The organism is Salipiger sp. D13 (assembly GCF_003703915.1).
Lineage (GTDB): Bacteria > Pseudomonadota > Alphaproteobacteria > Rhodobacterales > Rhodobacteraceae > Salipiger > Salipiger profundus.
Window position 1 is genome coordinate 169,591 of record NZ_ML112590.1, and the last position, 114,681, is coordinate 284,271.

104 protein-coding genes, 1 tRNA gene and 2 pseudogenes (2 of these 107 cut by a window edge) are annotated in these 114,681 nt (G+C 66.3%); 57 read left to right on the top strand and 50 right to left on the bottom strand.

Going from position 1 to position 114,681, the window contains the following annotated elements:
- The 4 genes from gyrA to thrS all read left to right on the top strand — a co-directional run.
- Positions 1-1,243 carry the final stretch of a DNA gyrase subunit A gene (gyrA, locus tag D6860_RS00770; RefSeq protein ID WP_229743221.1) on the top strand. The gene continues 1,469 nt to the left of window position 1, outside the view, so only the last 1,243 of its 2,712 coding nucleotides appear in the window; the start codon falls outside the window, past its left edge; the stop codon is at positions 1,241-1,243.
- A 136-nt stretch (positions 1,244-1,379) separates the two neighbouring features.
- Positions 1,380-2,075 carry a M48 family metalloprotease gene (locus D6860_RS00775; RefSeq protein WP_076624582.1) on the top strand — a complete coding sequence of 232 codons (696 nt, stop codon included), beginning with the start codon at positions 1,380-1,382 and terminating at the stop codon, positions 2,073-2,075.
- Between the two features lie 107 nt (positions 2,076-2,182).
- Positions 2,183-3,847: a BCCT family transporter gene (locus tag D6860_RS00780; protein ID WP_076624581.1), complete on the top strand. Its 1,665-nt coding sequence runs from the start codon at positions 2,183-2,185 to the stop codon at positions 3,845-3,847.
- Between the two features lie 229 nt (positions 3,848-4,076).
- A complete protein-coding gene (gene thrS, locus D6860_RS00785) occupies positions 4,077-6,026 on the top strand; it encodes a threonine--tRNA ligase (protein ID WP_076624580.1) in 1,950 nt (649 codons plus the stop codon).
- A gap of 93 nt (positions 6,027-6,119) precedes the next feature.
- On the opposite strand, the gene D6860_RS00790 is transcribed toward thrS, so the two are convergent.
- Positions 6,120-6,437, bottom strand: coding sequence for an ArsC/Spx/MgsR family protein (locus D6860_RS00790; RefSeq protein ID WP_076624579.1), 318 nt, complete (start codon positions 6,435-6,437; stop codon positions 6,120-6,122).
- 229 nt (positions 6,438-6,666) lie between these two features.
- Here D6860_RS00790 and D6860_RS00795 point away from each other — a divergent pair, with 229 nt between their 5' ends.
- Entirely contained in the window at positions 6,667-6,873 is a 207-nt protein-coding gene (locus D6860_RS00795) for a cold-shock protein (protein WP_017467899.1), read from the top strand.
- Between the two features lie 69 nt (positions 6,874-6,942).
- On the opposite strand, the gene D6860_RS00800 is transcribed toward D6860_RS00795, so the two are convergent.
- Entirely contained in the window at positions 6,943-7,848 is a 906-nt protein-coding gene (locus D6860_RS00800; protein ID WP_076624578.1) for a LysR family transcriptional regulator, read from the bottom strand.
- Between the two features lie 95 nt (positions 7,849-7,943).
- Between D6860_RS00800 and metF the strand changes: the two genes are divergently transcribed.
- The 4 genes from metF (at position 7,944) to eda (ending at position 11,775) form a co-directional block, all read left to right on the top strand.
- Entirely contained in the window at positions 7,944-8,810 is an 867-nt protein-coding gene (metF, locus tag D6860_RS00805) for a methylenetetrahydrofolate reductase [NAD(P)H] (protein WP_076625431.1), read from the top strand.
- A 191-nt stretch (positions 8,811-9,001) separates the two neighbouring features.
- Positions 9,002-9,784 carry an HAD-IIB family hydrolase gene (locus D6860_RS00810; protein ID WP_076625430.1) on the top strand — a complete coding sequence of 261 codons (783 nt, stop codon included), beginning with the start codon at positions 9,002-9,004 and terminating at the stop codon, positions 9,782-9,784.
- The gene (locus D6860_RS00815; RefSeq protein ID WP_076624577.1) at positions 9,785-11,005 is read left to right on the top strand and encodes a glycosyltransferase family protein; all 1,221 of its coding nucleotides are present in this window, start codon (positions 9,785-9,787) and stop codon (positions 11,003-11,005) included.
- Between the two features lie 125 nt (positions 11,006-11,130).
- Complete coding sequence (gene eda / locus D6860_RS00820) at positions 11,131-11,775, top strand: bifunctional 4-hydroxy-2-oxoglutarate aldolase/2-dehydro-3-deoxy-phosphogluconate aldolase (protein WP_179949471.1); 645 nt, start codon at positions 11,131-11,133, stop codon at positions 11,773-11,775.
- A 177-nt stretch (positions 11,776-11,952) separates the two neighbouring features.
- Here eda and D6860_RS25570 read toward each other — a convergent pair.
- A pseudogene (locus tag D6860_RS25570) lies at positions 11,953-12,975 on the bottom strand (DUF6456 domain-containing protein); the annotation flags it as partial.
- 222 nt (positions 12,976-13,197) lie between these two features.
- On the opposite strand from D6860_RS25570, the gene D6860_RS00830 reads away from it, so the two are divergent.
- Positions 13,198-13,542, top strand: coding sequence for a DUF6477 family protein (locus D6860_RS00830; RefSeq protein ID WP_076624576.1), 345 nt, complete (start codon positions 13,198-13,200; stop codon positions 13,540-13,542).
- On the opposite strand, the gene D6860_RS00835 is transcribed toward D6860_RS00830, so the two are convergent.
- Entirely contained in the window at positions 13,535-15,079 is a 1,545-nt protein-coding gene (locus D6860_RS00835) for a trimethylamine methyltransferase family protein (RefSeq protein ID WP_076624575.1), read from the bottom strand. The two genes, D6860_RS00830 and D6860_RS00835, sit on opposite strands and share 8 nt — an antisense overlap.
- 248 nt (positions 15,080-15,327) lie before the next feature.
- On the opposite strand from D6860_RS00835, the gene D6860_RS00840 reads away from it, so the two are divergent.
- The 14 genes from D6860_RS00840 (at position 15,328) to D6860_RS00900 (ending at position 27,561) form a co-directional block, all read left to right on the top strand.
- Positions 15,328-16,071, top strand: coding sequence for a DUF2270 domain-containing protein (locus D6860_RS00840; protein WP_076624574.1), 744 nt, complete (start codon positions 15,328-15,330; stop codon positions 16,069-16,071).
- Between the two features lie 354 nt (positions 16,072-16,425).
- Positions 16,426-16,593, top strand: coding sequence for a hypothetical protein (locus tag D6860_RS25125; RefSeq protein WP_157895887.1), 168 nt, complete (start codon positions 16,426-16,428; stop codon positions 16,591-16,593).
- Between the two features lie 154 nt (positions 16,594-16,747).
- Complete coding sequence (locus D6860_RS00845) at positions 16,748-17,383, top strand: DUF2270 domain-containing protein (protein WP_093411948.1); 636 nt, start codon at positions 16,748-16,750, stop codon at positions 17,381-17,383.
- A 116-nt stretch (positions 17,384-17,499) separates the two neighbouring features.
- Positions 17,500-17,679: a hypothetical protein gene (locus D6860_RS00850; protein ID WP_017469077.1), complete on the top strand. Its 180-nt coding sequence runs from the start codon at positions 17,500-17,502 to the stop codon at positions 17,677-17,679.
- A 49-nt stretch (positions 17,680-17,728) separates the two neighbouring features.
- Positions 17,729-19,291 carry a glutamine-hydrolyzing GMP synthase gene (gene guaA, locus D6860_RS00855; protein WP_076624573.1) on the top strand — a complete coding sequence of 521 codons (1,563 nt, stop codon included), beginning with the start codon at positions 17,729-17,731 and terminating at the stop codon, positions 19,289-19,291.
- 151 nt (positions 19,292-19,442) lie between these two features.
- Positions 19,443-19,715, top strand: a complete 273-nt coding sequence (locus tag D6860_RS00860) for a putative quinol monooxygenase (RefSeq protein WP_017468635.1) — start codon at positions 19,443-19,445, stop codon at positions 19,713-19,715.
- Positions 19,712-20,590 carry a DMT family transporter gene (locus D6860_RS00865; protein ID WP_076624572.1) on the top strand — a complete coding sequence of 293 codons (879 nt, stop codon included), beginning with the start codon at positions 19,712-19,714 and terminating at the stop codon, positions 20,588-20,590. Before D6860_RS00860 ends, D6860_RS00865 begins: the two co-directional genes overlap by 4 nt.
- 106 nt (positions 20,591-20,696) lie before the next feature.
- Entirely contained in the window at positions 20,697-21,851 is a 1,155-nt protein-coding gene (locus D6860_RS00870) for an OmpP1/FadL family transporter (protein ID WP_076624571.1), read from the top strand.
- Between the two features lie 136 nt (positions 21,852-21,987).
- On the top strand, positions 21,988-22,845 hold the full coding sequence (locus D6860_RS00875; RefSeq protein WP_017468141.1) for a hypothetical protein: 858 nt from the start codon (positions 21,988-21,990) through the stop codon (positions 22,843-22,845).
- 306 nt (positions 22,846-23,151) lie between these two features.
- A complete protein-coding gene (gene metA / locus D6860_RS00880; RefSeq protein ID WP_076624570.1) occupies positions 23,152-24,105 on the top strand; it encodes a homoserine O-succinyltransferase in 954 nt (317 codons plus the stop codon).
- Positions 24,106-24,111: 6 nt separating this feature from the next.
- A complete protein-coding gene (locus tag D6860_RS00885) occupies positions 24,112-25,059 on the top strand; it encodes an alpha/beta fold hydrolase (protein WP_076624569.1) in 948 nt (315 codons plus the stop codon).
- A gap of 51 nt (positions 25,060-25,110) precedes the next feature.
- Positions 25,111-25,980 carry a polyphosphate kinase 2 gene (gene ppk2 / locus D6860_RS00890; RefSeq protein ID WP_076624568.1) on the top strand — a complete coding sequence of 290 codons (870 nt, stop codon included), beginning with the start codon at positions 25,111-25,113 and terminating at the stop codon, positions 25,978-25,980.
- A complete protein-coding gene (locus D6860_RS00895; protein WP_076624567.1) occupies positions 25,973-26,590 on the top strand; it encodes a TetR/AcrR family transcriptional regulator in 618 nt (205 codons plus the stop codon). Before ppk2 ends, D6860_RS00895 begins: the two co-directional genes overlap by 8 nt.
- Before the next feature lie 119 nt (positions 26,591-26,709).
- Positions 26,710-27,561 carry a sulfotransferase family protein gene (locus D6860_RS00900; RefSeq protein WP_076624566.1) on the top strand — a complete coding sequence of 284 codons (852 nt, stop codon included), beginning with the start codon at positions 26,710-26,712 and terminating at the stop codon, positions 27,559-27,561.
- Between the two features lies 1 nt (position 27,562).
- On the opposite strand, the gene D6860_RS00905 is transcribed toward D6860_RS00900, so the two are convergent.
- A complete protein-coding gene (locus D6860_RS00905; RefSeq protein ID WP_076624565.1) occupies positions 27,563-27,991 on the bottom strand; it encodes a PaaI family thioesterase in 429 nt (142 codons plus the stop codon).
- 57 nt (positions 27,992-28,048) lie between these two features.
- Between D6860_RS00905 and D6860_RS00910 the strand changes: the two genes are divergently transcribed.
- The 3 genes from D6860_RS00910 (at position 28,049) to D6860_RS00920 (ending at position 29,604) form a co-directional block, all read left to right on the top strand.
- Positions 28,049-28,834 carry an enoyl-CoA hydratase gene (locus D6860_RS00910; RefSeq protein ID WP_076624564.1) on the top strand — a complete coding sequence of 262 codons (786 nt, stop codon included), beginning with the start codon at positions 28,049-28,051 and terminating at the stop codon, positions 28,832-28,834.
- 91 nt (positions 28,835-28,925) lie between these two features.
- Positions 28,926-29,126 carry a YgaP family membrane protein gene (locus D6860_RS00915; protein WP_017466916.1) on the top strand — a complete coding sequence of 67 codons (201 nt, stop codon included), beginning with the start codon at positions 28,926-28,928 and terminating at the stop codon, positions 29,124-29,126.
- Positions 29,127-29,232: 106 nt separating this feature from the next.
- Positions 29,233-29,604, top strand: a complete 372-nt coding sequence (locus D6860_RS00920; RefSeq protein ID WP_017466917.1) for a hypothetical protein — start codon at positions 29,233-29,235, stop codon at positions 29,602-29,604.
- A gap of 107 nt (positions 29,605-29,711) precedes the next feature.
- On the opposite strand, the gene uvrA is transcribed toward D6860_RS00920, so the two are convergent.
- Positions 29,712-32,576, bottom strand: coding sequence for an excinuclease ABC subunit UvrA (gene uvrA, locus D6860_RS00925; RefSeq protein ID WP_017466918.1), 2,865 nt, complete (start codon positions 32,574-32,576; stop codon positions 29,712-29,714).
- A gap of 151 nt (positions 32,577-32,727) precedes the next feature.
- Here uvrA and D6860_RS00930 point away from each other — a divergent pair, with 151 nt between their 5' ends.
- Positions 32,728-33,087: a rhodanese-like domain-containing protein gene (locus tag D6860_RS00930; RefSeq protein WP_083697867.1), complete on the top strand. Its 360-nt coding sequence runs from the start codon at positions 32,728-32,730 to the stop codon at positions 33,085-33,087.
- An 82-nt stretch (positions 33,088-33,169) separates the two neighbouring features.
- Positions 33,170-33,487 (top strand): hypothetical protein, encoded by a 318-nt coding sequence (locus D6860_RS00935; RefSeq protein ID WP_128549207.1) that lies wholly within the window; start codon positions 33,170-33,172, stop codon positions 33,485-33,487.
- 170 nt (positions 33,488-33,657) lie between these two features.
- Here the strand turns inward: D6860_RS00935 and D6860_RS00940 are convergent, their stop codons facing one another.
- The 5 genes from D6860_RS00940 to D6860_RS00960 form a co-directional block, all read right to left on the bottom strand.
- Entirely contained in the window at positions 33,658-34,749 is a 1,092-nt protein-coding gene (locus D6860_RS00940; protein WP_076624562.1) for an ABC transporter ATP-binding protein, read from the bottom strand.
- 19 nt (positions 34,750-34,768) lie between these two features.
- The gene (locus D6860_RS00945; protein WP_017467614.1) at positions 34,769-36,424 is read right to left on the bottom strand and encodes an alpha-amylase family glycosyl hydrolase; all 1,656 of its coding nucleotides are present in this window, start codon (positions 36,422-36,424) and stop codon (positions 34,769-34,771) included.
- 15 nt (positions 36,425-36,439) lie between these two features.
- Entirely contained in the window at positions 36,440-37,696 is a 1,257-nt protein-coding gene (locus D6860_RS00950; RefSeq protein WP_076624561.1) for a carbohydrate ABC transporter permease, read from the bottom strand.
- 1 nt (position 37,697) lies between these two features.
- Positions 37,698-38,672 (bottom strand): carbohydrate ABC transporter permease, encoded by a 975-nt coding sequence (locus tag D6860_RS00955; RefSeq protein ID WP_076624560.1) that lies wholly within the window; start codon positions 38,670-38,672, stop codon positions 37,698-37,700.
- Between the two features lie 87 nt (positions 38,673-38,759).
- Positions 38,760-40,124 (bottom strand): ABC transporter substrate-binding protein, encoded by a 1,365-nt coding sequence (locus tag D6860_RS00960; RefSeq protein ID WP_076624559.1) that lies wholly within the window; start codon positions 40,122-40,124, stop codon positions 38,760-38,762.
- 256 nt (positions 40,125-40,380) lie between these two features.
- Between D6860_RS00960 and D6860_RS00965 the strand changes: the two genes are divergently transcribed.
- The 11 genes from D6860_RS00965 to D6860_RS01015 all read left to right on the top strand — a co-directional run bounded on the left by D6860_RS00965 (position 40,381) and on the right by D6860_RS01015 (position 57,667).
- The gene (locus D6860_RS00965) at positions 40,381-41,412 is read left to right on the top strand and encodes a LacI family DNA-binding transcriptional regulator (RefSeq protein WP_076624558.1); all 1,032 of its coding nucleotides are present in this window, start codon (positions 40,381-40,383) and stop codon (positions 41,410-41,412) included.
- Positions 41,413-41,423: 11 nt separating this feature from the next.
- Positions 41,424-42,755 carry a GH1 family beta-glucosidase gene (locus D6860_RS00970; RefSeq protein ID WP_076624557.1) on the top strand — a complete coding sequence of 444 codons (1,332 nt, stop codon included), beginning with the start codon at positions 41,424-41,426 and terminating at the stop codon, positions 42,753-42,755.
- Positions 42,752-43,720: a glucokinase gene (locus tag D6860_RS00975; protein WP_017468268.1), complete on the top strand. Its 969-nt coding sequence runs from the start codon at positions 42,752-42,754 to the stop codon at positions 43,718-43,720. The genes D6860_RS00970 and D6860_RS00975 overlap by 4 nt, the downstream gene beginning before the upstream one ends.
- Before the next feature lie 105 nt (positions 43,721-43,825).
- A complete protein-coding gene (locus D6860_RS00980; protein WP_076624556.1) occupies positions 43,826-46,213 on the top strand; it encodes a glycogen/starch/alpha-glucan phosphorylase in 2,388 nt (795 codons plus the stop codon).
- A gap of 69 nt (positions 46,214-46,282) precedes the next feature.
- A complete protein-coding gene (glgB, locus tag D6860_RS00985; RefSeq protein WP_076624555.1) occupies positions 46,283-48,466 on the top strand; it encodes a 1,4-alpha-glucan branching protein GlgB in 2,184 nt (727 codons plus the stop codon).
- 77 nt (positions 48,467-48,543) lie between these two features.
- Entirely contained in the window at positions 48,544-49,809 is a 1,266-nt protein-coding gene (gene glgC, locus D6860_RS00990) for a glucose-1-phosphate adenylyltransferase (RefSeq protein ID WP_076624554.1), read from the top strand.
- On the top strand, positions 49,806-51,218 hold the full coding sequence (gene glgA, locus D6860_RS00995) for a glycogen synthase GlgA (protein WP_076624553.1): 1,413 nt from the start codon (positions 49,806-49,808) through the stop codon (positions 51,216-51,218). The genes glgC and glgA overlap by 4 nt, the downstream gene beginning before the upstream one ends.
- Positions 51,215-53,275, top strand: coding sequence for a glycogen debranching protein GlgX (gene glgX, locus D6860_RS01000; protein ID WP_076624552.1), 2,061 nt, complete (start codon positions 51,215-51,217; stop codon positions 53,273-53,275). Before glgA ends, glgX begins: the two co-directional genes overlap by 4 nt.
- Entirely contained in the window at positions 53,272-55,131 is a 1,860-nt protein-coding gene (gene malQ, locus D6860_RS01005; RefSeq protein ID WP_076624551.1) for a 4-alpha-glucanotransferase, read from the top strand. Before glgX ends, malQ begins: the two co-directional genes overlap by 4 nt.
- A gap of 12 nt (positions 55,132-55,143) precedes the next feature.
- Entirely contained in the window at positions 55,144-56,778 is a 1,635-nt protein-coding gene (locus tag D6860_RS01010) for an alpha-D-glucose phosphate-specific phosphoglucomutase (protein ID WP_076624550.1), read from the top strand.
- Between the two features lie 4 nt (positions 56,779-56,782).
- Complete coding sequence (locus tag D6860_RS01015; RefSeq protein WP_076624549.1) at positions 56,783-57,667, top strand: DMT family transporter; 885 nt, start codon at positions 56,783-56,785, stop codon at positions 57,665-57,667.
- Positions 57,668-57,866: 199 nt separating this feature from the next.
- Here the strand turns inward: D6860_RS01015 and D6860_RS01020 are convergent, their stop codons facing one another.
- On the bottom strand, positions 57,867-59,015 hold the full coding sequence (locus D6860_RS01020; protein WP_076624548.1) for a mechanosensitive ion channel family protein: 1,149 nt from the start codon (positions 59,013-59,015) through the stop codon (positions 57,867-57,869).
- Positions 59,016-59,240: 225 nt separating this feature from the next.
- On the opposite strand from D6860_RS01020, the gene eno reads away from it, so the two are divergent.
- Complete coding sequence (eno, locus tag D6860_RS01025; RefSeq protein ID WP_076624547.1) at positions 59,241-60,515, top strand: phosphopyruvate hydratase; 1,275 nt, start codon at positions 59,241-59,243, stop codon at positions 60,513-60,515.
- Positions 60,516-60,791: 276 nt separating this feature from the next.
- On the opposite strand, the gene D6860_RS01030 is transcribed toward eno, so the two are convergent.
- Entirely contained in the window at positions 60,792-61,193 is a 402-nt protein-coding gene (locus D6860_RS01030; RefSeq protein WP_076624546.1) for a cell division protein ZapA, read from the bottom strand.
- A complete protein-coding gene (locus D6860_RS01035) occupies positions 61,190-61,774 on the bottom strand; it encodes a hypothetical protein (protein WP_308420238.1) in 585 nt (194 codons plus the stop codon). The genes D6860_RS01030 and D6860_RS01035 overlap by 4 nt, the downstream gene beginning before the upstream one ends.
- Positions 61,775-62,027: 253 nt before the next feature.
- On the opposite strand from D6860_RS01035, the gene tkt reads away from it, so the two are divergent.
- On the top strand, positions 62,028-64,046 hold the full coding sequence (gene tkt, locus D6860_RS01040) for a transketolase (RefSeq protein WP_076624545.1): 2,019 nt from the start codon (positions 62,028-62,030) through the stop codon (positions 64,044-64,046).
- Between the two features lie 115 nt (positions 64,047-64,161).
- Here tkt and D6860_RS01045 read toward each other — a convergent pair whose 3' ends face one another.
- Positions 64,162-65,130, bottom strand: a complete 969-nt coding sequence (locus D6860_RS01045) for a DUF808 domain-containing protein (protein WP_017467254.1) — start codon at positions 65,128-65,130, stop codon at positions 64,162-64,164.
- A 262-nt stretch (positions 65,131-65,392) separates the two neighbouring features.
- On the opposite strand from D6860_RS01045, the gene gap reads away from it, so the two are divergent.
- Positions 65,393-66,400, top strand: a complete 1,008-nt coding sequence (gene gap / locus D6860_RS01050; protein ID WP_017467253.1) for a type I glyceraldehyde-3-phosphate dehydrogenase — start codon at positions 65,393-65,395, stop codon at positions 66,398-66,400.
- Positions 66,401-66,552: 152 nt separating this feature from the next.
- Here the strand turns inward: gap and D6860_RS01055 are convergent, their stop codons facing one another.
- From D6860_RS01055 to D6860_RS01070, 4 genes are read right to left on the bottom strand one after another with little or no spacing between them, the layout of a single operon-like run.
- Positions 66,553-67,761, bottom strand: a complete 1,209-nt coding sequence (locus D6860_RS01055; RefSeq protein ID WP_076624544.1) for a beta-ketoacyl-[acyl-carrier-protein] synthase family protein — start codon at positions 67,759-67,761, stop codon at positions 66,553-66,555.
- On the bottom strand, positions 67,758-68,018 hold the full coding sequence (locus D6860_RS01060; RefSeq protein ID WP_076624543.1) for an acyl carrier protein: 261 nt from the start codon (positions 68,016-68,018) through the stop codon (positions 67,758-67,760). Before D6860_RS01060 ends, D6860_RS01055 begins: the two co-directional genes overlap by 4 nt.
- A gap of 39 nt (positions 68,019-68,057) precedes the next feature.
- Complete coding sequence (gene lpxD, locus D6860_RS01065; RefSeq protein WP_076624542.1) at positions 68,058-69,149, bottom strand: UDP-3-O-(3-hydroxymyristoyl)glucosamine N-acyltransferase; 1,092 nt, start codon at positions 69,147-69,149, stop codon at positions 68,058-68,060.
- Positions 69,150-69,178: 29 nt separating this feature from the next.
- Positions 69,179-70,813, bottom strand: a complete 1,635-nt coding sequence (locus tag D6860_RS01070) for a L,D-transpeptidase family protein (protein WP_076625426.1) — start codon at positions 70,811-70,813, stop codon at positions 69,179-69,181.
- 332 nt (positions 70,814-71,145) lie between these two features.
- On the opposite strand from D6860_RS01070, the gene D6860_RS01075 reads away from it, so the two are divergent.
- On the top strand, positions 71,146-71,715 hold the full coding sequence (locus tag D6860_RS01075) for a peptidoglycan L,D-endopeptidase MepK (RefSeq protein WP_017467288.1): 570 nt from the start codon (positions 71,146-71,148) through the stop codon (positions 71,713-71,715).
- Positions 71,716-71,845: 130 nt separating this feature from the next.
- Here D6860_RS01075 and D6860_RS01080 read toward each other — a convergent pair whose 3' ends face one another.
- The 4 genes from D6860_RS01080 to D6860_RS01095 form a co-directional block, all read right to left on the bottom strand.
- Positions 71,846-72,412 (bottom strand): GNAT family N-acetyltransferase, encoded by a 567-nt coding sequence (locus D6860_RS01080; protein ID WP_017467287.1) that lies wholly within the window; start codon positions 72,410-72,412, stop codon positions 71,846-71,848.
- Between the two features lie 115 nt (positions 72,413-72,527).
- Entirely contained in the window at positions 72,528-72,797 is a 270-nt protein-coding gene (gene rpmA, locus D6860_RS01085) for a 50S ribosomal protein L27 (protein WP_076624541.1), read from the bottom strand.
- 19 nt (positions 72,798-72,816) lie between these two features.
- Positions 72,817-73,389, bottom strand: a complete 573-nt coding sequence (locus D6860_RS01090) for a 50S ribosomal protein L21 (RefSeq protein ID WP_076624540.1) — start codon at positions 73,387-73,389, stop codon at positions 72,817-72,819.
- Between the two features lie 209 nt (positions 73,390-73,598).
- Positions 73,599-74,420 carry a DUF2059 domain-containing protein gene (locus D6860_RS01095; protein ID WP_083697866.1) on the bottom strand — a complete coding sequence of 274 codons (822 nt, stop codon included), beginning with the start codon at positions 74,418-74,420 and terminating at the stop codon, positions 73,599-73,601.
- Positions 74,421-74,594: 174 nt separating this feature from the next.
- Between D6860_RS01095 and D6860_RS01100 the strand changes: the two genes are divergently transcribed.
- Positions 74,595-74,684, top strand: a tRNA-Ser gene (locus D6860_RS01100).
- Between the two features lie 416 nt (positions 74,685-75,100).
- Here D6860_RS01100 and D6860_RS01105 read toward each other — a convergent pair.
- The 11 genes and pseudogenes from D6860_RS01105 to D6860_RS01155 form a co-directional block, all read right to left on the bottom strand.
- Positions 75,101-75,475 (bottom strand): annotated as a pseudogene (locus D6860_RS01105) (transposase); the annotation flags it as partial.
- A gap of 200 nt (positions 75,476-75,675) precedes the next feature.
- The gene (locus tag D6860_RS01110) at positions 75,676-76,155 is read right to left on the bottom strand and encodes a hypothetical protein (protein ID WP_017466974.1); all 480 of its coding nucleotides are present in this window, start codon (positions 76,153-76,155) and stop codon (positions 75,676-75,678) included.
- 3 nt (positions 76,156-76,158) lie between these two features.
- The gene (locus tag D6860_RS01115) at positions 76,159-76,974 is read right to left on the bottom strand and encodes a DUF3100 domain-containing protein (protein ID WP_017466973.1); all 816 of its coding nucleotides are present in this window, start codon (positions 76,972-76,974) and stop codon (positions 76,159-76,161) included.
- Between the two features lie 100 nt (positions 76,975-77,074).
- A complete protein-coding gene (locus tag D6860_RS01120; protein ID WP_017466972.1) occupies positions 77,075-78,610 on the bottom strand; it encodes an aldehyde dehydrogenase family protein in 1,536 nt (511 codons plus the stop codon).
- Positions 78,610-79,575, bottom strand: a complete 966-nt coding sequence (locus D6860_RS01125; protein WP_256359814.1) for an NAD(P)-dependent oxidoreductase — start codon at positions 79,573-79,575, stop codon at positions 78,610-78,612. The genes D6860_RS01120 and D6860_RS01125 overlap by 1 nt, the downstream gene beginning before the upstream one ends.
- Positions 79,576-79,650: 75 nt before the next feature.
- Positions 79,651-80,559, bottom strand: a complete 909-nt coding sequence (locus tag D6860_RS01130) for a LysR family transcriptional regulator (RefSeq protein ID WP_076624538.1) — start codon at positions 80,557-80,559, stop codon at positions 79,651-79,653.
- On the bottom strand, positions 80,559-81,698 hold the full coding sequence (locus D6860_RS01135; protein WP_076624537.1) for an amidohydrolase: 1,140 nt from the start codon (positions 81,696-81,698) through the stop codon (positions 80,559-80,561). The genes D6860_RS01130 and D6860_RS01135 overlap by 1 nt, the downstream gene beginning before the upstream one ends.
- Before the next feature lie 40 nt (positions 81,699-81,738).
- Positions 81,739-82,635 (bottom strand): VOC family protein, encoded by an 897-nt coding sequence (locus tag D6860_RS01140; protein WP_076624536.1) that lies wholly within the window; start codon positions 82,633-82,635, stop codon positions 81,739-81,741.
- Positions 82,632-83,414 (bottom strand): serine O-acetyltransferase, encoded by a 783-nt coding sequence (locus D6860_RS01145; RefSeq protein WP_017467869.1) that lies wholly within the window; start codon positions 83,412-83,414, stop codon positions 82,632-82,634. The genes D6860_RS01140 and D6860_RS01145 overlap by 4 nt, the downstream gene beginning before the upstream one ends.
- A gap of 745 nt (positions 83,415-84,159) precedes the next feature.
- Positions 84,160-85,164, bottom strand: coding sequence for an FUSC family protein (locus tag D6860_RS01150; RefSeq protein ID WP_076624535.1), 1,005 nt, complete (start codon positions 85,162-85,164; stop codon positions 84,160-84,162).
- A 103-nt stretch (positions 85,165-85,267) separates the two neighbouring features.
- On the bottom strand, positions 85,268-85,876 hold the full coding sequence (locus D6860_RS01155) for a MarR family winged helix-turn-helix transcriptional regulator (RefSeq protein ID WP_076624534.1): 609 nt from the start codon (positions 85,874-85,876) through the stop codon (positions 85,268-85,270).
- 142 nt (positions 85,877-86,018) lie between these two features.
- On the opposite strand from D6860_RS01155, the gene D6860_RS01160 reads away from it, so the two are divergent.
- Entirely contained in the window at positions 86,019-87,533 is a 1,515-nt protein-coding gene (locus D6860_RS01160) for an MDR family MFS transporter (protein WP_076624533.1), read from the top strand.
- Positions 87,534-87,619: 86 nt separating this feature from the next.
- Here the strand turns inward: D6860_RS01160 and D6860_RS01165 are convergent, their stop codons facing one another.
- From D6860_RS01165 to D6860_RS01200, 8 genes are all read right to left on the bottom strand, one after another.
- Complete coding sequence (locus D6860_RS01165) at positions 87,620-88,744, bottom strand: NAD(P)/FAD-dependent oxidoreductase (protein ID WP_076624532.1); 1,125 nt, start codon at positions 88,742-88,744, stop codon at positions 87,620-87,622.
- On the bottom strand, positions 88,741-90,141 hold the full coding sequence (locus D6860_RS01170) for an FAD/NAD(P)-dependent oxidoreductase (RefSeq protein WP_076624531.1): 1,401 nt from the start codon (positions 90,139-90,141) through the stop codon (positions 88,741-88,743). The genes D6860_RS01165 and D6860_RS01170 overlap by 4 nt, the downstream gene beginning before the upstream one ends.
- 5 nt (positions 90,142-90,146) lie before the next feature.
- The gene (locus D6860_RS01175; protein ID WP_076624530.1) at positions 90,147-90,440 is read right to left on the bottom strand and encodes a (2Fe-2S)-binding protein; all 294 of its coding nucleotides are present in this window, start codon (positions 90,438-90,440) and stop codon (positions 90,147-90,149) included.
- Complete coding sequence (locus D6860_RS01180; protein ID WP_076624529.1) at positions 90,424-91,545, bottom strand: NAD(P)/FAD-dependent oxidoreductase; 1,122 nt, start codon at positions 91,543-91,545, stop codon at positions 90,424-90,426. Before D6860_RS01180 ends, D6860_RS01175 begins: the two co-directional genes overlap by 17 nt.
- Entirely contained in the window at positions 91,542-92,345 is an 804-nt protein-coding gene (locus D6860_RS01185; protein ID WP_076624528.1) for an ABC transporter permease, read from the bottom strand. The genes D6860_RS01180 and D6860_RS01185 overlap by 4 nt, the downstream gene beginning before the upstream one ends.
- Positions 92,342-93,190, bottom strand: a complete 849-nt coding sequence (locus tag D6860_RS01190) for an ABC transporter permease (RefSeq protein WP_076624527.1) — start codon at positions 93,188-93,190, stop codon at positions 92,342-92,344. Before D6860_RS01190 ends, D6860_RS01185 begins: the two co-directional genes overlap by 4 nt.
- Positions 93,187-94,254: an ABC transporter ATP-binding protein gene (locus tag D6860_RS01195; protein WP_076624526.1), complete on the bottom strand. Its 1,068-nt coding sequence runs from the start codon at positions 94,252-94,254 to the stop codon at positions 93,187-93,189. The genes D6860_RS01190 and D6860_RS01195 overlap by 4 nt, the downstream gene beginning before the upstream one ends.
- Before the next feature lie 75 nt (positions 94,255-94,329).
- Positions 94,330-95,358, bottom strand: a complete 1,029-nt coding sequence (locus D6860_RS01200) for an ABC transporter substrate-binding protein (RefSeq protein WP_017467247.1) — start codon at positions 95,356-95,358, stop codon at positions 94,330-94,332.
- 124 nt (positions 95,359-95,482) lie between these two features.
- Here D6860_RS01200 and D6860_RS01205 point away from each other — a divergent pair, with 124 nt between their 5' ends.
- Together D6860_RS01205 and D6860_RS01210 are read left to right on the top strand one after the other, a co-directional pair.
- Positions 95,483-96,421: a LysR substrate-binding domain-containing protein gene (locus D6860_RS01205; protein ID WP_229743219.1), complete on the top strand. Its 939-nt coding sequence runs from the start codon at positions 95,483-95,485 to the stop codon at positions 96,419-96,421.
- Between the two features lie 143 nt (positions 96,422-96,564).
- On the top strand, positions 96,565-96,909 hold the full coding sequence (locus D6860_RS01210) for a RidA family protein (protein ID WP_076624524.1): 345 nt from the start codon (positions 96,565-96,567) through the stop codon (positions 96,907-96,909).
- Between the two features lie 113 nt (positions 96,910-97,022).
- Here the strand turns inward: D6860_RS01210 and D6860_RS01215 are convergent, their stop codons facing one another.
- From D6860_RS01215 to D6860_RS01220, 3 genes are all read right to left on the bottom strand, one after another.
- Positions 97,023-97,724, bottom strand: a complete 702-nt coding sequence (locus tag D6860_RS01215; protein WP_076624523.1) for an SDR family NAD(P)-dependent oxidoreductase — start codon at positions 97,722-97,724, stop codon at positions 97,023-97,025.
- A 246-nt stretch (positions 97,725-97,970) separates the two neighbouring features.
- Positions 97,971-98,135, bottom strand: a complete 165-nt coding sequence (locus tag D6860_RS25130) for a hypothetical protein (RefSeq protein WP_017468018.1) — start codon at positions 98,133-98,135, stop codon at positions 97,971-97,973.
- A gap of 150 nt (positions 98,136-98,285) precedes the next feature.
- Positions 98,286-98,807 carry a CBS domain-containing protein gene (locus D6860_RS01220; RefSeq protein WP_076624522.1) on the bottom strand — a complete coding sequence of 174 codons (522 nt, stop codon included), beginning with the start codon at positions 98,805-98,807 and terminating at the stop codon, positions 98,286-98,288.
- 79 nt (positions 98,808-98,886) lie between these two features.
- Here D6860_RS01220 and D6860_RS01225 point away from each other — a divergent pair, with 79 nt between their 5' ends.
- Positions 98,887-99,066 carry a hypothetical protein gene (locus D6860_RS01225; RefSeq protein ID WP_076624521.1) on the top strand — a complete coding sequence of 60 codons (180 nt, stop codon included), beginning with the start codon at positions 98,887-98,889 and terminating at the stop codon, positions 99,064-99,066.
- Between the two features lie 51 nt (positions 99,067-99,117).
- On the opposite strand, the gene nqrM is transcribed toward D6860_RS01225, so the two are convergent.
- Both nqrM and D6860_RS01235 read right to left on the bottom strand, forming a co-directional pair.
- Positions 99,118-99,360, bottom strand: coding sequence for a (Na+)-NQR maturation NqrM (gene nqrM / locus D6860_RS01230; protein ID WP_017468025.1), 243 nt, complete (start codon positions 99,358-99,360; stop codon positions 99,118-99,120).
- Positions 99,361-99,401: 41 nt separating this feature from the next.
- Positions 99,402-100,391, bottom strand: coding sequence for an FAD:protein FMN transferase (locus tag D6860_RS01235; protein WP_179949494.1), 990 nt, complete (start codon positions 100,389-100,391; stop codon positions 99,402-99,404).
- A gap of 212 nt (positions 100,392-100,603) precedes the next feature.
- On the opposite strand from D6860_RS01235, the gene D6860_RS01240 reads away from it, so the two are divergent.
- Genes D6860_RS01240 through nqrF form a run of 6 tightly spaced genes read left to right on the top strand, consistent with a single transcriptional unit; the run spans position 100,604 to position 106,456 of the window.
- Positions 100,604-101,947 carry a Na(+)-translocating NADH-quinone reductase subunit A gene (locus D6860_RS01240; RefSeq protein ID WP_076624520.1) on the top strand — a complete coding sequence of 448 codons (1,344 nt, stop codon included), beginning with the start codon at positions 100,604-100,606 and terminating at the stop codon, positions 101,945-101,947.
- Between the two features lie 3 nt (positions 101,948-101,950).
- Positions 101,951-103,150, top strand: coding sequence for an NADH:ubiquinone reductase (Na(+)-transporting) subunit B (locus D6860_RS01245; RefSeq protein WP_076624519.1), 1,200 nt, complete (start codon positions 101,951-101,953; stop codon positions 103,148-103,150).
- A complete protein-coding gene (locus tag D6860_RS01250; RefSeq protein WP_017468443.1) occupies positions 103,143-103,952 on the top strand; it encodes a Na(+)-translocating NADH-quinone reductase subunit C in 810 nt (269 codons plus the stop codon). Before D6860_RS01245 ends, D6860_RS01250 begins: the two co-directional genes overlap by 8 nt.
- The gene (locus D6860_RS01255) at positions 103,952-104,605 is read left to right on the top strand and encodes an NADH:ubiquinone reductase (Na(+)-transporting) subunit D (protein ID WP_017468444.1); all 654 of its coding nucleotides are present in this window, start codon (positions 103,952-103,954) and stop codon (positions 104,603-104,605) included. Before D6860_RS01250 ends, D6860_RS01255 begins: the two co-directional genes overlap by 1 nt.
- A complete protein-coding gene (nqrE, locus tag D6860_RS01260) occupies positions 104,605-105,213 on the top strand; it encodes an NADH:ubiquinone reductase (Na(+)-transporting) subunit E (protein ID WP_076624518.1) in 609 nt (202 codons plus the stop codon). The genes D6860_RS01255 and nqrE overlap by 1 nt, the downstream gene beginning before the upstream one ends.
- 19 nt (positions 105,214-105,232) lie before the next feature.
- The gene (gene nqrF, locus D6860_RS01265) at positions 105,233-106,456 is read left to right on the top strand and encodes an NADH:ubiquinone reductase (Na(+)-transporting) subunit F (RefSeq protein WP_017467430.1); all 1,224 of its coding nucleotides are present in this window, start codon (positions 105,233-105,235) and stop codon (positions 106,454-106,456) included.
- A gap of 95 nt (positions 106,457-106,551) precedes the next feature.
- On the opposite strand, the gene D6860_RS01270 is transcribed toward nqrF, so the two are convergent.
- Both D6860_RS01270 and D6860_RS01275 read right to left on the bottom strand, forming a co-directional pair.
- On the bottom strand, positions 106,552-106,977 hold the full coding sequence (locus D6860_RS01270; RefSeq protein WP_017467429.1) for a YbaN family protein: 426 nt from the start codon (positions 106,975-106,977) through the stop codon (positions 106,552-106,554).
- Between the two features lie 244 nt (positions 106,978-107,221).
- Positions 107,222-109,327 (bottom strand): TonB-dependent siderophore receptor, encoded by a 2,106-nt coding sequence (locus D6860_RS01275; protein WP_076624517.1) that lies wholly within the window; start codon positions 109,325-109,327, stop codon positions 107,222-107,224.
- Positions 109,328-109,456: 129 nt separating this feature from the next.
- Here D6860_RS01275 and D6860_RS01280 point away from each other — a divergent pair, with 129 nt between their 5' ends.
- Positions 109,457-110,398 (top strand): helix-turn-helix transcriptional regulator, encoded by a 942-nt coding sequence (locus tag D6860_RS01280; protein ID WP_076624516.1) that lies wholly within the window; start codon positions 109,457-109,459, stop codon positions 110,396-110,398.
- Between the two features lie 253 nt (positions 110,399-110,651).
- Here D6860_RS01280 and D6860_RS01285 read toward each other — a convergent pair whose 3' ends face one another.
- Entirely contained in the window at positions 110,652-114,335 is a 3,684-nt protein-coding gene (locus D6860_RS01285; RefSeq protein WP_128549208.1) for a choice-of-anchor O protein, read from the bottom strand.
- A gap of 288 nt (positions 114,336-114,623) precedes the next feature.
- On the opposite strand from D6860_RS01285, the gene D6860_RS01290 reads away from it, so the two are divergent.
- On the top strand, positions 114,624-114,681 hold the 5' end (the start) of the coding sequence (locus tag D6860_RS01290; protein ID WP_076624514.1) for a GspE/PulE family protein. The gene runs 1,655 nt beyond the window's last position; the window shows 58 of its 1,713 coding nt (coding positions 1-58); the start codon lies at positions 114,624-114,626; the stop codon falls past the right edge of the window.

Sequence of the window (114,681 nt, forward strand, 5' to 3'; positions counted from 1 at the left end):
GCGCATCATGGAGATCATCTCGAACGAGCTGACCGCCGTGCGCGACCAGTTCGCCGTGCCGCGCCGCACCGAGATCGCCGACTGGGCCGGCGACATGGACGACGAGGACCTGATCGAGCGCGAGGACATGGTCGTCACGGTCACCCAGTCCGGCTACATCAAGCGCACGCCGCTGGCCGAGTACCGGTCGCAGAAGCGTGGCGGCAAGGGGCTGTCGGGCGGCGGGCTGAAGGAAGACGACGTCGTCACCCAGCTCTTCGTGGCCAACACCCATACGCAGCTGCTGTTCTTCACCACCGAGGGCATGGTCTACAAGCTCAAGACCTGGCGGCTGCCGCAGGGGGGCCGGACCTCGAAGGGCAAGGCCATCGTCAACATCCTGCCGATCCCGCAGGGCGTGTCGGTGGCGGCGATCATGCCGGTCGACCGGGACGAGGCGGACTGGGACGATCTGCAGATCGTCTTCGCCACTTCCAAGGGCTCCGTGCGTCGCAACCGGCTGTCGGATTTCACCAGCGTGAAGCGCAACGGCAAGATCGCGATGAAGTTCGAGGGCGACGACGCGGCAACGCGCCTCATCAACGCGCGGATCTGCTCGGAAGAGGACGACATCATGCTCGTCACCAATTCCGGTCGCGCCATCCGCTTCCCTGTGCCGGACGTGCGTGTGTTCAATTCGCGCAATTCCACCGGTGTGCGCGGCGTGAAGCTGTCGAACGGCGACGAGGTCGTGTCGATGTCGGTCATCCGGCACTTCGAGGCCGAGTCGGATGAGCGCGCCTCCTACCTCAAGATGCGCCGCGCCATGGCGGGGCTCGCGGACGATGCAGAGACGACCCCGGACGAGGACGAGGGCAACGCCGACAGCCTGCTGCCACCCGAGCGCTACGCCGAGATGTCGGCTGCCGAAAACCTGATTCTCACGATCACCGCCAAGGGCCTGGGCAAGCTGTCTTCGAGCCACGACTACCCGATCCGCGGCCGCGGCGGCATGGGCGTCACGGCATGGGAAAAGACCATGCGCGGCGGCGAGATCGTGGCCTCCTTCCCGGTCGAGATGGAAGACCAGATCATGCTGGCCACCTCGACGGGCCAGTCGATCCGGGTTCCGGTCGACGGCATCTCCTTCCGCTCGCGCAGCGCCGGAGGGGTGAAGGTCTTCAACACCCGCGAGGGCGAGACCGTCGTCTCGGTCGCCTGGATCGCCGACCAGGGCGAGGACGAGGCGGACGGCGAGAGCTGAGTTCGCATCACGACAACGAACATGGAGATCCCGGCCGCTCATGCGGTCGGGATTTTTCTTTCCTCAGCAGGCAATACGCCCCTCACGCGCCGAGATTGCCCTTGGCCGCCCCGGCCCGAGCGCCCATATTCAGGTCATGCTGAAGTTCACTCCGATCCTGCTCGCCATTCTCTACGCGGTCGCGATGTATCGTTTCTCGGCGTGGCGGACCGCGCGCGAGCTCGATGCCAAGTCGACCGAGCTTGCGGACGGACGCCTCAAGGCGCTCACCGACCGCATGGCCGAGGCGCTCGACCTGCCGCGCATCCGGGTGAACATCTATGAGATCGAGCCGGTCAACGGTCTCGCCGCGCCGGACGGGCGCATCTTCATCACACGCGGCTTCTACAACCGCTACCGCGCCGGCGAGGTCACGGCCGAGGAAATGGCAAGCGTCATCGCGCACGAGTTGGGGCACGTGGCGCTGGGTCATTCGCAGCGCCGGATGATCGACTTCTCTGGCCAGAACGCCATTCGCACCGCGCTTGCCATGGTGCTGAGCCGTTTTCTGCCCGGCATCGGTCCGTGGATCGCCAACGCGCTGATGAAACTGCTCGCGGCGCGTCTGTCACGCGGTGACGAATACGAGGCCGATGCCTATGCCGCCGCGCTTCTGCACAAGTCCGGCATCGGTGTCGGACCTCAGAAGTCACTGTTTACGAAACTCGAAAAGCTCACGAACAACCGTGGGGGTGCGATCCCCGCCTGGCTTCTATCGCACCCGAAGACCGAGGAGCGTATCGCCGCGCTCGAGGCGCTGGAAGCCAGATGGGCAAATGTTCAGCCACGGTAACGTGATGGCGATTTCAAGGGACGGCCTCTGAAATGTGACCGGAGAGTTGAACCTTTCGGCGGGAACCCGCGTTCGACCTGTCAGTGCAACAACAGGGAAGAACGCAGATGAAGCAGCACATACCGCAGGAACGATTTTGGATATTTCCAAAGGTTCACCGGCCCGTTTTCATCGTTTCCGCGGCGCTTATCGTCGGTTTCATCCTGTTCGGCGCCCTCTTCAGCGACCTTGCCAACACCGTCTTCGTCGGCATCCAGAACTTTTTCGCGAGCTATCTGGGCTGGGCGATGATCCTTCTGGTGAACGCGCTGCTGATCTTCGTGATCTTCATGGCGTTCGGTCCGTTCGGCGACGTTCGCCTCGGCAAGATGGAAGAGGACCCGGAATACTCGTTGTTCTCGTGGACGGCGATGCTGTTCAGCGCGGGTATCGGCATCGGCCTCATCTACTGGGGCGTGGCCGAGCCAATGTATCACTATCTCGCCCCGCCCCTGCAGGAGCCCGAGACCATGGCCGCCGCGCGCGACGCCATGGCGATCAGCTTCATGCACTGGGGCTTCCACGCCTGGGCGATCTACGCGGTGGTCGCGCTGTCGCTGGCCTATTTCCATTTCCGCAAGGGTCTGCCGCTGTCGATCCGCTCGACGCTCTACCCGCTGATCGGTGACCGCATCTACGGCTTCTGGGGCGATGTGGTCGACATCCTCGCGGTCTTTGGCACCATGTTCGGCATCGTCACCTCGCTGGGCCTCGGCGCCACGCAGGTGAACGCGGGTCTCTCCGATGTCTTCGGCGTGCCGAACAACACCTTCGTGCAGATCCTCATCATCGCCGGCATCACCGCGATGGCGACGATGTCGGTGGTGGCGGGTCTCGACGGCGGCATCAAGCGGCTGTCCAACGTCAACATCGTGCTCACGATCATCCTGCTGGCCTTCATGGTCATCGTCGGACCGACGCTGTTCATCTTCGACAGCTTCATCGACAACTACGGCTACTACCTGAGCCGTCTCGTCGAGCTCGGCACCTGGAGCGAGGGCTGGCTCAGCGGCAATGACGGCGGCAACTGGCAGAACAGCTGGACGATCTTCTACTGGGCCTGGTGGGTGAGCTGGGCGCCCTTCGTCGGCGTCTTCATCGCGCGCATCAGCCGCGGCCGCACGGTGCGCGAATTCATGGTCGGCGTGATGCTGCTGCCCTGCACCATCATGTTCTTCTGGTTCACCGCCTTCGGTGGCACCGCGATCGACATCTCGCTCGGCGGCGACCCGACCCTGGTCGAGGCGACGCAGGAGAACTACGCCAACGCGATGTTCGAACTGCTGAACTACTTCCCGCTCAAGAGCATCACCTCGGTCTTCGCGACGGTCCTCATCATCATGTGGTTCGTGACGTCGTCCGACTCCGGCAGCTTCGTCATCGACATGCTGACCTCGGGCGGCGACCCTAACCCCCCGAAGATCCAGCGGATCTTCTGGGCCGTTACCGAAGGCGCCGTCGCCTCGGTCCTGCTTCTGGCCGGTGGTCTCGACGCGCTGCAGGCGGCAGCTGTGGTGGCGGGCTTCCCCTTTGCCGTGGTGCTCTGTCTCATCGCCCTGTCGCTCGTGCGTGCACTTCGTTGGGACAACCTGATGATCCATCGTCATCGCCAGCGTTATCGCAGCGACTCCGAAGCGGAACACAACATGTCCGGCGACATTCATGCGACCTACGTCGAGAAGGCCGTGGACACCACGCCTGATGGACAGCCCCAGGGACAGCCGGCCGAGTAACACCCGCGCCGACCGAACTGAGACGCCGCCCTGCCACCGCGCGGGGCGGCGTTATTTTTGGCGGTGACCCTCGCTGCAGCGCGCGTACAGCGCAACGGTGCGGTCCGGTGCCGGGTTTGCCGCGACGCACGGCGCTTGACACCCCCTGCCCGCGCGGCCAAAACACCGCCGAAACCATACCCGCAACCGGGCGTTCCGTGGGCGCCAAACCGACGAGGAGAGCCAGATCATGGCCCAAGTCTCTCTCACCCTTCCCGATGGCAATTCGCGCGACTACGACGCCGGCGTAACCCCCGCCGAGGTCGCCGCGTCGATCTCGAAATCGCTGTCGAAAAAGGCCATTTCCGCCACCGTCAACGGTCAGCACTGGGATCTTCAGTGGCCGATCGAGGAAGACGCGGAGATCGCCATCAACACGATGCAGGACGACGCGCCGGCGCTCGAGCTGATCCGCCACGACCTCGCGCACGTGATGGCGCGCGCCGTGCAGGAGATCTGGCCCGACACCAAGGTCACCATCGGCCCCGTCACCGAGCACGGCTGGTTCTACGACTTCGACCGGGCCGAGCCCTTCACGCCCGAGGATCTTGGGCAGATCGAGGCGAAGATGAAGGAGATCATCAACGCCCGCGACGAGGTGCGCACCGAGATCTGGGACCGTGACCGCGCGCGCAAGTTCTACGAGGACAACGGCGAGCCCTACAAGGTCGAGCTCGTCGACCGCATCCCCGAGGATGCGCCGATCCGGATGTACTGGCACGGCGAGTGGCAGGATCTCTGCCGCGGTCCTCACCTGCAGCACACCGGCCAGCTTCCGGCCGACGCCTTCAAGCTGATGGGCGTCTCGGGCGCCTACTGGTTCGGCGACGTGAACCGCCCCATGCTCCAGCGTGTGCAGGGCGTGGCGTTCCGCAATCGCAAGGATCTGCAGGGCTATCTCAACTTCCTCGAGGAAGCGGCGAAGCGCGACCACCGCCGGCTCGGCCGCGAGATGGACCTGTTCCACATGCAGGAAGAGGCGCCGGGCCAGATCTTCTGGCATCCGAACGGCTGGACCGTCTACACCACGCTGCAGGACTACATGCGCCGGCAGCAGCAGAAGGGCGGCTACGTCGAGGTGAACACGCCGCAGGTCGTCGACCGGCGCCTGTGGGAAGCCTCGGGACACTGGGAGAAGTACCAGGACAACATGTTCATCGTCGAGGTTGACGAGGAGCATGCGCGCGAGAAGTCGGTGAACGCGCTGAAGCCGATGAACTGCCCCTGCCACGTGCAGATCTTCAACCAGGGGCTCAAGTCCTACCGCGACCTGCCGCTGCGCATGGCCGAATTCGGCTCTTGCAACCGTTACGAGCCGTCGGGCGCGCTGCACGGCATCATGCGTGTGCGCGGCTTTACGCAGGACGACGCCCACATCTTCTGCACCGAGGACCAGATTGCCGAGGAAACCGAGAAGTTCATCTCCTTCCTCAGCGAGATCTACCGCGATCTCGGCTTCCCGACCTACAAGATCAAGTTCTCCGACCGCCCCGATGTGCGCGCCGGCTCCGACGAGGTCTGGGACCGCGCCGAGAAGGCGCTGATGGACGCGACGCAGAAGGTCACCAACGACGTGGAGCTTAACCCGGGCGAAGGCGCCTTCTATGGGCCCAAGCTCGAGTTCGTGCTGACCGACGCGATCGGCCGCGACTGGCAATGCGGCACGCTGCAGGTCGACTTCGTTCTGCCCGAGCGCCTCGACGCCACCTACGTGGGCAAGGACGGCGAAAAGCACCGCCCGGTCATGCTGCACCGCGCGACGCTGGGCTCCTTCGAGCGCTTCATCGGCATCCTGATCGAGGAACACGCCGGCCGGCTGCCGTTCTGGCTGGCACCGCGGCAGGTGGTGGTGGCCTCGATCACCTCGGAAGCCGACGACTACGTCTACGAGGTCGTCGCGGCGCTGAAGGCGGCGGGCGTCCGGGCCGAGGCCGACACGCGAAACGAGAAGATCAACTACAAGGTCCGCGAGCATTCGGTCGGCAAGGTGCCGGTGATCCTAGCGGTCGGCCACCGCGAGGTCGAGGAACGCACGGTCACCGTGCGCCGCCTCGGCGAAAAGCAGACGCAGGTGCGCCCGCTCGACGAGATCGCGGCCGAGCTCGGCACCGACGCGACGCCACCTGACCTGCGCGGCTGACCACGCGGACCCGGATGAGAGCCCGGAATAAAAGCAAAGGCCCCCGCAGAGAATGCGGGGGCCTTTTCGTGTCAAACAAGTGTCGCGCCGGGCTCAGCCGACGCCAAGGGCGGCCTGCGTGGTCTTGTCCCAGCCCAGGTACATCTCGTCACCGTTGGTGATGAGCGGGCGCTTCATCAGCGCCGGGTGCTCCGCCAAGAGCACCAGCGGCGGTTTCGCGCGATCCGCTTCGTCAAGGCCGCGCCATGTCGTCGAGCGGGTATTCACCAGCTTGTCGCCGAACCGCGCCTGCGCCGCCGCCAGAACGTCCGCAGGCACCCCGTCGGCGCGCACGTCCACGAACTCTGCCTGCGGCAGCGCCTTCATCGCCTTGCGGCATGTGTCACAGTTTTTCAGCCCGTATAGCCTCATCACGCCCTCTGCTTCGTCTTGCCCGCACAATTTATCGCCTATCGCTGCGGTTGCGAGGTGTTTCTCTTGATTTTTACATCGCCTGTGTAACGATTTTCGGTGTGACCTTCGACGATCAGTCACGGAAAACCGGTGTTCATGCCGATTTTCCGCTCTGAAAGGCGGATGTGACGGGAGGCCCGCCCCCGGCAGGGCAGAACATTGAGAAAGACTGGAAGGAGCACGGGACATGCCGAACGGCACCGTGAAATGGTTCAACACCACGAAAGGCTACGGCTTCATTGCGCCCGAAGAGGGTGGCAAGGATGTCTTCGTTCATATTTCGGCGGTTGAGCGGTCGGGCCTCACCGGCCTGGCGGACAACCAGAAGGTGAGTTACGAGTTGAAAGAAGGTCGCGACGGGCGGATGATGGCATCCGATCTCAAGTCCCTCTGATTCATTAGATACTTTGCCAGGTCCCGGCCCGCCGGAGGGCCGGGACAATTTGCACCCTGCGTGGGGACCCTACTGGGTCTGGAGCCGCCGCGCTTCCTTTCCTGCCAGCCGGATCAGGTCGCCCATGTACGGCTTCGACAGGTCCTCGGTGCGCGTCGCGGCATAGAGCGTGCGTTTCAGCCCCTTTTCGGTCAACGGCCGCGTGACGTAGTCCGAGTTGTATTTCACCTCGCGCACCACCCAGTCGGGCAGCACCGAAACGCCCCGGTTCGAAGCCACCAGCAGCAGGATCACCGCCGTCAGCTCGACCTGCCGAATCGCGGCAGGTTCGACCTTGGCGGGGCTCAGCAACTGCGAGAACACGTCGAGCCGCGTGCGCTCCACCGGGTAGGTGATAAGTGTCTCGCCGCGAAAATCCTGCGCCTCGATCCAGTCGCGCGACGCCAGCGGGTGCGAGCTCGAAGCAACGAAGACCGGGCTGTAGTCGAAGAGCGGCGTGAAGGTGACGTTGGGCATATTCTCCGGATCGGAGGAGATCACCACGTCGACATCCTCCTTCTGCAGCGCGGGCAGCGCGTCGAAGGCAAGACCGGGGCGGATGTCGACATCGACATCGGGCCAGCTCTTCCGGAAGCCCTCGAGCACCGGGAAAAGCCATTCGAAACAGGCGTGGCACTCGATGGCGATGTGCAACCGGCCCGAGCGCCCTTCCCTGAGCCCGGCGAATTCCGCCTGCGCCGCCTCGACCTGCGGCAGCACCTGCTCGGCAAGCCGCAACAGCCGCATACCCGCCGCCGACAGCCGCATCGGCTTCGAGCGGCGCACGAAAAGCTCGATCCCGGCCTGGTCCTCGAGGCCCTTGATCTGATGCGACAGCGCCGATTGCGTGATGTTGAGCTGGTCCGCGGCCCGCGCCAGCCCGCCCGCTTCATGAATCGCCTTGATCGTGCGAAGGTGGCGGAACTCGATGTGCATCCCTAAGTTCTACTCATGTTGTTCTTGAGATTTATGAGTTTGTCTCACAATGCGAACCATGCGACAAGAGCCTACCAATGATGAGGACCCCGGCCATGAACCGCCCCGAGATCTCGTTCGAATTCTTTCCGCCGCGCAACATCGAGGCAACCTTTCGCCTGTGGGACACCGTGCAGGCGCTCGCACCGCTGCAGCCGCGCTTCGTCTCGGTGACCTATGGCGCCGGCGGCACCACGCGCGAGCTGACCCGCGAGGTCGTCGCGACGCTGCACAAGCATTCCGGACTTCGCACCGCCGCGCATCTGACCTGCGTCAACGCCACCCGTGAAGAGACGCTCGGCATCGCGCGCCAGTTCAAGGAAGCCGGCGTCACCGACATCGTTGCCCTGCGCGGCGACCCGCCCAAGGGCGAGTCGGGCTTCACGCCTCACCCCGACGGTTTCGCCAACTCGGTCGAGCTGATCGAGGCGCTGCGCAACGAGGGCGATTTCACCATCCGCGTCGGCGCCTACCCCGACGTGCACCCAGAGGCCGCCACCGACACCGCCGACGTGGACTACCTCAAGCGCAAGTTCGACGCCGGCGCCACCGAGGCGCTCACCCAGTTCTTCTTCGAGGCCGAGACCTTTTTCCGTTTCCGCGACGCCTGCGAGAAAGCCGGGATCGACAAGCCGATCGTGCCGGGCATCTTCCCGGTCGAGAACTGGAAGGGCGCGCGGCGCTTCGCGGAAGCTTGCGGCACCAAGATCCCCGGCTGGGTGATCGAGGCGTTCGACAAGGCCGAGCGGGACGGTCGGCAGGATCTGCTTGCCACCGCGCTCTGCACCGAGCTGTGCTCCGACCTGATCGACGGCGGCGTCGACAAGTTTCACTTCTACACGCTGAACCGGCCTGAGCTGACGCGCGACGTCTGCTTCGCGCTCGGCGTCACGCCCGAGGTCAAGCTCGAGCACGTGGCCTGAAAGCCCCGCTGACGCGGCTGCGTCCCCGCATGTCTCGGGGCCGCAATGCCGGCGTTGGCTGATCCGCGACACGTCGACGCCCGTCAAAGAGGCGTCGGCCGTCGTCATCAGACCCAAAACATCGGCTAGCTGTTCCCTCCGCTCGCGCAAAGCGGTTACGCTCTCGTCGGAACGACGAAGAAAGGCGTGTGGTGCGGCTCATCGTATTCACGGATCTGGATGGCACCCTGCTTGACCATTCCGACTACAGCCACGAGGCCGCGATGCCGGCCCTGATGGCGCTCAAGACGCAGAATATTCCCCTGATTCTCGCCAGTTCGAAAACCGCAGCCGAGATCATGCCGCTTCACGCAGAGCTCGGCCTCGGCGACTGGCCGGTCATCGTAGAGAACGGGGCGCAGAGCGTCCGCCCCGGTGCGGGTTCGACCGACCGTTCCGAATACGACCGGCTGCGCGCGATCCTCGCGGGGCTGCCGCCCGACCTTGCCGGCCCCTATCGCGGCTTCGGCGACATGACCGACGCCGAAGTGGCGCAGATCACCGGGCTTTCGTCCGAGGCCGCGGCGCTGGCACGGCAGCGCAACTTCACCGAGCCGGGGCTCTGGCAAGGCACGGACGAGGGCCTCACCGCCTTCCTCGACGCGCTCTCCGAGAACGGCGTCACGGCGCGCCGCGGCGGGCGGTTCCTGACGCTCTCCTTCGGCGGCACCAAGGCCGGACAGATGGCGGCGATCATGCACGATCTCGACCGGGATACCGCCATCGCCCTTGGCGACGCGCCCAACGATATCGAGATGATCGAGACCGCCGACCACGGCGTCATCATCCGCAACGATCACGGCAAGGACATCCCGCCGCTTCCCGGCGAGGCGGAGGGGCGCATCACGCGCAGCACCCTGCCCGGCCCCCAAGGCTGGATCGCCGAGGTCCTGCGCCTGCTGGACACGCTGGGAATAGACCGGAGAGCAGACTGAATGGCCGACTTTCAACAGAACGGGAACATCGCGCAGTTCCACAATCTTCGGGCCCGTCCGCAGGAAGAGCTCATCTACGAGCTCGACACCTTTGCGCAGAGCCGCAAGATCTCGCTGATCCTGCCGTCGCTCTACTCCGAGCTCGAGGGGGACGCCCTGCCGAACATCCTCGCCGAGCTTTGCAAGGTCAGCTACCTGCACCGGGTCATCGTCGGTCTCGACCGCGCAGACGAGGCGCAATTCCGCCACGCCCGTGACTTCTTCAGCGTCCTGCCGCAGCAGACCACGGTGATCTGGAACGACAGCCCCCGGATGCTCGAGATCCAGTCCCGGCTGAAGGCGCTCGGCCTCGGACCGGTCGATCCCGGCAAGGGCAAGAACGTCTGGGGCTGCATGGGGTATCTCATCTCCTGCGCCGACAGCGCGGTAATGGCGATCCACGATTGCGACATCGTCACCTACCAGCGCGAGATGCTCGACCGGCTGGTCTATCCGGTGGCGAACCCGACATTTTCATACCAGCTGTCCAAGGGATATTATCCGCGCGTCGGCGACGGCAAGCTGAACGGCCGGGTCACGCGGCTGCTGGTCTCGCCGCTTCTGATCGCGCTGAAGCGCACCATCGGCGACCGCGACTACATCGACTACCTGCGCGCCTTCCGCTACCCGCTTTCGGGCGAGATGGCCCTGCGCACCGGCCTGCTGCCCGACCTGCGGATCCCCTCCGACTGGGGCCTCGAGATCGGCGTGCTGTCCGAGGCGTGGCGCAACCTCGGGCCACGGCAGGTCTGCCAGGTCGAGATCGCCGACCAGTATGACCACAAGCACCAGGAGCTGTCGCCCGAGGATGCCTCGACCGGGCTCGCGCGCATGTCCACCGACATCTGCAAGGCGGTCTACCGCAAGCTCGCGGCTGACGGCACGGTCTTTACGCCCCACGTATTCCGCACGCTCAAGGCGACCTATTACCGCTCGGCGCTCGACCTGCTCGAAGCCTACTGGGCCGATGCCAAGATGAACGGGCTGACCATTGACCGCCATGCCGAGGAGCGCAGCATCGAGATGTTCGGTGAGAGCATTGCGCGCGCCGGGCAGATGTTCATCGAGAACCCGCAGGAGACGCCCTTCATCCCGACATGGAACCGGGTGCATTCCGCCGACCCGACACTGCTGGGCGATTTCCGCGCGGCGGTGGCCGCGGACGAACAGGAGTTCGGCTGAAGGCGCCAGACCGGGCGTGTTGCCCGAGCGGCGGTGTTAGCGCCTTACATCCGGGCGCGGGATCGTGCTAAGCGAAAGCCGACACATTCTCTCCGTTTCGACTGACAGATCCGAAAGGCATGCACATGATCACTCCCGCCGACGCCAGCCTCGCCGCCGAAAAGATTTGCCGTCTCGCCCCGATCATCCCGGTGCTCGTGGTCGAGGATCCCGCCAAGGCCGGTCCGCTTGCCGCCGCGCTCGTCAAGGGCGGCCTTCCGGCGCTCGAGGTGACGCTGCGCACCCCCGGCGCGCTCGAGGTGATCGCCGAGATGGCCAAGATCGAAGGCGGCGCGGTCGGCGCGGGCACGCTGCTCACGCCCGAAGACGTGCGCAAGGCCGTGGATGCCGGCGCCACCTTCGGCGTCTCGCCCGGTGCAACCGACCGGCTGCTCGACGCCTGCGAAGAGGCGGGCCTGCCGCTGCTTCCGGGGGCGGCCACCGCCTCCGAGGCGATGGCGCTGCTCGAGCGCGGCTACACCGTCCAGAAGTTCTTCCCGGCGGAAGCCTCGGGCGGGGCACCCGCGCTCAAGGCCATCGGCGCGCCGCTGCCGCAGATCCGCTTCTGCCCCACCGGCGGCGTGAGCCTGAAGAACGCCGGCGACTACCTCGGCCTGTCGAACGTGCTCTGCGCCGGCGGCAGCTGGGTGGCGCCCAAGGACAAGGTCGCTGCCGGCGACTGGGACGCCATCGAGGCGTTGGCAGCAGAGGCCGCAGCACTGCCGCGCTGAGTGCGACAACCGCTGTTCTGAACAATGAAACGCGCGGCCCGGCGGATGCGGGGCCGCGCGTTGTCTCTCCGGATAAGGGCCGTCAGCCGATGAGGCCGCCCCCTGCGCGTCGGTCGTCTCGTAGTGACGCCGAAGCCGCTGCAACGCGATCCGCAGGACCACCTTGCCCGACCGCGCGGCCCAGCCCATGCGCTTTTCGGTGGCCTCCAGCCCTTCGAGATGACAGCAGCACTGCAGCGCCACGTCTCCGAGACCGGGGCCGAGATCGCGCAGCGCCGCCGCGAAACGGGCGCGCGCGGCGTCCGGACCGCGCGGACGCTCACCGCCAACCGGCAGATCCGGTCCTGCGCCGAGGAACTGGCTCCAGTCCTGCGCGGCACGCGGGTCCAGCTGAGCCAGTTCGAAATCCTCGCGCAGCCGGTCACCCGCCCGCACCAGGTCGTCGGACAGGAAGGGCACACCGTTCCGGTCGCGCCGCCGCGACAAGAGCACCACCGGGCTTTCGGTGAGCATGCTGCGGCGCCGCGTCTGCGGATCCGCATCGGCCGCGTCCATCGCGGCTTCGGCCTCGGCGGCGTTGCTGAACCCTGCCTGCGCTTCCGCGAACCCCCGCAGCCGGGTCTCCTGCTCGGCCATCAGCCTGTTGAGAGCGCCCCGGCCCGCCGAGGTGATGCGGTAGCGCGAGATCCGGCCCGGCGCATTGCAGGCGATCCAGCCCTTCAGCGCCATGGCCTGCGCAACCGGCGCGTCCACGACCGCCGTCCGGGCCGAGCCGCCGCCCTCGGTGTCCCGCACCACGACAGCCTTGTCCATTTCCGCAGCGACCGCCAGAACCGCGCCCGCCTCGCACAGGCGGCGGAGCACCCGGCGGGACTCGCGTGCCAGCACCGCGGCGTCCGGGGTGACCGCGCCCGACCTGATTTCCTTCATGGGCTTATACTCCTTCTTCGACGCGGCCCCGGCCGATACCGGGCGCAACTCGCCGAGCCTGCGCAACGCGCCGTCGACCAGTGGGTCGTCACGCAGTGTTTCGATCCGGCGAACCTGTCGAAGCACCGTCGAGGCATGGCAGCCTGCCATGCGTGCAAGCTTCCTGATCGCCTCGCCACCTTCGGTGTGAGCCAGATAGTGTTTCGCATCCTCCGGCACCCACGCAGGCAGATACATGGCGGTCCCGCCCTTTTCATCGCAAATCGTCATCACTTGTCCCCTTCGCAGCTCCGGTTATCCACAGGTTTTCCCCAGAGCGCTGCAACCTTGAAGAGAGCGAGTTACCCAGCCGTTAACAATCAACCGCACAAGTCCAAATTATCTCTAAATTCTAAACAACTCTGAACCGACCGAACGTGCGCTGGCGGCCCGCCGCAACACCCGCGCGGGTCATGCAAGCATCGCCGTGCTACCATCAAGGGGACAACGACGATGCAAGACATCCTGAGCCTTCTGCAAAGCCTTCGCCGCCCGCGCCTGCTGATCCGGGCAGCCCGTTTCGCTGCCGGAGATTATCGCCGTGAAACCAGACTGGCGCGCATTCTGGGTATGGACCGTCCGCAACGCAGCGGCGCGGTGATCCTCACGCTTCTCGAGATCGAGGCCACGCTGAACGACGAAAGACGTGCGGCGCGCGGCGGCTATTCCGTCGCGCGGCACGTCGAGGTTCTGTCGGCCATCATGGGAGAGGCCCAGCGTCTGCAATCCCGCGGCGGGGAGCACACGGCCTCCTGTGCCACGCCCCCCGCTCCGTCGGAGCTGACAGCGGTCACATGAAGCTGTCGGGCATGCTGGCCTTCTTCTGCGCGACAAACTCGGTCAGCGCTTCGAGGGTCGCCGGCTCCATGGTCGGCTGCTCGTAGCCGTCCAGCAGCTTGCGGACCCTTGCGGTGGCAAGCTGCATGGTGTCGCGGGCGCCCTCTTCGCTCCAGGTCTCGTAGGGCTTGTAGTCAAGCAGTTCCGAGCGCCAGAAGGCAGTCTTGAAATGCGCCTGCGTGTGGGCACAGCCGAGGTAGTGGCCGCCGGGCCCGACCTCGCGCAGGGCGTCCATCGCCTGCGCGCTTTCGTCGACCGAGACACCGGCTGCCATCTTGTGCAGCGCGCCGAGCTGGTCGGCGTCCATGACGAATTTCTCGTAGGAGGCGACGAGCCCGCCCTCGAGCCAGCCGCAGGCGTGCAGCATGAAGTTCACGCCGGCGAGCAGCCCGTTGTGCAATGTGCTGGCGGTCTCGTAGGCGGCTTGGGCATCGGGCAGCTTCGAGCCGTTGAACGACCCCGCCGAGCGATACGGCAGCCCCATGCGCCGCGCGAGCTGGCCCGCGCCGTAGGTGATCTGCGCGGCTTCGGGAGTGCCGAAGGTCGGCGCGCCCGAGTTCATGTCGATCGAGGTCACGAAGGCGCCGAAGATCACCGGAGCTCCCGCGCGCACGAGCTGGGAATAGGCGACGCCGGCCATCACCTCGGCGAGCACCTGCGTGAGCGTGCCGGCAACCGACACCGGCGCCATGGCGCCGCCCACGATGAAGGGCGAGACGATGCAGGCCTGCATGTTGGCCGCGTAGATCTCGAGCGCGCCCATCATGGTATCGTCGAAGGTCAGCGGCGAGTTGATGTTGATGAGCGAGGTCATCACCGTGTTGTCCCGCACGAACTCCTCGCCGAACAGGATCTTGCACATGTCGACGCTGTCCTGCGCGCGGCTCGGCTCGGTCACCGAGCCCATGAAGGGCTTGTCCGACAGCGTCATGTGCGCCAGCAGCATGTCGAGATGGCGCTTGTTCACCGGGATGTCCGTCGGCTCGCAGACCGTGCCTCCGGAGTGGTGCAGCCAGCGCGACATCTGGCCGAGTTTCACGAAATTGCGGAAGTCCTCGATCGTCGCGTAACGGCGGCCCTTCTCCGCGTCATGCACGAACGGGGGCCCGTAGACAGGCGCGAGCACGAGGTTGCGGCCGCCGATCTCGACGTTGCGCGCAGGGTTTCGCGCGTGCTGGGTGAAACTGCTTGGGGCGGTCGCGCAGAGCTTGCGGGCAAGTCCGCGTGGAATGCGCACCCGCTCGCCGTCGATCTCGGCGCCGGCGGCTTTCCAGCGCTCCAGTGCGGCGGGGTTGTTGACGAAGTTCACGCCGATTTCCTCGAGCACCGTCTCGGCGTTGTGCTCGATGATCTCCAGCGCCTCGTCGTTCAGCAGCTCGAGATTGGGAATGTTGCGCTCGATGAAGCGTGCCGTCTCGACCGCGGTCGACCCGCGTGCCGCACGGCGCGCTGCACCGCCTCCGCTCCTGCTCCGCTTGCGCGTCGTCGTTTCCACCATCTGTCTTCCCCGCGTGACTCCGGGCGCCCTCCGCGCCTGCATGGCTTCCGTTCTATCGCGCCGGGGCGTCATGGATTGGCGTGATTGCGGCGCATCCGTGGGAAAAGCGACATCCGCCCTGTTCGCAGGTCGATAGCGGCGAAATTGTTAAAACGATTTTACTTGTTAACTCCTGCACAATTGCCAATGCCCTAAGCTCCTCGTCGGGGGCGCACAGATCCACGCGGATCCTGAGCGAAGGGCACGACATGACAGCACAACCCGAGACTGCGACCGTCGTCGAGTGGATCGGTGACCGGCCGCGCGATCCCGGCCCCGAAACCCCGCCGGAGCTTGCCGAGCTCACGGCGGCCGAGATCGGCGCCGTGGCCCACCTTTACCGGGGCGAGGTCTATCGCTGTTCGGTCTGGCGCACGCGGCTCGACACCACGACCAACTGGGCCGTCGTCACGCTGGGTGTCGCGCTGTCGATCTCATACGCGGCGCCCGACGCCTCGCCCCTTCCACTTGTCCTGATCGGCGTGTTGAACCTCTTCTTCCTGATGCTTGAGGCGCGACGCTACCGCTACTGCGATGTCTGGCGCACCCGTTTCCGCACCATGGAAAAGAGCTTCTACGCGCCAATGCTCGATCCGCGCCGCACTCCACCCGCGCAGTGCTGGCGCCAGATCCTTGCGCAGGAGTACGTGTATCCGGTCTTCCGGATCTCCTACCTGCACGCGCTCGGCCGTCGCATCAGACGCAGCTATCTCTGGATCATGGCGATCCAGATACTGGCGTTTCTCGGCAAGATCGCGGTGCACCCGGAGCCGGTCAGTTCCCTGCAGGATGTACTCGCGCGCGCCGAGGTGGGCTTGGTTCCAGGGGTCGCGGTCTTCGCCGCAGGCGGTCTCTACGTCGGCACGTTCTGCGGCCTCGCGCTCTACAGCGCCGTCAAGGATCGCCACATCCAGCGCACCGAGAACCTGCCGGTGCCCGATGCGGTCTACTGACCCGGGTTGGCAAGGTCTTCACCCCCCCGGGGCCATCTTGCTCCGCCCCGTCGCCGACGCAGCCCGATGACGATCAGGGAACTATACCCTGCTCGACTCTCTCATGCTTGCAAACTGGTCGGCCACCGTCGCCGCCGCAGGACAGGTGGTCGATGCGTCCGCGCTGCATGCGCCTTGACATCGCTTCGCGCGACGCATGGGCAACAATGGGCAACCGCTTCGAGGAAACGCGAAGCCACGGTGTCGGGCAACTCGTCACCGCGCCCGATCTGCCGAGCCCGACCGACTACTGCGCCACGTCAATGCGGGCGACCGAAACCCATGCCAGGTTGCCCGCAGTGCCGGGAGTCAAACATGATACCACACCGTTTTCGCAAACCGCTGATGGGCATCGTCGGGGCCCTCGGTCTCACGTCTGCGCTGGGGGCCGTCTTCGGACTCTGGCCGTGGTCGGTAGGCGGCTTCGGCGCGCTCGCAATCTGGGTCGTGGGCGCGACCCTGGTCAATCTCCTCACCAGCTAGCACAAGGCTGTTTGACGCGCCGGAAATGCCGGGGCAAGGTGATCGCAGGAGGAAAGGCGCGGGTCGGGAGCCCGCGCAGGAGGAGGACGAGACCATCGAAAGGCAACCGGGCAATAGCGCCCCCTTGCCCCGCAAGGACCTCGATGCCGCCGAGATGGGCGCCATCGCACATCTCTATCGTGGCGAGGTCTATCGCAGCACGATCTGGCGAACCCGGCTCGACACCACGACCAACTGGGCCGTGGTCACACTGGGCGTTGCGCTGTCGATCTCGTTCGCATCGCCGGAAGCCTCGCCGCTGCCACTGGTTCTCGTCGGCGTGCTGCTCATCTTCTTTCTCGTGCTCGAGGCAAGACGCTACCGCTACTTCAACGTCTGGCGTGCCCGCGCCAGGTGGATGGAGACGCATTTCTACGCCCCCATGCTGGCCGAGGGCGACCTTCACCTCGAGGACGACTGGCAGCGGACCCTTGCGAACGACTACCTGCGCCCCCGCTACCACGTCACGTTCCTCGTGGCCGTCGGTCGCAGGGTCCGGCGCAACTATTTCTGGATCCTGCTCATCCAGAGCCTGGCCTTCGCCGGCAAGATCATCGTGCACCCGACCTCGGTGCAGAGCTTCGATCAGGCCATGGAACGCGCCTCTGTCGGCCCCATCCCGGGCGAGATCATGGTTCTCATGGGGATGCTCTACGTGGCGATCTGCGGAGGCCTCTCGACCTGGAGCAAGCGCGACGACCTGCGTCGCTCTCAGGCCAGAGGCCGCGAAAAATCGGACTCGATGGGATGAAAAAACGTTTTGACGAGTCGCGAGCCCGTGCTAACGCCGCTCGGCCTGACCGAAATCAAGGACTTCTTCATCGGAGCAAACGACCCTGCACAGGGACAGAACACGGAGACCGAACGATGACCGAGGAACGCACCATGGACCTGCGCCGTGCGCAGCTTATGGACTTCAGCATGGAATCCGCGCTTGGCTTCGCGCTGGCAAGCTACGTGCTGTTCCATTCGGTTCCGCTGTCGCTCGCAGTGCTCTGCGGGATATGGGTCATCGGCATGAGGCTGATCGCGCATATCGAACGCTGAGGGTGAACGCGCTCTTGCGCCCGCGTGAAACCGCTTCTAAAGCGTCGCCATGACCCAGCATGATCGCCTCCTCATCATCGATTTCGGCTCCCAGGTGACCCAGCTCATCGCGCGTCGTTTGCGCGAGCTGAACGTCTACTGCGAGATTCACCCCTATCAGAACGTCACCGACGCCTTCCTCGAAGAGTTCGCCCCCAAGGCGGTCATCTTCTCGGGCGGCCCCGACAGCGTGACCCGCGAAGGATCGCCCCGCCCGCCGAAAAAGGTCTACGACCTTGGCGTACCGATCCTCGGGATCTGCTACGGCCAGCAGGTGATGATGCAGGATCTTGGCGGCAAGGTCGTCGGCGGCGAAGGCACGTCGGAATTCGGCCGCGCCTGGGTGCAACCCACCGAAGAGCGCATCGATCTTCTGAACGGCTGGTTCCTCGAGGGCACCGGTCGCGAGCAGGCTTGGATGAGCCATGGCGACCACGTCGCGGCGCTTGCGCCTGGCTTCAAGCCCTATGGCACCTCGCCGGGTGCCCCCTTCGCGGTCACGGCCGATCTCGAGCGTCGCTTCTACGCGGTGCAGTTCCACCCCGAGGTGCACCACACGCCCAACGGCAAGACGCTCTACGAGAACTTCATCCGTGACGCGGGCTTCACCGGCGACTGGACCATGGACGCCTACCGCGACGAGGCGATCCGCAAGATCCGCGAGCAGGTCGGCGACCGCAAGGTGATCTGCGGGCTGTCCGGCGGCGTCGACAGCTCGGTGGCGGCGGTGCTGATCCACGAGGCGATCGGCGACAACCTGACCTGCGTCTTCGTCGACCACGGGCTGCTGCGCCTGAACGAGGCGGACGAGGTCGTGAAGATGTTCCGCGACCATTACAACATCCCGCTGATCCACGCCGACGAAACCGAGCTGTTCCTTGGCGAACTCGAAGGCGTCAGCGACCCCGAGACCAAGCGCAAGACCATCGGTCGGCTCTTCATCGACGTGTTCCAGAAATACGCGGGCGAGATCGACGGCGCGGAATTCCTCGCGCAGGGCACGCTCTACCCGGACGTGATCGAGAGCGTCAGCTTCTCCGGCGGCCCCTCGGTGACGATCAAGTCGCACCACAACGTCGGCGGCCTGCCCGAGAAGATGGGTCTGAAGCTGGTCGAACCGCTGCGCGAGCTCTTCAAGGACGAGGTTCGCGCGCTTGGCCGCGAGCTTGGACTGCCCGACAGCTTCATCGGTCGCCATCCCTTCCCGGGACCGGGCCTTGCGATCCGCTGCCCGGGCGAGATCACCCGCGACAAGCTCGAGATCCTGCGCAAGGCCGATGCCGTCTACATCGACCAGATCCGCAAGCACGGCCTCTACGATGAGATCTGGCAAGCGTTCGCCGCGATCCTGCCGATGCGCACCGTGGGCGTGATGGGCGACGGCCGCACCTACGATTACGCGCTCGGGTTGCGCGCGGTGACCTCGGTCGACGGCATGACGGCGGATTACTACCCGTTCAGCCATGACTTCCTGGGCGAGACCTCGACCCGGATCATCAACGAGGTGAAGGGGATCAACCGGGTCTTCTACGACTGCACCTCGAAGCCGCCGGGAACCATCGAACTCGAGTGACCGGCGCCACGGGCGCCCGGCACACGACCTGACAGGCAGCCCCGCGCCCCATCGGTGCGGGGCTTGCGATTCCGGTCCCGCGTCGCCAAAGTCCCGCGAAAGAAGCCGCGCCCAAAGGTGCGGAGGGCCGGAAGCGGCCGGAGGAGACATCATGCCCAACATCCGTCTGCGCGGGACATTCACCTGTCCCCCGGAACGTCTTGCCGCCGTGCGCGCGGCGCTGCCCGACCACGTCCGCCTGACGCGGGCCGAACCCGGCTGCCTTTCCTTCGAGGTCACCGAGACCGCCGCCGGCACCTTCGTGGTTGCCGAATGCTTCACCGATCGAGACGCCTTCGAGGCACACCAGGAACGCACCCGCGCCAGCCACTGGGCGACGGTCACCGAAGGCTGCGCCCGCGACTACGAGGTCACCGAGGCATGACCGACACGCTCAAGGCCGTCTTCTGGATGGGCGGATCCATCGTCTCGTTTACGACCATGGCGGTTGCGGGACGCGCCGTCAGCCTCGACCTCGATACCTTCGAGATCATGCTCTACCGATCGGTCATCGGCGCGCTGATCCTCGTGATCGTGCTGAGCGCCACGGGCCGCATGGGGCAGGTGAACACCCGTAACTTCGGGCTGCACGTGGTGCGCAACATCAGCCATTTTGCCGGCCAGAACTGCTGGTTCTACGCGGTCGCCACGATCCCGCTGGCGCAGGTCTTCGCGCTCGAGTTCACCTCCCCGCTCTGGGTGATCGTGCTTTCGCCGCTGGTGCTGGGCGAACGGCTGACGCCAAGCCGCGCGGTGGCGGCGGGCGTGGGCTTTCTCGGCATCCTCATCGTCACCCGGCCAAGCGCCGAAACGCTCGACCCGGGCATCTTCGCCGCCGCGGGCGCAGCGGTGGGATTCGCGGGCTCGGCGGTCTTTACCCGGCGCCTCACGCGCACCGCCACGACGCCCTGCATCCTGTTCTGGCTCACCACCATGCAGGCGGTATTCGGGCTGATCTGCGCCGGCATCGACGGCGACATCGCCCTGCCCGCAGCCGAAAGCTGGCCGTTGGTGTCGCTGATCGCTGTGGCCGGGCTGGTCGCGCATTTCTGCCTGACCACGGCGCTCGGCCTCGCGCCGGCCCCGGTTGTCATGCCGATCGACTTCACCCGCCTGCCGCTCGTCGCACTGGTCGGGATGCTCGTCTACGGCGAGGTGCTCGATCCCTACGTCTTCCTCGGGGCGGCCATCATCTTCGGCGCGAACTACTTCAATATCCTACGGGAAACCCGCACTTCGCCGGTTTCGATGCAGAAGTAACGTTACGACGTCTTGCCTCCCTGACGTTTGGTCAATAATTGACCGGCAAACCTCCTCCGTTAGCCTCACTAGCGGAGGAGAATTTCGTTTAGGGAGAAGGACATCCATGAAATCCTTGATGATCGGGGCTGCCGGCGTGGCCCTGACCGCTACCGCTGTGCACGCAGGCGGCATCCAGCGCACGGAACAGTCGGCCATGGTGCTCTACGAGACCGGGAACCTGCTGGAACTTTCGCTGGCCTACGCAAACCCGGAGCTTGACGGCGAGAACGTCTCGCCGCCGTTTCCGGCGCAGGACATAAGCGACGTCGGGGACGGCTTCACGCTGCCGTCCTTCGCGCTGAAGTACGACGTGACCGACAAGGTCGCGCTTGCCTTCATCTACGACCGGCCCTACGGCGCCGACATTTCCTACGGCGACACCAACGTGCCGCTCGGCGGGACCGTCGCCGAGGCCAACACCCACGCCCTCACCGCGCTGATGAAGTACAACTTCAACGACAACTTCAGCGCCTTCGGGGGCCTTCGCTTCCAGCAGGCCCAAGGCGACATCCACCTCGAAGGGGCCGCCTACGGTCCGGTCAGCGGCTACGAGGTGAACCTCGACAAGACCTGGGGCACCGGCTACGTCCTAGGCGCTGCCTACGAGAAACGCGAGATCGGCCTGCGCGTGGCACTGACCTACAACTCGGCGATCACGCACGACATGGACACCACCGAGAGCGGCCCGCTCGTCGATCCGGACGGCCCCGGCCCGATCCCGGCGATGCCGCTGCTGAACGCCACCGGCACGACCGAGGTGAAGACGCCGGAAAGCTGGAACCTCGACTTCCAGACCGGCGTCGCGCAGGACACCCTGGTCTTCGGCTCGATCCGCTACGTGCATCACGCGCAGTTCCGCGTCGATCCCGACCGGTTCGTCGCGGTCACCGGCGGCGGGCTCATCGATCTCGAGAACAGCACGTCCTACACGCTCGGCGTCGGGCACCGCTTCAACGAGAAGCTCTCGGGCGCGGTGAGCGTCACCTACGAGGCCCCGGGCGACGAACTGGTCTCGCCGCTGGCGCCGACCACGGGCTACACGCAGCTGCGCGTCGGCGGGCGCTATGACTTCAACGAGAAAGTCAGCCTGTCGGGGGCCGTCAGCCACTTCTGGCTGGGCGACGCCAAGCCAGAGACCGGCACCCCCGACATGGCGCGTGCCTCGTTCGAGGACAACTCGGCCTGGGGCGTAGGGCTGAAACTGACCTACCGCTTCTGATCGCCTTCCGCCCACCCGGGCATATCAACCACACGCCGCGGCGGTCCGATCCTCGGGCCGCCGCGGCGCGGCATTTGACGCGACCTGCGCCGGTCAATAACCCTGTGATCCGGACGAGTCGGAAGGACCCCACGAAATGCTCTATGACACCGCGACGGACTGGCGCGCCGCGCCGCACAAGCGTGTGGTTCTCTACGCGATGTCTGGCCTCGGCAAGACCCATGTCTCGTCGCTGCTGCGCGAAACCGGCGACTGGTTCCACTACTCGATCGATTACCGCATCGGCACCCGCTACATGGGCGAATACATCGCCGACAACGCCAAGCGCGAGGCGATGAAGGTGCCCTTCCTGCGCGAGCTGCTGCTGACGGATTCGATCTACATCGGCGCCAACATGAGCTTTCACAACCTCAAGCCCGTGTCGGCCTACCTCGGCAAGCCCGGCCACCCGGACAAGGGCGGCCTTCCGATGGAAACCTACCAGATGCGGCAGGACCAGTTCCAGCGCGCCGAAGAGCAGGCGCTGCTCGACACGGGCTACTTCATCGACCGCGCGCAGGAGCTTTACGGCTACCCGCATTTCGTCTGCGACACCGGCGGCTCGATCTGCGAATGGGTCGACCCCGAAGACCCCGCCGACCCGATCCTGAGCCACCTGTCGCAGCAGGCGCTGATGGTCTGGATCCGTGGCAGCGAGGCCCACACCGAGGAACTCGTCCGCCGCTTCGACCGCGAGCCGAAGCCAATGGCCTACCAGCCCGCGTTCATCGCCGCCTGCTGGACGCAGTATCTCGACGAGACCGGCACTTCCGAGACGCGGGTCGACCCCGACGCCTTCATCCGCTGGGTCTATGCCCGGGCGCTGGCGCATCGGCAGCCCCGTTACGAGGCGATGGCACGGAACTGGGGAATCACGGTCGATGCCGCCGACATGGCCACCGTCCGCGATCACGCCGACTTCACCGAGGTCATCGGCGCCGCGCTGCCCGGCTGAGGACATATCGCCCCGGCGAGATGCATTGCGCTTCCCCGAAGTCATGCTAGGCTGCACCCGCAGCGTGAGCTTGCCCGCACCCCTTGCAAGGGGGCCGTCGGGCCCATGCTGCACCGGCATCGGGCCCATCGCGCCCGAGGTGCGGAACGGGGCGCAACCAGAACAATCCGCCGTCAAGAGCCCGACCCTGCCAACTCATCCCGAGGCACAGCCCTTGTGCGTGCCCGCGAACGCGCTGTGTCCTGCAGTGCTTGTCCTGCCGTCGCCGGTATCCTATCTGTGGCGTTCAAAAAACGAGACCGATACATGCCCATCAAGCTGCCCTCCGACCTGCCCGCCTTCGACGTCCTCACCCGCGAGGGCGTCATGGTCATGCCGGAGGATGCCGCCGCCCGGCAGGACATCCGTCCGCTGCGCATCGCGCTGCTCAACCTGATGCCCAAGAAGATCACCACCGAGACGCAGTTCGCCCGGCTCATCGGCGCGACACCGCTGCAGATCGACCTATCTCTTCTTCGCATGAGCGAGCACCAGACCCGCAATACCGCCGAAGAGCACATGGATGCCTTCTACCGGACCTTCGCCGAGGTCGAGGCGGCGGGCGAGAAGTTCGACGGCATGATCATCACCGGCGCGCCGATCGAGCATCTCGACTTCGACCAGGTCACCTACTGGGATGAGCTCACCCACATTTTCGACTGGACGCAGCGCAACGTGCATTCGACCTTCGGCGTCTGCTGGGGCGGCATGGCGATGATCAACCATTTCCACGGCGTGCCGAAGCATATGCTCGAGAAGAAGGCCTTCGGCTGTCCGCGTCACCGCTGCGTGGCCGAGGCTTCGCCCTACCTGCGCGGCTTCTCCGACGACATGGTGATGCCGGTGTCGCGCTGGACCGAGGTGCGCCGCGAGGACATCGAGGCCGCCGGTCTGCCGATCCTCATTGACAGCGCCGTCTCCGGCCCCGCGCTGGTCGAGGATCCCTGCCACCGCGCGCTCTACATCTTCAACCATCTCGAGTATGACAACGGCACGCTCAAGGAAGAGTACGACCGCGACGTCGCGGCCGGAAAACCCATCGAAGTGCCCGCGAACTACTACCCCGACGACGACCCGACGAAGATGCCGCAGAACCGCTGGCGCAGCCAGGCGCATTTGCTCTACGGCAACTGGATCAACGAGATCTACCAGACCACCCCCTTCGACATGGACCGCATCGGCGTCGACAAGACGGACTGGCGGACCCGTCCGGTGGCATGAGGTTCCATGCGCAAGGCCCTGTTTTCCCTTCTCCTTATCATCGCCACCTCCTGCGGGGTGACGGATCGGCAGGCCGGGCAAACCGTGGCTGAAGCCCGGGAAGCCTATCCGCCCGAGGGGCGTTTTCTCGAGATCGATGGCCACCGCGTGCACTACGTCGAGAAGGGCTCGGGCCCGGCGCTGGTGCTGATCCACGGCGCCAGCGGAAATCTCCGGGACTGGACCTTCGACGCGGTCGACCGGCTGTCCGGGCGCTACCGGGTCATCGCCTTCGACCGGCCCGGCATGGGCTACACGCCGCGCATAGACCGCGACGGCGCCTCGATCTACGAGCAGGCGGCGCTGCTGTCCGATGCCGCGGATCAGCTCGGCGCCACCCGGCCCATCGTGCTCGGCCATTCCTACGGCGGCGCGGTGGCGCTCGCCTGGGCCACGCGACACCCGTCGGATCTCTCGGCGCTGGTGCTGGTCTCGGCGGCCTCGCAGACCTGGGACACCGATCTGCCGTTCTTCTACCGGCTGACCTCGGGCCCGCTCGCCGCCATTGCAAACCCTGCGATTTCGGCCTTTGCCGGCGAAGAGCGCGTGCAGGACGCCATCGCCGGCGTCTTCGCGCCGCAGCCGGTGCCTGCAGGCTACGCCGATCACATCGGCGCCGAGCTTGCCCTGCGCCCCGCAACCCTGCGCGAAAACGCCCTGCAGCGCGCGAGCCTCAAGGCCGAGATCGCCCGGATGGTGCCGCAATATCCACAGCTCGACCTGCCGGTCGAGATGCTTCACGGCGATGCCGACACCACCGTCGGGCTGCAGATCCACTCGGTGCCGACGGCACGCCAGATCCCCAACGCGAACCTCGTGGTACTGCCCGGGATCGGCCACGCCGCGCAGCACGCGGCGGCCGCCGAAATGGGCGCCGCGATCGACCGCGCCGCTGCGCGCGCGGGTTTGCGTTAAGGCCTTTCACATTCCATAGTGCCCGGAAAAACAAGAGACAGGACTCCGGCCGTGACCCTTCCCTTCGATGGCGCGATCAGCGCCTTCTTCGACAACGATGCCCCCGAGGACATCCGCAACACCCTGCGGCGCGCCGACAAGGATGAAATCCTCTCGGCCTCCTATCCCTATTCCGAGGAAATGGGCAAAAAGGCCTACCGCCGCGAGATGGACGCGCTGCAGATCGAACTGGTCAAGATGCAGAGCTGGGCCAAGGCGACCGGCCAGCGCATCGCCATCGTCTTCGAGGGCCGCGACGCCGCCGGCAAGGGCGGCACCATCAAGCGCTTCCGCGAGAACCTCAACCCGCGCGGCGCCCGCGTCGTGGCGCTTTCGAAGCCGTCGGACACCGAGGCGACACAATGGTATTTCCAGCGCTATATCGACCACCTTCCGAGCGGCGGAGAAATCGTCTTCTACGACCGCAGCTGGTACAATCGCGGCGTCGTCGAGAAGGTCTTCGGCTTCTGCACCGAGGCGCAGCGCGAGCATTTCTTCGCGCAGGTGCCCGACTTCGAGAAGATGCTCGTCGAGGAAGGCATCCTGCTCTTCAAGTTCTGGCTGAACGTCGGCCGGGCCGAACAGCTCCGCCGCTTCGTCGCCCGCGAGCAGGATCCGCTCAAGCAGTGGAAGCTCAGCAGCATCGACGTCGAGGGCCTGAAGCTCTGGCACGAATACAGCGCAGCCATGCGCGAGACCCTGTCCCGCTCGCACAGCGCCGAGGCCCCCTGGACCATCATCCGCTCCGATGACAAGCGCCGGGCACGGATCGCAGCGATCCGGCACGTGCTCGACCATCTCGACTATTCCGGAAAGGACGAGAAGGCAGTCGGCGTGCCCGACCCGAAGATCGCCGGCGGTCCCGAGATCTGGGATGCCTAAACGCGGCTATCACCATGGCAACCTGCGGCAGGCGCTGGTCGATGCGGCCCTCGTGCTGATTGAGCAGAAGGGCCCCACGGGCTTCACCCTGTCCGAGACCGCCAAGCAGGCCGGCGTCACGCCCGCCGCCGTCTACCGGCATTTCGGCGGACGCGAGGACCTCATCGCCGAGGCCGCGCGGCAAGGCTACGAGATCTTCGCCGACCTCATGCAATACGCCTACGAGACCGGCCAACCCTCGGCGCTTGCCGCGCTGGAGGCCACAGGCCGCGCCTATCTCGCCTTCGCGCGTCGCCACCCCGGCCACTACATCGCGATGTTCGAAAGCGGCATCTCGGTGAACCATTCTCCCGAGCTCGCCGCCGTCTCCACCCGCGCCCGCGGCGTGCAGGAACGCGCCGCCGAGGAGCTCTCGCAACACATCCCGCCGGCCAAGCGGCCGCCGCCGTCGATGGTCTCGGCCCACATCTGGGCGCTGTCGCACGGCGTGGTCGAGCTTTTCGCCCGCAATTCGCCGGGCACGCAATCGCCCTTCCCGCCCGAAGCGCTCCTGGAAAGCGGCATCGGCATCTACCTTCGCGGCCTCGGTCTCATCCCGCCCGACGCCTGACTCCGGCCTGCCGGAGACACCGCCCGGCGTTTCTTCTGGCCAGAAATATCCCGGGGAGTCGCGGCGCAGCCGCGGCGGGGCAGAGCCCCACCCGGCCCGAACTCGAAAGCCCGCGCGACATGCCCGCCAAGACCTTCATACTCTGCCCCGGCGCCTCGAAATCCGGCACCACCTGGATCCGCACCTACCTCGGCGACGCGCCCGGCGCCGATATGGGCCCGCTCGGCGAGATGCAGGTCTGGGACGCGGCCACGGTGCCGGAGAAGGCGCATTTCCTGATGCCCGAGCCGCCGGCCTACCGGCGGGCCGAGTTTGCCCTGCACCGCCGCTTCGGGCTGAAGCCGCGCGGAAAGGTGCTGCGCTGGCACCTGCAACAGGACACGAACCGCTACGTGCCCTATTTCGCCGGGCTGCTCGACCGCCCCGGCACCTGGCTGACCGGCGACGTGACCCCCGGCTACGCGGCGCTTTCCGTCGAGACCTTGCGCCGGATCGACGTGGGCTTTGCCGCCCGCGACATCACGGTGAAGATCGTCTTCACCCTGCGCGACCCCATCGAGCGAGCATGGTCGCTGCTGAAGATGTATCGCCGCAAGAGCAAGCTTGCCGACGACCTGTCCGACCGCGAGGCCTTCCTGCATTTCTTCGCCCCCGGCGGCACCGGCACCACCGATCCCGACTACCACGTGACACTCGCGCGGCTCGACGCGGTGTTCCCGCGCGATCGGCAATTCGTTACCCTCTACGAGCATCTCTTCACGCCCCGAACCATCTCGGCGCTGTCCGACTATGTCGGCATCCCCGCGCGGCCCGAAGCGGGCGGCGCGCCGGTCAACGCGGCGGGCGATCGCAGCGCGCTGCCCGACGGGCTCGCCGCCGAGGTCTTCCCGAGTTTCGCGCGCGACTACGAAACCGTGCTCGCCCGGCTTCCCGAGGCGGCAGCGCTCTGGCCCCACGCACACATGCTCTGACCTAGCCCACCGGCACCGGCGGGATCGAATAGGTCAGCGAGGCATGGGCGACCGGCTTGTCGGAGCCTTCCGAGAACAGCAGCACGTCGGTCACGCTCAGGCTTCGGCCCATCTTCAGCACCCGCGCCTCGGCCAGCATGTCGGCACCCGATACCGGCTTGCGCATGAAGTCGATCGAGCAATGGGTCGTGACCGTCAGTGCCTGCCTGCCGATCCGCGCCAGCGTCGCGACATAGGCCGCAACATCCGCCAGCGCGAACATCGACGGCCCCGAGACCGTGCCGCCGGGCCGCAAGTGGCTGTCCGAGACATGCAGCCGCATCACCAGCAGGGCCTCGTCCATGCGGTCGATCCCGAACATGCCGTCGACCTGCGGAAAGACCTCGGCAAGATAGGCCTCCATCTCGAGTATCGTGAACTTCAGCGCCATGCTTTCCTCCCTGCCCTGCGCTGGCTAAGCTGCCCCGAAAGCCATTGGGAGGACAAGATGGGGATCCTGGAACGTCACGACAAAGGGGCGGTCGCGCACCTGCGCCTGAATGCGCCCGAGCGGCTCAACCCGCTCTCCGACGCGATGCTGGCCGCATTGCAGGAGCAGATCGAGGCACTGCGCGAAGACCGAAAGATCCGCGCCGTGGTGCTCTCGGGCGCGGGCAAGGTGTTCTGCGCCGGGCACGACCTCAAGGAGATGCAGGCGGGCCGACAGGCCGAGGACGGCGGCCGCGCCTATTTCGCGGACCTCTTCGCCCGCTGCTCTTCGGTGATGACCGGCCTCCAGAAGCTGCCGCAGCCGGTAATCGCGCAGGTGCACGGGATTGCCACCGCCGCCGGTTGCCAACTCGTCGCCTCCTGCGATCTCGCGGTAGCGGCCGAAGGCACGCGCTTCGGCGTCAACGGCGTGAACATCGGGCTCTTCTGCTCGACGCCGATGGTGGCGCTCACCCGAAACATCGCACCGAAACACGCCTTCGAGATGCTCTCGACCGGTCGTTTCGCCGACGCCGAGGAGGCCTGCCGCATGGGTCTCGTGAACCGGGTCGTGCCGGCCGATGGGCTCGAGACGGCGGCGGAGGAGCTTGCCGAGACCGTCGCGGGCAAGCTCGGCGCGGCGGTGAAGATCGGCAAGGAAGCGTTCTACGCGCAGGCTGCCATGACCACCGAAGAGGCCTACGCCTACGCGGGCCAGGTCATGGTCGAAAACATGCTCTGGCGCGACACCGAGGAAGGCATCGCGGCGTTTCTGGAAAAGCGCGCGCCCGACTGGTCGCAATAACCACCGCTCTGTGACCATATCACAGACATGCGATGCCGCCTGCGCGATGATGGGGCACAAAACGGCTCCATCATCCCGAAAGGATCACATCATGTTTGCCAAGAACGTCGGAGGCATCGACAAGGTCGTCCGCATCGTCGTCGGTGCGCTTCTCGTGCTCGCCTTCTTCCTGACCGACGGCCCCTACAGCTGGCTCTACCTGCTCGGCATCATTCCGCTGGTGACGGGGCTTCTCGGAACATGCCCGATTTATTCGGTTTTCGGCATAAATACCTGTTCGATCGGCAAATGACTGCCGGGCAGGTTGGCCGATCTTCGCCGTTGTCAAAAATTTTCTGAACGGAAATCGGCGAGATGTGCGTTCAACTCCTGACGAATATCAAAGCAGGAGACATCTCATGTTTCGCAAGATCGCACTTGTCGCCCTTTCCGCAACCGCGTTGAGCATGCCGCTCACCGCGACGGCAAGCCCCAAGGGCTGCCCTCCGGGTCTGGCGGACAAGGGCTGTGTCCCGCCGGGACAGGCCAAGAAGATGCCGCAGCGCAAGCAGTACGAACAGACGAAGGAGCGCCGCGAGGAAACCCACCGCTATCGCTTCAGCGAAGGCGACCGCTATGACGGTATGCGCGAGGTCATCGAGAACCCCGAGCGCTACGGGCTGACCCGCACCGGCACCTACTACCGCGACGACAACGTGGTCTACCGGGTCGACCCGGACACCCGCCGCGTGCTCGACGTGATCGGCGCGCTTTCGGCGCTGTCGCAGTAAGCTGTCGCAGCAACACGCCAACCAACGCGAAACGGGCCGGTCATCACCGGCCCGTTTTATTTTGCCCATCGCCAGATCCACGGTGGGCCGATACCCGTGGCGCCGCCCTACTCGGCGGCCACCTTGCCCGAGGTCAGCATCGGCTTCAGGTAATGCCCCGTATGCGACCGCGCGACCTCGGCCACTTCTTCCGGGGTGCCCACGGCAACGATTTCGCCACCGCCGTCACCGCCCTCGGGGCCGATGTCGATGATGTGGTCCGCGGTCTTGATGACGTCGAGGTTGTGCTCGATCACCACCACCGTGTTGCCGGCCTCGACCAGCTCGTGCAGCACCTCGAGCAGCTTGCGGACGTCCTCGAAGTGCAGGCCGGTGGTCGGCTCGTCGAGGATATAGAGCGTCCGCCCGGTCGAGCGTTTCGCCAGCTCCTTGGACAATTTCACCCGCTGCGCCTCGCCGCCCGAGAGGGTCGTCGCCTGCTGGCCCACCTTCACGTAGCCCAGCCCCACGCGCATCAGCGCATCCATCTTCTCGCGGATGCTCGGAACCGCCTGGAAGAAGTCCTGCGCCTCCTCGACGGTCATGTCGAGCACATCGGCGATGGACTTGCCCTTGAACTTGATCTCGAGCGTCTCGCGGTTGTAGCGCGCGCCCTTGCAGGTCTCGCACTCGACGTAGACGTCGGGCAGGAAGTGCATCTCGATCTTGATGACACCGTCGCCCTGGCAGGCCTCGCAGCGGCCGCCCTTCACGTTGAACGAGAACCGCCCGGGCTTGTAGCCGCGCGCCTTGGCCTCGGGCAGCCCCGCGAACCAGTCGCGGATCGGCGTGAAGGCCCCGGTGTAGGTCGCCGGGTTCGAGCGCGGCGTGCGGCCGATCGGCCGCTGGTCGATGTCGATGACCTTGTCGAGATGCTCGAAGCCGCGGATCGTCTCGCAGGGCGCAGGCGTCTCGCGCGCGCCGTTGAGCTTCATCGCGGCGTTCTTGTAGAGCGTCTCGATGGTCAGGGTCGACTTGCCGCCGCCCGAAACGCCGGTCACGCAGATGAACTTGCCGAGAGGGAAGTCGGCGGTCACCTCCTTGAGGTTGTTGCCGGTGGCCTTCACGACCTTGAGCTTCTTGCGGTTGCCCTTGCGGCGCGTCTTCGGCACCGCGATCTCGCGCGTGCCGGCAAGATACTGGCCGGTGAGGCTCGCCGGGTCGTCGGCAATGGCCTGCGGCGTGCCGTGGCTCACCACCTGCCCGCCATGCACCCCGGCCCCGGGGCCGATATCGAAGACATAGTCGGCCTGGCGGATCATGTCCTCGTCATGCTCGACCACGATCACCGTGTTGCCCTGGTCGCGCAGCGATTTCAGCGTGCCGATCAGCCGGTCGTTGTCGCGCTGGTGCAGGCCGATCGACGGCTCGTCGAGGACGTAGAGCACCCCCGTCAGCCCCGAGCCGATCTGGGAGGCCAGCCGGATGCGCTGGCTCTCGCCGCCCGACAGCGTGCCGGCCGCCCGCGACATGGTGAGATACTCGAGCCCGACGTTGTTGAGGAACCCAAGCCGCTCGCGGATCTCCTTGAGGATGGCGCGGGCGATCTCGTTCTTCTGGTTGGTCAGCGCGCCGGGCACCGTGTCGATCCAGGCGTAGGCTTCCTTGATCGACATCTCGACCACCTGGCCGATGTGCAGATCGCCGATGCGCACCGCCAGCGCTTCCTCGCGCAGCCGGTAGCCACCGCAGGTCCCGCAGGGCCGGTTGTTCTGGTAGCGCTCGAATTCCTCGCGCACCCAGCTCGAGTCCGTCTCGCGGTAGCGCCGCTCCATGTTGGGGATCACGCCCTCGAACACCCGGCTGACCTGGTAGACGCGACCACCCTCGTCGTAGCGGAACTGGATCTCCTCGTCGCCCGAGCCGTGCAGGAAGACCTGCTGAACGTGCTTCGGCAGATCCTTCCAGCGCTCGTTGCGGTTGAACTCGTAGTGCTTCGCGATGCTCTCGATGGTCTGAAGAAAATACGGCGACTTGCCCTTGCGCCACGGCGCGATGGCCCCGTCCGAAACCTTGAGCGTCGCGTCAGGCACCACCAGCCGCTCGTCGAAGAACAGTTCGACCCCGAGGCCGTCGCACTCCGGGCAGGCCCCGAAGGGCGCGTTGAACGAGAACAGCCGCGGCTCGATCTCGGGGATGGTGAAGCCGCTCACCGGGCAGGCGAATTTCTCGGAGAAGGTGATGCGCTCCGGCTCGCCTTCGCCCTCGCGCGGGGCCGTTTCCAGCACCGCGATCCCGTCGGCAAGGTCGAGCGCCGTGCGGAAACTGTCTGCAAGCCGCGTCTCCAGCCCCTCGCGCACGACGATCCGGTCGACCACCACGTCGATGTCGTGGCGGAATTTCTTGTCGAGCGTCGGCGGCTCGTCGAGCTCGTAGAACTGCCCGTCGACCTTGACCCGCTGGAATCCCTGCTTGCGCAGCTCCAGCATCTCTTTCTTGTACTCGCCCTTCCGGTCGCGGATCATCGGCGCGAGCAAGTAGCCGCGTGTCCCCTCCTCGAGGGCCATCACCCGGTCGACCATGTCCTGCACCTGCTGCGCCTCGATCGGCAGGCCGGTTGCCGGCGAATAGGGCGTGCCGACCCGGGCGAAGAGCAGGCGGAGATAATCGTAGATCTCCGTCACCGTGCCCACGGTCGAGCGCGGGTTCTTCGAGGTCGTCTTCTGCTCGATCGAGATCGCCGGGGAGAGACCCGAGATCTGGTCGACGTCGGGCTTCTCCATCATGTCGAGGAACTGCCGCGCGTAGGCCGACAGGCTCTCGACGTAGCGGCGCTGTCCCTCGGCATAGATCGTGTCGAAGGCAAGCGAGGACTTCCCCGAGCCCGACAGGCCGGTGATCACCACCAGCTCGTCGCGGGGAATGTCCACGTCGATGGATTTCAGGTTGTGTTCGCGCGCGCCGCGCACTTCGATCTGCTTCAGCTCGGGCATGGGGCCTCCGGACGGGGTTGCCCGTTACATAGGCGAAGCGCGGCGTTTCGCCAATCTCAAATGAAGAACATAGCGGGAACTTTACCACGACGACTTTACATTCGCCATTATGAATGTATATCGCTTGGGCAAAAGTCACGGAGACGCCCCGATGTTCGCCTTCCTCTCCCGCCACCGACCCACCGAGATGACCGCCCGCGATGCCGTCGACAAATCGCGGGACGGCGACGTCGTGGTCCTCGACATCCGCGATGGCGCCGAGGTCGCCGCGACCGGCAAGGCAAAGGGTGCGCTGCACGTGCCCATGGCGCCCCTCGCCATGCGCTGCGATCCCCGCAGTCCGGAGTACCTGCCAGAGCTCGGCACCGGCAAGCCGATCGCGCTCTACTGCGCCAGCGGCGCCCGCTCCGCCATGGCCGCCAAGACATTGCGCCGCTTCGGTCACGGCGATGTCCACAACATCGGCGGCCTCGCGCACTGGCAGCGCGCCGGCGGTCAAATCGAGCGCTGATCCGCCGATCACGAAAGCGTGTGATCCGAGCCCTGCCCGCTTCGCCTAACTTTTCCGAAAGGACACCAGGTGGAGCGGCAGGATGAGGTTCACGCGCAGGGAAATGATCGCCGGGGTTCTTGGCGCCGGCACCTTGATCGCGGGTGGCGCCCGCGCGTCGCACCTGCGGCGCCCGAGGATCGAGATCAGCGGCACCCTGCTGCACAGGCGCACCGAGGGGCCCGACGACATCCTGCTCGTGACCGACGACGGCACCGAGTGGATCGTCACCCTGCGCGACCGCCGCCCGGAGACGCTCGCACCTGGCACCCGTCTCAGCGTGTCCGGCCGCCGCATCGCCGGCCCATTCCCCGACCGGATGACGGCCGAGGCGCTCACCATCGAGGACAGCACCGGCTGACCGTGGCGGCGCGGCGACGGGCTTCGCCACCACGCGCAACGCCCGTCCTTCTTCTCTTCGAAAATACCCTCGGGGGAGTCCGCGCACAGGCGCGGACGGGGGCAGAGCCCCCGCCCACGATTGCCATCCACGCGGACCGCGCGAGGTCTAACCTCCGCAGCGGCCCGGACCTAGCGGTAGCGCAACGACTGCCCGTTCGCGAAAAGATGCACCTTCGACGGCTCCGCACCCAGCCGCACCTCGGTGCCGCGCAGACCGCGGTGGATGCCCGGCAGCTTCGCGACCAGCCCCTCGGGGGCGCCGGTCTCCGGTTCGAAGTGGAGCAGCGTCACCTCGCCGAGCGCCTCGGTCAACGCGACGGTGCCGCTGTAGGCGGCCTCGCCTTCGGCCATCACGAAATCCTCCGGCCGGATGCCGACATTGACCTTCAGCCCCCGGTCCGTCTCCCTGGTCGGCACCTCGGAGACCGCCGTGCCGCCCTGCTCGAGCTTCACCGTCGTGCGCTCGCCGGTGCCGGTGATCTCGCCGGGCATCAGGTTCATGGCAGGCGAGCCGATGAACTGCGCCACGAACTCCGAGTTCGGCGTCTCGTAGAGCTCGAGCGGCGAGCCCACCTGCGCGATCCCCTTGTTGGCCAGCACCACGATCCGGTCGGCGAGCGTCATCGCCTCGACCTGGTCGTGGGTGACGTAGATCATCGTGCGGTCGGGCATCTTCTCCTTGAGCTGCGCGATCTCGATCCTGGTCGCCACGCGCAGCGCCGCGTCGAGGTTCGAGAGCGGCTCGTCGAAGAGGTAGACCTTGGGATCGCGCACGATGGCCCGGCCGATGGCGACCCGCTGGCGCTGACCGCCCGACAGCGCCTTCGGCAGGCGGTCGAGGTAATCGGTAAGTTGCAGCATCTTCGCCGCCCGCTGCACCGACTCCTCGATCTCCTCCTTCGACTTCTTCGCGATCTGCAACGCAAAGGCCATGTTGTCGCGCACCGTCATGTGCGGATAAAGCGCGTAGCTCTGGAACACCATGGCGATGCCACGCTGCGCCGGCGGCACGTCGTTGACGCGCTGCCCGTCGATCTCGAGCGTGCCCGCCGAGATCTTCTCGAGCCCCGCGATCATCCGCAGCAGCGTGGACTTGCCGCAGCCCGAGGGTCCCACGAAGACGATCAGCTCGCCCGCCTTGATGTCGAGGTCGATGTGCTTGAGCACCTCGACCGCGCCGCCGTAGGTCTTGCCTACATCGCTCAGTTTCAGATCGGCCATTTGCGTCCTCTCCCCCGCATCACATCTTCAGTGCCAGCACGGGCTGCCAGCGCCCGAAATGCAGCTTGCCGTCCGGCAGCGGCCCGGCCGACCCCAGCTCTCCGCCCACCTGGTGCCAGCGCCCCTCGGGCGCGTCGATCGTCACCGGCTCGTCACCGATGTTGAAGCCGCAGAACAGCTCCTCGTCATCGAGACAGCGATGGAAGGTCAGCACCGTGCCGATGCATTTCACCTCGCTGATCTCCCCCTTCATCAGCGCCGGATGATTGTGCCGGAACGAGATCGCCCGGCGGTAATGGTGCAGGATCGCCAGCGGATCCTTTTCCTGCGTCGCCACCGTGCGGCCGAGATGCGCGTGGCTGATCGGCAACCATGGCCGCATGCTCTCGCTGAAGCCGCCGTTGAGCGTGTCCGGCTCCCAGACCATCGGCGTGCGCGACCCGTCGCGGCCCTTGAACGCCGGCCAGAAGCGTTTGCCGTAGGGGTCCTGCAGATCCTCGAAGGCCACCTCTGCCTCGGGCAGGCCCAACTCCTCCCCCTGGTAGAGGCAGGCCGATCCGCGCAGGCACATCATCAGCGTCATGTAGAGCCGGGCCGCTTGCTCGCTGATGTTCCAGCGGCTGATGTGGCGCACCACGTCGTGGTTCGAGAAGGCCCAGCAGGCCCAGCCGCCCGGCGCCTTCTCCTCCATGTCGTCCATGACGGTCTTGATGTAGGGCGCTGTCGGCGCATGGTCGGACAGCAGTTCGAAGGCATAGGACATGTGCAGGTACTTGTCGCCCCGCGTGTAGTCGCCCAGCACCTCCAGTCCGCGTTGATCCTCGCCGATTTCGCCGACGGCGGCGGCGTCGTACCGGTTCATCAGCGTGCGCAGCCGCGCGAGAAAGTCGAGGTTCTCGGGCTGGGTCTTGTCGTAGAGGTGGTTCTGCCAGGTGTAGGGGTTCACCGCCGGTGCGGTGATCGGATTGCGCTCTTCCGGGGCAAGTGCCGGGTTGTCGCGCAATTCCTTGTCGTGGGTGTAGAAGTTCACCGTGTCGAGCCGGAAACCGTCCACACCGTGGTCCAGCCAGAACTTCGCCACGTCGAGCAGCGCGTCCTGCAGGGCGGGCTCGTGGAAGTTCATGTCCGGTTGGTCGGACAGGAAGTTGTGCAGGTAGTACTGGCACCGGGTCGGGTCCCATTGCCAGGACGATCCGCCGAAGATCGACAACCAGTTGTTGGGCGGCGTTCCGTCCGGCTTGGCGTCGGCCCAGACATACCAGTTCGCGCGCGGATTGTCCTTCGACGAGCGGCTTTCCTTGAACCAAGGGTGCTCGATCGAACTGTGCGAGATCACGAGGTCCATGAGCACCTTGAGACCCAGCATGTGCGCGGTCTCGATCACGACGTCGAAGTCCGCCAGGCTGCCGAACATCGGGTCGACGTCGCAATAGTCGCTGACGTCGTAACCGAAGTCATGCATGGGCGAGCGGAAGAACGGCGAGATCCAGACTGCGTCGACGCCCAGCGAGGCGACGTAGGGAAGCCTCTGGGCGATGCCCAGCAGGTCGCCGACGCCGTCACCGTTGCTGTCCTGGAAACTACGCGGGTAAATCTGGTAGATCACCGCTCCGCGCCACCAATCCGGGTCTTTCTTGAGGTATCGTTTCGGGTTCATGTCCGGCACTTCGGTCATGTGGGGAGAGATCCTTTACTTTACCGAGCCGGCCAGCAGGCCGCGCACGAGGTATTTCTGCATTGCGAAGAAGACCAGCAGCGGCACCGCGATCGACACGAAGGCCGCCGCCGCGAGGATGCCCCAGTCGCCACCGCGCGAGCCGAGAAGGTCGTCGGCGATCTTGACCGTCATCACCCAGCTGTCGGCATTGGCCGGGAGGAAGACCTTGGCGACGAGCAGGTCGTTCCAGGTCCAGAGGAACTGGAAGATGGCGAAGGAGGCAAGCGCCGGGAACGACAGCGGCAGGACGATCTTGGTGAAGACCTGGAAGTCGGTGGCCCCGTCGACCTTGGCGCTTTCGATGATGTCACGCGGCAGGCCGATCATGTAGTTGCGCAACAGGTAGACCGCGAGCGGCAGGCCGAAGCCGGTATGCGCGAACCAGATGCCGAGAAAGCTCTGCCCGATGCCGATGGTCTGGTGCAGCTTCAGCATCGGCACCAGCGCGAGCTGCAGCGGCACGACCAGCAGGCCCACCACGGCGGCGACCAGCCAGCCGCGGCCGGGGAACTCCATCCATGCCAGCGCGTAGGCCGCGAAGGCCGCGATCAGGATCGGGATGACCGTCGCCGGCACCGTCACCGTGAGCGTGTTGATGAAGGCCCGGTCCATCCCGTCCGAGGTCAGGATCTGCCGGTAGTTCTGCAGGCCGAAGTCGGGCGGCTGCTCGGTCACGATGTAGATCGACGGCGCGCGGCTGATCTCGCCCTCGTCGCGATAGGTGAAATCGCCGTTCTCGGCCACGGTGAGCGAGCGCTGCAGCACGGCGGTATCGGGGGTGATCGGCAGACCGTCCTCGGTCTCTGTCGGGAACTCCGGTTCGCCGTCGGACGGGTAGGAAATCTCGATGCGCTCGTCATCGGGTTCGCCGTTCTCGTCGGTGACCTGCACCTCGTACCAGGCATAGGTCTGGCCCGGTTCGGCGGCGCCGGGGTCGCGCCCGATGAGGCCGAAGCCCGCCACCTCGCCCGAGCCGCCCGAGAAGAGGTTGCCGGTGAGCACGCCGTAGTCGCCGTCCATCGTGGCGCCGTCTGCCTCGGGGCGGATACGCACCGCCTGCTCGACCGGGAACATCGCGGCCCACCAGCCGGTTTCCGAGATCTGCTCGCGGTCGCGGAAGGACGAGACCAGAAGTCCAACGGTGGGGATCAGCCAGATCACCACCAGCGCCAGCACCGCAAGATGGGTGACGATGGTCAGCGAGGATTTCTTCCCGGCAATATTGTCCATCTCAGACCTCCCGCTTCGCCTGGCGAATGTTGTAGATCATCACCGGGGTCACGATCAGCATGATGACGAAGGCCACGGCGGTGGCCCGCCCGTCGTCCCGGAACATGTAGTCCATCATGTAGCTGGGCAGGATCTCGGTGTCGAAGTTGCCGCCGGTCATCGTGTAGACGATGTCGAAGATCTTCAGCGTCAGGAAGGTGATCGTGGTCCAGACCACCACGATGGTGCCCGCGATCTGCGGCACCTTGATGCGGAAGAACAGCTGGAACGGGTTGGCGCCGTCGATGATCGCGGCCTCGACCGTCTCGTCGGGAATGCCGCGCAGCGCCGCCGACAGGATCACCATGGCAAAGCCGGTCTGCATCCAGACCATGATCAGCATGATGAAGAAGTTGTTCCAGAACGGAATCTGCATCGGGTCGATTGGCTGCGCGCCGAAGTAGTCCCGGATCGCGTTGATGATGCCGATGTCGGGGTCGTTGGCGTAGACGAATTTCCAGATCAGCGAGGCGCCGACGAAGCTGATCGCCATCGGCATGAATATCAGCGACTTGGCGATGCTGCCCCAGTTCAGCCGGTCGGTGAGCTGCGCCACCAGCAGGCCGAAGAAGGTCGCCGCGGCGGGCACGAAGAGGATCCAGAGGAAGTTGTTGAACAGCGCCACGCGAAAGCCATGCTCGCCGAACATTTGAATGTAGTTGTCGAGCCCGATGAAGGTGTTGCCGGACCGGTTGTAGAGCGACCGGATGAAGCTGCCGATCACCGGGTAGACGAGGTAGAGACCGAGCGCCAGCATCGCCGGCAGCAGGAACAGCCACGGCCGCACGGCGGTCGCCCGGGCGATGTTGCGGCCCTGGTCATTGCTGCGCGGCGGGAAGATGAAGCGGTCGAGAATGAGGTTCGAGAGGAAGAAATACCCCACGCACCCGCCGACCCCGATGATGATGGTCAGGATGCCCTGAAGGATCGGTGACATGCCCTGCGCCTCCTCGCGCTCTCGCCCTTGTCGTCTGGTCGTCCCCGCGCCGACCGGGCGCGGGGATCCTGGTTCTCGCCGGAGCCGTTACTGGAGCGTGTCCCAGCGGCTCTGAACGGTCTCGGCAACCTGCTCGGCCGGGGTGCCGGTGACGTAGTCGACCATGCCGGTCCAGAAGGCGCCCGCGCCGATCTCGGCGGGCATCAGGTCCGAGGCATCGTAGCGGAAGGTCGTTGCCTCGCTGATGATCTCGCCCATCGCGCGCTGCGCGTCGGTGGCGTAGACATCGAGATTGACGCCTGCATGCGCGGTGAGGAAGCCGTCCTGTGCCATCCACAGCTCATGCGCGATCGGCAGTTTCAGCCACTCGAGCATGACGTTGGTGGCCTCCGACGGGTTGGTGATCGAGAACAGCGTGCCCGCACCAAGCACCGGCTTGCCGAGATCCTTGTCCTCGTAGGCCGGGAAGTAGAAGAAGTCGACGTTGTCGCCAAGCTCGGCATCCTCCGGGAAGAAGGCCGGGATGAAGCTTGCCTGACGGTGCATGTAGCACTCCGGCGGAACGCTGAAGAGGCCCGAGGGGCTGTCGCGGAAATCCGTCGTCGCGGCCGATTGCGCGCCACCCTGCACGAAATCGTCGTTGCGCACGAACCAGCCGAATTCATCGATGGCGCCGACCACGGCCGGATCGTCGAAGGGGATCTCGTTGCTCACCCACTGGTCGTAGACCTGCGGCTCCTGCGTGCGCAGCATGAGATCCTCGACCCAGTCGGTCGCGGGCCAGCCGGTCGCCGCGCCCGAGCCGAGACCGATGCACCACGGCGTGCCGCCGTCGTCGACGATCTGCTCGGTCAGTTCCTTGAGCTCTTCCATGCTCTCGGGGATCTCGTAGCCCATCTCGTCGAAGGCGATCGGCGAATACCAGACCAGCGACTTGAGGTCGACGCGGTAGAACTGGCCGTAGAGATGCTCTTCGCCGTCCTCGCCCTCGTAGGTGGCGAGGTCGACCCAGCTGACGCCGGCGGCGTAGTTCTCGGCAATCCAGTCGGAGGTGCCATCCGGCAGCGGTGTCAGGTAACCCTGTTTCGCCATGTCGGCGGCCAGCCCCGGCTGCGGGAACACCGCGAGGTTGGGGGCCGTGCCCGCACGGGCCGAGATCACGATGTCCTGCTCGAAGCTGTCGGAACCGGAATAGTTCACCTCGGCGCCGGTGGCCTCCTCGAAGTAGCGGAACATGATGTCCACCTTGTCCTTCTCGTAGCCGGTCCACGGGCCGGTGATCTCGATGGTCTCACCGCTCAGGTCGTGGCTTTCCGCGAAGCTGTTGTAGCCGTCCCAGTGAAAGCCGCCCTCGCCCACCGGGAACGGCATGTCCTGTGCCTGGACCGCCCCGGCCGTCAGCGCGAGCGCCGCCGTGCCGCAAAGAATGTGGCGCTTGGTGCGAAATGTCATGAAAGATCGTCCTCCCGATTGTCGCGGAAACAGCCCGCGCGTTCGTCGCTTTGACACGAGTCGATCAAAGCGCTTTGAAGATAATTTACCGTCCCGCGTTTGACCTCCCATGTCAATTGCGAAACGCCATAGTTTGCGACAGTTTTAGCGCCGCACTGCAGCTTTTCAAGGCGCGCAGAAAACATCTTTCCGCCGGGGTCGGTTTGCGGTTAGGCTGGAAAATACCCGAAGCGCTTTGGAGGGGACGGGGGGAGTGATGAACCTCAAGATGCTCGCCGCACATCTCGGCCTGTCTCAGACCACCGTCAGCCGTGCGCTGAACGGCTACCCCGAGGTGAGCGAAGCCACCCGCCAGCGGGTTGTCGAGGCCGCGCAGCGCCTCAACTATGCCCCCAATCAGCGCGCCAAGGGGCTCGCCACCGGGCGCGCCATGGCCATCGGCCACGTGATTCCCGTGTCCAAGCGGCACGAGATGATGAACCCGGTGTTCGGCGATTTCGTCGCCGGGGCCTCCGAGACCTACCTCAAGGCCGGCTACGACATGACGCTCTCGATGACCGGCGACGAGGACGAGGCCGACAACTACCGCCGTCTCAAGGCCAAGGGGCACGTCGATGGAATCATCGTGCATGGCCCCAAGATGGCCGACGGGCGGATCCCCTTCCTGACGGGGCTCGACATGCCCTTCGTGGTGCATGGTCGGGCGTCGGACCTCGACGAGCCGTATTCCTGGGTCGACATGAACAGTGCGCGGGCGTTCCGGCGCGCCACGGCCTTCCTGCTCGATCTCGGGCATAAGCGCATCGCGTTGCTCAACGGCCTCGAGTTCATGGACTTCGCCCACCGAAGGCGGCTCGGATACAAGGATGCGCTGCAGGAACGCGGCATCGCGTGCGACCCGGCGCTGATGTTCAGCGAAGAAATGACCGAGCCCTACGGCTACAAGGCGACGACGCGGCTGCTCTCCCTGCCCGAGCCGCCCACAGCGATCCTCTCGTCCTCGCTCATCACCGCGATCGGCGTGCGTCGCGCCATCCACGAGGCCGGTCTCGAGATGGGCCGCGACGTGTCGGTCATCACGCATGACGACGACTTCAGCTACCTCTCGAACGGGCGCGACGTCCCGATCTTCACCGCGACCCGCTCGCCGGTCCGCGAGGCGGGGCGGATCGCGGCCGAGATGTTGCTCCGGCAGATCTCCGCACCCGACCAGCCTCCGGAAACGCACCTCATGGAGGCACAACTGATCATCGGCGGCTCGACCGGGCCCGCCCCGAAACAGACCTAGGATCAATTCACATGCTCCTGTCACGCAAGGATTTTCCCGAAGATTTCATCTTCGGAACAGCCACCTCGAGCTACCAGATCGAAGGCCATTCCTTCGGCGGCGCCGGCCGCACCCACTGGGACGACTTCGCCGACACGCCCGGCAACGTCGTGCGCGCCGAGAACGGCGACATCGCCTGCGACCACTATCACCGCTACGCCGAGGATCTCGACCTCGTGGCGAACGCGGGCTTCGACGCCTACCGCTTCTCGATCTCCTGGGCCCGCGTGCTGCCCGAGGGGCGCGGTGCAGTGAATGCCGAAGGGCTCGACTTCTACGACCGGCTCGTCGACGCGATGCTCGAACGCGGGCTGTCCCCCTATGCCACGCTCTACCACTGGGAGTTGCCCTCGGCGCTCGCCGACCTCGGGGGCTGGCGCAACCGCGACATCGCGCAATGGTTCGGGGACTTCACCGAGGTCGCCATGAAACGGATCGGCGACCGCGTGGATACCGTCGCGCCGATCAACGAGCCGTGGTGCGTGGCATGGCTGTCGCATTTCCTCGGCGGGCAGGCGCCGGGCATCCGTGACATCCGCGCCGCCGCCCGGGCGATGCACCACGTGCTGCTTGCCCACGGCCGCGCGACCGAGGTCATGCGCGGGCTCGGGATGAATGGGCTCGGCGGGGTCTTCAACCTCGAATGGGCCCATCCCGCCGACGACAGCGAGGGTGCCCGCGCCGCGGCCGCCCGCTACGATGGTCTCTACAACCGCTGGTTCATGGGCGGCGTCTTTCGCGGCGAATACCCCGAGATCGTGCTCGAGGGGCTCGAGCCGCACCTGCCCGCGAACTGGCAGGACGACATGCCGCTCATCTCGCAGCCGCTCGACTGGTGCGGGATCAACTACTACACGCGCAAGGTGCTTGCCCCCGGCACGGGCCCGTGGCCCGCGATCGACGAGGTGCGCGGCATCCTGCCCAAGACCTACATGGACTGGGAAATCTACCCCGAGGGGCTGTTGCAGTTCCTCGAACGCACGGCGACCGAATACACCGGCGAGCTGCCGATCTACGTCACCGAGAACGGCATGGCCTCGCATGACGATCCGGTCGCCGGCGAGGTCGAGGACCCGCACCGCATCGCCTACATCGAATCCCATCTCGCCGAGGTGCGCCGCGCCATCGCCCGCGGTGTTCCGGTGAAGGGCTATTTCCTCTGGTCGCTGCTCGACAACTACGAATGGAGCTTCGGATACGACAAGCGCTTCGGGCTTGTTCATGTCGATTTCGACACGCTTGCGCGCACGCCGAAAGCCTCCTACCACGCTCTCCAACAAGCGTTGACGGAGAGCAAGGCATGAGCAAGACGGTGGATGCGGTCCTGGCGGACATCGGCGGCACGAACACCCGCGTCGCCCTGGCGCGCGGGTCCAAGGTGCTCGAACATTCGGTGCGGCGCTACTCCAATGCCGACCATGCCGGCATCGGCGACGTGCTGCGCGACTACCTCAGGCGAGAGGACGTGGCCCCCCGCGCCGCCTGCGTCGCGATGGCGGGCCCGGTGCGCGACAGCGCCGGCTGGCTCACCAACCTCGCGTGGGAGGTCAATCGCGAGATCCTGCACGAGGCCACCGGCGCCGAGACGCTGGCAGTGCTCAACGACCTGCAGGCGCAGGGCCATGCGCTCGGCCACATCTCCAAGGACAACCTCACCGAGATCCTGCCCGGGCTCGAGGCCAGCCCGCAGGCCGCGCGGCTCGTGGTTGGCGTCGGCACGGGCATGAACGCAGCCCCAGTCTACCGGCTCGGTGACCGGACACTGGTTCCGCCGTCCGAAGCTGGCCATGCGACGATGGCGCTGCGCTCGGACGACGAGCTGCGGCTCTTCCAGTACGTCTCGCGCAAGCATGACGGTGCCGGGGTCGAACATTTCCTTTCGGGCCGCGGGTTCGAGCGGATCTGGAACTGGCTCTGCGACGAGGACGGCATCGAGGATCCCCGCGACGCTGCCGAGATCATGCAGCTCATGGAAGAAGGTCATGATCGCGCGGCCAACACCGTGGAGATGTTCTCCCGCCTGCTTGGCCGGGTCTGCGGCGACCTGGCACTGATCACCCTGCCCTTCGGCGGCATCTACCTGATCGGTGGCGTCGCCCGGCATTTCGGCCCGCACCTTCTGAACTGCGGCTTCCGCGAGGGCTTCCGCGACAAGGGCCGCTTCAGCGTGTTCATGGACCAGTTCCCGGTTCATCTTGTCACCGACGACTACGCGGCGCTTACCGGTTGTGCGTGTCACTTAACCGAACAGTCGCAAATCCCGGGGTAGACCACCCCCGCTATTGCCTTTTGACCCGAGGGAATGTTGATAGCCGTAACACGCGGGGCCAGCGCGCCCCGGGTGACCGGACACCTATCGAGCGAGAAAAAAGTCATGATCCAGATGAAAACACCGCCTCTTCGCGACGCCATTCTGCGCCATCTGACCTACTCCTTCGGCAAGGATCCGGAGCATGCCATTCTCGAGGACTGGCGCATGGCGCTGTCCTACGCCGTTCGCGACCGGATCGTCGACGCGTGGTTCAAGGCGACCGGCACGACCTATGACACCGGCGCGAAGCGCGTTTACTACCTGTCGATGGAGTTCCTGATCGGGCGCCTGCTCGAGGACGGTATCGTCAACCTCGAGCTGGTGGACGAGGCGAAATCCGCGCTGGCTGAATTCTCGAAGGACTACCACGAGGTGCTCGCCGACGAACCCGACGCGGCGCTGGGCAACGGCGGACTGGGCAGGCTTGCCGCCTGCTTCCTCGAAAGCTTGTCGACCATCGGCTGCCCCGCGCACGGCTACGGCATCCGCTATGAACACGGCCTGTTCCGGCAGAGCTTCGTCGACGGCCGGCAGATCGAGCAGCCCGAGCTCTGGCTTAGCCAGCGCCACGCGTGGGAATTTGAACGCCCCGAGGTGCGCTACCGCATCGGCTTCGGCGGCCATGTGACCAATCACGGCGAGACGGTGCGCTGGCATCCCGCCGAAGAGGTCGAGGCCGAGGCATTCGACACGCCGATCGTCGGCTGGAAGGGCCGCTGGGCCAATACGCTGCGGCTCTGGTCCGGCCGGGCGATCCACCCGTTCGACCTCGACGCCTTCAATCACGGCGATTACGCCCGTGCGGCCGCGCCGGAGGCGCTGGCGCGGACGATCAGCCGCGTGCTTTACCCCGACGATACCACGGAGCAGGGCAAGGAGCTGCGGCTCAAGCAGGAATACTTCCTCACCGGGGCCGCGCTGCGCGACATCCTGCGCCGCTTCGACAACCAGTTCGGAGACATCCGCAAGCTGCCCGAGAAGGTGGCGATCCAGCTCAACGACACCCACCCGGCGATCGCCGGCCCCGAGCTGGTGCGCATCCTGCACGACGAGCGCGGCCTGCCCTTCGATGACGCGGTCGAGATCGCGCGCGGGACGCTGTCCTACACCAACCACACGCTGCTGCCCGAGGCGCTGGAAAGCTGGGACGAGTCTCTCTTCGGCCGGCTTCTGCCGCGCCACATCCAGCTGATCGACCAGATCGACTACACCCACGCCCAGAAGAACCCGAGCCGCACGCAGTCGATGCGCGCCGACCACCAGGTCAAGATGGGCCAGCTGTCCTTCGTGATGGCGCACCACGTGAACGGCGTCTCGGCGCTGCACACCGAGCTGATGAAGACCACCGTCTTCGAGGAGCTGCACCGCCTGCACCCCGACCGCATCGTCAACGAGACGAACGGCGTCACGCCGCGCCGCTGGCTGCTGGCCTGCAACCCCGCCCTCGCAGGGCTCATCACCGAGTCCATCGGCGAGAGCTGGGTGGACGACCTCGAGCAGCTCGAGCGGCTCGAGCCGCACATCCAGGACAGCGCGTGGCTCGACCGCTACGCGCAGGTGAAGCGCGAGAACAAGGTCGAGCTGTCGAACTGGATGGGCCAGACCTACGGGCTGCACGCCGATCCCGATATGCTCTTCGACGTGCAGATCAAGCGGATGCACGAGTACAAGCGCCAGCACCTCAACATCCTCGAGGCGATTGCCCACTGGCAGGAGATCCGCGAGAACCCCGATGCCGGCTGGACGCCGCGTCTCAAGCTTTTCGCCGGCAAGGCCGCGCCGGGCTACTTCTTCGCCAAGGACATCATCCGGCTCATCAACGACGCCGCCACGGTGATCAACGCCGACCCGGTGACCAACAAGTATCTCAAGATTGCCTTCCTGCCGAACTACAACGTGACGCTGGCCGAGCGGCTCGTTCCTGCAGCGGACCTTTCCGAGCAGATCTCCACCGCCGGCAAGGAAGCCTCGGGCACCGGCAACATGAAGTTCGCGCTGAACGGTGCGCCCACCGTCGGTACGCTCGACGGGGCCAACGTCGAGATCCGCGAACACGTCGGCGCCGAGAACTTCTTCCTCTTCGGCATGACAGCCGAGGAAGTCATGGAGCGCCGCACGGTCGAATCCCACGCCCGCAAGGCCATCGAGGCCGACCCGCGCCTTGCCGCCGCGCTCAAGGCCGTGCGCGAGGGCCGCTTCTCGCCCTCCGAGCCCGACCGCTACCGCGGCATCGCCGACAACCTCGAAGGCGCCGACTACTTCCTCGTATGCTCGGACTTCACCGACTACTGGCGCGCACAGCGCGAGGTGGACGCGGCCTTCAAGGACACGCAGGGCTGGGCCCGCATGGCAGCGTTCAACACCGCCCGCTCGGGATGGTTCTCGTCGGACCGCACGATCCGCGGCTACATGCACGATATCTGGAACGCCAAGAGCCTCTTGCAAGGCTGATTTGCCGGTACGGCAATACCTTCGACGTCGGCCATTGCAGACGGCGTCGAAGGCACTAAAGTCCAAGGCATGACAGATGCAAAGCACCCCACCGCTTCGGACTTTCAACGCCTGATCCAAGGGCATCACGACGATCCATTCGCGCTGCTGGGGCCGCATTTCGCGGATGACACCCAGTATGTGACCGCCTTCGATCCCGGCGCGCACCAGATGTGGGCCGTGATCGACGGCACGAGCCATCCGCTCGACCCGGTGCAGGATGCGCCGGGCGTGTTTCGCGGCAAGGTTCCGGGCGATGCGCCGTATCACCTCAAGGGGGCCGCGCAGGGCAGCGAGTGGGAGTTCGAGGACGCCTACCGGTTCGGACCGGTGCTGGGCGAGGTTGACGAATACCTGCTGGGCGAAGGCCGTCACCACCGCATGTGGGAAGCGCTCGGCGCCCATATCCGCGAGCACGAGGGCTGCTGGGGCACGCAGTTCGCCGTCTGGGCCCCGAACGCGCAGCGGGTCTCGGTGGTGGGCGAGTTCAACTGGTGGAACGGGCTGCGCCACAGCATGCGCCGCCGTGGCGCCACCGGCGTGTGGGAAATCTTCATCCCGAATGTTACCGACGGCGCGATCTACCGCTACGAGATCGTCGGCCCCGACGGCACCATCCAGCCGCTCAAGGCCGACCCGGTCGGCTTCGGGTCCGAGCATCCGCCCGCCAACGCCTCGATCGTGCGCGACATCACCGGCTACGGCTGGTCCGACGACGCATGGATGACCACCCGCGCCGAGGCCCAGAAGCGCGAGGCCCCGATCTCGGTCTACGAGGTGCACCTGCCCTCGTGGCGCCGCAAGAACGACAACCGGCCGATCTCCTACATCGAGGCGGCGCAGGAGCTGGTCGAGTACGTGACCGAGATGGGGTTCACCCACATCGAGCTTCTGCCGATCAGCGAATACCCCTTCGACGGTTCCTGGGGCTACCAGCCGGTGGGTCTGTTTGCGCCGACGATCCGCTGTGGCCTGCCGCATGAATTCCGCGACCTGGTGAACGCGGCGCACCGCGCCGGTCTCGGCATCATCCTCGACTGGGTGCCGGGTCACTTCCCCACCGACCCGCACGGGCTGGGCAAGTTCGACGGCACCGCGCTCTACGAGCACGCCGACCCGCGCGAAGGTTTCCACCGCGACTGGAACACGCTGATCTACAACTACGGCCGCGCCGAGGTTGCCAACTTCCTGACCGCCAACGCGCTCTACTGGCTCGAAGAATACCACGCCGACGGTCTGCGCGTGGATGCGGTCGCCTCGATGCTCTACCGCGACTACTCGCGCAATCCCGGCGAGTGGGTGCCGAACAAGGACGGCGGCCGCGAGAACTACGAGGCCATAGACCTGCTGCGCCGCGTCAACACGGAGTCCTACGGCGAGAACCCGGGCATCATGACGGTGGCCGAGGAAAGCACCGCCTATCCCGGCGTCTCGCAGCCGGTGGACCAGGGCGGGCTCGGCTTCGGCTTCAAGTGGAACATGGGGTGGATGAACGACACCCTCGAATACATGAAGACCGACCCGCTCTACCGCACCCATCATCACCACAAGATGACCTTCGGGCTGGTCTACGCCTTCTCCGAGAACTTCATCCTGCCGATCAGCCACGACGAGGTGGTGCACGGCAAGGGCTCGATGCTGGGCAAGATGCCCGGCAACGAGTGGGAGAAGTTCGCCAACCTCCGGGCCTACTACGGCTTCATGTGGGGCCATCCGGGCAAGAAGCTGCTGTTCATGGGCCAGGAGCTCGCACAACGTTCCGAATGGAACCACGACGCGCAGGTCGACTGGGACTGCCTGTCGAACCCGCAGCACGCGGGCATGCAGGCGCTGGTGCGCGATCTCAACACGCTCTACCGCGACACGCCGGCGCTTTACGCACGAGACTGCTTCGAGAGCGGCTTCGAGTGGATCATCGGCGACGACCAGACCAACTCGGTCTTCGCGTGGATCCGCCACGGCAACGACGGCGACCCGGACGTTGTGGTGATCTGCAACATGACACCGCAGGAACACGGCTCGTATCGCGTGGGCATGCCCGCCAAGGGCCGCTGGCGCGAGGCGCTCAACAGCGATTCCGAACTCTACGGCGGCGGCAACCGCGGCAACTACGGGGGGGTCGATGCGAAGGACGGCACGCACCATGGCCAGCCCGCCTATGCCGACGTGACGCTGCCACCGCTCTCGGCCATCTACCTGGTGCACGAGGGCTGACAAGACAGACGGGGCCACATCACGGGGACCGCCGCAGCGAGGGGTGCGGCCCCCCAGCATGACGAGGAGGATGAGAGATGCCTTGGAGACAACAGCGCCTTGCCGGACGGAGCATGGCCTTCGTCCTGGCCGGCGGGCGCGGCTCACGCCTGCACGAACTGACCAACAGCCGGGTAAAACCGGCGGTCTACTTCGGCGGCAAAACCCGGATCATCGACTTCGCGCTGTCGAACGCGCTGAACTCGGGCATCCGCAAGATTGCGCTCGCCACGCAATACAAGGCCCACAGCCTGATCCGCCACTGCCAGCGCGGCTGGAACTTCTTCCGCTCCGAGCGCAACGAGTTCCTCGACATCCTGCCCGCCTCGCAGCGGGTCACTGAGGGGATGTGGTATCGCGGCACGGTCGACGCGGTGGCGCAGAACATCGACATCATCGACAGCTACGACATCGACTACATCGTCATTCTCGCCGGCGATCACATCTACAAGATGGACTACGAGGCGATGATCGCCCAGCACGTCGAGACGAATGCCGACGTGACCGTGGGCTGCCTGACGGTGGATCGTGGCGAGGCCAGCGCCTTCGGTTGCATGGCGGTCGACGGCAAGGACCGGATCACTTCGTTCCTAGAGAAGCCCGCCGACCCGCCGGGTCTTCCGGACGATCCGCAGAAGACGCTCGTGTCGATGGGCATCTACGTCTTCACATGGGAATTCCTCCGCGAGCGGCTGCTCGAGGATCTCGACAACGAGGCATCGAGCCACGACTTCGGCAACGACATGATCCCCGAGATCGTCGAAAAGGGCACCGCGCAGGCGCATCGCTTCGAGGACAGCTGCGTGCGCACCCGGCCCGATGCACCGGCCTACTGGCGTGACGTGGGCACGATCGACGCCTTCTGGAAGGCAAACATCGACCTTACCGATTTCACCCCGGATCTCGATCTGTGGGACCGAGACTGGCCGATCTGGACCTACTCCGAGCTGCTGCCGCCCGCCAAGTTCATCCACGACGAGGAAGACCGGCGTGGCTCGGCGGTAAGCTCGCTGGTCACCGGGGGGTGCATCGTCTCGGGCACGGAAATCCGCGAGTCGCTGCTGTCAACCATGTGTCACACCAACTCCTATGCCTCGCTCAACCGCGTGGTGGCGCTGCCCTATGTCAACGTGGCACGACACGCGCGGCTTAAAAACGTCGTCATAAACCGTGGTGTACACATCCCCGAGGGGCTCGTCGTGGGCGAGGACCCGGAAGAAGACGCCCGGTGGTTCCGCGTCAGCCCCGGTGGCGTGACGCTCATCACCCAGCGGATGCTGGACCGGAGGGAAGCCGAGAAATGACCCGTGTGCTGTCCGTCGCCTCGGAATGCGTGCCGCTGATCAAGACCGGGGGGCTGGCCGACGTGGCCGGCGCCCTGCCGGGGGCACTGGCGGCACAGGGCGTCGAGATGCGCACCCTCGTGCCCGGCTATCGCCCGGTGATGCAGGCGGTCGGCCGGCGCCGCAAGGTGGCGGAATGGGACAACCTCTTCGGAGGCTTCGCACGGGTCTATCGCGGCGCGCTCGGCGACCAGGTGCTCTACGCGCTGGACGCGCCGCATCTCTTCGACCGCGATGCCGGACCCTACCTCGATGGCCACGGTCGCGACTGGGATGACAACGCCGAACGCTTCGCCGCCCTCTCCAGCGCCGCGGCCATGATCTGCGCCGAGGGGATCGAGGGGTGGATGCCACAGGTCATGCATTGCCACGACTGGCAGTCCGGCTGGGCACCGCTCTACCTCCGCGAGCTGGGCGCCAGCGATCGCGTCGCCTCGCTGATGACGATCCACAACATCGCCTTCCAAGGCATTTCGCCGCCAGAGATGATCTCGACGCTCGGCCTGCCGCACTCGGAATTCACCGAGAACGGATACGAGTTCTACAACAATATCAGCGCCCTGAAGGCCGGTCTTGTCTACTCGGACAAGCTCGGCACAGTGTCGCCGACCTACGCTTCGGAACTCATGACCGAAGAGTTCGGCATGGGGCTCGACGGCGTGCTGCGCGCCCGGCAGGAAGATCTCGTCGGCATCCTGAACGGCATCGACGAGGCGATTTGGACACCGCCCTACAAGACCCCGGCCGGCAAGGCCAAGCACCGCGCCGCGCTGCGCGACGAGATGGGCCTGCCCGACTGGCCCGGCCCGGTCTGCGTGGTGGTCTCGCGCCTGACCGAGCAGAAGGGTCTCGACATCCTCCTGCAGGCGCTGCCGGCACTTCTGGATCGGGGTGGCCAACTCGTCCTGCTCGGTTCGGGCAACCGCGAACTTGAGCGGGCGTTCCTCGACTATCGCGAGGCGCACCCGGGCGTCGCGGTCACCATCGGCTACGACGAGGCGCTCGCACGCCGCATGATCGCGGGCGGCGATGCCATTCTGGTGCCGTCCCGCTTCGAGCCCTGCGGGCTCACGCAACTTTACGGGCTGCGTCACGGGACGCTCCCGCTGGTTGCGCTCACGGGCGGGTTGGCCGATACGGTCATCAACGCATCGCCTGCTGGATTGGCAGCCGGTGCCGCGACCGGGCTCCAGTTCCACCCCGTGACCGCGCAGGCTCTTGCGCAATCGCTGATGAAGCTGGTCAAACTCTACGAAGATCAGACCACCTGGAAGAAGATGATGAAGAACGCCATGGCCGCACCCGTCGGCTGGGATCAATCCGCCGCCGCCTACGCGGCGCTCTACGCCGAGATGGTCAAGGCTGAATGAGCGACCCTGTCATTTTGGCCGGAAACCCCGCAGAGCTCGGGGCCTCTTTCGATGGCGACGGGGTCAACTTCGCCGTCTTCTCTGAGAATGCCGAAGCCCTCGATCTATGCCTCTTCGACGAGAACGGGACCGAAACCGCACGGCTGCCGCTGCCCGAGCGTGACGGCGACATCTGGTATGGCCGCGTGCCGGGGCTCACCCCCGGTCAGCACTACGGCTTTCGAGCTCACGGTGCCTTTGCGCCGAAGGACGGCCACCGCTTCAACCCCGCGAAGCTGCTGCTCGACCCTTATGCGCGTCGGCTGACCGGCCATCCCACCTGGCATGACGCGCTCTATGGCGGCGCCGAGGCGCCCGACACGCGAGACAGCGCCCGATTCATGCCGAAATGCGTGGTCGAGGACCCGAGCTTCGACTGGGGCCAGCGTCACGCGGCACCGGGCACCCCCTTCGAGGAAAGCGTCATATACGAAGCGCACGTCAAGGGGCTCACCCAGCGCTTTCCCGGCGTGAAACACCCCGGCAGCTTTCTTGGCCTCGCCTCCGACCCGGTGATCGATCACCTTGTCGGGCTTGGCGTGACGGCGGTCGAGCTGTTGCCGGTGCATGCCTTCCTGAACGACCGTTTCCTGGTTCAAAAAGGGCTCGTAAACTACTGGGGATACCAGACTTTGGGCTTTTTCGCTCCAGAGCCGCGCTACCTTGGCCAAGGCGGTCTGTGGGAGTTCCAATACATGGTGGCCCGGCTGCATGCCGCCGGGATCGAGGTCATTCTCGACGTCGTCTACAACCACAGCTGCGAGGGCGACGGGAACGGGCCGACGCTGAGCTTTCGCGGGCTCGACAACCGCGCCTACTACCGGCTGCAGGACGACAAACGCCACTACGTGAACGACACCGGCACCGGCAACACGCTCGACCTCGAGCATCCGATGGTGCTGCGCATGGTGATGGACTCGCTGCGTTACTGGGCGACGACCATGGGGGTCGACGGCTTCCGCTTCGATCTCTGTGCCACGCTCGGGCGCGGCGCCACTGGCTTCGATAGTAATTCAGCGTTTTTCAAGGCCGTTCGCCAAGATCCTGTTCTTTCGAATAAAAAGCTCATCGCGGAACCCTGGGACATCGGTCCCGGAGGCTACCAGCTGGGTGGCTTTCCGCCGCCGTTCTCGGAGTGGAACGACAAGTATCGTGATGGCGTCCGGCGCTTCTGGCGCGGCGATCTTGGCCACGTCCCGGTTCTGGCGGATCGCATCACCGGGTCCGCCGGGCTTTTCGATCATTCCGGACGGCGCGCGACGTCGTCTGTCAACCTGCTGACCGCCCATGATGGTTTCACGCTCGCCGACACCGTCTCCTACGTCGAGCGTCACAACGAAGCCAACGGCGAGGACAATCGCGACGGCCACGGCGAGAACTACTCGGACAACTTCGGTGTCGAGGGTCCGACCGATGACGAGGCCATCAACGCCGCGCGCGCCCGGCGCCGTCGCAACATGATGGCGACACTGTTGCTCAGCCAGGGCACTCCGATGATCCTCGGCGGCGACGAGATCGGCAATTCGCAATCGGGCAACAACAACGCCTACGCGCAGGACAACGAGATCGGCTGGATCGACTGGGACTCCGCCGACGAGGAATTCCTTGCCTTCACCCGCTGGCTGATCGGCTTCCGAAAGGCGCATCCGATCCTGCGCCAGAAGCGTTTCCTGCATTCGCAGCCGCGCAAGGTCGACGGTGTGCCCGACCTTTTCTGGTGGCGCCCGGACGGCACCGAGATGACCCGGGCCGACTGGACCAATGGGCACCTCAGCGTGCTCTGCGCCGAATTTCGCATGGCCAGCGGCACGCCGCGCTATGCGCAGCGCGAAGAGGCGATCTACCTTGCCTTCAATGCCGGAGAGGCGGTGCAGATCACGCTGCCCCCGATCTCCGAGGGGTTTCGTTGGGTGCGCCATGTCGACACCGCGAGCCCCGAACTGGCCGCCGAGCCCGTCGGACCGGAACTCACCCTGGCGGAGAACTCCGTCGTCGCGCTCGTCGAGGAGCCTGCATGACCGACCCGACCCTTCACGAACGCGCCCTGAAAGCCGGAATCATCCCTGAATTCAAGGACCTGTTCGGCGAAACTCAAGTGGCATCGGACGAGACCAAGGCGGCGCTTCTTGCCGCGATGGGCCTTGGCGACGGTGACGCTCCGGAAGCCGATCCGGCGCTGCCCCGCTACCACGTCTGCGAGGCCGACCAGCCCTGCGGCATGAACCTTCCGCAGAGCTGGCGCATCCGCTGCGAGGACGGCACCGAGCTCGAGGGGCGCGGCGCGCTGCCGGCGCTGCCGCTTGGCCGACACCTGCTCGAAGCCGACGGCGCGCGCTGCTGGCTTCTGTCCGCGCCGGCGCGCCTGCCGCTGCCGCGCCCGATGTGGGGCCTCATGGCGCCGCTTGCCTGCCTGCGTCCGCCGTCACAGGGCGGTCTTGGCAGTTACGACGATCTTGCCGCGCTCGCCGAGGGGCTTGGCTCGCAGGGCGCCGCCTTTCTCGGCGTGAACCCTATCCATGCGGGCTTTCCGACCAATCCCGGCGGCTTCAGCCCCTACACGCCCTCGCACCGCCGGCGGTTCTCGCCCTTCTACCTGCCGACCGCGGCGCAGGCCGACGATCCGGGCCCGGTGCTGAACCTGCCCGAGGAAATCCCGGCCCGGATGCACGCGCTCGAGGAAGAATACCGCGTCGCCCCGCCCGGCGATGCCTTCGACCGCTACCTTGCCCACGAGGGCGAGGCGCTCCAGTCCTTCGCCATCTACGAAGCGCTGGCCGAGAAGTTCGGCGCCTACTGGGACAGCTGGCCCGAGGAATACCACGATCCGAAAGGCGCGGCCGTTCGCACGGCGGCGCACGAGATGGCCGACCGCGTGCGCTTCCACGCCTGGCTGCAATACAAGGCCGAGGGCGCCCTGTCCGAAACCCAGTCGCGCGCCCGCGCCGCCGGCATGGACCTCGGGCTCTACCTCGACCTTGCCGTGGGCACCCATCCGCACGGCGCCGAAACCTGGGAGGACCGGCAGAGCTTCGCCTTCGGCGCGAGCCTCGGGGCCCCGCCCGACGCCTTCGCGCCGCAGGGGCAGAACTGGCATCTCGCGCCCTTCAACCCCGTGCATCTCATCGACACCGGGTTCGAGGCCCTGGCGCTGACCCTGCGCCAGCAATTGCGGTTCTCGGGCGCGCTGCGCATCGACCACATCCTCGGCTTCGAGCGGGCCTACTGGGTGCCCGACGGCCATCCCGGCGCCTATGTCGCCATGCCGCGTGACGCGATGCTTGCCGTCGCCCGGATGGAGGCCGCCCGCGCCGACGCCGTCATCGTCGGTGAAGACCTCGGCGTGATCCCCGACGGGTTGCAGCAGGAACTGTCGCAGAGCGGCATCCTCGGCTGCCGGCTCACCTGCTTCGAGCACGCCGGCGACCCACCGTGGTACAAGGCCCCGCAGGAGTACACCGAGGGCGCCATCGCGAGCTTTTCCTCGCATGACCTTCCGACGTGGAAAGGCTGGCGCGAAGGCCGCGAGATCGTGCTGCGCCGCGATCTGGGCATCATCCCGCCCGAGCACGTGGACGGCATGCTCGGCTGGCGCGGCCGCGAGGTCGAGGGCATGGACGGGGCCACCAGCCCCTACCGCAACGGCTTTCCGCCCGAGGCGCCCGAGGCGATGGCCTCGCTGCTCGCCGTCACCGCCTCGCGCATGGTTGCCCTGCAGGTCGAGGACGTGCTTGGTCTCGAGGATCAGCCGAACCTGCCCGGGACCGTTTTCGAATACCCGAACTGGCGCCAGCGGCTCCCCGCCGGCGTCGGTGAAATCGCGCAATCCCAAGTGCTTGCAAACTGCGCCCACATCATGAAACGTGCCGGGCGATAGGAGACGACAGCCATGACCACCATTCGTACCATTCCCACCGAGCCGATCGAGGGCCAGAAGCCCGGCACCTCCGGCCTTCGCAAGAAGACCCCGGTCTTCCAGGGGCACCATTATCTCGAGAATTTCATTCAAAGCATCTGGAACGGCATCGGCGGCGTCGAGGGCAAGACCCTCGTACTCGGCGGTGACGGTCGCCATTTCAACAGCCAGGCGGCGCAGGTCGTGCTGCGGATGGCCGCCGCGGGCGGCGCCAAGAAGGTGATCGTCGGCAAGCGCGCCCTGCTGTCGACCCCCGCCGCTTCGAACCTCATCCGCAAGCGTGGCGCCGACGGCGGCATCATCCTGTCGGCCAGCCACAACCCCGGCGGCCCGAACGGCGACTTCGGGGTGAAATACAACACCGCCAACGGCGGCCCGGCGGCCGAAGGCGTGACCGGCAAGATCTTCGACGCGACCAAGGTCATTTCCGAATTCCACATCACCGAAAGCCACGACGTCGGCCTGCGCATGACCGACACCGTGACGCTGGGCGACATGGAGATCGAGATCGTCGACCCGGTCGGCGACTACGCCGCGCTGATGGCCGAACTCTTTGACTTCGACGCGATCCGCGCGCTGTTCCGGTCCGGCTTCCGGATGCGCTTCGACGCGATGCACGCGGTCACCGGACCCTACGCCTCGCGGATCCTCGAAGAGACGCTCGGCGCGTCGCCGGGCACCGTGATCAACGCGATCCCGCTTCCCGACTTCGGCGAGGGCCATCCCGACCCCAACCCGACCTGGGCCAAGACCCTCTGGGACGAGATGATGAGCGACAGCGGCCCCGATTTCGGCGCGGCCTCGGATGGCGACGGCGACCGCAACATGGTGGTCGGGCGCAAGTGCTACGTCTCGCCCTCCGACAGCCTCGCCGTTCTCGCCGCCAACGCGACGCTGGTGCCCGGCTACAGGGACGGGCTCAAGGGCGTCGCCCGCTCCATGCCGACCAGTCAGGCCGTCGACCGCGTCGCCGAGAAGCTCGGCATCGACTGCTACGAGACCCCCACCGGCTGGAAGTTCTTCGGCAACCTCCTCGACGCCGGCCGCGCCACGCTCTGTGGCGAGGAAAGCTTCGGCACCGGCTCCGACCACGTCCGCGAAAAGGACGGCCTCTGGGCGGTGCTGTTCTGGCTCAACATCCTTGCCGTCAAGAAATGTTCGGTCTCCGAGCTGATGGAAGAGCACTGGGCCACCTACGGCCGCAACTACTACTCGCGCCACGACTACGAGGCCGTCGACAGCGACGCCGCCAGCGGGCTCATGGACCACGTCCGGGGCCAGCTCGCGGATCTGCCCGGCAAGAGCTTCGGCCCGCTGACGGTGACCGGCGCCGACGAGTTCGCCTACGACGACCCGGTCGACGGCTCGCGCGCCGAGGGCCAAGGCCTGCGCGTGGGCTTCGAGGGCGGCGGCCGGCTGGTGTTGCGGCTGTCTGGCACCGGCACCGAGGGCGCGACCCTGCGGGTCTACCTCGAGAAGGTCGAGACCGACCCCGCGCAGTTCAGCCTCGATCCGCAGGACGCGCTCGCCGATGTCATTGCCGCTGCCGAGAGCATCGCCGGGATCAGGGAACGCACCGGACGCGACGCCCCCGACGTCATCACCTGACCTCGTGGACACGCTGCGCGCCATCCTGCTGATGGTCCTTTCCATGGCGTTGCTGGCTGCCAGCGACGCCTTTCTCAAGCTCGCCTCGCAGGTGGCACCGGTCGGTCAGGTCATGCTGATGCTGAGCACCGGTGCCACGCTGCTGTTCGTGCTGCTCGCGCGGCTGCGGGGCGTGTCGCTGACCCTCGCCGACGCCTTCGAGCGGCGGGTCATGCTGCGCAACCTCTGCGAGATGATCGGTGCGCTCGGCATGATCGTCGGGCTGTCGAAGATCCCGCTGTCGCTGATGGCGGCGATCATGCAGACCGCGCCGCTGGTGGTCACCCTCGGCGCCGCGCTCTTCCTGCGCGAGCCGGTGGGCTGGCGGCGCTGGCTCGCCATCACGCTCGGGCTCGCGGGAATGCTGATGGTCATCCGGCCCGGTGGGAGCGGCTTCAGCGGCTGGGAAATCTTCCCGGTCATCGGCGTCAGCGGTCTCGCGGCCCGTGACCTCGTGACCCGCGTGACCCCAGGGCGCATCCCCTCCATCGCGCTCTCGGCCTACGGCTTCGCCGCGGTCTTCCCGGTGGGCGCCGTCGTGCTGCTCGTCACTGGCGCCCAGATCACGACGCAGCCCGTCGTCTTCGCCCACATGGCCGGCGCAGTCGTTGTGACGGCGGCGGGATACCTCGCCGTCACCATGGCGATGCGCATGGCCCCGGTCTCCTCGGTGGCACCCTTCCGCTATACCCGCCTCGTCTTTACCACCGGGCTTGGCATGCTGGTTTTCGGCGAACGTCCCGACGGCTGGACGCTTGCCGGCGCCACGCTGATCCTCGGCGCGGGGCTCTACACGTTCCTGCGCGAACGCCGCCTCGCCCGGCAGGAAAGCGCCGTCCTGCGGCCCTGACCGTCCGTCCGCCTCCGGCGGGGATATTTATGGCCAGAAGAAGCACCGTCGCGTCCGCAGGCCGCGTCTGTCCGCACGCCGGCGCCACCCCTGGCCCTTCTCCGGTTATAAAAATACCCTCGGGGGTGAGCGCGCCGCAGGCGTGCGAGGGGGCAGAGCCCCCTCCCGACCGCACCGCAAAAGCGCCGCACCAGCCAGCTCACCGCCCGACGACACCGATCCCGTGCTGCGGCGCCACCCCGGCGCCATCGACCGAGACCGTCTCGCGGGTGCGCGGCAGCGCCTCGGGCATCTCGCGCTGTATCCAGGTGATGATCTCCTCGCGGATCTCGCAGCGCAGGTCGTAGGTGCGCGGCGCATTGCGGGCCGAGGCGAGGATGCGCACCTCCATCACCCGCTCGCGGAATTCGTTGACCTGAACGTGGCAGACGTTGCCGTCCCAGAGCTTCGAGGCGCGGCAGATCTCCTCGGTCTTGGTGCGCAGCCGCTTGATGTCGGCGCAATGGTCGAGGTAGAGCAGCACGCCCCCAATCAGCGACGAGCTGTCGCGCGTCCAGTTCTGGAACGGCTGCTCGATGAAGTAGCTCAGCGGCACCACCAGTCGGCGCCAGTCCCAGACCTTGATCACCACGTAGGTGCCGGTGATCTCCTCGACCCAGCCCCATTCGCCCTCGACGATCACCGCGTCGTCGATGCGGATCGGCTGCGTCACCGCAAGCTGGATACCGGCGATGAGATTCTTCAGTACCGGCTGGAAGGCGAAGCCCACGACGATACCGGCGGCGCCGCCCGCGGCAAGCAGCGACACGCCCCATTGCCGGACGCCGTCGAAGGTCATCAGGATCGCCGACACCGTCAGGATCACGATCAGCCAGCCCGCGAGCCGCACGAGGATCCGGCTCTGCGTGACGTGTTTGCGCGCGAGGAAATTATCCTCGGCGTCGAGAGTGAACTTGCGCAGGTGCACCGTTGTCCAGATGTGCAGCGCGGTGTGCAGCGCCCATGCGACCAGCACCATGAAGGCGATCAGCAGCCCATGCTGCGCGAGATCCCTGCCCTCGAAGCTCAGCGGCGCCACGGCGACGCCGATCGAGAGCGCCGCGACCACCAGCCCCAGCCGAAGCGGCCGGCGGGTCCGCGCCACGAGGCTGCGCCAGAAGAGATCGCGCTTCGCCACCATCCGGTTGAGGATGCCGAAGACCAGCCGGAAGATCGCGAGGCCCACGATGAAGGCCAGCGCCAGCACGAGCACCGGCATGGCCCAGTCCGGCAGGATCGGAACGAATTCTTCGATGCCCGAGGTGATCTCCTCGACCTGGGTCTCGAGCAGTTCCAGTTCTTCTTCCATCAACTCTCCCGTCCGGGCGCGCCTCCCCCCGCCCCGGGATTGTCCGTTGGTATCGCTCCCAAGATAGCTGCACCGCGGCATTTGGCAAAATTTTCGGGCCCCAGCCGTGAAAATGTTAGCGCAAGCGGCCCATGCAACAGGCTGTTAGCGCGAGCCGCGTTTACATTGTGCACGGGGCTGTTATAGCTCGCGTGACGAAAACTCTGGAGGCGAGGGACGGACCCCATGAGCACCATCATCGACATTCACGCCCGCGAGATCATCGACAGCCGTGGCAACCCCACCGTCGAGGTCGACGTCATCCTCGAAGACGGCTCCATTGGCCGCGCCGCGGTGCCCTCGGGGGCCTCGACCGGCGTCCACGAGGCGCACGAGCGCCGCGACGGTGACAAGTCGCGCTACATGGGCAAGGGCGTGCTCGAGGCCGTCGCATCGGTCAACGGCGAGATCGCCGAGACGCTGGTCGGCTTCGACGCCACCGAGCAGGAAGCCATCGACGGCACCATGATCGAGCTCGACGGCACCGGCAACAAGGGCCGTCTCGGGGCCAACGCCATCCTCGGCGTGTCGCTGGCCACCGCCAAGGCCGCGGCCGAGTTCTGCGGCCAACCGCTCTACCGCTACGTCGGCGGCACCTCGGCGCGCGTGCTGCCGGTCCCGATGATGAACATCATCAACGGCGGCGAGCATGCCGACAACCCGATCGACATCCAGGAATTCATGATCATGCCGGTGTCGGCGCCCAACATCCGCGACGCGGTGCGCATGGGCTCCGAGGTCTTCCACACGCTCAAGAAGGAGCTCTCGGCGGCGGGCATGTCCACCGGTCTCGGCGACGAGGGCGGCTTTGCCCCCGAGCTCGGCGGCACCCGCGAGGCGCTGGACTTCATCCTCAAGTCGATCGAGAAGGCCGGCTACAAGCCCGGCGAGGACATCTACCTCGCGCTCGACGCGGCCTCGACCGAGTACTTCAAGGACGGCAAGTACGAGATGAAGGGCGAAGGCCTGTCGCTGAGCTCGGCCGAGAACGTCGACTACCTTGCCAAGCTCTGTGCCGACTACCCGATCCTGTCGATCGAGGACGGCTGCGCCGAGGACGACTGGGAAGGCTGGCAGCTGCTGACCGAGAAGCTCGGCGGCTCGGTCCAGCTGGTGGGGGACGACCTCTTCGTGACCAACCCCGAGCGCCTCGCCATGGGCATCGAGAAGAACGTCGCGAACTCGATGCTGGTGAAGGTCAACCAGATCGGCTCGCTGTCCGAGACGCTCAAGGCCGTGGATATGGCGCACCGTGCCGGCTACACCAACGTGATGTCGCACCGCTCGGGCGAGACCGAGGATGCGACCATCGCCGACCTCGCCGTGGCCACCAACTGCGGCCAGATCAAGACCGGCTCGCTCGCGCGGTCGGACCGGCTGGCGAAATACAACCAGCTGATCCGCATCGAGGAGATGCTCGAGGACGTGGCCGAATACGCCGGCACCTCGATCCTGCGCTGAGACGGCGGCGGCACGGCAGCGGGCCCTTCGGGGGCCGCTCGTGTCGTGTCGCCCGGGTCCGACAGACGAAGGGCGCGCCCGATACCGGGCGCGCCCTTTCCTTGTTCTCGTGAGTCCGCTTCGTGGTGACCGGCCGTGGCGCGATGATGGCGGAGGCAGAAAGGGGGGCGCGGCCCCCTCGCGCGCCTGCGGCGCGCTCACCCCCGAGGGTATTTTCGAAGAGAAGAAGCGCCGGGCGTGGTGCTGTGCGCCCGGCGTCGCGCGAATTTGGCGCGGTCAGGAGGTGGCCTTGCCCTCGACCTCCTCGGCGACGGCCTCGGCGCGGGCGGCAAGCTCGGCGAGCGTGTCGGTGACGCTGCGCGGCACCACCGGGACCTCGACCTTTTCCGGGGCCGGCGCGGGGCGTTCGCGCAGTTCCCGCAGTTCGTCGGACATTTCGCCGAGCTTGTCCTCGGCGGCGCGCAGGCGGTCCTCGAGACCGGCGGTCTTGTCGGCGAGCATCAGACCCGCCATCAGCAGCATCCGCGACTCCGGCATTCGGCCGATCTGGTCGACGAGCACCTGCGCCTCGGTGTCGAGCATCCGGGCAGCGGTGAGCAGGTATTGTTCCTCGCCCTGCTGGCAGGCGACGTCGAATGTTCGGCCACCGACGGTGATCTGCACTTCCATCTGGCTCATTGCATGGTCTCCCCGCCAGTTGCCTGCTCCGTGCCGGCGGCCTGCGCCAGCGCGGGTTCGAGCGCGCCGAGGACGGCGCGGGCCTCGGCCTCCTCGACGGCGCGGGCGGCCCGCAGCGCCTCGAGCTCGGCGAGCATCGCCTGGTTCACGAGATGCGGCTCGCCGAGATTGTCCTGCAGCGCCGTGCGCAGCTGTTCGTTGGTCCGCACCAGCATGGTGTTCGCGGTGCGCAGACGCTGTAGCTCGCTGTCGAGCGTGGCCATGCCGTCGCGCTGCGCGGCGAGCTGGTCCTGCAGCGCGGGGTCCGGCGCGCCCTGCCCGTCCAGCCGCGCGTGCAGCTCGCGGACGCGCTCCTCGAGCTGGGCGTTGGCCATCTTCTCGTCGTCCAGCGCATCGGTGAGCCGGGCGATTTCCGCTGCTGCCTCTTCGGCGGCGCGCGCGGACTCGGGGTCGGGCTGCGGTTCGGGTTCCGGTGTCGGCTCGGGTGCCGGCGGCGCAGCGGAGACCCGCTCCACCCCCTGCGCGATACGGTCCAGCGCCCGCGTGATGCGCGACTGCAAGTCGTCGATCTGGCTCATCATGCCCTCTCTGATCTGCCTTCGGGGCCTGTCCCGCCGATGCACGAATCGGATTCGCCCCGTTTGACAACAGTTTATCAAGGGGAATTGGAAATTGCGCCCCGGTTGTTCCTAGCGCCTCCGTCGCGCCGTCACATGCGGCAGAGCCCCGCTGAAATGCCGCGGTAGCGGCCCCGATGGGAGCGCAAACGCTTGAACTTCGGACCCGTGCTGCTATTGACCCGGAGAACAGCACTGGGAGAGAGAGGACGCCCCCGTGGACATCACCGCCCTTCGTGAAGCACATCCCGACCACTGGATGCGCGCAGCCGCCATCCGCGCGCTGACGCTCGACGCCGTCGCCGCCGCCAACTCCGGCCACTCCGGCATGCCGATCGGCATGGCCGACGTCGCCACTGTCCTGTGGTCGAAGCACCTGAAGTTCGACGCCGCCAACCCGACCTGGCCGGACCGCGACCGGTTCATCCTGTCGGCGGGCCACGGCTCGATGCTGCTCTACTCGCTGCTCTACCTCTCGGGCGACCCGCAGATCACCCTCGACCAGGTGAAGAACTTCCGCCAGTGGGGCTCGCGCACCGCCGGTCACCCGGAGAACTTCCACGCCGACGCCATCGAGATGACCACCGGCCCGCTCGGCCAGGGCATCGCGCATTCGGTCGGCTTCGCCATGGCCGAGGAGATGCTGCGCGCCCGCTTCGGCAAGGGCGCGATGGATCACCACACCTATGTCATCGCCGGCGACGGCTGCCTCATGGAAGGCGTGAGCCAGGAAGCGGTGGCGCTCGCCGGCCGCTACGGGCTGGGCCGTCTCGTGGTGTTCTGGGACAACAACAACATCACCATCGACGGCGAGGTCTCGCTGTCGGACCGCACCGACCAGATCGGGCGCTTCAACGCGGCGGGCTGGCACGTTCAGGAAATCGACGGCCACGACCCCGAGGCCATCGACGCGGCGATCACCGCGGCGAAAGCGGTCAAGGACAAGCCGTCGATGATCGCCTGCAAGACCCACATCGCGCTGGGTCACGCGGCGCAGGACACCTCCAAGGGCCACGGCGCGCTGACCGACGCGGATCAGAACGCCACCGCCAAGGACGGCTGGGGCTGGAGCTACGGCCCGTTCGAGGTGCCGGCCGAGATCAAGAGCTGGTGGGAAGAAGTGGGCCACCGCGGTGCCGCCGAGCGCGAGGCCTGGGACGGCCGTCTTGCCGCGCTGTCCGAGCGCAAGCAGGCGGAATTCGCCCGTGTCTTCGCCGGCGAGGCGCCGAAGAAACTGTCGTCGGTGATCCGCGCGCTGAAGAAGCAGAACGCCGAGGCGCAGCCCAAGGTCGCGACCCGCAAGGCATCCGAGATGGTGCTCGAGGTGGTCAACCCGGTGATGCCCGAGACCGTGGGCGGCTCGGCCGACCTCACCGGCTCGAACAACACCAAGACCGCCGATCTCGGCGTGTTCGACACCGACAACCGCAAGGGGCGTTACGTCTACTGGGGCATCCGCGAGCATGGCATGGCCGCTGCGATGAACGGCATCGGCCTGCATGGCGGCCTGCGCCCCTACGGCGGCACCTTCATGGCCTTCACCGACTATGCCCGTCCGGCGATGCGCCTTGCGGCACTGCAGAAGACGCCCACCGTCTTCGTGATGACCCATGACAGCATCGGCCTCGGCGAGGACGGTCCGACCCACCAGCCGATCGAGCATCTCTCGATCTCGCGCGCAACGCCGAACACGCTGGTGTTCCGCCCCGCCGACATCATCGAGACCGCCGAGGCGTGGGAAATCGCGCTTAAGCAGACCGAGACGCCGTCGGTCCTGTCGCTGACCCGCCAGGGCCTGCCGACGCTGCGCACCCAGCACAAGACCAACAACCTGTCGGAGAAAGGCGCCTACGTGCTCGCCGACGCCGAGGGCAAGCGCCAGGTCATCCTCATGGCGACCGGCTCCGAGGTCTCGCTGGCGATGGCCGCGCGCGAGGCGCTGCAGGCGGAAGGCATCGGCACCCGGGTCGTCTCGATGCCCTGCTGGGAGCTGTTCGAGGCACAGGACGAGAGCTACCGTCGCAAGGTGCTGCCCGCCGGCCCCGTGCGCGTCGGCATCGAGGCTGCGAGCCGCTTCGGCTGGGACCGCTGGCTGCTGGGCGAACGCGGTCGCGAGGCCAAGGCCGGCTTCGTCGGCATGCACAGCTTCGGCGCGTCGGCTCCGGCCGAAGAACTGTTCGAGAAGTTCGGCATCACCGCCGAGGCGGTGGTCGAGAAGGCCAAGTCGCTGCTCTGAGCAGTTAGATCATGATGTAAGAAGAAAGCGCGCCGGTCATCCGGCGCGCTTTTCTCTTTTTCGAGGGTGGTGGTGGGTTGCGAACCACCCTACGGCGTTCGGCCCCGGCTTGCCGTCAGTGCTGTGCGCCAGCCTTGCCGAAGAGCGGCATCACCAGCTTGGTGACGACCGGCACGAGCACGAGTCCCCATGCGAGGCCGAGCACGAAGTCCATCGCGGCGGTCGCGATCCACAGCGCCGCGGCCTGCAGATCGGCGCCCACGCCGTGCGCCACGGCCTCGGCGTAGTGGTGGATGGTTTCTTCCGGCAGGGGCCATCCCATCTGCGCCAGCGAATGCACGATGATCGAGCCGCCGACCCAGAGCATCGCAGCGGTTCCCACGAACGCGAGCAGCTTCATCACCCAGGGCATGCCCTTGACGATGCCGCGTCCGACCGCCCGCGTGGCGCCGAGACGACCGACCTGGGTCAGCCAGAGCCCGACGTCGTCCATCTTCACGATGACCGCCACCGCGCCGTAGACCAGAGCGGTGATCCCGAGACCGACAAGGGCAAGCACGGCCGCCTGGATCCAGACCTCGGTCGCGTCAATGGTGGACAGCGCCAGAGTCATGATTTCGGCCGACAGGATGAAGTCTGTCTTGATCGCGCCCTTGACCTTCTTCTCTTCGAGGTGCGCCGGATCGCCAACGTCATGGCTGCCATCGGGCCCTCCGGAATGCTCGTCGTGCGGCATGAGGACATGCACGATCTTCTCCGCCCCCTCGAAACAGAGATAGGAGCCGCCGAGGATCAGCAACGGCGGCACCAGCCACGGCGCGAAGGCCGCCATGAGCAACGCGGCGGGCAGCAGGATGACGATCTTGTTGAACACCGAGCCCCGGGCGATGCGCCAGATGATCGGCAATTCCCGGGCCGGCTCGAAGCCCTGAACGTATTTCGGGGTCACCGCCGCGTCGTCCACGACCACCCCGACCGCCTTCGAGCCGGCCTTGGCCGCGTTGGCCGAGATGTCGTCGACCGAGGCCGCCGCGATCTTGGCGATGCCCGCCACGTCGTCGAGAAGCGCCAGAAGTCCGCTCATGTCCTGCTCCAAATCCAGTTCGAAGGAAGAGTAGCCGGGGGCGGTCCGGGTTCAAGCGGGACGACGGCCGCAGGCGGAGAAAGCCACCGCTTGCGCTGTTACCGCAACCCTGCGCGCGGCTCGGTCAAACGGCACGCAATTGTTAGCGCAATCTGAATATTTAACGCTAACATGCTGCAATAAATGCGTTTTTCGAGTTGGAAACTCGGCATACGTCCGTATACAGGCTGCGATTTCGGAGACATTGCAAGGAGACCCGCCCATGACCGTCACCGTCGGGATCAACGGCTTCGGCCGCATCGGCCGCTGCACGCTGGCCCATATCGCCGAGAGCGCGCGCAACGACGTGCAGGTGGTCAAGATCAACGCCACCGGTCCGATCGAGACCTCGGCGCACCTGCTGCGCTATGACAGCGTGCACGGGCGCTTCGGTGGCGAGGTGAAGGTGGTCAACGGCAACGCGCTGGATCTCGGACGTGGCCCCATCGACGTCATGTCGACCTACGAGATGGGCGAGCTCGACTGGACCGGCTGCGACGTGGTGCTCGAGTGTACCGGCAAGTTCAACGACGGCGACAAGGCGGTTCAGCACATCCACCAGGGAGCGAAGTCGGTGCTGATCTCGGCGCCCGCGAAGAACGTGCAGAAAACCATCGTCTACGGCGTGAACCACCGTGACCTCGGCGAGGGCGACGTGATGGTATCGAACGGCTCCTGCACCACCAACGGGCTCGCCCCGCTGGCCAAGGTACTGGACGAGGCCATCGGCATCGAGAGCGGCGTGATGACGACCATCCACAGCTACACCGGCGACCAGCCGACGCTCGACCGCCGCCACGACGACCTCTACCGCGCACGCGCGGCGGCGATGGCGATGATCCCCACCTCGACCGGCGCCGCGAAGGCCATCGGCGAGGTGCTCCCGAACCTCAAGGGCAAGCTCGACGGCTCAGCGCTTCGCGTGCCCACCCCGAACGTTTCAGCGGTTGACCTCACCTTCCAGGCAAGCAAGGATGTGACCGTAGATGACGTGAATGAAATCGTTCGTGAGGCTGCGGCAGGCCGCATGGGAATGGTCCTTGCCTATGATCCCGAGCCCAAGGTCTCGGTCGATTTCAATCACACGACCGCCAGCTCGATCTTCGCACCCGAACAGACGAAGGTGGTCGGCAAGCGTACCGTGCGCGTGCTCGCGTGGTATGACAACGAGTGGGGCTTCTCTGCCCGCATGGCCGATGTGGCCGGTGCAATGGGCCGCTTGCATCACTGATGTGAGTGCTGACGGGAACGCCTCAGAAAGGGGTGGCGGAGGGGAGACCGCCACCCTTTTTTAGCGCTCGGCGCCCTGCCCGCTCTTTTCGCAGAATATCCGCCCGACCGCCGCCGGTTGGCCCTCGTGCGTCGTCCGACGCGGCTGGAGCCTCAGGCCTTGCGCAGTGCCAGCACCGCGTTGAGGCCACCGAAGGCAAAGGCGTTCGAGAGCACGACCGAAACATCCGCCTCGCGCGCGGTGTTCGGCACCACGTCGAGCGCGCACTCCGGGTCCGGTTCCTCGTAACCGATGGTCGGAGCGATGACGCCGTCGCGCAGTGCCATGATGCAGGCCAGAAGTTCCACTGCGCCGGTGCCGCCGATGCAATGCCCGTGCATCGCCTTGGTCGACGAAATCATCACGCGGTCGGCCTGGCTGCCGAGCGCATCGGCCACGGCAGCGCATTCGGTCTTGTCATTGGCGGCGGTGCCCGTGCCATGAGCGTTGATGTAACCCACGTCCTCGGCGTCGATCCGGCCGTCGCGCAGCGCGCCGGTGATCGCCCGTGCCGCGCCCTGTTTCGAGGGCATCACGATGTCCGAGGCATCCGAGGTCATGGCGAACCCGACCACTTCGGCAAGAATGTCCGCGCCGCGCGCGCGGGCGTGGTCGTAGTCCTCGAAGACGTAGACGCCCGCCCCCTCGCCCTGCACCATGCCGTTGCGGTTGGCCGAGAATGGGCGGCAGGCATCGCGCGACATGACGCGCAGCCCTTCCCAGGCCTTCACGCCGCCGAAGCAGAGCATGGATTCCGACCCGCCCGTCAGCATCACCGGGCAGGCGCCCGAGCGGACCATCTGGAAGGCGAGCCCCATGGCATGGTTGGAGGACGCGCAGGCCGTCGCGACCGTGAAGGTGGGGCCGCGCAGGTTCATCTCCATGCTGACATGGCTTGCGGCGGCATTGTTCATCAGCTTCGGCACAACGAAGGGATGAACGCGGTTCTTTCCCTCTTCGTAGACCGAGCGGTAATTCTCGTCCTGCGTCGTGAGCCCGCCTCCGGAGGTGCCGAGCACCACGCCCGAGGCATCCCCGAGCTCGCCCTTGAACGACAGCCCCGACTGCGCCACCGCCTCGCGCGCGGCAAGCAGCGCGAACTGGGTAAAGCGGTCATACAGCGACATCTGCTGGCGGTTGAAGTAGGCCGTCGGATCGTAGCCCGTCACCTGCCCGCCGATCCGGATCGAGAGCCGTTCGACATCGCGGAACTCCAGCGGAGAGATGCCGCAGCGGCCCTCACGCATGGCCTCGAGCGTCGTCGGCACGTCCGGTCCCAGCGCGTTGATGGTGCCCGCGCCGGTGATGACGACCCGTTTCACGTCTTCTGCTCGGCGATCAGCTTTTCAATGCCGGCGACGATGGTCGCGACCGAGGAGATGTCGAAGTCGCTCTCGCCCGGCTCGTTCGCGTTGAACGGAACGGAGATGTCGAACTCTTCCTCGATGGCGAAGATGCTCTCGACAAGGCCGAGGCTGTCGATCCCCAGATCCTCCAGCGTGCTGTCCATCGTCACGTCCGACGGCTCCAGCATCGCCTGTTCGGCGATGATCGCGATGACCCGGTCCTTCACACTCATGGCGGCGCGCTCCCTCTTCGTCGCTGAGTCAGCGCCGGTTTACCCATCCCCGCCCGGCTTGGAAACCGCTTTCTTGAGCGCCGCCACCTCGCGGAAAAGACGGGGCAGCCGGCGGATCGCCTTGTAGCTTTCGACATGCGCATCCATCTTGGTCGCCGGGTAGCCGAGCATCGCGCGGCCCGCCGGCACGTTTGCCATGAGCATGGTGCCGGCCCCGGTGATGACCCGGTCGCCGACGCGGATGTTGTCGACCACGCCGGTCTGCCCGCCAAGCACCACGTTGTCGCCCAGCACGGTCGAGCCGGCGATCCCGACCTGTCCGCAGAGCAGGCAGTTGCGGCCGATCACCACGTTGTGGCCGACCTGCACGAGGTTGTCGATCTTGGTGCCCTCGCCGACCACCGTGTCGCGCACGGTTCCCCGGTCGATGCAGGCGTTCGCCCCGAGTTCGACGTCGTCGGCGATGGTCACGCCGCCCAGCGAATGGATGCGAGCCCAGCTCTGGGCCTCGGCGTCGTTCTCGCGCCCAAGCGTTTCGCGGACCTGCTCGACGCCCGAAGGCTCGGGGGTCACGAAGGAAAATCCGTCGCCGCCGACCACGGCCCCGGGCTGCGCGATGAAACGCGCGCCGATGGTGACGCGGGCGCCGATGCGGACACCGGTATGCAGAAGCGAGCCCGCGCCGACGCGACTCTGCCAGCCCACGTGGCACTGCGGGCCGATGATCGTGCCGGCCCCGATCTCGGCGCCGGCGCCGACGATGCTGAAGGGACCGATCGAGACACCCTCGCCCAGCCGGGCCGAAGGGTCGACGATGGCCGATTGATGAATGCCGCCGCCGTAGCCCGGCCCCGGGTCCATCATGGCCGACAGACCGGAGAGCGCGTGCCGCGGGCGCGGCGCCAGCAGCGCGGCGCGCAGCCCCAGCGCCTGCCAGTCGGCGCCCTGCCACAGCATCGCCGCCTGCGCCTGGCCGTCGGCAATCTGCGCGGCGAACTCGGGCTTCATCGCCAGCGCCAGTTCGTCGGACGCCGCCAGCGCCGGCTCGTTGACGCCGCTCACCTCGAGGTCGGTGTCACCCTGCGCTTCGAGCCCGAGCGCAGTGGCGATGTCGAAAATGCTGTAGGGCATGCTGTCCTCCGGGATGTCTCCCGCAGGATCTAGCTGCGCGGTGCCGCCAGCGCCACCCCCGCAGCCGAGAGGGCATCCCAAAGCTTTGCGTCGCGACCGTAGATGTCCTTGCGGAAGTTGACCGGGCCCTTCGCCTTGGTGAAGGCGGTGCGATAGATCAGGTGCACCGGCACGGGCTGCTCGAGGTTCACGCGGGCCTCACTCTGGGTGCGCAACTTGCGCTCGAAGAGACCCTGCGGATCGTCCGTCTGCAGCGAGAGCAGCGCATAGGCGAAGTCCTTGGGGTCGCCCAGCCGAACGCAGCCATGCGAGTAGGCGCGCTCCGTCTCGTTGAAGAGATGCTTCGCCGGAGTGTCGTGCAGGTAGATGTTGTACTTGTTCGGGAACATGAACTTCACCTGACCAAGCGCGTTGCGCGGCCCCGGCGGCTGTCGCATCGAGAACGGAAAGTTCGCCTTGGTATACTGCGAGAAGCCACGACCCCGGTTCACCCGGCGCCCCCGGCTGTCGGTGATCTCGAGATGGCTGACCGCACCGGGATTACGCCGCAGCATCGGAAGGTACTCCTTCACGACGATCGACCGCGGCACATACCACGACGGGTTGATGACCATGTGTTCCATGGTGTCGGAGAACTCGGGAGTCTGACGATCCGCGTCCCTGTGCCCGACGACCGAACGGGTTTCGAAGGTCGTCTTGCCGTCATCGATGATCCGGGTCTGGAAGTCGGCGACGTTCACGAGAACGTGCCGCTTACCGAGCCCCTCCGGCGCATTGAGCCAGCGTTCACGTTCCATCGCGACGATGACCGACTTCAGCCGGTCGACCGCCGGCACGTTGATTTCGGCCAGCGTGGACGGGCCGGCGATACCATCGACCTTGAGCCCGTGATCCGTCTGGAACTGGGCGACTGCATCGCTCAGGGCACCGTCGTATCGCGGCGACGCGGAGCGTGCGAGGTAGCCCATCGCAGCAAGCCGGTCCCGCAGTGCGACGACGGCCGGACCGGACTGACCCGGCTCGAACTTGTCGCCTGTGACGGCCTGCCCCCAGCCGCCGCGCGCGATTTCCTGCTCCAAGGTCAGCTTGGCCCGCATGAGTCGCGTGTATTCCGGCCCCTGCGGCGCGAGCCCCTTGAGGACGACTTGCGGATCCCCCTGCTCGAGGCGCTCGAGCAGCGCCTCCGACGGCAGACGTTGCGGGCCGCGCTTGGTTCCGCTGTTCACACGACGGCCGTCGAGCACGCCGCCGTTCAGGTCATGCGCGTAACGCAGGTAGGTTTCACTGAGCGTGATCTCGAGTTGGCCCCTCGCCCGGTCCCCACGGACCGAACGCATCTGGGCCATCAGGCCGGCCGCGTCATAACGGGACACGGGAAGTCCGTGCATCTCGGCCTGGCTCAGGGCATCCAGAAGCGCGGCGCGACGGGCGGAGGACTGTGCATCGGTCCCGGTCCAGACCGGCTCGAAGCCCCGGGCGCGATAGAAGGAGGCAAGCCCTTCGTCTTCCGACACGGACTCGGCGACGGCCTGTTTGTAGGCGGTCAGCGCGAGCCCTTGGGCGGCTGCAGGCTGCGGTGTCGCGGCAAGGAACCACGCCCCGGCCAGGGCCGCGGCAAATCCGGCCCTTACGCAATAGGATGTCTGGAAACGCGCTGTCGTCATGTCTCGCTCTGCATAATGGCTCATGGTGTTCAAACTATTCTTCTTTCTCGAGGGGCCGGAGTGTCCACTGACATCTGCGCGACGACCGGTCTTTCGCTTGCACATGCGGCACTAACGCACCGCCCCACGAGATCGGCGCATATGCGCCACAGCGCCAGCACCATTTGCGCGGGTTTTTGCCGAAATCGCTTGCCGTTTTTCGTTCGCACTAAATCAACCTTTCGAGTCGATGATGATCGTGGCATAAAAACCGCACATCTTGGGGGAGATGGCAGGGTCGCCCAACGAGGCGATGAAACAGGTACAGCGACACTACGGGACAGGCGCTTCACATGACAGAAAACTCCGCAGGCGGCCTCACGCGCCGCGGCCTTCTTGGCGCATTCGCAGCCACGATCGTCACAGCAGCTCCGACCTATGCCAGCGCAGCAGGCTTCCTGCGCGGCGGCGGCGATGTTCGCCGGGTCAAGATGTATTCCGGACGCACCGGCGAGAAGATCGACATGATTTACTGGATCGAAGGTCAGTACATCCCTGAAGCTCTCAAGGAAATCAACTACTTCATGCGCGACTGGCGCACGAACGACGTCAAGACCATCGACGCTCGGACCATCGACATCATGGCCGCGGCGCACAACCTGATGGATACGAGCGAGCCTTACATGCTGATCTCGGGCTACCGTTGTCCGAAGACCAACGCGATGCTCCGCGCTCGCAGTTCGGGTGTGGCCAAGAACTCGCGCCATCTCCGGGGCGAGGCAGCGGACCTTCACCTCAACTCGCGCTCCGTCAACCAGATCGCCAAGGCCGCTCAGGCTTGCAAGGCAGGCGGCGTCGGACGTTATACCTCCTCCAACTTCGTTCACATGGACTGCGGCCCGGTCCGTAGCTGGGGGAGCTGAGCCCGGCTCGCGCTTCATTCACATGAACAGAACGTATCACGAGGCGCCCCGTTCCGGGCGCCTCGTTGTTTTTACGCTGATATTTCCGTGAGGTCGGCGTGTCTGGCGAACCGTTCCTGTCTGCCCGAGCTTAGCCCAGGCGACGCAGATAGGTCCAGGTCGGAACCTTGGCCTTGCGCACCACGCAATAGGCTTCGGCGTCTCCGATGTATTCGAACCCGCAATTCGTCAGAACCCGCGCCGAGGCCGGATTGTCCTGAAAGACGCTGGCAAAGAACGTTGCCGAGCGATTTGGGTTCGCGTCGATGACCGCCTGGACTGCTTCCGAAGCGTGGCCGGTGTTCCAGTAAGGTGGGGCGATCCAATAGCCGATCTCGCTCTGGTTGCCTTCGAGCCGCTCGAGCGAAATCACGCCGAGAACCTCGGAACCGCCCTGCCCCGAAGCATCCAGCGCCCAGACATCCTCGACCCTGTCCGCCGCGGTGGCGCGGGCAATGTAGGCTTCGGTCGCCCCGGGCGGAAGCGGATGCGGTATCGAGGTCGTCATGCGCGCAACGCGCTCGTCACTGGTGTAGAGCCTGATCAGACCGGCGTCCGAGCGGCGCAGCGGACGCAGCACGAAACGTTCGGCCGGAATCTCCGCCTGCAACGCGACCGGGTCGGGCCGCTCGGGCATTTTCAACTGGTCCAGATTCATGTGCACACTCCTCTCATGCACTCGTCACGATGAACCGGCGTTTCCCCTCCCTGAAACGCCGAAGGGGACCGGCTTTTCGCCGATCCCCCTGATTTTCATCACCTTTGAGGTCGGCTTACTCGGCAGCCTCCGCCACCGGAAGGACGGATACGAAGGTGCGTCCCTTCAGGCCCTTGCGGAAGGTCACGGAACCGGCTTCGGTGGCAAAGATCGTGTGATCCTTGCCCATGCCGACGCCCTGGCCCGGCCAGAACTTGGTGCCGCGCTGACGGATGATGATGTTGCCCGGGGTCGCGTCCTGACCACCGTAAAGCTTCACGCCAAGACGGCGGCCGGCGGAGTCGCGGCCGTTACGGGACGAACCGCCTGCTTTTTTATGTGCCATGGGTCTGTCTCCTTAACGCTTATGCGAGAGTCTTGGCCTGCTCGACCCACTCGGGCTTCACCTTGGCGGCCTCGAAGGTCTCGGGGTCCACTGCGGCGAGCTCGGCGAAGGTCGTGATGCCGGCCTCGTTGAGCTTCTTGGCGGCGGCGGGGCCGACACCGGTGATCTGGGTCAGGTCGTCGCCCGATGCGGCGGCCGGAGCGGCAGCTGCCTTCGGCGCGTCTGCGGCGGACACGGAGCCCGCGCCGACCGCGGCCTTGACGCCGGATGCATCCGCACCTTCGGCGAGGATCTCGGTCACGCGCAGCAGCGTCAGCTTCTGGCGGTGGCCCTTCGTGCGCTGCGAGCTGTGCTTGCGGCGACGCTTCACGAAGTGGATGACCTTGTCACCCTTGACCTGGTCGACGACCTCGGCCTGCACGGCGGCACCTGCCACCAGCGGCGCGCCCACGACGACCTTGTCGCCGCCGAGCATCAGGATGTCGTTGAACTGCACGGTTTCACCCGCGTCTGCGGCCAGCTTCTCCACGCGGAGCACGTCGCCCGCTTGGACCTTGTATTGCTTGCCGCCGGTTTTCATCACCGCGAACATCTGCATCTTCCTTGCATTAACCGCGTCCTGTGGCGCCCTTGCGGGACTTACCGGGCCATCTGGCCGCCTCGGACAGCGCGCCCTTTCAGGGCTGTCATTGATATATAACTCGAAAGCGGGGCCGCAATGGCCCCGTCACGAACCGCGCTTATCAACAGAACCCGCGTGTTTGTCAACCCGCCTCGGTCCCCTGCAATCCGAAGCCCCGTCTAGAGTTCCTCCGCGGCCAACTCCTGCGCCGCCGCAAGCCCCAGCGCATATGAAATCCGGTCATACATCTCGTTGAACCCCGCGAACAGCGCGGCATTCATGGCGCGGCCGGGCGCGCTGCTCGACAAGGCAACGTAATCCTGCAGATCCTCCAGCGGCAGGGGGCCGTAGGCCATGAGCAGGTATCCGTAGAGCCATTCCCGCGTGTCCGCGCGGGTCTCGGCCTCCTGCGACCACACCTCGCGCAGGATCTCGTCCTCGGCCATGTCGAAAGCCCCGCCGTCGACCATCCCGAGGTAGAACTGGTAGCTGGCATTCATTCCGCCCGTGACATTGGCCTCAAGAAGATCGTTGGCCTCGACGAATTCCTCCACGAGGTCGAGGCGCGGATGATCCGACGCGCCATCGAGCCCGCGGAAGACCTCTCGGGCCGATTGCTCGACATCATCGTCGATCAGCGCCCGGCGGGCGGAAAGCTCGAGCTCGACGATGCGCTGCCCGGTGTCCCCGGAAAAGAACTCGAGGATGCGGTTGGCGTCGGTGTCGCCGAACGTTTCAGAGAACCGGGCCCGCACGGTCTCTTCCATGGCCTCTATGTCGTAGATCGACGACACCGTGTCCTCCCACCCCTCGGACGGGGCGCCGGCTGTCAGGTCGCGTGCCATCTCGTTCCCGTAAGCGAGCCCCTCCTCGCGCATCACCTCCAGGATCTCGGGCAGGCGCAGCGCGTCGAGAACGGCATCGGCCGGGTCCTCCGGATCGGCGGTCGCGGGCCAGGCAAGAGCCGTGGTCAGGGCGCAGGCAACTGTGCGCAGGAACATGTGGCGAGACCTCCCGTTCGCTGGTTGGAGGAAAGCCTAGGCCCGGGCGCGAGGATTTCCAAGGCGACAACGCGGCGTCTCCCCACCCCGCGCGAAAATCTGCGAAAATGTTGAACTTTTGCTGTTGCACCCGCTGAAGCATCTCGTTAAACGGCGCTCCACAACGACCCCCGCGGAGAGGTGCCGGAGTGGTCGAACGGGGCGGTCTCGAAAACCGTTGACCCTTCACGGGGTCCCAGGGTTCGAATCCCTGTCTCTCCGCCACTTTGGCCTTATTTCACTGGTTTCTGGTCCTACCCGCTCTTGCGGGTCGTAAGAGCCGTGAAATGCCAGATTCGGCATATTATGACGACTTTCCCCCCGGTTGCACCGACTATGCCGAGATGCCGCCGTTGGTGCCACTGAACATCCCGGAAGATGTCCTGAAACGACGAAGCCCCGCCGTTTCGAGCGGGGCTGCTTCGGGCAGATGCCATGCTGGTTCAGGGACCGGCATTCCCATCAGCGTTAGCGATCTCCTGCTGCTCCTGCGATAGGTAGCGGAAGTAATAGCGCTCGGTCGTGTTCACAGATCCGTGGCCAATGTAGCGCTGGACGCGATAGACCGCCCCGCCCTTCCCTCAGCCGTTCGATTGCGAACTTGTGGCGGATGTCATGGAGTCGGGCGCCGAAGGCTCATCTTCAAACACCTGTCGCAGCAGGTTGCTTTCCCGGAACCTGCCGTGGCGATACCGCGAGAAGGTCAAATGATCCGGGACGTTGCCCTCCAGGCCCAACCGGCAGAACCAAGGATAGGCCAGGTTCAGATGAACCTCGTTGCACAGGCGTCGTTCAGACCGGATGCCCATGACGTAGCCGATCACCAGCATCCGACTGATCAGTTCGGGGTCGATGGAGGGGCGGCCAAGGTGGCTGTAGAACGGTCGCAGCGCCTCCCGCAGGCTGTCACCGTCAAGGAACAGATCGATCTCTCGCAGCATATGATTGGCCGGGACATGACGGTCCAGATTGAACTCATAGAACAGCTGCACTGGAGCGTCCTGCCGACCCATCATCCCGATTTCCTCTCATCCCCTCATCGTCGGGTGAAACGAGAGACTTGCCGCACTGCAACAAAGACTTTCTCAACAGCATCGGCGGGAACCCGTCATTCGCCGCGACGACCACAGGAAAGGACCGCCAGTCGTACGTTGCCCGACAGCGTATGGATGCCACGGGCCGTTGAGCACGGCCCGTGGCGGGGATCAGGACGTGATCAGAGGAACGCCTGCGCCACGATGGCCGAGCCCACGTAGGTGCCGGTCATCACCAACACGGCAACCACGGCGATCTTCCAGCCCGAGGCCTTGGCGATCTCGATCTCGCGCTTGGCGATCGCGATGCCGGCATATGCGAGGCAGGGCGTTGCCAGCGTCAGGAAATTCACGTGGCTGACCTTGTCGAGGACCCAGGCGCTGCCCGGCGTCCAGGGCATGGTGGCCAGAATGCCGACGGCGGAAATCCACGCGACAGAGGGCAGCTTGAACGGCACGAACCTGGTCAGAAGCATGCCGATCATGCACATCACCCACAGGATGATCAGCCCCACCAGCCCCTGGGGAACGGTGTTTTCGGTCGCCACGGTGTTGCCCACCAGCGCGATCACGCAGACCACCGCCAGCGCCGCGGCATGGGCACCGAGGCCGAGCTTGAGTTCTTCGGTCGGATCGAGGTCTTGGGATTGGATGTCGCTCATGGCTCAGGCTCCGGCGTTCGAGGGCTCTTTGCGGCCCAGCAGGTCGTAGAGTTTCTCGGTCAACGGCAGCGCCACGAAGACGCAGAGGTAGAGACCGGTGGCGTAGGTCAGCACGTTGGACGCGCCGGCCAGCGCAAGGATCTGCTCTTCCATTTCGGGCACCGCATGCACCAGAGCGCCCGAGCAGGCCGCCATCATGCTGCCCGAGCCGATGCCGCAGGCCATGGCCAGCGCCTCGACCGAGAAGGCCCCGGTCGTCGCCAGGATCGACGCGAGGATGGCAAAGATGAACGTGCCGAAGAGCGTCCCGATCACGTAGACACCCATGACACCGGCGCCTTCTTGGCTCTTGAGGCCGTATTTGTCGGCGATGATCGCGATGTTGGGTTCGCGCGCGACCGAGAAACAGGCACCGATGGACTCGCGGCCCATGCGCAGCACAAGCACCGCGACCGGGAAGGCCAGCAGGATGGTGCCAAGGTTGCCCAGCTCCTGCAGGATCAGCGCGGGACCCGCGGCGATGATCTGCTCCATGGACGGGCCGATGATCGTGCCGAACTTGGCAATGAAGGGCATGATGGCGATGACGATCAGCGGCGAGGCGGCATGTACCTCCCGATCGCGGATCAGCGCGCGGGCGCCCGAGATCACGTTGGGGTTGATCAGCAGCCCCATGACGAAGGCGTAGAGCAGCGGCAACAGCAGGATGGAGCCGATGCCGATCGGCACGGCGATGACGCCGACAAGCTCGGCGATAACGGTGATGACAAGCACGCTGCCATGCAGGCGCCAGTCGGTCAGAATGTCTTTTATTGGCATGAGGACCCTCTCTGTCGTGCCCCTTGGGGCGGGGCGTATTGGCCGGGACCGGGCGCTTACCCGGTCCGCAGCGGTTCGAAATTTCGGCGATCCGGGCGCTTCAGCCCGGCGCGTAGCCGAAGCCCTGCGCGGGGTTCGCCGCGGTCTCGACCCAGACGGACTTGGTCTGGGTGTAGGCGGCCAGCGCCTCGCGGCCCGACGAGCGGCCATAGCCCGAGCGCCCGAAGCCGCCGAAGGGCGACATGACGTTGATCGTCTTGTAGCTGTTGACCCAGAAGGTGCCCGCCCGGACCTCTGCCGCCATGCGGTGCGCCCGACCCACGTCCTGCGTCCAAACCGCGCCGGCAAGGCCGTAGGGCGTGGCATTGGCCAGCGCGATCGCCTCCTCCTCGGTGTCGAAGGGCAGAACGGACACCACGGGGCCGAAGACTTCCTCGTTGGCGATGGTCATCTGCGGGGTCACCCGGTCGACCACGGTGGGGGCGAAGAAAAAGCCGCCGCTTTCCGTCAGCGCTGCGGGTTTCGCGCCGCCACTGGTGATCTCGCCGCCCTGGCTCACGGCTTCGCGCACCATCTCGTCGATCTTCGACCATTGCCGCTGGTTGTTCACCGGACCGATCTGCGTCGCCGGGTCCATCGGCGCGCCGACGGGGATATTGCCGGCGGCGGCACTCAGCTTCTCGACCATCTCGGCATGCACCGAGCGGTGCACCAGCAGGCGCGAGCCAGCCACACAGCTTTGACCGCAGGAAGCAAAGATTGCCGCCTGCGCGCCCACCACGGCGCGATCGAGGTCGGCATCTCCGAAGACGATGTTGGCCGACTTGCCGCCCAGTTCGAGCACCGAGGGCACCAGCCGCTTGGCCGCTGCGCCCGCGATCTTGGATCCCGCTTCTGCGGAGCCGACGAAAACCACCAGCGCCGTCGCCGGGTTCTCGATCATCGCCTGACCGGAGCCCGGACCATCACCGGCGATGACGTTAACGAGGCCCTTGGGCACGCCCGCCTTCTCGCAGAGGATGCCGGTGACGATGGACGACAGCGGCGTCAGTTCGGACGGCTTGATCATCACGCCGTTGCCGGCGCAGATCGCCGGGGCGACCTGCCAGCAGCAGGTGAACAGCGGCGCGTTCCACGGCGTGATCTGGCTGACCACGCCAAGCGGCTCGTGCCGGGTGTAGTTGAGATGCGTCGAGGGCACCGGGATCACGTCACCGCTGATCTTGTCGCACCAGCCGGCGTAATATTCGAACATCTCGGCCATGCGCGCAGGCTCGCCGGTCGTGTCGCGGATCGGACGGCCCGAGGAGAGCGCCTCGAGCTCTGACAGCGCGGCGGAATTGGCGCGCAGTTGGCGGCCGATCTCGAACATGATGCGGCCGCGTTCGGAAGCGGTCTTGGCGAACCATTCCTTCTGCGCGCGAGTGGCAGCCTCGGCGGCCTGTGCCACGACGTCGGCACCAGCGTCCTTGTAGCGGGCGAAGACCTCGCCCGTCGCGGGGTCGGTCAGCTCCAGTGCGTGCCCGGTGCCCGGCACCAGTTCGCCGCCAACCCAGGATTGCACTTCGGAGGAGCCTGTCAGGTCCTTCAGCAGCTCGGCCACGCGGGCCGCGGTATCGATGATGTCCTTGGCCATCACTTGTCTTCCTTCTGGCTCAGGCGGTCCACCGTGGGATCGCCCATGTGCATGAAATCGTCGGCGTCCTTCAGGCCCGAGGTCTCCTCGGCCCAGAGGTCCGCCACCAGGTCGGCCACCGGCATGGCGCATCCGACGCTTTGCGCCAGTTCGCGGGCAAGCCGCACATCCTTGCGCATCAGCCCGGTGCTGAAGCCGCTGTCGAAGCTGCGCGGCAGCACCCAGTTGGGATAGTGGATTTCCGAGATCGCGCTGCGCCCGGTGGCCGAGTTGATCACCCGCAGCGCGTCTTCGGCGCCAACGCCCGACGCTTCGGCCAGCCGCAGCGCCTCGAGCGTGGTAACCATGTGGCTGGCGACCAGCATGTTGTTGACCAGCTTGGCCACATTGCCCGCGCCGCTCGGGCCGACGTGCAGGATCTTCGCCGCCATCGCCTCGAGCGCGGGCATCGCCGCGGTGACCCATTTCTCGTCACCGCCGAGCATGACCGAAAGCTGGCCTGCGGCCGCGCCCGCGGGCCCGCCGCTGACCGGCGCGTCGAGGAAGCCGTGCCCCTCCTCGGCAAGCGCCGCTGAAAGCTTGCGGCTGACCTCGGCCTCGGAGGTGGAGGTGTCGATGATGACCTTGGCCGCGGTGTCCGCGCCCAGCAGCCCCGCGTCCCGTGCCGCGGAAATGACGCCTTCGACATGCGCTGCCGTGGGCAGCGAAAGCACGATCACCTCTGCGGCGGCAACGACGTCCTCGGGGGTCGCCAGTGGCGCGATGCCCGCCTCGTGGGCGCGGTCCTGCGCCGCGGGGGAAGGATCGAAGCCCGAGACCTCGAACCCGGCGCGCACAAGGCTCGACGCCATGCCAAATCCCATGGCCCCAAGTCCGATCACCCCGGCCCGTTTGCCTGTCTCTGTTGCCATGTGATCTCCTGTCGTTGTGCTTGGCCAGCCACCCTTGGCTGGCGTTCCACACAGCTAACCGGAGGAACGGCGTTCACAGGTAGGGGGCATATCGCGCACATCGCGTTGCCATGATGGCAACGCGGGGGATCACCGGCGGAAGGCCACCATGCGGTCCGACAGGAAGGTGGCCACCAGGTCCACCGATTTCGGCAGGCGCCGGCGGGCCCGCACCATGAGGTGCGTGCTGACCCGGTGCAGCGCCGGCTCGTCCAGCTCGATCACCGCCAGGTCACCGCGAGCTGCTTGAATTGACGCAGAAAATCTCGGCAGGAAGGTCACGCCGATGCCCGCGCTCACGTAGCGGATCAGCAGCGCGATGGAGGAGGTCTCCACATGCACCCGCAGTGCCAGACCACGGTCGGCGGCGACCTGCCCCACGAGGTGCCGGATGGCGTGGCGGGCATCGAGCATGGCAACGGGATGTTCCAGCACCTCGGCCAGCCCCACGCTCCGCCGCCCCGCCAGTGATGAATTCGCGGGCACCACGGCGCAGAGCGGCTGGCGCCCCATGGCCAGCGAGCGCGTCGCCTCTGTCAGCAGCGGGTTGTAGGCGATCCCGATATCGGCCTCGCCCTCGACCACCCGGCGCTGCAACTCCTCGGTGCCAGCGTGATCCATGGAAATGCGCAGATCGGGCTGCTGACGGCTCAGCTCCGCCAGGCCATTCTCCATCAGGTCGGCGGTGAACCCCTCCCCAAGTGCGATGCGCACGGTCTGGGTCTGGCCCGCGCGATACCGGCCAATCTGGTCAAGAAGGAAAGTCTGTTCGTCCTGCAGGTGCAGTGCATGCTCTCGCAGCAGTTCCCCGGCCTCGGTCACCGTCACGCCCCTGGAGCTACGCTCGAAGAGCGTGACCCCGAGCCGGACCTCGGCATCGGCGATCTTGCGTGAAATCGCCGAAGGCACGACGTTCAGCCGATCCGCCGCCCGGCGGATCGAGCCCTCCTGCGCGACCGCGAGAAATTCGCGCAGGAAGCGGCTGTCGAGCGCGTCCATCAGCCCTGCGTGGCGCGACGGGCGAGGCGCACCCAGAACTCGGCCCCGGCGGGCAAGACCGCGTCGTTGAAGTCGAACTTCGCCGAATGCAGCCCGGGGTTCTCGCCCTCGCGCGCAGCACCAAGCCAGAGGTAGGCGCCGGGCACCTCGTTCAGCATGAAGGCGAAATCCTCGGAGGCCATGCTCGGACCGACCATCGACGTATCAAGCCCCATGTCGGCCGCGACCTCACGGGCCAGCGCGGCCTCGGGGGCGGTGTTGATCGTCGCGGGATAACGGCGCTGGTAGTCGATGTTGGCGGTGCAGCCCTGCGCGGCGGCCTCGGCGCTGGCCACCCGGCGGAGGCGATCCTCGATGATGTCGCCGGCCTCGGCGCCGAACCAGCGGCAGGTGCCACTCACGACGGCGCGGTCCGGGCAGACGTTGTAGGCCGAGCCGCTGTGGATCTGCGTGACCGACACCACGCCGGGTTCGAGCGGCGACAACGCGCGCGCAGGGATCTCCTGCAAGGCGGCGGCGGTGCGCCCGGCGGCGGCGATCACCCCGTCGGATTGTTCGGGCATGGCGCCATGGCCGCCCTTGCCGAGGATCTCGATGTCGAAGACCGAGAAGGCCGCCATCATCTTGTCGTCGCGGGCCACGAAGCGCCCCGGCGCGACGCCGGGCCAGTTGTGGATGCCAAAGACCTTGTCGCACGGGAACTGAGAGAACAGCCCCTGTTCGATCATGACCCGCGCGCCGCCGTCGCTTTCCTCGGCGGGCTGGAAAATCAGCGTGATCGTGCCTGTCTCGACGCCCTCCGCCGCGATCTGGCGCGCGGCCAGCAGCAGCATGGCCGTGTGTCCATCATGGCCGCAGGCGTGCATCTTGCCCGGAAGGGTCGAGGCATGGGCCGCACCCGTCGCCTCGACGATGGGCAGCGCGTCGATGTCGGCACGCAGGCCGATCACCGGCGCGCCCTGCCCCATCTGCGCGACGACGCCGGTGCCCGCGAGGCCACGATGCACCCGCCAGCCCCAGTCGGTGAGCAGCCCGGCGATCATCTCCGAGGTCCGGTGCTCTTCGAAGCCCAGTTCGGGATGGCGGTGCAGATCGTGGCGCCAGGCAATGGCTTCGGCGATGTGGTCTTGGTCGAACATGAGGTCTCCTTCGGGACGCGCGCGGGCGTCCGGATTTGCGTCAGGGCGCCTTCGGCGCCTCTTGGAAGGTCAGCAGGATGCCGCCCAGCTTTGCCGGCTCGGTCAGGACGAGTGCCCCGCCGATCTCACGAGCTGCGAAGCCGCCGGTCTCAACGAAAGGGCGCACCCGATCCAGCGCCTGGCAGGCGACATCGAGCGAGATCACCGAGGGTGCGCTGTCCGGGGCAAGGTCATCGGGCAGCGGCCCAAGGACAGCACGGGCGGCATCGCGGTCCAGCACCCGCCAGTGGCCTTTGCCGGTGGCGACGTCGAAGCCCCCGGCGGTGGCGGTCACGGCCCCGGGGCCGTGCAGCGTGGCCAGCCAGTCCCGCACCGCAGGCTGGTCTTTCGGCTCGGCGAGGATCGTGGCCGAGACAAAGCCATGCGCGCCATTGGGGTGGTCCATCCATTGCGGAAATTCGATCAGGTCGCGGCGGTGTTGCTGGCAGGCGAACATCGACAGGCGCGGGAGGCCGGGCCGGGTGAAGATCTTCAGCGTCGTCGCGGTGCGATCCGGCGTGCCGTCATCGCGCACAACGTCCCGACCGAATTCGATGGTCCCCTCGCAGTGCCCGCCGCGCGCCACGACCGCTGCCTCGTCCGCAGCAGCATCGCTTGAGTTGAGCGCAGAAAGCGGGACGCCTTCGCGCTCGTCCAGCCAGTGCTGGACATGGCGGCCGAACCGGAAATCTCCGGCCGGGTATCCGTCAAGCAGACCCTCGTCGCCGATACCTACCAACTCCAGCAGCTGGTTGCGGAAGATCACGAGCGCCGTGGATGTGCCCCACGGATGCATCCCCGGCGGCTTCATTAGAAAGCCCAGCTTCAGGTAGGTCTCACGCGCCTCGGCCAGATTGCGCACACAGACCAGCGGATGGTCGATCGCCAGCGAGGTCATCCCGCGCCACCTTTCAATTCAGCCAGCGTGACAAAGCCCGCGAACCGCCCGGCACCGCGATCGGTCCCGCGTGGCCCGGTCACCACGTGGCCGGGCGGAACGTCCTTGGTCACGATTGCGCCGGCTGCCACCGTCGCCCCTGCGCCCACCTCGACCGGGCCGAGGATCTTGGCGCCTGCCCCGACGACCGCGCCACGGCGCAGCTTGGGGTGCCGCCCTTCACCCATATCGACGAAGTTCGACCCCAGTGTCACCCCATGCCACAGGCTCACCCCCTCTTCGATGACCGACGTCTGTCCGATCACCAAGCCGAGTCCGTGATCGAACCACACGCCGCGGCCAATGGTTGCCTGTGGCCAGATCTCGACCGAAAGCGCGCGGGTGAACTGGCTCTTGATCGCCAGCGCGAGGTCTTCCCGCCCGGCCAGCCAGAGCGCCCGGCTCACACGGTAGGACAGAAGCGCGTGATAGCCGTTGGCAAACAGCAGCACCCGCGGGGCTCCTCCGGGCTGATCGTCGCGCGCGCTGGTAAGCAGCAGGTCGTCGAGCGCCGTGTCCAGCACCTCGGGCTCCCGGCGAAAGAGTGCAGCCGTCACCCCCCGCAGCCAGTCCCGCGCACGGCCTTCGGGCAAACAGGCGGTCAGCGCGGCGGCCATCAGGTCCGGCAGATCGGTCAGCGCGCCATCTTCGACCCCAAGCAGCACTGACAGCCCCGGCTCTTCGGCGAGTCGGTCAAGGGTGTCGGGCAGAAGCGTCTGCCGCAGAGAGTTCCGGCTCATGGGGCCTCGCGGGTGGTCGAAGGGGTCCCATGAAGCTGCCCCGACTACAGTGCTGCACACAAGAGCGAAAATATTGTCACCGTGTTGCTCCGAGGAGAACGCCAGGATCACCGCACAGGGCACCGCGGAGCAAGGTTTCTCCTGAGCCTCAATGGCCAACGCCGTCATTGAAGGCGGACCCGATGCTCTTGATGACGTCTCGCAAAATCGTGGGGAGTATCGGGACGGCGGCAACCAAGGGCCAAGGGATTGCCCTGAAAGAGCGCGATCCGGGCCTTCCCTTCGCAGGGCACGAAGGTCGGCTCTGGGCCGTCCACGACGCCAGCAGCATGCCACCACTATGACGTCTGACTATCCGTCCTGCACCGCTATAACTGCCGATGTCGCGCAACTCGTCTGCGCAGAGCCAACAAAACAGGGGGATTGCGCTTGCCCCTTTCCCGAGAAAACGGTCTCGAAAACCGTTGACCCTTCACGGGGCCCCAAGGTCCGAATCCCTGTCTATCCGCCACAAAACCTTCATTGGTTTTGGCAGGTTATCCGGATCATCAAGACGGCATTCCGCTGCATTCGCGGGGTGTCCGTCGTTTTGCGGATGCTCCAAGTCTCGAGGGACATCCCGCCCGGATCAGAACGCGGCGATGACCTGCTCACGCGCCGCGTCAGGCCCATCAGACCGATCACCAGACGATGCACTGGCCGCGGCCTTGCCACGGCGCGGGTGCGAAAGGCCCGTTACGCAATCCTAGACCAGCTGTCTCGCAAGCAGAGCCCGGTAGATCAGCACCATGACGCCGGCCCCCGCGAGTAGCGCGATGGCGCTGGTCACGTGCAGCACGGGTCCGTGGCCGCGCGCCCCGACCTCGGCCGAGAGCAGGAAGCACATGTTGCCATCGAGCCCGAGCGGCGCGATGCGAGGCGTGGCACGGATCATCGCTCCGGCCAGGATGAAGAGAGCGGCGAAGAGCAGCATTGCCTCGGGCCCGAAGCCAAGCGCGTCGCCACCGAGGCGGTAGACCAGCCCCGCCAGTACGCCGAGCGTCGCCCCGGGGAGCAGGTTCTTGAGGACCGGTCGCGGATCGGCCATCGACCCTATGATCGACGAGAAGATGCAGATCGAGAGCGCCGCTGCCACTGCCACGAAGCTCTCGGTGGCGAGCACCAGCGCGATCCCGGCGACCGCGCAGAACGCCGCGACGCCGCCCCGTCTCAGGGCCACGGCCAGCCCGTGTTCCTCGAAGCGGAAGCGATGCGGCTCCTCGCGGGGCGGGGTGAAGGCCACGGTGGCCAGCGTGACCGCCATCACCCCGATCACCGTGCACCACGTCCGATCGACGGCCAGCGCCAGCCCGTCGTCATGCGCGGCGAGCGCGGGCAGCATGACCACCGCGCAGGTCATCGAGGTCATCAGCGCACCGTAGCTGTAGATCGTGCCGATCCAGTAGGCCACCGTGACCGAGACACCGGCGGTGAGCGCAAGGCAGATCGCAAGCGCCACCGGGTCGTCGAAAGCGGCCAGCGCGGCAAAGCCCACGCCCGCACCGAGCATCGTTCCCAGCAGCCTCAGCCCGCCGCGGATCAGGATATCCTGCCGCCAAGGCTGGCTCACCACCCAGACCGGCATCGCCGCCCAGAACGGGTTTCGCAGCCCCAGCGCATGCGCCAGCGCCAAGGCCCCGAAGGCCGCTATGAAAAGCTGCGTTCCGCGTCGGACGTCGGGACGGAAATCGGAAGGTAGCGCGGACATCATCGACGGTCTCGGTCTGGCTGGCGTCTCGGGGCGTCCGGTTAGGCACCTCTGGCGACATGCGGAAGACCGCTCGCGCGGAGGTGACAGCCGGTCTGCCGCACGTTCAATCCTCGGGGGCGGCCTGCTCCGCGAGCGCGTCTCGCAGTTGCGCCACTTCGGACGCCACAGGCCCGCTCGGCCGCTCCGCCCGCTCGGACCACGCGCTGAACCGTTCGAGCAACGGAAGGAACGTCTCGATCTCGTCCTTTCGCCAGTCGCGAAGATATGAGCCCAGCACCAGCAGCTTGTAGGTGCGCACCGCCTCTACGATCCTGGCGCCGGTCTCGGTCAGTTCAAGCACGCTGCGGCGCGCGTCCTGCTGGCTGACCTCGCGGCGTATGAAGCCGCGCCGGATCAGCTCGCTGGTGATGCGGCTCGCGCGTGACGGGTCGATCCCGAGCCGGGCCGCCACGGTGCCCACCATGGTCTCGCAGCCGGTGTCCTCGTCGCGGAACTCGTTTGCCGGCGCGCGCACCGCCATCAGCACGTCGAGCTGCGGCACATCCAGGTCGAGGCCCAGATCGTTGAGCGCCGCGTGGCCCAGCTCGCGTTTCATCACCCGGCGGCGCCAGCGTTGCAGCACGGCGTCGATGTCGAGCGCCGCCTGCGACACCTCCCGCCCGATCCCGGCCCGTTCCAGATCGTCCTTCAGTCTTTCGTCCCGTTCGCTCAAAGCTGCCTCGCGCAAATAGATGCTATTGACATATATATGCCATCAGCACATATATAGACGAGGTTTCATTGTGACCCAAGGGGCGTGTTGGCGCCAGATCGCGATCTGCTGCGCCCGCCCCGCCATTTCAGGAGAAAAACGAATGGTGGACGTCGACGACGGAGCGGCCACGGCCGCGCCGGAAAAACGCATTGAAGATGGCAGCATCAGGCTTGTGCTGGGGGCGGTGGCGGCAACGCTGCTGTTCGCCTCGCTCGGCCAGACGATCGTTTCGACCGCCCTGCCCGTGATGGTCGCCGACCTCGGCGGCATGGACAAGATCACCTGGGTGATGACCGCCTATCTTCTGGCCTCGACAATCGGGGCGCCGGTGGCGGGCAAGCTCGGCGACCTCTACGGCCGCAAGATGGTGCTGCAGACCGGGATTGTCGTGTTCATCGTGGGCGCGGTGCTTTGCGGAATCGCGTCCAGCATGGGACAGGTGATCGCCGGCCGCATCCTGCAGGGCGGCGGCGGCGGTGCGCTGATCGTGACCTCGATGGCCGTGGTGGGAGACCTGCTTCCGGCCCGCGAGCGCGGCAAGGCGCAGGGCGTTCTCGGTGCGGCCTTCGGCCTGTCCACGGTGATCGGGCCGCTGCTCGGCGGCTTTCTCGTGGAACACCTGAGCTGGCACTGGATCTTCTTCGTGAACTTCCCCGTGGGGCTTGCCGCCTTTATCATCCTCGGCATCGCCCTGCCCCGGCGCGCTGACCGCTCGCGCAAGTCCGTCGACTATGCCGGCGGCGCGCTTCTGGCGACCTTCCTTGCCGCGCTGGTGCTGATCTCGAACACAGCCGGCACCGTCTTTGCATGGTCGAGCGTGCAGACGCTGTCGCTCGCGCTGATCGCGCTGGCCGCCGTGGTGATGTTCGTGCGGGTCGAGCGCCGCGCCGAAGAGCCGATCCTGCCGATGAGCCTCTTCGCCAACAACACCTTTCTCGTGGTGAACTTCGTGGGCCTGATGGTCGGCATGGCGATGTTCGGCACCATCACCTTCCTGCCGTTCTTCCTGCAGGTGGTGAAGGGCATCTCGCCGACCTCGTCGGGGCTGTTCCTCGTGCCGATGATGGGCGGCCTGCTGACCGCATCAATCGGGTCGGGCCGCTACATGGCGCGCACCGGGCGCTACAAGCTGCTGCCGGTGTTCTCGACCGCGCTGCTGTCGGTGGCGCTGCTGTCGATGACGACGCTGGCGCCCGACAGCCCGCTCTGGCTCATCGCGCTGTCGATGATCGGCATCGGGCTGGGGCTCGGGCCGGTGTTCTCGATCGGCGTCGCCGCCATCCAGAACGCGATCCCGGTGTCGATGCTGGGCGTCGGCACGGCGAGCGCCAACATGTTCCGCCTGATCGGCGGCGCGGTCGGCACCGCGGGCTTCGGCGCACTCTTCAGCGCGGGCATGGCGCACAACCTCGTGAAGTGGCTGCCCGAGGCCGGCGCCGGCGGCATCCGCACCATCGAGGCCGAAATGGTCGCCGCCCTGCCGCCCGAGACCCGCGCCCACGTGCTCGACGGCATCGCCAGCGCGCTGCACCCGGTGTTCTGGATCGCGGCAGGCTCGGCGCTCATCGCCTGCATTGCCTCGACGCAACTGCGCGAACTGCCGCTGTCGAGCTGAGCCTGCGGTCAAAGCCGAAACGATGAAACGCCCGGAGAGCCGTTCTCCGGGCGTTTTTCATGCCGTGTAGAATATCATCTGCGCCCCTACCGCGCGAAGCGGCCGATCGAGAACGGCCGGATCGGCGCCTGCGTCGCCCCCGTCGCGATCAGCTCGGCCATGATATCGCCCACGCCCGGGCCCATCTGGAAGCCATGCGCCGAGAAACCGAAGGCGTGGTAGAGCCCTTCGTGGGTCTCCGAGGGCCCGATCACCGGGATGTCGTCTGGCATCCGCCCCTCGACGCCCGACCAGCTGCGCACGATGGTCGCGCCACGCATGATCGGGAAGATCTCCATCGCCGTCTCGGCGGTCAGGCGCAGCTCGGGAAAGAGCATCTCCGTGAGGTTGTCCGACGGCTCCGCCCTGCCCCGGCGACCGCCGCCGATGACCACGGTGCCATTGGGCATCTGCTTGAACGACAGCGGTCGGCCCGTGGCGCCGACCACCGCGTCGCAGAAATGCGGCAGCCGCGCCGTGACCAGCATCATCGGCGCGATGGGCTCGACCGGCGCACGCTCGCCCAGCCGTTCCGCGATGCGTCCAGCCCATGCGCCGGCGCAGTTGAGCAGCTTCGGCGCCCGAAAACGGCGCCCGGCGGTCTCGACCAGCCAGTCGCCGCCGTCCCGCGTGACATCCGTCACCGCCTCGCCCTCGAAGATCCGCGCCCCGTCGCGTTTCGCCCGGCGCGAGATCGCGAAGGTCGTCTGGTAGGGCTGCGCGAAGCCGTCACGCAGGCTGCCGAGGCCACCGACGACATGGTCCGCGACCGCCGGCAGATGCTCGCGCAAGGCGCTGCGGTCGAGGATTACCTCGTGCTCGAAGCCCATCCCGCGCAGGGTGGCGGCGCGCTCGCGCAGCGTGTCGAGCTCGGCCTCGGTCTCGGCCACCTTGATCTGTGGGGCGATCTGGAAGCCGCAGTCGTCCTCGACCATGTCCGGCAGGCCGTACCAGATATCCATGGCATGCTGCGAGATCGGCACCTCGTCGAGATGCCGCCCGAGGCGGCGCACGCCGCCCGCGTTCGTGCCAGAGGCATGGCGCGCAACCGTGTCCTTCTCGATGACGATCACGTCGAGCCCCCGCGGCGCGGCAAACATCGCCGCCGAACAGCCGTGGATGCCGCCGCCGATGATGACGAGGTCGGCGGTCTGCTCTCCGCCCGAGATCATGGTTCCAGCTTTTCCAGCGGCTTGAACTGCGCCAGCTCCGACAGCTGCATTGGCTTCAACGGCGGACGGATGCGGAAATACCCGGTGTCGTCCATCCCGGCGTGCCGGCGCTCGGCGATGATGTTGGCCACCACGAGCCCGCAGACCCGGCCCTGGCACGGCCCCATGCCCGAGCGCAGGAAGCTCTTCACCTGGTTCGGGCCCGGGGCGCCGAGATCGACCGCCTCGCGGATCGCGCCCGCGGTGATCTCCTCGCAGCGGCAGACGGTAACGCCGTCACCGGGCAGCACGAATTCCTCGGCGGGCGCGTAGAGCGCCTCGAGGAAGGGGCGCACCGCGCCGTCGCGGGTCAGCGCCGCCTCGAGCCGGTCGGCCCGCTCGGGCGCGGACTTGCCGAGTTTCGAGGCGATGTCGAGCGCCGCGAGCCGCCCCTGCAGCGCGGCCGAGACCGCCCCCATGATGCCGGCGCCATCGCCCGCGGTGTAGACGTTCTCGACGCTCGTCAGGCCGCGCGCGTCGACCACCGGGCGGAAGCAATATTGCGCCGCATCCCAGTGATGCTCGCAGCGCAGCATCCGTGTGACCTGCTGGTTCGGCACGACGCCCTGATGCAGCGCCACGTGGGCGGCGCGGATCTCGTGGGTGCGCCCCTTCGAGGTGAAGCGCAGGCCGGTGGCCTCGGCATCGCCCATGACCTCGAGCCCCGACGCCGCGGGATGCACGGGGACGCCCGCGCGGCGCACCGCGCGCATCATCGACAGCCCCTTGCGCAGGTAGCGGTGCCCCTTGAGCGCGCCCGCCAGATGCGGCAGCGCCGCCGACATGCGCCCGCGCGGCGTCGTCTCGACCACGGCCACGGGCGGCGCACCCGCATCGATCATCTGCTTGGCGACCAGCCACAGCAACGGGCCGGAGCCAGCGAGCGCGGCGTCTTCCTCGACGATGCCGGCCGACTTGAGCAGGATCTGCAGCGCGCCCACCGTGGTCACGCCCGGCTTCGTCCAGCCCGGGATCGGCGAGGGCCGCTCGAGCGCGCCGGTGGCCACGAGGATGAAGCCCGCCTGCAACTGGGACGAGCCGCCATCACGCGAGAAATCGACCACGCGGTCGGTCGAAATGTTCCACACCGTGCTGCGCGGCAGGTAGGTGAGATCGGCCTCGCGTAGCGCGCGGGCCAGCGCCGCGCCGGCGTTGTAGTCGGCGCCGAGCACTTTGGCGCGCGCCGGGGTCGTACCTTCGATGCTGCGATAGATCTGCCCGCCGGGGCCCTCGCCCTCGTCGAGCAGCACCACCGAAAGCCCGGCCTTCGCCGCCGTGGTGGCCGCGGCCATGCCTGCCGGGCCAGCGCCGATGACCGCAAGGTCGCAAATATGCGGTGTCGTCTTGTCCTGGATCATCTCGCTCATCCTTCCACCGCCGGGCCGCCATGCTGGCGGCTTACCGTCATGCCGGCCGCAACCGGCGTGCGACAGGCCTGCACGTTCGGCACGCCGTCGATCTCCATCAGGCAGTCGAAACAGGTCCCCATCATGCAGAAGATGCCGCGCGGCTCGCCCGACACGACGCTGTCGCGCAGGCTGCGCACCCCCGCCGCCGTGAGCGCCGCGGCAACGCTGTCGCCCGCGCGCGCCTCGATGGGCCGGTCCTCGAAGGTGAAGGTGACGGTTTCGCCCCCGTCCTCAATACGCTTCGCCATGGAACCTCCTGGTCGTAAAGATGTCGATGTCGGGATCGAGCGCGCCGCGCGCGATCATCGGGGCCAGCGCCATGGCATGGGCGCCCGCAAGGGTGACGCCGGAGTGGCAGTTGACCGAGAAGGCCCCCGGCATCTCGCGGCTCTGTTCGTAGATCGGCCCGCCGTCGGGGCTGAGAATGCGCACCGCCGCCCAGCTTCGCAGGATCCGGAGCTTCGCCAGCGCCGGGAAGCAGCGCACCGCGTTGCGGGCGATGTCGGTCAGCGGCGGCGTCGTGGAGCGCGTGGAATAGCCGGTGTCCTCGTGGCTGTCGCCCATCATGATCGACCCCTCGTCGGTCTGCCGCACCACGTGGGTGGGCATCGGAAGGAACGGTGCGCAGCGCTCGGTGACGAGGATCTGGCCCTTTTCCGGCCGCAGCGGCACGTCGAGCCCGATCATCGGCGCGAGCTTGCTGTTGCCGTGCCCCGCCGCGAGAACGATCTTGGCGCCGCGATAGGTGGTCGAAGCGGTCTTGGCGAAGAAGCCCTCGCCGTCCTTGCCGACCTCGGTCACTGGCCCGTCGGTGGCGTGTTGCACACCCTGCGCCTTCAGCCCCGCCGTGAGCGAACGCAGCAGCCGCAGCGGGCTGGCGTGGCCATCGTGCTTGCCGTAGGAGCCGCCGACCACGTCGGGGCCGATGCCCGGCAGCATCTTCTCGAGCTCGGCCCGGTCGAGGATCTCGGCACCGTAGCCCTGCCCGCCGTTGACGTTGTGCATCCGCTGGTTGGTCTCGCGCATGCCCTCGAGCTCTTCTTCCGAGAGCGCGAGGATCATGCCGCCGGGCTTGTGGTAGTCGGGGCCCACCCCGGTCTGCTCGGTGAGCGTGGCGGCGAACTCGGGCCAGATGTCGGCCGAGCGCCGGGTCCAGCGCGCGTATTCCGGCAGGTTGCGGCCCTTGGTCTGCACCCAGACCAGCCCGAAGTTCCCGCGCGAGGCGCGCAGCGCCACGTCGCCCTCGTCGATCACCGTCACCCGTTCGCCCTCGCGGGCGAGGCCCCAGGCGATGGCGGTGCCGACAAGCCCGCCACCGACGACGATGGTGTCGGCGCTTCCAGTCCAGTTCATGTCTTCTTGCCTTCTCCGATCAGGAGCCTGTCGAGCCCGTAGAGCCTGTCGACGATCACCATCAGCACCACGCTGAAGATCACCGTTACCGAGGAAACAGAGGCCACCAGCGGATCTGTCGTCTGCGTGATATGCGAGAACATGCGCACGGGCAGCGTCGTGGTCGAGGGGTTCACGATGAAGACCGTCACCGTCAGCTCGTCGAAGCTGGTGATGAAGGCCAGCACCCAGCCGCCGACCACGCCTGGCAGGATCGCCGGGAAGGTGATGCGGCGGAACACCGTCCAGCGCCCGGCCCCGAGGCTCTCGGCCGCGCTTTCGACCGTCCGGTCGAGCCCGACCACCGCCGCCAGCACCAGCCGCAGGATGAACGGCGTGATGATGATCGCATGGCACGCCATGAGACCGACGAACGTGCCGTTCAGCCCGAAGAGGCTCAGGAAGCGCAGGAAGGCGATGCCCAGCACCACCGTCGGCACCATGAGCGGCGACAGGAACAGCGCCTGCAGCGCCTCGCGCCCCCGGAACTTGCCCTGCCCGATGGCCAGCGCCGCCGGGATCGCGAGAATGCAGGCCAGCGTCGCTGCCGCCAAGGCAAGCTTGAGGCTGATCCAGGCCGCGGCGATGAAATCGGGGTTGTCGAGGATCGCCTGATACCAGCGCAGCGAGATGCCGCTCGGCGGAAACTCGAGGAAGCCCTCGGGTGTGAAGGACACACCCAGCACGACCACGATGGGCGCGAGCATGAAGGTGCAGAAAGCGATGTTGAAGATCAGCGCGAAGGGTCCGTTGCGGTTCATTCCAGCGCCTCCCCGTAGCGGCGTTCGACCAGCCGGTTCCATGCCAGCATGATGACCATGACCGAGGCGAGCAGCAGCATCGCGATGGCGGCGCCGAGCGGCCAGTCGAGCGTGTTGAGAAATTCGTCGTAGACCGTGGTGGCGACCACCTTCACCCGGCGACCGCCGAGGATGGCGGGCGTCGCGAAGGCCGAGGCCGACATCGAGAACACGATGAGCGAGCCCGAGAGGATGCCCGGGATGGTCTGCGGCAGCACGATGCGCCGGAACACGGTGAAGGCCGAGGCGCCGAGGCTTTCGGCGGCGGCCTCCGTCGAGGGGTCCTTGCGCTGCAGCGCCGCCCACACGGCGAGCACCATGAACGGCACGAAGACATGCACGAGCGCCAGCACGATGCCGCCCTCGGTATACATCATCTTGATCGGCCGCTCGATCAGCCCCCAGTTCTCGAGCGCGGTGTTGATGACGCCCCGGTTGCCCAGAAGGATCGCCCAGCCCAGCGTGCGCACCACCACCGAGATCAGCAGCGGGCCGATCACGATCAGCACCACGATCGAACGCCACATCGGCGAAAGCCGGTAGAGGATGTAGGCCTGAGGCACCCCGATCAGGGCACAGATCGCGGTGGTGGCCAGCGCGATGCCGAAGGTCCGTCCGAAGATTTCCCAGAAGTAGCTGTCGCCCAGAACCTCGGCATAGTTCTCGAACGAGAAAGTGGGAATGATGCCTTCGTAGAAGTCGAAGCTGTTGAAGCTCAGGACAAAGGTCATCCCGAGCGGCACCAGCAGCAGCACTCCGAAAAGCACCAGCGCCGGCGCGGAGAGTAGCCAGGGGCGCGCCGTCATGCCGACACCTCGTGTTCGGCGGGAAGGATGCGCAGGTCATGCGGTGCCCAGGCGAGGTGCACGGTCGATCCGATCTCGACCTCGCGGGCCCCGGCGTTGCGGCGGGCGACGAGGAACTCTCCCATCGGCGTCTCGACCGCGAGCATCCACTGCGCGCCGAAGAAGATCCGCTCGCGCACGGTGCCCGAGACAAGACCGGCCCCGGCGTCGACAAGCTCGATGCGCTCGGGGCGCACCGCGATCTCGACAGGCCCCGGCAGATGCGAGACCCTGGGTCCGCGCAGCGTCTGGCCGCCCGACAGGATGACCGATCCGGTCTCGTCGTTGCTCTGAAGAGTGGCCGGGAAGTTGTTGCTTTTTCCGAGGAAAGTGGAAACGAAGCTCGACCGCGGCGTCTCGTAGACATCGAAGGGACTGTCGACCTGCTGAAGGCGGCCCTTGTCCATCACGACCACGCGGTCGGACATGGCGAGTGCCTCGGACTGGTCGTGGGTGACCATCACGGTGGTGACCCCGGCCTCGCGCTGGATGCGGCGCAGCTCGAGCTGCATTTCCTCGCGCAGCTTGGCGTCGAGGTTCGACAGCGGCTCGTCGAGCAGCAGAAGCTCGGGCTCGATCACCAGGGCGCGGGCAAGCGCCACCCGTTGCCGCTGACCGCCGGACATGGCGCGCGGATAGCGGTCGGCAAGCGCGCCGAGGTGGACCATCTCGAGCGCGTCGTTCACGCGCCGGGTCAACTCGGCCTTGGGCACCTTGCGCATCTCGAGCCCGAAGGCCACGTTCTCGCGCACTGTCATGTGCATGAAAAGCGCGTAGGTCTGGAACACGATCCCCAGTCCGCGCTGCCGCGCCGGGATCGACGCGAGGTCGCGCCCGGCCAGTTCGATCCGCCCGCCAGTGGGCGAGGTGAAGCCGGCGATCATCTGCAGCGTCGTTGTCTTGCCGCAGCCGGAGGGGCCGAGCAGCGAGACGAACTCGCCCTTCTCGACCGTGCAGGTCAGGTTATCGACGGCCCGCACGTCGCCATAGGTCTTGGTCAGACCGTCAAGAACGAGAAATGTCATCGTCTCTCCCGAAAGGATGTCGGACGGGCGCCATGCAGGCCCCCGCCCGTGTTGTTATTGCCGGAAAAGAATGACTTACCGCTCGACTTCGCGGGCCCAGCGGCTGGTCCAGTCCTGCCGCGCCGGGTTGATGGTGTCCCAGTCGACCGCCACGAGGCTGTCGATCTTGTCACCGTAGGGCAGCGTCTCGGCCAGTTCCTGCGGAAGCTCGGCGGTGGTGTTCACCGGGCCCGTGCCCATGGCATCGGCCAGGCGCACCTGGATCTCGGGATCGAGCAGGTAGTCGATGAAGGCCTGTGCTTCCTCGGGCACATCGCTGTCGACCACCGGGCAAGCCGCGATCATGAGTGCAACGGCGCCCTCTTCGGGATAGGCGAAGGCGGCCGGGAAGCCGGTATCGGCGAGCGACTTGGTACGGCCCGAGCCCCAGATCGACAGCGCGATCTCTTCGGACTGGAAAAGCTCGGACATCTTGCCCGACGAGGGTTCGAAGACCAGCACGTTCGGCGCGATCTCGTTGGCCATCACCTCGAAGCCGGGGTCGATGTCCTCTTCGCCACCGCCGGCAAGGCGCGCGGCCATCACGAGCGTGTGCAGGCCGTAGGTGTTGGTGATCGGCGGAATGGACAGGATACCCTCGTATTTCTCGTCCTGGAGGTCGAGCCAGCTCTTCGGCGGCTCCCAGCCCTCGCGCTCGAACCACTCGGTGTTGTAGGTGAAGCCGGTGGCGACAAAGCCCACACCAATCGAGTTCTCGCCGAGACGCGCGATGTCGTAGACGTCTGCCTTGGCCTCGGTGTCCTCGATCGGCGCACAGAAACCGAGCGCGTCGGCTTGGTACATCGGACCGTCGTCGAGGATCACGACGTCGAGTTCCTGCGAGTTGCGCTGTGCCTGAAGCCGCGCGAGGTTCTCGGTCGAGTTGCCGGGCACGAAGGCGATGCTGACGTCATGCGCCTTCTCGAATTCGGGGATGATGAGCTCTTTCATCAGCGTCTCGAACGAGCCGCCGTAGCCGCCCACGGTCAGCGTCTTGTCCTGCGCCATGGCCGGAAGCGCGGTGGTCAGCCCCAGAACGGCTGCAAGTGCCAGTTTCTTGTTCATCACGGGTGTCCCTGTTGGTTGTATGTGACGCCTTGATGAAGCGGCGGATTGCCCGCGCTTTCAAATGAGTTTACTTGGGTCACCCATTCCAACTGGTTATGGAGAAAACATGGCGCGGGCAAATATGCGGCAAATCGAAGCCTTCAACGCCGTGATTAAGTGCGGCTCCGTTACACGCGCAGCGGAATCGCTCTTCATCAGCCAACCGGCGGTGACGAAGTTGATTCGTGGATTCGAGGACAGTTGCGGCTTCGCGCTCTTCAAACGCGCGGGCGGTCGCCTGCATCCGACATCCGAAGCGCAACGGCTCTACCTGGAGACCGAGAAGCTGCTGACCGGGGTCGCCCGTGTCGAGAACATCGCCCGCTCGATCCGCGAGCTCGAACGGGGCGAGATCGCGGTGCTGGCATACCCCGCATTCAGCCTCCGGTTCCTGCCGCTCATCGCTTCGTCTTTCCTGGATGCCCGTCCCGATGTCCGCCTGTCGATCGAAACCCGCAGCTCGCGGGCGATCTACGAGTCGATGCTGACGGGCGTCGCGGATTTCGGCATCTCGCTCATCCCGACGAGCCATTCGGGGCTCGATTGCCGGATCTTCCGCGAAACCTCGATGGTCTGCGCGCTTCCGCCCGGTCATCCGCTTGCCCGCAAGCCCGTCATCGACCTGCGCGAGATCGCGCGGGAACGGTTCATCTCGCTCGGACGCGACGATCTTTCGACCACCGTGACCGCCGAGGCCTTCCGGCAGGTCGGCGAAGACATCGACCCGGTGATCCGGGTGCAGATGGCCGACACCGCCTGCACCTTCGTCGCCGAGGGACAGGGCGTTGCGCTGGTGCCGGCACTGGCCACGCTCGGCTGGAGCGAGGAACAGCTTACCTTTCGCCCGGTCTGGCCCAAGCCCGCGAAGGAAATGTGGCTCTACACCCGGACGCACGAGCCGCTTTCCATGCTCTCCGGCCTCCTGCTGACCCAGATCCGCGAGGAACTCGACCGGATCGAGGCGCGCTTCCGCCCGGCCCCCGAGGCTGTCGCGGCCTTGCCTCCTCTGCCGATCTACTGACACCGCATAACCCTGGGTGATGGGGTTTCGATCTTTTCTCATTTGCGGCTTGCACGCCCTGCGGGAATGATGCCGCGCAAGGCCCCGTCGCGACAGCACGGGGCCGTTCACATCGGCCCCGCGGCCGCAACAAGGAGAGATCCATGATCACCCGTTCCGTCCAGACCAAGATCCACCACCGCATCGTCGAACACGCGGGCACCGTCTACATCGGCGGCGTCGTCGCCGACGACCGCAGCAAGGACATGAAGGGCCAGACGGAAGAGGTCTGCGCCAAGATCGAGGCGCTGCTCGAGCAGGCCGGCAGTTCGAAGGACAAGATCCTTTCGGCCATGATCTACGCGACCGACTTCTCGCAGAAGGACGGTCTGAACGAGGCCTGGACCGAGTGGCTCTCGCCCGAGCAGCTGCCCGTCCGCGCCTTCATCGGCGTGGCCGAGCTTGGCAAGGACGTGCTCGTCGAGATCGTCGTCACCGCCGCGAAGTAATCCGCCCTCCCGGCAAAGACACAGGGGCCGCGCCATCCCGGCGCGGCCCCTTTTTCATGGCTGCATGTGGCGTCGCCGCGCTCTCGGCTCGGGTACGACAGGTACGCGCCGGGTCAGTGAATGCCGTCGGGCTGGCAGTTCACCGCGACCTCGGCCTGCGAGAGCGTGCCCGGCAGCGCGATGGTGTCGAGCGTGAGCCGCGCGAGGTCCTCGACCTGCGTCATCGCGGCGGTCGGATAATCACCACCGGAGGCGGTCTCTCCCATGTCGGTGGCCACGAGACCCGGACAGATCGCGGTGGCGCGAATGCCCTTTTCCCAGCCTTCGTGACGCAGCGCGTGGGCCAGCCCGACCGCGGCGAACTTCGAGAAGGAATAGAGCGCCGACCCGGCGCTTTTCACACGCTTTCCCGACAGCGAGGCCATGACGATCACCCGCCCCTCGCCTGACGTCGCGAGCGGCTCCCAGGCCGCCGCTGCCAGTCGGCGCGGGGCATGGGCGTTGACTTCGAAGAGCTCGTGAACGCCTACGTCATCGTCGGTGACGATGCTGTCCGGGGTGAAGAGCCCGGCGCAGGCCACTACGGCGTCGATCCGGCCATGACGCTCCATGACGCCCGCCACCCAGTCTGCCTCGCCTCCCTTGCTGGCGTCGTAAGGCACCGCCTCGGCCGAGCTTGCGTCCAATCCTTCGGGCAGGCCCGAGGCATCCCGTAGCCCAAGCGACACGAACCAGCCACGGCGCGCGGCCTCGAGCGCGATTCCATGTCCAATTCCGCGGGAGCCGCCGGTCAGCAGCATGATCTTCTTCGTCATCCGTTCGTCCTTGTTCCAGTGCCGCCCTTGTGCCGCCCTCGGGGCATGACGGCAATCCGGCGCCCCGGACCCGCTGTCGGAACGACGGTAGATTGGTCACGTCCCGCCATTGATGCACGGAGAAACGGCGCCGGAAGAGTGTCCCGGCGCCGTATGTCGTCCTGTGATCTCCGAAGCCGATCCGGCTGCTGGTCTCAGACCCTGACCGCGCCCCTCCTCAAGGGTGCGACCGTCGATCCGAGACTCTCAGGCCCGCCCCCGTACCGGGGCAAAGGGCAGCACCGCCGCGCTTGCCGCCGGCGCGTCACGCCGTGCGGTCCGGCGTGAACTGACGCCTGCGACCAGTGCGAGAATGATGAGCGGTGCGGTGATCAGAAGGCCTATGGACAGGCCCACCATAAATAACGTCATTGATTGTCCTCCCTGAGAGAGAGGCTATCACGGAAACGCGGCGACACAATGCCGCAGTTCATTCAGATGACGCAAAAATTTCGGACCGAACCGCACATGAAAACGGCCCGCCCGAGGGCAGGCCGTGGCGTCATCGGCAATCCGGAAAGGTCAGCCGACGATCAGTTGCTTGAGCTGCAGAGCCTCGTATTCCAGCGCGGTGAGACGGAAATTCACCACGTCGCCGATCGACACCATGCCGATCATCGCGCCCTCTTCGACCACCGGCATGTGGCGGAATCGGCCGTCGGTCATGCGTCGCAGCAACCTTACCAGCGACTCGTCGGGCGCGCAGGTCTGCGGGTCGGGCGTCATCAGTTCGGCGACCGTCTGTGGCAGGGTCTGCCCCGGCGTGTCGGCAAGACGGCGGACGATGTCGCGCTCGGACAGGATCCCGGTCAGCGCGCCGCTCTCGTCGGTGACCACGACTGCGCCGATCTTGCGGTCGCGCAGCAGTTCCACCGCCGCGCCGATGGTGGCATCGGGCCGGATCGAGATGACCTCGCCGCCCTTCTGGTCGAGGATATGGCGCACCGTCGTCTCGGCGGCCTTCAGGTTCGTCTCGAGCGACTGGCTGACGCTTTTCTGCTCGTCGCCGTCGCCACGGGTTTCCGGTTGGTATGAAGCAGGCATCGCGTGACCTCCCTTGATCCCGATTGAGGTTAGTGCAATCAGCGCACGAGTAAACGCGCTTTGTCGAGAAGGTCGTCTTTTGTCCGAGCTTTCGCTCTCACCCGCCGTGGCCACGGTGCTGTTCGTGATCGCCTGCCTCGCGGGCTACCAGTATCGCCGCACCTGGAAGGCCGAGGGCCCGCGCTGGCAGCTCTGGCTGTTCGGGGCGGTCGCGGCGGTGGCGCTGCTGACGCTCGGCTTCCTGCCGCTCGGTAGCTAAGGCGCGCCGCGCACGGTCGGATCTTTTCGAGAAATGCCGCGCAGAGACCGGTCAGGAGGCCGCTTCGCGCTCCATGTCCTCGACCATGCGCCGCGCGCGGGGGCAGCTGAGCCTGTCGCGCAGCGGGCTGTCCGGGTCGATTTCCTTCTTGCAGACCACGCAGTGATCGGCGTCGGCAATGGCGTTCAGCCCGCCGCAGCTGCCCTTGATGGTGCGTCCGTTGAAGATGACGCCGAGCGCCATGCCCAGCATCACGATCATCAGGAGCCCGAAGGCGAGAAGGAAGGTCGACATGCCGGACACTCCTTGCGGCGGCGGGTTGGTTCAGACGCGGATCAGGCCTGCAGCGTCTTGTAGCGCTCGCTGGCGGTGGTCACGGTGCCCTTGTCGCCCGCGTTGGGGCCGCGTTCAATGAAGAGCACGGCCATGTCACGATCATTTGCGATCTCGAGCCCGCGCTCGCGGCCGAGCACCAGCAACGCGGTGGCCCAGGCGTCGGCGAGCATGGCGTTCTCGGTCAGCACGGTGACCGAGGCGGTCTGGTGCGTGACCGGACGGCCGGTGGTCGCGTCGATGATGTGCGAGTAGCGCTGGCCATCCGCGTCGAAGAAGTTGCGGTAATCGCCCGAGGTCGCCACGCCGAGGTTCGACACGCCGACGATCTCCTGCACGCCACGGTCGAAGGCCTGCGGCGTCTCGATGCCGATCTGCCAGGGGCGGCCGTCGGGGTTGAGGCCAGCGGTGTAGAGGTCGCCGCCGATCTCGACCATGTAATCGGTCACGCCGAAGCGCGCGAGGGTGCGCGCCATCTCGTCGACGCCGAAGCCCTTGCCGATGGCCGACAGGTAAACCTCGGCCTCGGGGCGGGCCTTCTGCAGGGCGCCGTCGCCCACGCGCATGATCTCGTGCTGGCCGCAGCAGGCCAGCGCGTCGGCGATTTCCGTGTCGCCCGGCGTGTCGGCACGTGTGCCGCGCGCGCCGAAGCCCCAGAGGTCGATCAGCGGGCCGACGGTGACGTCGAAACGGCGATCACTGCCCTCGTTCACTTCCTGCGCGGCCTTCATCACCTGCGCAAGCTCCGGCGAGACGGCCACGGGGGCCGCGGCGCGCGAGGCGTTGAAGCGCGAGATTTCCGACGCGTCGTCCCAGTTCGACATCTGCGCGTTGACCTTTGCAAGGCTCGCGTCGATGGCGGCCTGAAGCTCGACCTTGTCGACCGACTTGGTATGGTCGACGGCAATCACGGAATAGCCGGTGCCCATGGTCAGCCCCGAGAGCTCCAGCACGGACCAGCCCTTCTTGCATGCGGCAAGCGCGAGCGGCATGGCGATGAAGCTACGGCGTGAAAGGAGGAATTGTTCGGCCACGGGTCTTTTCTCCGATGAAGGATTGCGTCGCGATCGACGATCAGATGCTGGGCTTCTGAGCGAGTTCGCGGGGTGATTCAACATTAAACGACACAAAACATATTGAGGACCTTCCAAAATGCCGCGCCGCGGCGCATAAGACCGCGAAAAATGGACAGGACGATTAAGACGTGCAGCGATTTACCTTAAGAAAAGGTCTCGATGTTCCGGTGCTGGGGGCACCCGACGGCGGGATCGAAGACGCCCCGGCCGTCCGGACCGTCGCCATTCTGGGTGAGGACTACATCGGGCTGAAGCCGCGCCTTTCCGTGCAGGAGGGCGATGCTGTCGGAGCCGGCGCGCCGATTCTCACGCACAAGGACAACCCGCAGGTGCAGATCACCGCCCCGGTCTCCGGACGGATCAAGGCGATCAACCGCGGTGCCCGGCGACGGCTCATCAGTGTCGAGATCGAGATCGACCCGCAGGCCGCCGAGCCGGTGGATTTCTCGGGCTTGGGCGACCCGCACACCGCCGAGGGCATCACCGAGCGGCTCTGCGCGGCGGGTCTCTGGACCTCGTTCCGCACGCGCCCCTATTCCAAGGTGCCGGACCCGGAAACGCGCCCCGCCGCGATCTACGTGACCGCCATGGACAGCGAGCCGCTCAGCGGTGATGCCGCCGAGATTATCGCGCAGGATTCCAAGGCCTTCTACCACGGCCTTCAAGCGATCACGCATCTGACGGATGGCCACACATACCTGTGTCAGGACGCCGATTCCGAGGTGCCCGGCGCGGGGATCTCGGGTGTCTACGTGGCGGGCTTCTCGGGGCCGCACCCGGCGGGCCTTGCCGGTACGCACATGCACTTCCTCGAGCCGCCCTCCACCGAGAAGACGGTCTGGACGATCGGCTACCACGACGTGATCGCGATCGGGAAACTGCTCGACACCGGGCGCCTCGACTCGTCGCGGATCATCGCGCTTTCGGGGCCGCTCTGCCGCCGGCCGCGGCTGGTGCGCACCGTCGCCGGCGCCTCGATGACCGATCTCTGCGCCGACGACCTGAACACCAAGCAGCCGGTACGCGTGATCTCGGGCTCGATCCTGTCGGGCCGCATGGGCGACGGTCCCAGCGCCTACCTCGGGCGCTACGCGCGGCAGATCACGCTGATCAAGGAAGACCGCGAGCAGATCCCGATGGGCTGGATCCGTCCGATGCCGTCGAAATACGCGGTTCAGCCGGTGCTGGGCTCGGCCTTCACCCGCAAGCTCTACGCACTGACGTCGAACCTCAACGGCGGCCGCCGCGCCATGGTGCCGATCGGCACGTTCGAGCGCCTGATGCCGCAGGATTTCCTGCCGACGCAGCTTCTGCGGGCCTTGCTGGTGATGGACACCGACCAGGCGCAGGCGCTCGGCGCGCTGGAGCTCGACGAAGAGGACCTCGGCCTCGTGGGCTTCGCCTGCCCGGCGAAATACGAATACGGCATCGCCCTGCGCGACAGCCTCACCAAGATCGAAAAGGAGGGGTAGGCCTTGGGTCTGCGCAATTTCTTTGATCGGATCGAGCCGCATTTCACCAAGGGCGGCCGGTACGAGAAATACTTCGCCATCTACGAGATGGTGGAAAGCTTCATCTATACCCCCAAGACGGTCACGACCGTCGCGCCCCATGCCCGCTCCTACATCGACATGAAGCGGATCATGACCTACGTGGTCATCGCGACGATCCCCTGCATCCTCTTCGGGCTCTACAACACCGGGCTTCAGACCAACCAGGCGATCGCCGAATACGGCGCCTCGGGCTGGCGCGCGGCGATCATCGACGCGCTTGGCATCGGCTTCAACCCGGCGAACCCGCTGGCCAACATCCTGCACGGGCTGATGTATTTCCTGCCGATCTACATCATCACGCTGATCGCCGGCGGCATCTTCGAGGTGATCTTCGCCGTCGTGCGCGGCCACGAGGTCAACGAGGGCTTTCTCGTGACCTCGATGCTCTACGCGCTGATCATGCCGGCCACCGCGCCGCTCTGGCAGGTCGCGCTCGGCATCATCTTCGGCGTGGTCATCGGCAAGGAAGTGTTCGGCGGCACCGGCAAGAACTTCCTGAATCCCGCACTGGTAGGCCGGGCGTTCCTGTATTTCGCCTATCCCGCGCAGATGTCGGGCGACAGCGTCTGGGTCCCGGTCGACGGCTACTCGGGCGCAACCGCGCTCGCGGTGGGTGCCAGCGACGGCTACACCGCCCTGCCCCAGCACGGCATCACCTGGCTCGAGGCCTTCATCGGCACGATCCAGGGCTCCATCGGCGAGACCTCGACCCTCGCGGCGCTGGTCGGGCTCGCGTTCCTGCTGGTCACCAGGATCGCCAACTGGCGGCTGATCGTCGGCTGCCTGCTTGGCATGATCGGCTTTTCGACGCTGCTGAACCTGATCGGCTCGGACAGCAACCCGATGTTCGCGATGCCCTGGTACTGGCACCTTGTCGTGGGCGGCTATGCCTTCGGTCTCGCGTTCATGGTGACCGAGCCCGTCTCGGCGAGCCACACCAACGCCGGCCGCTACATCTACGGCGCGCTCATCGGCTTCATGGTGGTGATGATCCGCGTCATCAACCCGGCCTTCCCGGAAGGCATGATGCTCGCCATCCTGTTCGGCAACGTCTTTGCGCCGCTGATCGACTACTTCGTCGTTCAGGCCAACATCAAGCGGAGGGCCAAGCGCAATGCCTGAGACCACCCAGAACAAGGGACTTCTCCGTCGCTTCCTCGACACGCCGCCGGACAACGTCGGCAAGACCGTCTTCGTGGCCGTGGCGCTCTGCCTCGTCGCCTCGATGATCGTGTCGGCCGCGGCCGTGGCGCTGCGCCCCATCCAGGAAGCGAACAGCCAACGCGACAAGCGCATGAACATCCTCGAGGTCGCCGGCGTCTACGATCCGAACGTGCCGGTCGCCGAGGCCTTCGAGGCCTTCGAGCCGCATGTGCTCGACCTGTCGAGCGGCGAGTTCACCGAGGACTACGATATCGAGACCTTCGACGAGCTCGCCACCTCGAGCGACCCGGCCATCGTGCGGGCCCTCGACGAGGACCCGGCGGGGCTCGGCGGTCAGCAGCAGTATTTCCAGATGATCTACATCCTGCGCGACGACGCCGGAGAGATCGACAAGGTGGTGCTGCCGATCGAGGGCTACGGCCTGTGGTCGACGCTCTACGGCTTCATCGCGCTGGAAGAGAACGGCAACGACATCTTCGGCCTGCAGTTCTACCAGCAGGGCGAGACCCCCGGCCTTGGCGCCGAGGTCGACAACCCCCGCTGGAAGGCGCTCTGGAACGGCAAGAAGCTGCGCGACGAAGACGGCGTGCTGCAGATCACCGTGGCCAAGCAGCCCCCCGCGGCGGGGCGTGAGTATTACATCGACGCGCTGGCCGGGGCGACCCTGACCTCGCGCGGTGTCGACAACCTTGTCCGCTTCTGGATGGGCGAGCAGGGCTACGAGCCCTTCCTCGAGCGGCTTAAGGCAGGAGAGATCTGATGGCCCACAAACGCCAATCGCAACTTGTCGATCCGCTGATCGACAACAACCCGATCACGCTGCAGGTGCTGGGCATCTGCTCGGCGCTCGCGGTGACCTCGTCGCTCAAGGTGGCCTTCGTCATGGCCATCGCGGTGACGCTGGTGACGGGCTTCTCGTCGATGTTCATCTCGGCGCTGCGCAACCAGATCCCCGGCTCGATCCGGATCATCGTGCAGATGGTCATCATCGCGAGCCTCGTCATCGTGGTCGACCAGCTGCTCAAGGCCTTCGCCTACGAGATCTCCAAGACGCTGTCGGTCTTCGTCGGCCTGATCATCACGAACTGCATCGTGATGGGCCGTGCCGAGGCCTTCGCCATGAAGAACCCGCCGGTGGACAGCTTCATCGATGGCGTCGGCAACGGGCTCGGCTACGGGCTCATCCTGATGACCGTGGGCGTCATCCGCGAGCTTCTGGGCTCGGGGTCGCTCTTCGGCATCACCATCCTGCCGACGGTCAACAACGGCGGCTGGTACGTGCCCAACGGTCTGCTGCTGCTGCCGCCCTCGGCCTTCTTCGTGATCGGCCTGCTGATCTGGGCGGTCCGCACCTGGAAGCCGGCGCAGAACGAAGAGCGTGAATACAAGATCCAGACGGTGGAGGCACACTGATGGAAGGGCTCGTTTCCCTCGCCGTAAAGGCGGTTTTCGTCGAGAACCTCGCGCTGTCGTTCTTCCTCGGCATGTGCACCTTCCTGGCCGTGTCGAAGAAGATCGCCACCGCGATCGGGCTCGGCATCTCGGTGATGGTCGTGCAGGCGATCACGGTGCCGGCGAACAACCTCATCCTGAACTACTTTCTTGCCCCCGGCGCGCTGGCCTGGGCCGGCTTCCCGGACGTGGACCTGACCTTCCTCGGCCTGATCTCTTATATCGGGGTGATCGCCGCGCTGGTGCAGATCCTCGAGATGGTGCTCGATAAGTATTTCCCGCCGCTCTACAACGCGCTGGGTGTCTACCTGCCGCTCATCACGGTGAACTGCGCCATCCTCGGTGGCTCGCTGTTCATGGTCGAACGCGCCTACGACTTCCCCGAGGCAATGACCTACGGCCTGTCCTCGGGCTTCGGCTGGGCGCTGGCGATCACCGCCATGGCCGGCGTGCGCGAGAAGCTGAAGTACTCCGACATCCCCGACGGGCTGCAGGGTCTCGGCATCACCTTCATCACCGCGGGTCTGATGGCGATGGCCTTCATGTCCTTCAGCGGCGTGAAACTCTGAGGCGGGAGACAGTCAGGAAATGCTAACGTTCAGCCTTGGCGTCGTCCTTTTCACCCTGATCGTGCTGGCGCTGGTGACCATCATCATCGCCGCCCGGTCCAAGCTGGTGTCCTCGGGCAACGTCAACATCACCATCAACGACGAAAAGACCATCTCGGTCCCGGCGGGCGGCAAGCTGCTGCAGACGCTGGCGGCACAGAAGCTCTTCGTGCCCTCCGCCTGCGGCGGCGGCGGCACCTGCGCACAATGCCGGGTGCGCATCTTCGAGGGAGGCGGGTCGATCCTGCCCACCGAGGAGAGCCACATCACCAAGCGCGAAGCCGCCTGCGGCGACCGCCTGTCCTGCCAGGTTGCGGTCAAGCAGGACATGAAGATCGAGGTCCCCGAAGAGGTCTTCGGCGTCAAGAAGTGGGAATGCACCGTGCGTTCCAACGAGAACGTCGCGACCTTCATCAAGAACCTCGTGCTGGAGCTGCCCGAGGGCGAGGACGTGAACTTCCGCGCCGGTGGCTACATCCAGATCGAGGCGCCCGCGCACAAGCTGTCCTACAAGGACTTCGACATCGAGGAAGAATACCGCCCGGATTGGGACAAGTTCAATCTGTGGCAGTACGAGTCCACCGTCGACGAGCCGATCGAGCGCGCCTATTCCATGGCGAACTACCCCGACGAAAAGGGGCTCATCATGCTCAACGTCCGCGTCGCCTCGCCGCCGCCGGGCACCACCGGCATCCCGCCGGGGCAGATGTCGTCCTACATCTTCAACCTCAAGCCCGGCGACAAGGTCACCATTTCCGGCCCGTTCGGCGAATTCTTCGCCCGCGACACGAACAAGGAAATGGTTTTCATCGGCGGCGGTGCCGGCATGGCACCGATGCGCTCGCACATCTTCGACCAGCTCAAGCGCCTCGAGAACCGCGACCGCAAGATCACCTTCTGGTACGGCGCCCGCTCGAAGCGCGAGATGTTCTTCGTCGAGGATTTCGACCAGCTGGCCGAGGAATTCCCGAACTTCGAATGGCACGTCGCGCTGTCCGACGCCCTGCCCGAGGACGACTGGAAGGGCTACACCGGCTTCATCCACAACGTGCTCTACGAGGAATACCTCAAGGATCACCCGAACCCCGAGGACTGCGAGTTCTACATGTGCGGTCCGCCGATCATGAACCAGTCGGTCATCAACATGCTGCTCGATCTCGGCGTCGACCGGGAAGACATCATGCTTGACGACTTCGGCGGCTGAGCCGGATCACATCACGAGACGCGAACGGGGAGGCTTCGGCCTCCCCGTTTTTGTTTTGTCGATGCGGATGGCCTGCCTAGGCCGGGCAAAGTCGGTCAGGAGCGGTTGCGCGTCGGCGGTTCGGGCCGGGTCAGGATGAAGAGCGCCGCGCCCGACAGGCAGACCGCCTGGATCGAGATGGCGAGCGTCGAGAGCCCCAGCCCGATCGACAGTGCGATGCAGCCCGCCATGGCGATGATCGCGGCGCGCTTGGCCCGGCGCGGAATGGCGCGATGCCGTTCCCAGTCATGGATCGACGGACCCAGCCTTGGGTGCTCGATCAGCCAGGTCCGCAGTCGCGGGCTGCCCCGCCCGAAACAGGCGGCGGCAAGCAGCACGAGCGGCGTGGTTGGCAGCAGCGGCAGCACGATGCCCACCACGCCGAGCCCGAGCGCAGCCCAGCCGAAAGCGATCCAGACGAGCCGGAGACGGCCCGTGCCCTCGGCGGGCTTGGTCGGAGATGTGGCGACCGTGCGTGGCATGTGCTGCTGCCTCGTGGAAGTGTGACGCGTGCGCTGCAAGATAACCCGTCGATGCCCGGCGGCAAATGCGTCATTCTCGAATGCGCGCCGTTTCCTGCCGGCCGAGGGCCGCGAATGACCTCGCCAGCCCGCCCGTCGGCCCTGCCTGCGGGTGGAACGGGACGAAACGCAAAAGGGAGCGCGGCCTGCCGCGCTCCCTGCTGATGTGGGTATGGTTCGTTGGCGGCAAGAGCCGGCCGGCCCTTCAGAACGACTTGGTGAGCGAGACGTTGAAGGTGCGCGGCTCGCCGCGGAAGTTGAACACCGTCGCGCTGCCGACGCGGGAATAATATTCCTCGTCGAACACGTTATCGACACCGGCGCGCATCACCAGCCCGTTGTCCCAGCTCTTCGACGCCATGAGATCGACCGTGGTGTAGGCCGGAGCCTCGACCCCGCGCGAGGAGAACTCCGACATCCGCGTCACCCGTCCGCCGAAGCTCCAGCCCTCGAGCGCGCCCTCGGTGAAGTCGTAGCTGCCGGTGAGCTTGAACATGTGCTCGGGCGTGTAGGTCGAGAAGGCGTCGCCCTCGTTGGCGCCGTTGAGATACTCGGTGTCGGTGTAGGTGTAGCCCGCCGCGAGGTGCAGACCGGGCATCACCTCGCCCGCGGCCTCCAGCTCGATCCCGCGAGAAGAGACCTCTTCTTCCGCCTCGTAGTAGTTCTCGCCGACGATCTGCAGCGGGCGATTGACCTCGCGCAGGTCGAAGAGCGCCGCGGACACGTCCAGACCATAGGCCAGCCGGGCCTTCACGCCGAGCTCGTACTGCCGCCCCTCGATCGGGTCCAGCAGGTCGCCGCCGCTGTCCACCTCGGACTGAGGGATGAAGATCTCGGAATAGCTGCCGTAGACCGTGGCCTCGGGGGTCACGTCGTAGGTGAAACCGGCGAAGGGCGTCACCTTGGCCTCGACGTCGTAGCTCTCCGAGGACACTGCCCCGGTCGACAGGTTGGTCGTGTCCACGGTGCCATCGTACCAGCTCAGCCGGGCCCCGCCGATCAGCGTCAGCGCGTCGATCGGCTTCACACGAACCTGGCTGTAAAGGCCGGTCGAGGTGGTCTCGGTCTCGGTGCGACTGCTGTAGCTGTAGGCGGGCTTTGCGATGGCGCCTGCGTTCCAGTCGTCGAGGTCCCAGCTGCCGGAGATCGAGCCACGCGCGCCCGACATGGTGCTTTCGACCTTCTGCCAGTCGGCACCGACGATGGCGGTGGCGTCCCAGCCACCCAGGGCGAACGGCAGCTCGGCGTGCAGGTCGAGCGCGAGGCTGTCCTGATCGAACTCGCGCGCCAGCCACGACAGCGACGAGATCGTGTTGTCCGCATCAGCCGAGGAGCCCGAGTAGCCGTAGAGCATGTCGGCATCCTGCCACGACCGGCGCATCGAGAACTTCACCCGGCCGCCGCCCGCAAGGAAATGCTCGGCGGCCAGCACCGCGTCGGTGGTTTCATTGTCGAAGTCGTTCCAGTCGGGCGCGGTGGTCGCATCGACATCGGTCCAGATCAGGTCGTTGTCGGCATAGGCCGGCAGCCCGTTGAAGGGCGCGATGTCGCGCTCCATGTGGCTCAGCGAAAACGTCAGCTCGGTGTCGGGCGTCACGTCCCACGCCAGCGTGCCGTAGTAGCTCTGGACCCCGTTCTCGACCCCGTCGACGAAGCTCTCGCCGTCACCGTAGGCGGCGACGAAGCGGCCGCGCAGGGTGCCGTCCTCGTTCAGCGCGTCCGACACGTCGACCTCGACGCGCCCCTGGCCATTGGAATCGGCCGAGAGCGTCGTGTAGCCCTTGAGCTCGGTCGCCGTGGCCTGCTTGAGCCGCATGTTGATCGAGCCCGCCGGCTCACCGGTGCCGATGAACAGACCCGCCGGTCCCTTGAGCACCTCGACGTGGTCGACGATGGAAAGGTCGGGCTGGGTGCCGTAGATCGAGCTCACCGGCGCGGGAAGACCATCGAAATAGAGATAGTCGAACTCGTAGCCGCGCGAGAAGATCGACGAGCGGCCGGTATCGTTATTGAGGATCATGATGCCCGGCGTGTCGGCCAGCGCATCCTCGAGCGCGGTATAGCCGCCGTCCTCGATCTGCTTGCGCGTGATCACCGTGGTCGACTGGGGCACCTCGCGCGGTCCCATCGTCGCCTTCTCCCCGACCGAGATCAGGTCGGTGGTGTAGCTGTTGCTATCCTCGGTTTCGTAACTGGCCCCGTCGATCTGCAGCTCGCCGAGATAGACGCTGTCCTGCGCAACGGCGGGCGTCGACAGCGCGGTCGTAAGCAGGAGCGCGACGCGCGTGGATGGATGGCTGAGCGATGTCATCACCTTGCCCCTCATTTTCTGACTGTTTCTATCAGTTTCTAGGGTGTAGGGATGGAGCTAGCCAGCGGGTCCCCTTCGCGAGCCGGTCAGAAACCTTTTCCGAAACGCCAAAATCGGGGACCGGCACGGATGAACCGGATCACGCTTGCAGACATCGACCGCGGACTGCGCAGCGGTATCGAGGATTTCGCCACGACGCTGCCGCCAGAGCGCGTCGTGCTGAGCGGCGCGCGCGTCGGGACATCGTTGCCGTCGGGCCTCTGCATCAACCTTCAGGACACCTTCGTCGAAGCGAGTTTCGAAACCCGGCTCATACGCCCCGCCAACGTCGCGCTGCACCTGATGCTCGAGGGCAGCGTCTCGGCATGGCTGGACGGCGCGCCGCTGACCTTCGGCCGCGCACCGGGGCGGCCTCCGCAGATCGTGTTCAGCGCGCTCGACCGGCCGGCGGCGTTCCATCGGCGCTTCGAGCATGGCCAGCGCCTGCGCAAGGTGACGGTCCTCGTCTCATGGGACTGGCTCGCCGAACGGGGGATCTCGCGGCAGGCGTTCATGCAGGGCGGGCCCCGGCGAGACGAACGCTGGCCGGCATTGCCGCAGGACATCGCGGACGCCGAGGCGCTGCTCGCGGGCGGCGCAGAGAACGGCGCACTGCAAATCTTCGAGCGAGAGGCCTTTGCCATGCGGCTGGTCAGCCGTGCGATGGCGCGCCTTGCGCCGGGGCAGACCGGTCTGCGGGGGCATGAACGGGACAAGCTGGCAAGGATGGAGGCGCTGGCCGCGCGCCCCGGCCCCCTGCCCGCGCTTGCCGAGATCGCGGCGGCGGGCGGTGTCAGCCAGTCCACCATGCGGCGCCTCTTCCGGCGCGCGCATGGCGCCCCGGTGCTGACCCGCCTGCGGGCGCTGCGGATGGAGCGCGCGGCCGAGGCGCTCGACACCGGGGCGACGGTCGCCGAGGCCGCGCGACTTGCCGGCTACGAAAGCGCCCCGGCCTTCGCCACCGCCTTTCGGCAGACCATGGGCACGAGCCCGTCGCGATACGCCGGAACCCGCAGGGGCTCTTTGGCGTGATGCCTACGAGAAACGGGAACGGCATCGCAACCTAGTCGCCCAGCGCCGAGGTTCACGTTGCAAGGACCATGAGAACGGGACCCTGCGCACGGACAAGCGTTCGACGGCCTGTCCTTCGCGCCTGGACCGGCGAACAGCGCCGCGCCCAGCGCGGCGGCAAGGATCACGGCGATACGCAAAAGGACGGGCCGCCCGAAGGCGACCCGTCTAATGGTCTTTGCGGGGCCGGTTCTGACGACCGGCCCGGCGTCGGTTACTTGACCGGCCTGTCGGCCATCGCCGAGTTGGTTCCCGGCAGCGTCCAGGCGTTCTCGGACGAGATGTAGTCGTCGATCCACCAGACGCGGCGCGCCATGGCTTCCGACTCGACGATGTGTTCCATGCTGTCGTCCTCGAAGACCCACTGCGACCAGGCGCCGTAGAGCTTGCTGCCGTCCTGCTTGGCTTCCAGGTCGGCCTCGCTCGAGTGGGTATCACCGGCAGAGTTCAGGCGATCGAACTCGTTGCAGAAGCCGCTGCCTTCGACCACCTCGGAGACCGTGTCGTCCCCCTGCGGGTTCGACGGGTAGCAGAAGGTCGCGTCGGCGGATGCGGTGTCGGTCTCGGCCCAGACGGTGTAGTCGTCGCCGAAGCTTTCGCCACGTCCGTAGAACAGGTCGAGCGGTTCGGCTTCGCCCTCTTCGACGGTGCTGTTGTCGCCGGTCTCGAAGACCATGAAGTAGCGGGACGGGTCGCGCAGTTCGCTCTCGCCGGTCCGCGGATCGACGCAGGTCATCACGCTGCCGTCGATGGTCGGGTCTTCAAGGTTGACGCATTCACCCTCGATGATGCTGACCTGACGCGGGCCACCCGTGGGCGCATACCTCGGATCGAGCGTGGTGATCCGCATGTTGTGATGCTGGGTGACGTTGCGCGCCGCCTCGGCCACGCCTGCGCCGTACTCGGAACAGATCATCGGCTCGACGGACTGCGACACCTGGCTTTCCTCGGACCGGTAGACCTGGCAGGTCACCGTGCCGTCACCCACGTAGAGCGCGCCATTGCTGGCGGTGAACGACGCGGGCAGCGTGGTCCAGGTGTCCCCGCCGTCGAACGACCGGCGGACGTAAAGGTCGTAGCGGTCGTTGCCACGGGCATTCAGACGCCAGTTCGGCGACCACGCGTAGAGGTACATCACGAAATCCCCGTCGAGGAAGCCGCGGTGGCCCTTGGACACGTCGAGCGGGTTGTACCAGCTCTGGTCGTTCATCGTGGCGAACACGTCGTCGCGATTGTCGGTGTCACAGGTCACGCCGTCGAAGTCGCCGCTGATCTGCGTGCCGTCCGACGGGCACTGGTGCCAGGTGAGCACCTTGGTGGTGTCGCCTTCGCCCTGTGCGTAGCCCTGCAGGATCGGTCCGGCCGGGTCATTCTGCGGGAACACGAGCTGTCCGTAGGTCGAGGAGGTGAAGTCCACGGTCGGGCAGTCGATCGTCGCATCCGACGCGGTGTCGATGCAGGTGTCGGGAATGGCCGCCGACAGGTTCGTCGGGGAAGCCGTGCAGATGCCCTCCGGGTAGTAGGGGTTCGACCCGTCCGTCAGGATCCAGCCGCCGACGCCGCCCACCGGGTCACAGACCACGTTGGAGAAGGCGTAGGGGTTGTTGTCCAGCCCTTCGACATATGTCTGCGCATCGACCTTGATCCGCCGGAACATGGTGTCGGCCGGTCCGCCCTGGCGCATCGCGCCCTGTTTCCACGACGGGATGGCCACGGTGCCGCCTTCGGAGTTCACCCCCTTGGCGATGCCCTGCGCGAGCAGGCTCGAGCGACGCGCGATCTCGGTGTTGTAGAGATCGTAGTTGTAGTCGCCGAAGTCCCACATCTGGACCGTGTTCAGCACCGGGTAGAACTCGCCCGTGCGCCAGTCGATTTCCGGCTGGTTGAGCAGGTTGCCCTGGCTGACGAGGCTCTGCACGAGCCCGTTCGGATGAGCGGCGGTATCCGAGGTGGCAGGTGCCCCCATGTCGAAGCTGAAGTACCACTGGTTCTTGCCGATGTCGGCCGAGCAATCGGGGTCATCGGTGGCGTCCTCGTCGCAGGGCGTGCCGTCCGGCCAGAAGGCGAAGCGGCCGAGACCCTTCGATTCCTCCGTCGCGACGATCACCCAGCCGCTGTCGGTTTTGCCGTCACCGTCCGAGTCGTAGCCCTGCAGCGAGGTGCGCGGCCGGGTCGCGGCGGTGTTGGCGAGGTTCGGCAGGCCGTCGTCGTTCACGCAGATCAGACCGAGTTCGTCGTTCTGTCCCTGCGGGATGTTGGCGGTGTCCTGGCAGAAGTTCTGCAGCCCGTAGTCCTGCGCCACGGCGTAGTTGCAGTAGCTGAACAGCTCGGGGTCGAGCGGATCCTTGGGATCCCAGTACTTGTCGACCGTGCACTTGTTGTTGTTGGTCAGGCGCATCGGCACGGCCCAGGGCACGTAGGCCTGGGGCCGGCCCGTGGCCGTCAGGTCATGGTCGGCAAGGTTCACCGGCGTGCCCGCCGGATCTTCGGGGTTCTCGACGAGGTTGGCATATTCCCACGGCAGGAAGCTGTACCAGACATCGGTCTGGCTGTGCGCAACGGCACCGCTCCAGCCTTCGCCCGGGCCTTCGCCCTGTCCGGGACGCAGCCCGTCGGGGTCTTCCTGCCAGGTCATCACGAAGCCCGCGCCTTCAAGCGCATGGACCTCGACCCGGTAGGGATCGCGGCGGCCGGAGGTCAGCCGCTCGGGCTTGGTCCAGACCATGTGCGTCTCTTCGGTGTCTTCGGTTCGTGGATCGTCACCGGGCAGAAGCACCCCGCGCGAGGTCCAGAGGCAGCCGAAGGGCACCTCGCCGGCCTGCGGATAGTCCTCCTCGGCGAAGTCGATCGAGCCCTGCGACCCGGCGACCCCGAACAGGTCCGTCAGGTAGAGGTCCTGGCTCACATCGACATCCAGCAGGGTTTCCAGCGCGGTCCGCTTGGCGAGTTGCTCGTCCGAGAGTCCCTCGTCGGTGCCGTCCCACGCGATCGAGTAGCCCGGCTGCCCCTGCTGGCAGTAGCGGCTGGTCCAGGCGACCATGGCCTTGTTGCCGGAACTGGCCTGCGCGATGCTGTAGGCGCCACCGGGGTATTCCGTCAGGTCGAGGCCGCTGCATTGTGCCTCCGTCTCCTCGGAATAGCTTACCGGGACCGGCGCGCTCACTTCGCCGTCCACCACCGCCGCGATGCGGCAGGGCGCGTTCTCGGCGCGGACCACGCGTTCCAGATCGAACTCGGTCGTGTTGTTGCGGACGTTGAAGGCGAAGACGTCATCGCCGGTATCGGCGTTGATGATCTGGACGCGCTTCACGCCGTCGTCGTTGTCGACCTCGCCCACGATGTTCAGACGGCCGACGTTCTTGTTGCGCTCGATCCACTCCGCGCTTTCGAGAAACACGGAATCGCTCACCGCGTGGTTGCCGCCATGCTTGGAGGTTCCCAGCGTGAACGAGGTCTGATCCGCCGACTGCGACAGGTTGGTGGTCTTCCATGTCTCGCCGTCATCGAGACTGACCGCCGCGAAGCTGTCCATGAAGCTGTGCAGGAAGGCGGTGCCCTCGACCTCGACGGCGGGGCCATAGAGGAACACGTTCACGAGCGGCTTGGCCGTCTCGAGCGTTTCCACGAGGTTGCCGTCCACGTCGAAGTATTCGATCGGCTCCACGAGCCCGCTTGCGCGCTGCGTCGGAACGTAGAACTGCAGCATGTCGGTGAAGGCATGTTCGGCCTCGGGGATCTCCGAACCGAAGACCTCGTCGGGTTGCACGGTCAACTGGTTGTCGACCCGCGTTCCCGTCAGCCGCTTGATGGTGTTCTCGCCGTCATCGGCGAGACCCGGGATGCTCGAGGCGAGCAGCAAGGCTGCCGTGCCGCAGAGCAATAGCGATCGTTGTCTCATCGCGAATGATCCCCCTCTTGTCTCTCTTTCACACGTCGTGACACTCGGAACAGGGAGGACGCGTTCGACGCACGCCGTGCTCTGCCCCATACCCTGAATCCAATCGCTTTGCCGCGCTTGCGGCATTGACGACGATCAAGACGGACGCCTCCATATTCAGATATTGTTATCCAAGGCTGGCACCGGGCTGCATGCCCGATGCCTTCGCGACGTGCAGCCCGGGACGGTGGGCACGAACCGGAGAAGCCACGACGAAAGACGCCTCTGGCAAAAGGGGATCGGCAGGCCATGTCCGCGATGGACCGCAATATCGACGACGTGCAGCGGGCGCTCGGCGAGGCGCTCG

Bases quoted from the DNA above. Each gene is read 5' to 3' on its own strand.
- D6860_RS00775 (WP_076624582.1), top strand. From the start codon at position 1,380: ATGCTGAAGTTCACTCCGATCCTGCTCGCCATTCTCTACGCGGTCGCG.
- D6860_RS00780 (WP_076624581.1), top strand. From the start codon at position 2,183: ATGAAGCAGCACATACCGCAGGAACGATTTTGGATATTTCCAAAGGTT.
- thrS (WP_076624580.1), top strand. From the start codon at position 4,077: ATGGCCCAAGTCTCTCTCACCCTTCCCGATGGCAATTCGCGCGACTAC.
- D6860_RS00790 (WP_076624579.1), bottom strand. From the start codon at position 6,437: ATGAGGCTATACGGGCTGAAAAACTGTGACACATGCCGCAAGGCGATG.
- D6860_RS00795 (WP_017467899.1), top strand. From the start codon at position 6,667: ATGCCGAACGGCACCGTGAAATGGTTCAACACCACGAAAGGCTACGGC.
- D6860_RS00800 (WP_076624578.1), bottom strand. From the start codon at position 7,848: ATGCACATCGAGTTCCGCCACCTTCGCACGATCAAGGCGATTCATGAA.
- metF (WP_076625431.1), top strand. From the start codon at position 7,944: ATGAACCGCCCCGAGATCTCGTTCGAATTCTTTCCGCCGCGCAACATC.
- D6860_RS00815 (WP_076624577.1), top strand. From the start codon at position 9,785: ATGGCCGACTTTCAACAGAACGGGAACATCGCGCAGTTCCACAATCTT.
- eda (WP_179949471.1), top strand. From the start codon at position 11,131: ATGATCACTCCCGCCGACGCCAGCCTCGCCGCCGAAAAGATTTGCCGT.
- D6860_RS00830 (WP_076624576.1), top strand. From the start codon at position 13,198: ATGCAAGACATCCTGAGCCTTCTGCAAAGCCTTCGCCGCCCGCGCCTG.
- D6860_RS00835 (WP_076624575.1), bottom strand. From the start codon at position 15,079: ATGGTGGAAACGACGACGCGCAAGCGGAGCAGGAGCGGAGGCGGTGCA.
- D6860_RS00840 (WP_076624574.1), top strand. From the start codon at position 15,328: ATGACAGCACAACCCGAGACTGCGACCGTCGTCGAGTGGATCGGTGAC.
- D6860_RS25125 (WP_157895887.1), top strand. From the start codon at position 16,426: ATGATACCACACCGTTTTCGCAAACCGCTGATGGGCATCGTCGGGGCC.
- D6860_RS00845 (WP_093411948.1), top strand. From the start codon at position 16,748: ATGGGCGCCATCGCACATCTCTATCGTGGCGAGGTCTATCGCAGCACG.
- D6860_RS00850 (WP_017469077.1), top strand. From the start codon at position 17,500: ATGACCGAGGAACGCACCATGGACCTGCGCCGTGCGCAGCTTATGGAC.
- guaA (WP_076624573.1), top strand. From the start codon at position 17,729: ATGACCCAGCATGATCGCCTCCTCATCATCGATTTCGGCTCCCAGGTG.
- D6860_RS00860 (WP_017468635.1), top strand. From the start codon at position 19,443: ATGCCCAACATCCGTCTGCGCGGGACATTCACCTGTCCCCCGGAACGT.
- D6860_RS00865 (WP_076624572.1), top strand. From the start codon at position 19,712: ATGACCGACACGCTCAAGGCCGTCTTCTGGATGGGCGGATCCATCGTC.
- D6860_RS00870 (WP_076624571.1), top strand. From the start codon at position 20,697: ATGAAATCCTTGATGATCGGGGCTGCCGGCGTGGCCCTGACCGCTACC.
- D6860_RS00875 (WP_017468141.1), top strand. From the start codon at position 21,988: ATGCTCTATGACACCGCGACGGACTGGCGCGCCGCGCCGCACAAGCGT.
- metA (WP_076624570.1), top strand. From the start codon at position 23,152: ATGCCCATCAAGCTGCCCTCCGACCTGCCCGCCTTCGACGTCCTCACC.
- D6860_RS00885 (WP_076624569.1), top strand. From the start codon at position 24,112: ATGCGCAAGGCCCTGTTTTCCCTTCTCCTTATCATCGCCACCTCCTGC.
- D6860_RS00895 (WP_076624567.1), top strand. From the start codon at position 25,973: ATGCCTAAACGCGGCTATCACCATGGCAACCTGCGGCAGGCGCTGGTC.
- D6860_RS00900 (WP_076624566.1), top strand. From the start codon at position 26,710: ATGCCCGCCAAGACCTTCATACTCTGCCCCGGCGCCTCGAAATCCGGC.
- D6860_RS00905 (WP_076624565.1), bottom strand. From the start codon at position 27,991: ATGGCGCTGAAGTTCACGATACTCGAGATGGAGGCCTATCTTGCCGAG.
- D6860_RS00910 (WP_076624564.1), top strand. From the start codon at position 28,049: ATGGGGATCCTGGAACGTCACGACAAAGGGGCGGTCGCGCACCTGCGC.
- D6860_RS00915 (WP_017466916.1), top strand. From the start codon at position 28,926: ATGTTTGCCAAGAACGTCGGAGGCATCGACAAGGTCGTCCGCATCGTC.
- D6860_RS00920 (WP_017466917.1), top strand. From the start codon at position 29,233: ATGTTTCGCAAGATCGCACTTGTCGCCCTTTCCGCAACCGCGTTGAGC.
- uvrA (WP_017466918.1), bottom strand. From the start codon at position 32,576: ATGCCCGAGCTGAAGCAGATCGAAGTGCGCGGCGCGCGCGAACACAAC.
- D6860_RS00930 (WP_083697867.1), top strand. From the start codon at position 32,728: ATGTTCGCCTTCCTCTCCCGCCACCGACCCACCGAGATGACCGCCCGC.
- D6860_RS00935 (WP_128549207.1), top strand. From the start codon at position 33,170: ATGAGGTTCACGCGCAGGGAAATGATCGCCGGGGTTCTTGGCGCCGGC.
- D6860_RS00940 (WP_076624562.1), bottom strand. From the start codon at position 34,749: ATGGCCGATCTGAAACTGAGCGATGTAGGCAAGACCTACGGCGGCGCG.
- D6860_RS00945 (WP_017467614.1), bottom strand. From the start codon at position 36,424: ATGACCGAAGTGCCGGACATGAACCCGAAACGATACCTCAAGAAAGAC.
- D6860_RS00950 (WP_076624561.1), bottom strand. From the start codon at position 37,696: ATGGACAATATTGCCGGGAAGAAATCCTCGCTGACCATCGTCACCCAT.
- D6860_RS00955 (WP_076624560.1), bottom strand. From the start codon at position 38,672: ATGTCACCGATCCTTCAGGGCATCCTGACCATCATCATCGGGGTCGGC.
- D6860_RS00960 (WP_076624559.1), bottom strand. From the start codon at position 40,124: ATGACATTTCGCACCAAGCGCCACATTCTTTGCGGCACGGCGGCGCTC.
- D6860_RS00965 (WP_076624558.1), top strand. From the start codon at position 40,381: ATGAACCTCAAGATGCTCGCCGCACATCTCGGCCTGTCTCAGACCACC.
- D6860_RS00970 (WP_076624557.1), top strand. From the start codon at position 41,424: ATGCTCCTGTCACGCAAGGATTTTCCCGAAGATTTCATCTTCGGAACA.
- D6860_RS00975 (WP_017468268.1), top strand. From the start codon at position 42,752: ATGAGCAAGACGGTGGATGCGGTCCTGGCGGACATCGGCGGCACGAAC.
- D6860_RS00980 (WP_076624556.1), top strand. From the start codon at position 43,826: ATGATCCAGATGAAAACACCGCCTCTTCGCGACGCCATTCTGCGCCAT.
- glgB (WP_076624555.1), top strand. From the start codon at position 46,283: ATGACAGATGCAAAGCACCCCACCGCTTCGGACTTTCAACGCCTGATC.
- glgC (WP_076624554.1), top strand. From the start codon at position 48,544: ATGCCTTGGAGACAACAGCGCCTTGCCGGACGGAGCATGGCCTTCGTC.
- glgA (WP_076624553.1), top strand. From the start codon at position 49,806: ATGACCCGTGTGCTGTCCGTCGCCTCGGAATGCGTGCCGCTGATCAAG.
- glgX (WP_076624552.1), top strand. From the start codon at position 51,215: ATGAGCGACCCTGTCATTTTGGCCGGAAACCCCGCAGAGCTCGGGGCC.
- malQ (WP_076624551.1), top strand. From the start codon at position 53,272: ATGACCGACCCGACCCTTCACGAACGCGCCCTGAAAGCCGGAATCATC.
- D6860_RS01010 (WP_076624550.1), top strand. From the start codon at position 55,144: ATGACCACCATTCGTACCATTCCCACCGAGCCGATCGAGGGCCAGAAG.
- D6860_RS01020 (WP_076624548.1), bottom strand. From the start codon at position 59,015: ATGGAAGAAGAACTGGAACTGCTCGAGACCCAGGTCGAGGAGATCACC.
- eno (WP_076624547.1), top strand. From the start codon at position 59,241: ATGAGCACCATCATCGACATTCACGCCCGCGAGATCATCGACAGCCGT.
- D6860_RS01030 (WP_076624546.1), bottom strand. From the start codon at position 61,193: ATGAGCCAGATGGAAGTGCAGATCACCGTCGGTGGCCGAACATTCGAC.
- D6860_RS01035 (WP_308420238.1), bottom strand. From the start codon at position 61,774: ATGATGAGCCAGATCGACGACTTGCAGTCGCGCATCACGCGGGCGCTG.
- D6860_RS01045 (WP_017467254.1), bottom strand. From the start codon at position 65,130: ATGAGCGGACTTCTGGCGCTTCTCGACGACGTGGCGGGCATCGCCAAG.
- gap (WP_017467253.1), top strand. From the start codon at position 65,393: ATGACCGTCACCGTCGGGATCAACGGCTTCGGCCGCATCGGCCGCTGC.
- D6860_RS01060 (WP_076624543.1), bottom strand. From the start codon at position 68,018: ATGAGTGTGAAGGACCGGGTCATCGCGATCATCGCCGAACAGGCGATG.
- lpxD (WP_076624542.1), bottom strand. From the start codon at position 69,149: ATGCCCTACAGCATTTTCGACATCGCCACTGCGCTCGGGCTCGAAGCG.
- D6860_RS01070 (WP_076625426.1), bottom strand. From the start codon at position 70,813: ATGACGACAGCGCGTTTCCAGACATCCTATTGCGTAAGGGCCGGATTT.
- D6860_RS01075 (WP_017467288.1), top strand. From the start codon at position 71,146: ATGACAGAAAACTCCGCAGGCGGCCTCACGCGCCGCGGCCTTCTTGGC.
- D6860_RS01080 (WP_017467287.1), bottom strand. From the start codon at position 72,412: ATGAATCTGGACCAGTTGAAAATGCCCGAGCGGCCCGACCCGGTCGCG.
- rpmA (WP_076624541.1), bottom strand. From the start codon at position 72,797: ATGGCACATAAAAAAGCAGGCGGTTCGTCCCGTAACGGCCGCGACTCC.
- D6860_RS01090 (WP_076624540.1), bottom strand. From the start codon at position 73,389: ATGTTCGCGGTGATGAAAACCGGCGGCAAGCAATACAAGGTCCAAGCG.
- D6860_RS01095 (WP_083697866.1), bottom strand. From the start codon at position 74,420: ATGTTCCTGCGCACAGTTGCCTGCGCCCTGACCACGGCTCTTGCCTGG.
- D6860_RS01110 (WP_017466974.1), bottom strand. From the start codon at position 76,155: ATGAGCGACATCCAATCCCAAGACCTCGATCCGACCGAAGAACTCAAG.
- D6860_RS01115 (WP_017466973.1), bottom strand. From the start codon at position 76,974: ATGCCAATAAAAGACATTCTGACCGACTGGCGCCTGCATGGCAGCGTG.
- D6860_RS01120 (WP_017466972.1), bottom strand. From the start codon at position 78,610: ATGGCCAAGGACATCATCGATACCGCGGCCCGCGTGGCCGAGCTGCTG.
- D6860_RS01130 (WP_076624538.1), bottom strand. From the start codon at position 80,559: ATGGACGCGCTCGACAGCCGCTTCCTGCGCGAATTTCTCGCGGTCGCG.
- D6860_RS01135 (WP_076624537.1), bottom strand. From the start codon at position 81,698: ATGTTCGACCAAGACCACATCGCCGAAGCCATTGCCTGGCGCCACGAT.
- D6860_RS01140 (WP_076624536.1), bottom strand. From the start codon at position 82,635: ATGACCTCGCTGGCGATCGACCATCCGCTGGTCTGTGTGCGCAATCTG.
- D6860_RS01145 (WP_017467869.1), bottom strand. From the start codon at position 83,414: ATGAGCCGGAACTCTCTGCGGCAGACGCTTCTGCCCGACACCCTTGAC.
- D6860_RS01150 (WP_076624535.1), bottom strand. From the start codon at position 85,164: ATGATGTCCGCGCTACCTTCCGATTTCCGTCCCGACGTCCGACGCGGA.
- D6860_RS01160 (WP_076624533.1), top strand. From the start codon at position 86,019: ATGGTGGACGTCGACGACGGAGCGGCCACGGCCGCGCCGGAAAAACGC.
- D6860_RS01165 (WP_076624532.1), bottom strand. From the start codon at position 88,744: ATGATCTCGGGCGGAGAGCAGACCGCCGACCTCGTCATCATCGGCGGC.
- D6860_RS01170 (WP_076624531.1), bottom strand. From the start codon at position 90,141: ATGATCCAGGACAAGACGACACCGCATATTTGCGACCTTGCGGTCATC.
- D6860_RS01175 (WP_076624530.1), bottom strand. From the start codon at position 90,440: ATGGCGAAGCGTATTGAGGACGGGGGCGAAACCGTCACCTTCACCTTC.
- D6860_RS01180 (WP_076624529.1), bottom strand. From the start codon at position 91,545: ATGAACTGGACTGGAAGCGCCGACACCATCGTCGTCGGTGGCGGGCTT.
- D6860_RS01185 (WP_076624528.1), bottom strand. From the start codon at position 92,345: ATGAACCGCAACGGACCCTTCGCGCTGATCTTCAACATCGCTTTCTGC.
- D6860_RS01190 (WP_076624527.1), bottom strand. From the start codon at position 93,190: ATGACGGCGCGCCCCTGGCTACTCTCCGCGCCGGCGCTGGTGCTTTTC.
- D6860_RS01195 (WP_076624526.1), bottom strand. From the start codon at position 94,254: ATGACATTTCTCGTTCTTGACGGTCTGACCAAGACCTATGGCGACGTG.
- D6860_RS01200 (WP_017467247.1), bottom strand. From the start codon at position 95,358: ATGAACAAGAAACTGGCACTTGCAGCCGTTCTGGGGCTGACCACCGCG.
- D6860_RS01205 (WP_229743219.1), top strand. From the start codon at position 95,483: ATGCGGCAAATCGAAGCCTTCAACGCCGTGATTAAGTGCGGCTCCGTT.
- D6860_RS01210 (WP_076624524.1), top strand. From the start codon at position 96,565: ATGATCACCCGTTCCGTCCAGACCAAGATCCACCACCGCATCGTCGAA.
- D6860_RS01215 (WP_076624523.1), bottom strand. From the start codon at position 97,724: ATGACGAAGAAGATCATGCTGCTGACCGGCGGCTCCCGCGGAATTGGA.
- D6860_RS25130 (WP_017468018.1), bottom strand. From the start codon at position 98,135: ATGACGTTATTTATGGTGGGCCTGTCCATAGGCCTTCTGATCACCGCA.
- D6860_RS01220 (WP_076624522.1), bottom strand. From the start codon at position 98,807: ATGCCTGCTTCATACCAACCGGAAACCCGTGGCGACGGCGACGAGCAG.
- nqrM (WP_017468025.1), bottom strand. From the start codon at position 99,360: ATGTCGACCTTCCTTCTCGCCTTCGGGCTCCTGATGATCGTGATGCTG.
- D6860_RS01235 (WP_179949494.1), bottom strand. From the start codon at position 100,391: ATGCCGCTCGCGCTTGCCGCATGCAAGAAGGGCTGGTCCGTGCTGGAG.
- D6860_RS01250 (WP_017468443.1), top strand. From the start codon at position 103,143: ATGCCTGAGACCACCCAGAACAAGGGACTTCTCCGTCGCTTCCTCGAC.
- D6860_RS01255 (WP_017468444.1), top strand. From the start codon at position 103,952: ATGGCCCACAAACGCCAATCGCAACTTGTCGATCCGCTGATCGACAAC.
- nqrE (WP_076624518.1), top strand. From the start codon at position 104,605: ATGGAAGGGCTCGTTTCCCTCGCCGTAAAGGCGGTTTTCGTCGAGAAC.
- nqrF (WP_017467430.1), top strand. From the start codon at position 105,233: ATGCTAACGTTCAGCCTTGGCGTCGTCCTTTTCACCCTGATCGTGCTG.
- D6860_RS01270 (WP_017467429.1), bottom strand. From the start codon at position 106,977: ATGCCACGCACGGTCGCCACATCTCCGACCAAGCCCGCCGAGGGCACG.
- D6860_RS01275 (WP_076624517.1), bottom strand. From the start codon at position 109,327: ATGACATCGCTCAGCCATCCATCCACGCGCGTCGCGCTCCTGCTTACG.
- D6860_RS01280 (WP_076624516.1), top strand. From the start codon at position 109,457: ATGAACCGGATCACGCTTGCAGACATCGACCGCGGACTGCGCAGCGGT.
- D6860_RS01285 (WP_128549208.1), bottom strand. From the start codon at position 114,335: ATGAGACAACGATCGCTATTGCTCTGCGGCACGGCAGCCTTGCTGCTC.